Source organism: Gammaproteobacteria bacterium (assembly GCA_029862005.1).
GTDB lineage: Bacteria > Pseudomonadota > Gammaproteobacteria.
On sequence record JAOTYD010000001.1, the window covers coordinates 230,686 to 346,028 of the forward strand.

The window sequence follows — 115,343 nt, forward strand, 5'->3', positions numbered from 1 at the left end:
TTGCCAAGGCACTCGACCTGATCATGATCTTACATGCCGATCACGAGCAGAACGCGTCGACCTCGACGGTACGCCTGGCGGGTAGTTCAGATGCGAATCCATTTGCCGCGGTCGCATCCGGTATCGCCGCCCTTTGGGGCCCCGCGCACGGCGGCGCTAACGAGGCGGTGGTGCGCATGCTGATCGATATCAACGAGTCAGGCAAACCGCTGCAGGCATTCGTCGATCGCGCCAAGGACAAGAGTGATTCGTTCCGCCTGATGGGTTTCGGTCATCGTGTTTACAAGAACTACGATCCGCGCGCCAAGTTGATTCGTGAAATTTGCCACCAGTTGCTCAATGACATGGATGCCACGGGCGAGCAGCAGAAACTGCTTGATACCGCGATGGCACTGGAAAAGGTAGCACTCGAAGACGATTACTTTGTGCAACGTAATCTTTACCCGAACGTCGATTTTTACTCGGGCATAATTTTCCTTGCCATGGGCATCCCGATGAACATGTTCACCGTTATTTTTGCGATGGCGCGTACCATCGGCTGGATTTCTCAGTGGAACGAAATGATGTCGGATTCCGAAACCAAGATCGGTCGTCCACGCCAGCTTTATAACGGCGTGATCGATCTGGATTACGTGCCGATTGACAAACGCTGAAACGATGCCTTTTATTAGTATCTACTGACCTAAAGAGAATATCGAAATGCTACAGGCATACCGCGAGCACAGTGATGAACGCGCCAAAGAAGGCATTCCGCCGAAACCACTGGATGCGCAGCAAACCGCCGAGCTGGTGGAGCTGATCAAGAAGCCACCGGTTGGTGAAGAGAATTACCTGCTCGAATTACTGACCCAGCACGTGCCGGCTGGCGTTGATGAGGCGGCTTATATTAAGGCCGGATTCCTCGCCGCGATTACGCGTGGCGAGGCAGCGTCACCGTTAATCGATAAAGTCAAAGCGGTAGAAGTCCTCGGTACCATGCTGGGCGGCTATAACATTGAGCCGTTGATCCGCTGTCTCGAGGACGACGAGGCCGCACCCGCCGCGGTCAAGGCCCTGGCGCATACCTTGCTGGTGTTCGATGCATTTCATGATGTGGCCGAAAAAGCCGGGGCTGGAAATCAGCACGCCAGGCAGGTGCTCGAATCCTGGGCCAACGCGGAATGGTTTACGTCGAAACCCGAGCTCGCTGATAAGATTACCGTCTCGGTTTTCAAGGTTCCTGGTGAAACCAACACCGACGATCTGTCCCCGGCGCAGGATGCCTGGTCGCGTCCGGATATTCCGTTGCACGCCAACGCGATGTTGAAAAACCCGCGCGAAGGCCTGACCGACAATCCACTCGAAAAGATTACCGAGCTCAAGGCCCTGGATCATCCGATCGCCTATGTCGGGGATGTCGTGGGTACCGGCTCGTCGCGTAAATCGGCGACCAACTCGGTGCTCTGGCACATGGGCGATGATATCCCTTTCATCCCGAACAAGCGCAATGGCGGTTATTGCTTTGGCGGCAAAATCGCACCGATATTCTTTAACACCATGGAGGATGCCGGCGCATTACCGATCGAAATGGACGTCAGCAAAATGGAAATGGGCGACGTAATCGATATCTACCCCCATGCGGGCAAGGCCACACGCCACGACAGCGACGAAGTGGTTGCCACTTTTGAACTGAGTACCAATGTACTCAAGGATGAAGTGCAGGCCGGTGGCCGCATTCCGCTGATCATCGGGCGCGGTTTAACCGAGCGCGCGCGCAAGGCGCTGGGTCTGGGTGAAACCGATTTATTTGAAAAACCGAAGGTTCCAGTAGACAGTGGTAAAGGCTATACACTGGCGCAGAAAATGGTGGGCAAGGCCTGTGGCTTACCCGGGGTGCGCGCGGGCATGTATTGCGAACCGAAGATGACAACAGTCGGCTCGCAGGATACGACGGGTCCGATGACGCGTGACGAGTTGAAGGACCTGGCTTGCCTCGGATTCTCTGCCGACCTGGTGATGCAATCTTTTTGCCATACCGCGCCATACCCGAAACCGGTAGACGTAGTAACTCATCACACTCTGCCCGACTTCATGCAAAATCGCGGCGGCATTTCGTTACGCCCGGGCGATGGTGTCATCCATTCGTGGATGAACCGCATGCTGTTACCCGATACGGTTGGTACCGGTGGTGATTCGCATACCCGCTTCCCGATCGGCATTTCGTTTCCGGCCGGTTCCGGGCTGGTGGCCTTTGCGGCCGCGACCGGGGTGATGCCGCTCGACATGCCGGAATCGGTGCTGGTGCGCTTTAAGGGCGAGATGCAGCCAGGGATTACCTTGCGTGACCTCGTGAACGCGATTCCTTACGCTGCGATTCAGCGCGGCTTGTTGACAGTAGAGAAAAAAGGCAAGAAGAATGTATTCTCGGGCCGCGTGCTCGAGATCGAAGGCTTGCCGCAACTCAAGGTTGAGCAGGCATTTGAACTGTCTGACGCCTCCGCCGAACGCTCGGCCTCGGGCTGTACCGTCAAGCTCGACAAGGAACCCATCATCGAATACATCAATTCGAACATTACGATGTTCAAATGGATGGTCAACGAGGGTTACGGCGATGTGCGCACGATCAAGCGCCGCATCGACGAAATGGAGGCCTGGCTCGCCAGTCCCGAGTTGCTCGAAGCCGATGCCGACGCCGAGTACGCCGAGATTATCGAAATCGATCTCGTCGAAATTACCGAGCCGTTGCTGGCCTGCCCGAACGATCCGGACGACATCAAACAGTTGTCGGAGGTTGCCGGCGATAAAATCGATGAAGTATTTATCGGTTCCTGTATGACCAACATCGGCCACTTCCGCGCCGCCGGCAAATTGCTGGATAAACTCGAAGCGCCGGTGGTGACACGGTTGTGGATTGCGCCCCCAACCAAGATGGATGAGGCACAGCTGACCGCAGAAGGTTATTACGGTATTTTCGGTCGCTCCGGCGCGCGCACCGAGATGCCGGGTTGTTCGCTGTGTATGGGCAACCAGGCGCGCGTTGCGGAAAATTCGACCGTGGTTTCAACCTCGACGCGCAACTTCCCGAATCGACTCGGCAAGGATGCTAATGTTTACCTGGCTTCCGCCGAACTGGCCGCGGTTTCGTCGATCCTCGGCAAGATCCCGACCATGGACGAGTACCTGCAGTATGCCAACGACATCAACACCATGGCCGATGATGTCTACCGCTACCTCAACTTCAACGAGATGGAAAACTACACCGCTGCAGCCAACACCGCATTCCCGGTCAAGGTCGCCTGACCTATAAACTGTCATCCCGTGGCTTGACCACGGGATCCATTAGCAACATCACCCACATGAATTTCTGGGTTCCGCGGTCAAGCCGCGGGACGACAGGATTTACCAGGGCAGGGAAAAGGTCTTGACGTTGGTGTAGGATTTCATCGCTTCGATGACGCCTTCCTTGTAGCCGAGGCCAGAATCCTTGATGCCACCGAACGGTGACATCTCGATGCGGTAGCCGGGCACTTCCCAGATGTTGACGGTACCGGTCTCGAGCTCGTTGATAAAGCGCACGATGTCATCCATGCGGTTGGTACAGACACCTGACGATAATCCGAACGCGGTCGAATTGGCGACTTCGATGGCATGATCGATATCGCGCACGCGAATGATTGGAATCGGCGGACCAAAGGTTTCCTCGCGTACCAGCTCGCAGTCGTAAGGCACGTGATCGAGCACGGTCGGCGAGTAAACCGCACCCTGGCGGTCATTGCCGTAGAGTAGTGTGGCGCCTTTCTCGATCGCGTCGTTGACCCGGTTCTGGAACAGGATCGCGGCGTTCTCGTTGATCACGGTCCCGACATCGGTGTCCGCATCCATCGGATCGCCATATTTCAACTTTGCCGCTTTCTCCGCGGCCAGTGCTGCGAACTCGTCGGCGACCGAATCGATGCACAACACACGTTTGACCGCGGTGCAGCGCTGCCCGGAATTCTTGGTGCCACCGGCGACGGCAAGCTCCGCTGCCTTGTCGAGGTCGGCATCGTCCATGACAATCAATGGCGCATTGCCACCGAGTTCGAGTATCGTGCGCCGATAGCCGGCGGTCTCGGCGATATATTTGCCGACCGGCACGCTGCCGGTGAACGAGATCAGGTCGATATGCGGATTGGTCAGCATTTCATCGCCCATGTCTTCGGGCAGCCCGGTGACGATCGACAACATTTCGGGTGGCAGTCCGGCCTCGTAAATAATGTCCGCCAGGACCAGCGCGGTCAGCGGCGTCTGCTCGGTCGGTTTACCAACCATGCAGTTATTGGTCGCGATCGACGGCGCAATTTTGTGCGAAATCATGTTGAGCGGATGGTTGAACGGCGTGATCGCCGAAATTGCACCGAGCAGCGGGTCGCGCTGGGTGAAAATCTTGCGCTGCTTGCCATGTGGTGTCAGGTCGCAGGAAAAAACCTCGCTGTCATCGTTAATACAGAGCTGTCCCGCCAGGCTGTAGACGTCGAAGGCGCGACCGACCTCGTAGAGGCTGTCTTTCTTGCTGAGACCGCATTCGGCGGTGATCAAATCCGAAATTTCATCCTTGCGCTCAACAATGATCTCGGCAATACGCACCAGGATCTGCTGGCGCTCGTAGCGCGTCAGTTTGGGCCTGTAATTGGCGGCAATTTCGAATGCACCGGCAACCTGCTCGCGGCTCGCGCGCGGCACGGTACCGACCACTTCACCGTTATACGGATTGAGAACATCGATGTTTTTACCAGTGTCACCATCGACCAGTTGGCCGGCGATACGCATTTTTTCGTGTCTGATAGTCATTGTTTTTAACCCGTTAAGGCGCTCGATTTAATGGCGCGCGTAATTGAGAGCAACATCGAAAGCGTCGTAGTTATGTAGCTGGTGTCCGCGGTCAAGTCCGCTAACCGGCTGGCTGACGATGAGCGGTACAACCTGCTCGGTGAGGCCGCCATGCGAGCGTAGCGGCACTTCCAGGCCGGAAAGATCGTGGCGCGAAGCCGTGGTGCCGATGACCGTGTCCTGTTTCGAAACCAGGATCAGGTCGCCCATGCGATCCGGGGCAAGCTCGAAGCGCTCGCAACCCTCGCGGTTGTCGTAGACCAGGTCAATACCCGGGATTTCGTGCAACTGCGATTTCAAGCCCTCGATATCGGCGCTTTCCGGCAGGTACACCGTGGCGTAAGAGCCGAGTGCGCCGTGATGCACTACGTAGGGGTCGGTAATCGGCAGAATCACGCGTGCGTTGCCGGCACCGAGCAGGCGGTCGAACTCATCCTGCAGGTAAACGATGTTGGGTTCACCGGTGGCATCATCGTGCTTGGCGTTCATGCCGTGGTCGGCAGTCAGCGCCAGCACCGCGCCCAGTGCATCGAGTTCGGCCCAGTACTTGTCCATCATGGCGTAAAAGGAATTGGCGCCGTCACTGCCGGGAGCGAACTTGTGCTGGATGTAATCGGTGGTCGACAGGTACATCAGGTCTGGACGCACGGTTTCCATCAGCTTGACGCCGGCAGCGAAGATGAACTCCGACAGTTCTGCACTGTACACCGACGGCACTTCCATGCCCACCAGGTCGAGCACATTGTCGATACCGTTTTCGGCGAGGCTGACCTGGTCCGATTTTTCCGACGAAAAACAGATTGCACCGTCAACGCCGAATTCGAGTTCATTACCCAGCAGGCGGCGTAGTTTATCCTTGGCAGTCACGACCGCGATTTTGGCACCGGCATCCTGGAAGGCTTTGAAAATCGTCGGTGTACGCAACAGTTCCGGCTCATTCATCATGACTTCACGGTCGTTGGCCTTGTCGTAATAAAAGTTACCGCAGATGCCGTGCACCACCGGTGGCACACCGGTGACGATCGAAATATTGTTTGGATTGGTGAAACTCGGCACCACGCAATGTGCGCGCATATCCACGCCCTGTTCTTCGACGACCTTTTTCATCCACGGCATGACCCCGGCTGCAATCGCCTGTTCGATATAATCGGGTTCCGAGCCGTCGATACAGACGACGATGACCGGTTTGTTGGGCCAGCGGTAGTCGCGGCCGTTTACAGTGATAACGGACTTATCTGGGCTCATGTTCTTTCCTGTTGGCTTGGTTGGATGCACTATATGGCTATTCCAGTATCAGGTTAAATCGATATTACAAATGCTATCTATCGATTTGCCCTATAGTTACTGGTATGCCGTTAGCCGGCTTCTTTATGCCGTGCGTGCACCATTTCGAGAAAGGCGTCGGTAACCCGCAACAAACGCGTTTCGTTGAGACAGGCAACGAATTCCGAATACTCCAGGTCGGCGTCGCTGATCGCGAGCGCGCGCAATCTGGAGTCAGCAAGCAATTCGCTTTTAGCGACGATGCCGACGCCAAAGCCGGCCGCGACCGCTTCATTTACGCCTTCACGGCCACTGATTTCCATGACGTCGTTCAGTATGTGACCGGCTTTGCTCACCGCGTCCTCGAAGATCGAACGTGTGCGTGATCCTTTCTCGCGCAGGACGATACGCTGCGTGACCATTTCGTCGATCGTGACTGAACGGCGCGCGGCCCACTCGTGGTCCTGGCTGACGAACGCCACCAGTTGTCCTGGAGCCAGCGATATCGTGTAGAGGTGTGTGTCTTCCGGTGGAATGTTCGGCAGAAACGCGACATCACAGCGGCGTGACTGCAGCCACGACATCAACTGCTGCGAGTTGCCGTACTGGATCGAAATCCGGATGCCGGGGTACAGTCGCTGAAATTGCGCCAGCAGCGGCGTCGCGATATAGGGTGAATCGGCGCCCACGCGCAATTGGCCCGAGGTCAGCGCGCGCGCCGCTTGCAACAATTGCTCGACTTCTTCTTCATGGCGAAAAAGCTGGCGCGTGATGGCATAGGCTGATTTGCCGATATCGGTCAGCTCGATACGCCGGCCATGACGCAGGAACAACTTGGTACCATAGCGTTCCTCGAGTTCCTTAACCTGTCCGGACAGCGTCGGTTGGGTGATATTCAGCATCTCCGCGGCGCGCGTGAAGCTGCCGTGTGTGGCGACCGCGTGAAACGAGCGCAGGTGGGCGTGTGATATTGGCACAGTCTATTTGAAACATTTGTTATATCGATTTGCCGAATAGTATTGATCGGCGGTATAAATGGCAACCACGCAACCATTACCAGGGTAAATTTAATGACCGACGACACTACCAAACCGGCCGCCAGCACCGCGAGCGGCGATCCCTTCCTGCTGACCCCGGGTCCGCTGACGACATCGCTGACGGTCAAGCAGGCGATGTTGCACGATTACGGTTCGCGCGACGCGACTTTTATCGACCTGAACGCGCGCATCCTCGAACGCCTGGTGGACATCGTCCACGGGCAGGGCACCCATGTCAGCGTACCGTTACAGGGCAGTGGCACTTTTGTCGTCGAAGCGATGATCGGCAATTTCGTGCCCGCCGATGGCAAACTGCTGGTCTTGATCAACGGCGCCTATGGCAAACGCATTGCGAAGATCTGCGACTATTACAAGCGGGACTACGAGGTGCAGGAGTCGCCGGAGGATGTGCCGGTCGATACCGCCGAGCTCGATGCGACGCTCGACGCCAACCCGGACATCAGTCACGTGGTCGTGGTGCATTGCGAAACCACGTCGGGAATCCTGAATCCGATCAGGCAGGTTTCCGAGATCGTGGCACGGCATCAACGCAGCCTGTTGATCGATTCGATGAGCGCGTTCGGTGCATTGCCGCTCGATGCACGCGAAATCGAGTTCGATGCCGTGGTTGCGTCGAGCAACAAGTGCCTCGAGGGTGCGCCGGGGATGGGTTTCTGTGTCGCCCGCGAAAGCGCACTCGAAAAGACCGAGGGTAATTCACCATCGCTGGTGCTGGACCTGTACGATCAATGGCGCGCGATGCAGAAAAATCGCCAGTGGCGTTTCACGCCACCGACCCACGTATTGCTCGCCTTCGACCAGGCACTCAACGAGTACGAGGCCGAAGGTGGTGTGGCTGGCAGGGGTGGCCGCTACCGCGAGAATTGCGATCTGCTGGTCAGCAGCATGCGCGACATGGGCTTTAAAACCCTGCTACCCGATGAGCTGCAGGCACCGATCATCATCACCTTCCATATGCCGACGAATCCCGAGTTCGATTTCAATGCTTTTTATGATGGGCTCAAGGACCAGGGATATGTAATATACCCGGGAAAACTGACCGTGGCCGACAGCTTCCGTATGGGCTGCATCGGTCGCCTCGGTACCAAAGAGATTCGTGGCGCCCTGAAGGCAGTTGCCGGTATGCTGCAGCAGTTTGGTATCGAACGGATAAGCAACTCGACATAACCAGGAGAAGGCCTTCATGTCTACGCAAATTCCCGAACGTGCCAGTGCGGTCGTCATCGGCGGCGGCGTTATCGGTTCCAGCGTTACCTACCATCTAGCCAAGCTGGGCTGGACCGACGTGGTGCAGCTCGAGCGCAACCAGTTCAGCTGCGGCACGACCTGGCACGCGGCCGGCCTGGTCGGCACCATGCGTGCCAACGAATCGCAGGCGCGGCTGTGCGAATACTCGATGGCGGTACTGACCGAACTCGAGGCTGAAACCGGTCAGTCGACCGGGTTCAAGCAGGTTGGCTCATTGTCGATTGCACACAGCGAGGCGCGTTTCGAGGAATTGAAACGCGTTGCGGCGATGAACAATGCGTTTGGTGTAACCCGGGTCGATATCATCACCCCGGATGAAATAAAGGCGCTTTATCCCTACCTCGAGACCGGCGATTTGCTCGGCGGCAGCTGGGTTGCGCAGGATGGAACCGCGAGCCCGGTCGATGTGACCCAGGCCTTCGTCAAAGGCGCGCGTGGACGCGGTGCACTGTGTCTCGAGGGTGTGCGCGTGACCGGCATTAGCCAGGCCAACGGCCAAGTTACCGGCGTCGTCACCGACCAGGGTGAAATCAAGGCCGATTACGTGGTCAATTGTGCTGGTTTATGGGGGCGCGAAGTCGGTCGCATGGCCGGTGTCAACGTGCCACTGCATGCCTGCGAACATTATTACGCGCACACTGAAAAGCTCGACGACCTGCCATCCAATCTGCCGGTAATGCGCGATCACGATCGCTGCGCCTATTACCGCGAGGATGCCGGCAGCCTGCTGGTAGGCGCATTCGAACCGAACGCGGTTCCGTGGGGACAAAATGGTATTCCACTCGATTTCGCATTCGAAGAACTCGAGGGCCACATGGAAGAGCAATTCATGCCGGTGCTCGAACATGCGATGCACCGGGTACCGATGCTGGCCGACGTCGGTTGGCGCAGTTTTTTCTGTGGCCCGGAAAGCTTTACCCCGGACGACCAGTTCCACATGGGCGAAGCACCCGAGCTGAAGAATTTCTACGTGGCCTGCGGACTCAACTCGGTCGGTATCCAGACCTCCGGCGGCCTCGGCCGCGCGCTGGCCGACTGGATGCACCTAGGGCATGCGCCGATGGACCTGTGGGGTAACGATATCCGCCGCATGTTCCCGTTCCAGTCGTCCCAGCATTACATCGAGAATCGCGTTACCGAAACGCTCGGCCTGCTGTACGACCATCACTACCCCTACAAGCAGATGGAAACCGCGCGTAACCTGCGTCATTCGCCGCTGCACGAACGGCTGGTTGCGCACAATGCCTGCTTCGGTGAGGCCGCCGGCTGGGAGCGCCCCAACTGGTTTGCGCCCGACGGTGTCGAGCCCAAATACGAGTACAGTTTCGGCAAGCAGAACTGGTTCGAACACAGCGCCGCTGAACACAAAGCAGCGCGTGAAAAGGTCGTGCTGTTCGATCAAAGCTCTTTTTCCAAGTACCTGGTGCAGGGACGCGATGCGGTCAGGGTATTGCAGCGAATTTCGAGCGCCGATGTCGACGTGGCACCCGGGCGCATGGTTTACACGCACTGGCTGAACGAGCGCGGCGGAATCGAGGCTGACCTGACCGTAACCCGCATCGCCGAGGATCAGTTCTGGGTCATCAGCGGCGCGGCACAAACCATCAAGGACCTGCAGTGGCTGAAATCGCATATCCGCGAAGACGAATTCTGCTGCGTCAGCGATATCACCAATGCCTGGGCGATGCTCGGCGTAATGGGCCCGGATAGCCGAGCCCTGTTGAGCGAGACCCTGAACCACGATTTGAGCACCGAAAGTTTTCCGTTCGGCGATTTCCAGCCGGTCGAGCTCGGCATGTCACGCGCCTGGGCGGCTCGCGTCTCCTACGTCGGTGAACTGGGCTGGGAGCTTTATATCCCGGTCGACCAGGCCCGCCACGGTTTCGACTTCCTGTGGCAAAAGGGCGAGAGCCACGGCCTGAAACTCGCCGGTATGCACGCTCTGAATTCGTGCCGTATCGAAAAGAAATTCATCCACTATGGGCACGACGTCGCCGAGGTGGATACGCCACTCGAATGCGGCATGGGCTTTGTTTGCGCGTTCGACAAGGATATCCCGTTCATCGGTCGCGACGCGATCCTGAAGCAGCAAGAAACCAACGGCTTCATGTACAAGCGCCTGGTGCAATTCCTGCTGCAGGATCCCGAGGCAATGCTGTATCACCACGAACCGATTCTGCGCGACGGTGTCATCGTCGGGCACCTGACCTCGGGTGACTACGGGCACACGCTCGGCGCTGCGGTTGGCCTCGGTTACATCGAGGTCGAGGAAGAAATCACCAAGGATTACATCGATTCGGGACATTTTGAAATTGATGTCGGCGGTTATCACGTCACGGCCAAGGCTTCTCTAAGTGCGATGTATGATCCCAAAGCCGAACGCATGCGGGGTTGAGCCCAGCCGACGAAGTTTCGAATCGGGAGGGGTTGAACTGCGCTCCGAATATTTTTAGTTGCGCTACGGTATGCAAATCGAAACCGTTGTGGAGCGAATCAGGGTGACATAATCTGGAAAAGCGCCAGGCGCCTGCCATACACCAAAATCCGAGAACAAAAAATGTCCATAACCCATAAACAATCACCCGAACGCTCCGAAGGCGACGTCAACCTGTCGCCACGCCGATCGGCCTGGGCGGAGAACCATCTGGACGAAAACACCGAGGCAATGCTCGCCGAGGACGCCAAATATTTTCTGCACCAGTCGCTGTCGACGCCCTGTCTGAATGCAATCCGGGCAAGCCAGGGAATTTACCTCGAAGATGTCCAGGGCAGAAAAATCATGGACTTTCACGGTAACAGCGTACACCAGGTCGGCCATGGTCATCCGCGTGTGATAGCGGCGATCAAGGCACAGCTCGATACCCTGCCCTTTTGTCCGCGACGCTATACCAACCAGGTCGCTATCGACCTGGCACGACGCCTGGTCGAACTGGCGCCCGGGGAACTCAGCAAGGTGCTGTTTGCACCCGGCGGCACCTCGGCGATCGGCATGGCCCTGAAACTGGCACGTTACGCCACCGGGCGGCACAAGACCGTATCCATGTGGGACAGTTTTCACGGTGCATCGCTGGACGCAATTTCGATCGGTGGCGAGGCCCTGTTTCGAAAGGATGTCGGCCCGTTGTTGCCGGGTACCGAGCATATCCCGCCGCCGACCCGCGGTAAATGCCTGTTTAACTGTGAAGACGAACAGCACAGTGGTTGCCTCGAATACCTGGAATACCTGTTCGATATGCAGGGCGACGTCGCCGCGCTGATCGCCGAGCCGATGCGCTGGACCACGGTCGAACCACCACCACCCGGGTATTGGAAAAAAGTCCGTGAAATCTGCGATCGCCATGGCGTCTTGCTGATATTCGATGAAATTCCTTCGGCGCTGGGACGCACCGGGAAAATGTTCGTCTGTGAACACTTCGACGTCGTGCCCGACATGCTGGTAATCGGCAAGGGATTCGGCGGTGGCGTATTCCCGATGGCGGCCCTGATCACGACCGCGGCGCTCGACATAGTCGGTGACCGTGCACTCGGGCATTATACCCATGAAAAAAGTTCGGTCGGTTGCGCCGCTGCCCTTGCGACACTGGACTGCCTGCAGCAAGATGGCTTGATCGAAAATTCGATCGAACTGGGCAGGCATGCACTCGCAAGGCTGCAGACGATGCAAAATAAACTGCCGATTATTCACGAGGTGCGCGGCCTCGGGCTGCATCTTGGGATCGAGTTACGTCGCAATGGCGAAGCCGCCTGCGATGAGGCTGATACGGTGCTCTACCACTCGCTGTCGCAGGGTCTCAGTTACAAAGTTGGCGGCGGCTGCGTGTTGACGTTGTGCCCACCAATGACGATTACAAGGCAGGAACTGGACCAGGCGCTGGATATTGTCGAAGCTGGCATCAGATCACTTGATTGACAGGGGAATATCGACTCTCAGTAGAATTTGAATTATCAGCACCTGATCTTTTCCGAGCGCTGTAACGATAACTGAGCGTGCAATTATCACATTGAAAGCGAACCGGGTCGGCGACGAGCAGTTTTCAGATGGCGCTCGTAGGCCTGCACCTCGTTATCGATACGCGCTTCGGACCAGCCCAGATCGTGGGCAACAGCTTCGGCAACCGGGCGCGCCAGTGCCAGTCCCTGATCGCTGGACCAGCCGGCGCCGAGCCGGCGCATCAATAAATCGGCCAGGCTACCCGGCTGTTCTTCGCGCGCACAGCGCTTGACCGCTGCCGAACTTACGCTGAAAGCATCGCTCTCGATCCGGGGGGCATTTTTTTCATCTGTGGTAAAAGCCCAATGAAAATTTGGATCCTGCGATGAAGCCGACGGAGTAACACGATTCGAAACCGCGCGCAGCAATCGCTTTGCCACGCGCCGGTGGGTCATGATCGACCCAGCAGTCAGGGCCAGCATGTTGGGCAAACCGTCGGCGGCCAGGTCATGAATCTTGATTTCACGGCTCCCCAGAGGATCTTCGGTATCCCGGGTCAGCGGATTGACCCCGGCCCAGCTGAACAGGATATCGTCGCGTGTGATGGCCAGTTGCGGCAGGCAACGGTTGGTTTCAGTGATCATCCAGTCAATTTCCCGATCCGTGGCCGCCACCTCCGTGATATTCCGATACATCGGACCGCCGTCAACAGGTGAGCGCGTGAGACCAATATAATGCATGCCGTTCGATGGCAGACAGTAAAGCGGCTGGCCGATACTGTTATAAGCGAACACGCCCCAATCGGCGAATTCGTCCGGCAGGTGAACGGCAATGTGAATGCCCTTAATACTGGTGCATTTGGGCTCGACGTTATTCCCTGTCCTGCTGATAATATCGTCGACCCAGGCGCCGGCGAGATTAAGCACCAGGTCAGCCGTCACCTGCACATTTTCACCGATGACCGTTAGTCCTGATGGCTCACTGTGTGCCGTCGAAGACAGCGTCAATTGCCAACGGCTTTCCGGCTCAACTCGTTGCAGATGCTCGACTCGCGTGTAGTTATTAATCTGCGCCCCCATGCGGCGCGCGTCGAACAGCGCATCGAGCGCGATCCTTTCTGGCCAGTCGAACAGGTACTCGCGAAACACCGCGACGCTTTTAAGTCGGTCGGGATCGCGCAACCACGAAGCGATGGGAAACTGGTCCAGCTGTTTACGGTTATAACGCTGATAATCGAGCGGCACGCCGGCAGGGCTCATCATGCGCAAAACCGCAAATGCCACATCCAGTTGCCAGGGCGCATAAGCGTCGTCGGTATAAATCGGCAGGCAAAAATTAATCGGTTTTAGCCGGTCAGGAATAGTGCGAACGATATCGTCGCGGGCCAGCATATCGGCGCGGACCGTACCCATCGATCGGGCCAGGTGGCCTGGATGCAGTAATGTTTTCCAGAAATTCGAGCCGCTTGCCAGGTGGCGCAACCCGCAGTGCAGCAGACGGCTCGAGCGGCTAGTCGCGCCATCGGCGAAATCTCCCTGGTCGACGACCAGTACCCGGTAGCCGGCCGCGCTGAGGTGTTGCGCCGCGCTGGCGCCGTTGATACCCGCCCCGATAATCGCCACATCGAAATGCATTCCATCAAGTGTTTCGACGGAAGCTGTGTTCATGTTCCCTAGTTAATGCGCCAGGCCTGGGTTCGGCGCACCAGCTTGCGTGAGACGAACTGGTGAATCAGGCGCGCAGCGACATTGGTATAGAAGATCATCATGCCCATCGCCGCGGCGGGAGCAACATCACCGGCGTCATCCATGTTGAGTACCGCCACCGAGGCCAGCGTGGTGTCCGGCGAATACAGAAAAATAACAGCCGACACGGTCGTCATCGCGTTGACGAACAGGTAGATCGATATATCCAGGATCGACGGCAGGCACACCGGTACCGTCACTTTCGAAAGCAACTTGTGGAACGGCTGTTTCAGCGAAGCGGCGACCGACTCGAACTCCCGGTCCATTTGTTTCAACGCGGTGACTGCGGTCAGGTGCGATACCGTGTAAAAGTGGGTGACGGTGCAGATCACCATGATCGCAAGCGTTCCGTAAATCGCATTTAACGGGTTATCGGGATTGTTGAAGAAAAAGATATAGGCGAGGCCGAGCACCATGCCGGGGATCGCCATTGGCATCATCGCGAGGAACTGGAAGGCCGAGCGCGTGGTGAAAAACCCGTTGATCTTCTCGACCATGTAGGCGCCGACGAATACGATAACCGTTCCCGCCAGCGCGGTATAGAGTCCGAGCTGAATCGAGTTGGTATAGGAATTCCAGCCGCCGCCGTCCATGACTTCGAAATTATAGTTGCCCAGGCTCAGGCTCAGGTTGTAGGGCCAGAATTTTATCAATGCCGCGTACTGGCAAACCGCGATCAGACCGACGATAAAAATCGCGATCAGCGAGCAGTAGGCGAGGCAGATCCGGTCGAACTGCTTGTGCGGCTTGGGTGTGTATGGTACCGAGCGTGCCGATAACTGTGCCACCTGTTTCTTTTGCACGTAGCGGTCGATACTGAAAGCCAGCAAGGCCGGGATCAGTAGCACTACCGAAACCACCGCGCCCATCTCGAAGTTTTGCTGGCCGATGACCTGTTTGTAAATATCGACCGCGAGCATGTTGTATTGCCCACCGATAACCTTGGGCAGGCCGAAATCGGTAATCACCAGGTTGAACACGACGAACGCGGCCGAGATCAGTCCGTAACGCGCGCCCGGAATGGTCACGGTCCAGAAAGTTCTCCAACGGCTTGCGCGTAGCGCGGTCGCAGCCTCGTACAGGCGCCCGTCGGAAATTGCCAGCGCGGTGGTGATAATGATCAGCGCGTGCGGGAAGGTGAAAAACACCGACCCCAGGACAATACCGATGGGCCCGTAAATCGACTCGCCCAGCAGTAAACCCTTGATCATGCCCTGGTTACCGAACAGGTAAACCAGCCCGATCCCGGGCAGCAGTGACGGTACCAGGATCGGAATCATCGCGATCAGTCTGAACAGCCCCTTGAAACGCATCGTGCTGCGATTCAGCGCGTAAGCGAACCAGAATGCGAGGCTGACGGTAATGATGGTGCTCAGCACTGATATGAATATCGAGTTTTCGATCGAGCGAAACAGCGCAGGCGTTGAAAAGTAAGTGCGGAAGTTGTCGAGACCGATGTCGGCCGAGGCACGTATCACGATTCGCCTGAAATCGTTCGAGCTGTACTCGTGCCAGTCGGTGTCGTCGACGCGCTCGGTGCCGAACAGAAAAGAGGTATCACCCCTGACCTGCCTGAGCCTGTACATTGTCGGGCTGCGGAAACTGAAGTCGGGGAAGAACTCGGTCGGGGCGAGACGACCGTCGGAACTGGTGACCAGGTCCTCGGGCTCGAACTTCTGTATTTTGTCGTTCTGCGCTGCCGCGCTGAAGGGCTCGCCCCAACCATCACCGGTATTGACCTGAAACTCGAAGTTGGTGAGATCGAAAGCATAAGTCGAAAATGATTTCGACAGCATCGCGTAAAGCGGAAATGCGAGCGCAATCAACAGGTAAAGGCAGATGACCAGTATAAAGCCGACCATGATGCGGTCATCCTTGCTGGTTCTGGGCTTGATCAGCGGTGCGGCGCTAGACGCGATGGTTGCGGACTCCGTCATCTGGCTGGTTTAAGCGCTTCCCGCGGGCGGGAAAATCCAGAGTCTGTCCGCCGGTAGTTTCACGCGAATCGTCGAACCCGTATCGGCCTCAAGTCTGCGTGTCGCGTTGATCGACAGGTCCGCAATCAGGTTCGCACCCCCGAGCGCGCTGTTCTTCAATGAAACGCGCCAGAAGGAGCCGAGAAACTCCATATCCTCGATCTCCACTTCGAGGCTATTGTCCGCACTTTCATCACTGGAATAATCCCCGATTCCCTGTGGCACGATGTCCTCCGGGCGGATAGCCGCCACTACCGGGGCTTCGCGACTAAGCCCGTGACTGCGCGATTTGAAACTCAATTCACCGATGGAAACACTGTTATCGCCATTGACGCGTCCCTTGACCTGGTTCATCGCGCCGATGAAGTCGGCGACGAAAAGGGTGTCGGGTTCGCGGTAGATTTCAGTCGGTGTGCCGACCTGTTCGATGACACCCTGATTCATGACGACGATGCGATCCGCCATGGTCAGCGCCTCTTCCTGGTCGTGGGTTACCATAACCGTGGTGACGCCGAGGCGCCGCTGCAGGGTTTTCATCTCGTGGCGCAGGTGACCGCGTACCTTGGCGTCGAGTGCGGACAGCGGTTCGTCCAGCAATAACAGTCCCGGGGAGGTGGCCAGCGCGCGCGCCAGTGCAATGCGTTGTTGTTGCCCACCCGATAATTGCGCCGGATATTTGGGACCCTGATCGGGTAACCCTACGAGTTCCAGCAGTTCGGTGACGCGTTTCGCGATGGCCGATTTATCGAGCTTTTGATTCTCCAGTCCGAAAGCGATGTTGCGCTCGGCGGTCAGGTTCGGAAACAGTGCGTAGGACTGAAACACGATGCCGAAATCGCGTTCGAAGGGCGGTAGCGCCGAGATATCCACATCGCCCTGGCGTACCGTACCCGAAGTCTGGATATCGAGGCCCGCGATGGCACGCAGTAATGTGGTTTTGCCACAGCCAGAGGGCCCGAGAAAGCATATGAATTCGCCCTCGTAAACCTCGAGCGAGACACTGTCGAGTGCAACGAAATCGCCGAATTTCTTGGTAAGCCGGTCTATCTGGAGATAAACCCCTGGCTTAGCGTCAGCCCCGGTCTGTTCTGTCATGGTCAACCACCTGCTGAATAGGGATAAACCCCAGGAGGAATAACGGCGTAGTCAAAAACGGCCTGACCGGGGGATGGGTCAGGCCGTAATCCAACAATTGCCGTTATTTACTTGGCCTCGGATTTTGTATCGTAGCGTTCCAGCCACTTGGCCAGAATAGCCTTGCGATTGTTCGCGGCGAATTCAAAATCGTTGGGGATCATTTTTTCCAGTAGGTTGGTCGGAAAATGTTCAACAGGTTTGGCAACACCCGGCATGGCAACCACGGCGTAACCGGTGTTGTACATTTCATTAGCCTTGCGCGTGATTGACCAGTCGACCAGGGTCTTCGCAGCCTCGAGTTTATCGGTTCCAGCGATGATCGCGGTTGCTTCCATGTCCCAGCCTACGCCCTCGGCAGGTACGATGATTTCGATCGGTGCACCCTGGGCCTTGGACTTGGCACCGCGGAAAGCGAAGGAAATTCCGATTGGAATTTCGCCAGCGGCGGCTAGCTTGCAGGGCTTGGAGCCGGAATGGGTGTAGCGCGCGATATTCTTGTGTAAACGATCCATGTAATCCCAACCACCCTGTTCCTTGCCGAACATTTGCAGCCAGCTGGATACGTCGAGGAATCCGGTGCCCGAGGAGTTTGGGTTCGGCATGATCAGGTGCCCCTTGTACATCGGTTTGAGCAGGTCGGTCCAGGTTTTCGGCGGCTCCAGATTATGCTTGGCCGCCTCCACGGTGTTGTAACAAACCGCCGCCACCCAGGCGTCCATTCCGACCCACGATGGCACTGCTCCCTTGTCAACAAACTTTTTATCCAGCTTTTCAACACCCTTGGGTTTGTAAGGTTCGAGCATGCCTTCGCTCTTCAGTAGCAACAATGAGGTCGCAGCCAGGCCCCAGACCACATCGGCCTGTGGATTGTTTTTCTCCGCGAGCAACTTGGCGGTGACGATACCGGTCGAATCCCGAACCCATTTAATATTGATATCCGGGTGATCCTTATTAAAAGTCTCGGCATAGCGCGTCAGATCTTCTGCCTCGACTGCCGTGTAGACTGTCAGATCGACCGCGAGTACCGAGTGACTCATCGCCAGCAACGAAACACCCGCCACACAAGCAGCGAGTGAAGTTTTCTTGATCAATTTTTTTAGCATTTCATATCTCCTTCGATTGTTATTGTCGGAACCAAGGCGTCCCCGATTTGTTCTTTTAGATTGCAACTACTCCGGGGAGCCCGGATTTATACCCGGTTGCTCCAGCCGGAGACCTCAGGTGCATACTCTACCCTAATCCGCATATGTTAAAAACAGGTTAAATTTTGTAAGGAACATAGATTGTTTCGATATTTAGGCTTCGGGCAGGTTAATTGGTAATATATCGCCTACGGTAATCCCGGTTTCAAAGCCGACTCGCTTAACCAGCAGATTAACCAGACAACGTGTAAGGAGTTGCTTGCTCATGGCGATAACAACCACCTGTATCGGGGCCTATCCCAAGCCCGATTTTGTCAGGTTGCCGGACTGGTTTAATCACCCCGACGGGCCCGATACAGCTGACCCGACCGCGCTCTGGGAAAAAGCGATGCTTGATCTCGGACCGGATGCACCGGACATCATTGCGCGCGGCGTGGCGCAGGCGATCGATGATCAAGTCGAATGTGGCATCGACATCCCGACCGATGGTGAAATATCGCGTGAGAACTACATCCACTACCATTGTCGTCATCTGCTCGGGTTCGACTTCGTGCACCTGACGCGCAAGGAAGTGCGCGGCGGTACCTACGAAGCCGCTTTACCCACCATCAACGGCCCGGTCTCGATACGCGATCAATTCCTGGTAGCGGACTGGCAACGCGCGCAGGCCAACTGCAAGCGGCCGGTCAAGATCACGATGCCGGGTCCGATGACGATCTCCGATACCAATCATGATGATTATTACCACGATCCGAAAGCGCTAGGGCGCGATATAGCCGATGCCCTGAATGTCGAGGTACTTGCGCTGGCCGCTGCCGGTTGTATCCATATCCAGATCGACGAGCCGCTGTTTGCGCGCAAACCTGAGGCTGCGCTCGACTATGGTTTCGAAAACCTCGAGCGCGCGTTTCACGGTTGTCCGAAGAGTGTGCAGCGTACCGTGCACATGTGCTGTGGCTATCCGGACAAGCTCGACCGCGATGACTACCCCAAGGCCGATCCTGATTCGTATCTGCAAATCGCCGACGCGATCGAGTACTCGAGTATCGACGCGGTTTCGTTCGAAGACGCGCATCGGCATAATGATTTGTCGCTGCTCGAACACTTGCCGACGACCACAGTAATTTTCGGCGTGGTCGCGATTGCGAAAAGCCAGGTCGAAGACGTCGACGATATTCGCCAACGTCTGTCCCAGGCGCTGCATCATATCGATGCAGAGCGCCTGATTGCGGCTCCCGACTGTGGCCTCGGCCTGCTCGGCCGCGAACTCGCCATGGCCAAGCTCAAAAATATGTGCACCGCCGCTCACTCGCTCTAACCACCATTGTCATCCCGCGGCCTTAGCGGGCATCGCGCAGCCTTTATTGTCATCCCGCGGCTCCCGACTGTCATACCGCGGTCAAGCCGCGGTATGACAACTCTTTGCCGGGGTATGACGATTCACAGTGCAGTATGACGGGGTAAAGTCTGCCGGGTTGACGGGCCTTAGAGATACCATGGAACCCGGGTGTCTAACCTGTCACATATCCCTAAGTGTTTGATTGAATTCGGGCAAATCTAAACTAATCTTCAATATGACCGATAACTCTATATAGAGTTGTTACAGCTCGCAGTGGCGCCCGGGCCTAAACCAAAATCAATAGCCTGATCCTATTGATAAACAGAAATAATTTATGCAGATTAACCAACGTTTTGGTTTGACCATGATAATCGCGACCCTGTTGGTCATGGTTGCGACGGTATATCTTCTGTTCGATTATCAACGCAGTAACCGAGAAGATCTGGCACGCGCCCAGGGCCTCGAGCTGGTGCGATTGTTGAGCGGTATGTCGTGGAATGAGCTGGTACCAGAGGCAGGCAGGAAAGGCATACTGGCGGTGTTAAAGCAGGGGCAAAGCAATCCTGATTTTGCCTATGCTGCAGTGGTTGACACCGAGAGTAAAGTGGCGGTCGAAGTGACGCGCTCCGGTGTCATCCTTCCTGAAGGCAAAATTGTCAATGAGCCCACCAGCTGGCTGGGGCAGCGGGTTCTGACTATAGTCGGCGCCGGCAACCAGCGAGAATTCATCGAGTCGCATGCACCGGTGTTTGACGACGGTTTGCACATGGGATTCGTCAGACTCGGCTATCTCCGACCCGGATTGAAATTCAGCTACCACGAAATGCCGTTCCTGGCATCGGTGATGTTGCCGATATTCCTGCTGGTACCATTCTTTTACTTCATGCTGCGTCGCGAAATCAAACCGCTTAAAGAAATCAGTGAGCGCTTTGAAAGTTTAGCCGAGCAAGGGGGTTTAACCCAGATCGAAGTGCCACCCAGCGAGGCACTGAACGATTTTATGGAACAGGTCAGCAGCTATATCGATGCCACCCAAACCCGGATCGAAGTGTTAAGCCAGGAGCACGACGATTTGACAATGTCGAGCAAACTACTGACCTACAAGAATAATCGTGTCGACGCAATCTTGCAGAATTTTCCGGACGCCATCATGGTCATCGACGAAGCCGGCGAAGTCAGCTATGCCAATGGTAAAATTGAACGCTTGCTCGGTGTCGAGGCCGAAGCGATGCTCGGCAAGAAAATCCGCGATTGGTGCGACGATCCGCAAATCATCCCGTTGCTGACTTTTGGTGACGTCAAATCGAACCTCCAGGCTAACCAGGATACGGTTCGGGTCAGGCTGGATGGTAACAGTGAAAAATCACTGCAGTTCAGCGTCTACCCATTGTTCACGCCCAAAAATGAAAGCAAGATACTGGGTCGCCTGGTGGTTATCCGCGATGTATCCGAGAGCCACGAAATGCGTCAGCGCCAGACCGAATTTATTTCGCATATATCCCATGAATTAAAAACACCGCTCAACGTGCTGTCGATGTACAGCGAGTCGTTGTTGACCGAGGGCTCCGACAATGAAGAGTACCGCATCGAGGCGGTGAACGTGATTCATGACGAGGTCGAACGGTTGTCGACGTTGATCAACAACCTGCTCGCAATCAACCAGTACGAACTCGGTGGAGTCGTCGCGCAGCGTAATCACGTGCGCTTGCACGAGTTTCTCGAGGATGCGTTTAACAATATCGCCAAGGCCAGAGGTGTCAAAGATATTGAGTTCGACCTCGATATTCCACGTGAAATGGGCATGGTTTATATCGATAAGGACTTATTCCGAATCGCGGTCAATAACCTGCTGACCAATGCGATCAAGTACAGTAAACCCGGTGGTAAGGTCAGCCTGAGCGCCAGTGAAAATGAAGACAACATCGAAATCGTGGTCAGCGACGAGGGTTATGGTATTGCCGAGAGCGATGTAAAACAGATATTTAATAAATTTTTCCGTTCCACGGACGACAATATAAGGAAGCAGACCGGGCACGGCCTGGGTCTGTCGTTGGCGCGTCAGATCGTATTGATGCACCACGGTGATCTGACCTGTAGCAGCGAGCTCGGTAAGGGCAGTCGCTTTGTTATACAGCTGGAGAAGGTTTCGACACAGATTATGGATGCCGCCGCGTCATGAAGAAAATATTAATTGCAGACGATGAGCCGCATGTGCTGCGGGTGCTGAAACTCTCGCTCGAGAAAGAGGGCTACGCGGTGGAAACCTGTGCCAACGGCAAGGAAGCTCTGACCCGGCTCGAACAGGAACATCCCGATATCCTGATTACCGATATCCAGATGCCGCTGATGACCGGCGAGGAATTATGCCAACACATCGTGCAGGATATGCCTGAGCGCAATTTCCTGATTTTCGTGTTGACCTCGCGCACTGAAATCGAGCACCGCGAGTGGTCACGCAATATCCACAACTTATCGTTTCTCGAAAAACCGGTCAGCATTCGCAACCTGCTGGAAAAGATTGATGGCTACTTTAATTCGACGACCGATAGCTGGAGAGTGTCCTGATGCAGGCGGCGACCGGTAACAGCGTACATTTCGATAATTATCTCGCCTTGCTGAAGGGTTTTGATCCCGCAGTCGAGGGCATGATCGTATTTGATTATGAGGGTAGTTTCGTCTGGCAGGACAGTAGCAATACGCTCGACCTCGATGTGGTAGCACCACAATTGAAAATATTTCGCAACGGCGACAGTGATAATGCACTGACATCGCTAGAAGATGACTCCAACCTGGAGCTGGCGAACCTGCGAAATCAGCATGGCGAAGTAGCCCTGACTCTGTGCCTGTATCTCGGGGCTACCGATAAAACAGTACAAGCGGTAGCCGCTAACGAAAACATCGGCCTGCTGAATGATTTTTTACTCGCCGATTATGAACAGAGCATGGCACTGGCCAGCAAGGAAGACGAGCTCAACCATATGACCGACGAGCTCACCCGGCGTTACGAAGAACTCAATCTGATCTACAAGGCCGAGGACCAGGCGATCAATATATACCATGGACGGGAACTGTTGCGACAACTGGTGCTGAATACATCTCGCTTCCTCAATGTCGATATTATTTTCCTCTACATCGCAGGCAAGAATATCGCGATGCATAAATACAAGAACGATAATCCGTTGTTCGAGTCGGACAAACTGTTTGACTATCTGCGTGACTCGGTCTACCCGTTACTCGAATCGGGGCAGCAATCCCTCGTCATCAATCATGTCGATGATGCAATACAGTATAATTTCACACAGAATACGCCGTACAAGCACGTGGTTAGTCCGATCGTCAACGCTGAAAGCCAGGTTATAGGGCTACTTGCAATCGCAAGCCAGAATTTCAGTGTTGATTTCTCCAATAGCGATCGCAACCTGCTCGACGTGATGTCGAAAAAAGCCTCCAAGATCGCCCAGTCCCATTTCGATCCACTGACTGGACTCGAAAACAGCAACAGCTTTGAACTCATCATCAAGGATTTGTTGAAAGAATCCAAGGGTACCGATTTTAATCATGCCATTGCCAATGTAGATATTGATCGCATGGCGGTGGTAAACGATATCAGCGGACGTGATGTGGGTGATCTGCTGATCAAAAAGGTTGGACAGAAACTCGCCAGCATGGTGCGTTCGCGCGACGTGGTGGCGCGTATCGGTAGCGACAAGTTCGGCGTGTTGCTGGAAAACTGTGACCTGCCGACGGCACAAATAGTCATGAAAAAAATTTCGCACGCGGTTTCTGCCATTGATTTCGAATGGGAGGGCAAGTCACACGATATCAGCGTTAGTATCGGAATTGCCCCGATCACCCCCGAGGCGCAATCGGTGACCAGCCTCATGAACGCTGCCGAAACCGCACGTAACGTGAGCAAGGAACGCGGCCGAAACACCATTCATGTGCTCGATCTTGAAGACGGTGATTTGATGGAACGTAAGGAGCAAATCCGCTGGGTTGGACAAATTCAGTCAGCGTTACGTAATGACCACTTCATGCTGTATGCGCAATTAATCAAGCCTTTGGCGACTAAATCCGCTATACCGCATTACGAAATTCTACTGCGCATGCAGGATAGTGATGGCAGTGTGATTCCACCGGGAAAGTTTCTGCCCGCCGCGGAAAACTTTTATCTGATGTCGAGTATTGATTACTGGGTAATCGACAAGACCTTCAGTGAGCTAGCCGATCATATCCAGGAATCCGGACAGAGGTGCCAGGTCTCGATTAACCTGTCGGGACAGTCGCTGAACGACCCGGTCAGTTTCGCTGCTTTCATCGGCAATAAACTCGAGCAACATGAGCTGGACGCAAATGATATCTGCTTCGAAATTACCGAATCTGCCGCGATCGCCAATATCGACGATGCCCGCCTCTTTATCGACCAGGTAAGCACCTATGGCTGTCAATTTTCGCTCGATGATTTTGGTACCGGTCTGAGCTCTTTTGCCTACCTCAAAAACCTGAAGGTCAGTTACCTTAAAATCGACGGTGGCTTTGTCACCGACATCGTCACGGACCTGGTCAGCGAAAGCATGGTCGCGGCGATCAACCAGGTGGGGCATGCAATGCAGTTGCAAACCGTCGCCGAATTTGTTGAAAACGATGCGATCAGGCAAAAGCTTGTCGAAATCGGCGTCGATTATGGTCAGGGTTATGGTCTTGGCAAGCCCGCTCCGCTCGCCGAAATCTTGTCCAGTCTGCCAAGCACGAAATCGAAGTCGGCGTAGCTAATCGTGTCCGATGCGAATGTAGTCAGCATTGAAGACGGCTTAAGCCCGGGAACGGTCACTAAAAACCGCGTCGGGGCGATGACTCACCTGTTCCCGCGCGGAAATCTGACTGATCCCGAATTGCTCGACGCATTAAGTGCTGCGGTCGACGAAAGCATCGCCAGCCAGGAAGTGCAGTTGATCATCGACATGGTGAGCGTATCCCTGGTTAATAGCAAAGCCCTCGAAATCCTGTTTGACCTGCGCCAGGACCTGGTCAGGGCCGGTGGCTGGTTGAAAGTTACCAATGCCAAGCCGCTGATACGAGACATATTCCTGGTCACCGGTCTGGACCAGGTCATCGATATCGTCAACAGTTTCAATATCGATAAAACCGAGGTGGCCAGGCCTAAAACGACCAGCAGCGAGGGTGTACGCATCGGTGATCTGCTGGTTAACAAGGGACTGCTATCCAAGGAGAAAGTCGAAGAGGCGATCGTACTGCAGAAAAAAAGCGGCAAGCGCCTGGGCCAGATTATCGTCAGCAAAGGCTGGGTCAGCGAAGACGTTTTTCTGACCGCGCTCGGTGAACAGCTGGGAATTCCCCATATCGTGATGCGCCAGGGGCTGGTCGATCAGGACGTATTTAATCAGCTCGAACTCGAGGTATCGCAGAGGCTCAAGGTGGTGCCGATGTTCCTCGTGCACGGCGAGCTTACGTTGGCGACATCGGATCCACAGGCCATCGCCAGCTTCAGCGAAATCGAAGAGAAGTTGAACTGCAAGATCCGTCCGGTACTGGTGCGTAAAAGCGACATCATCAAGACCCTTAACGAAGCGGGATCCGATAATATCTACGGCGCCGAAATCATCGAGGATCTCGAAGACGATTTCGAGTTTATCGACAACGCGCCGCCGGATGATTATACCGGGATCGATGAGCTGGCGGCGGGCAGCCCGGTCATCAACATGGTGAACTCGATTATTCAGCGCGCGGTCCACGACAAGGTCAGCGATATCCACATCGAACCGTCGCAAAAAAAATGCCGCGTGCGCTTTCGCATCGATGGCCTGCTCTACGAAGTCATGACGCCGCGTATCGATTTGCACCCGGCGTTGGTATCGCGCCTCAAAGTCATGGCCAATCTCGATATCGCCGAACGTCGAATGCCACAGGACGGCCGCATCCAGGTGCATACCCAGGGTCGTTCGGTCGACCTGCGTTTCAGCTCGCTGCCCGGGCTGCACGGGGAAAAAGTGGTGTTGCGGGTACTGGACAAGAACCAGTCAATCCTCGACATTGAAAAACTCGGCATGCAAGAGCCCAATGTCGTCACCTACAAGCGCCTACTGGATCGCAGTTACGGCCTGATCCTCGTCACCGGGCCAACCGGTAGCGGTAAAACCACGAGCCTGTACTCGGCGATCAATTATCTCAACAGTCTCGAGAAAAATATCGTCACGATTGAGGACCCGGTCGAGTACCAGCTTGATATCGTTAATCAGAACCCGGTGCGCGAAAACATCGGCCTGAGCTTCGCCAAGATGCTCAAGCACGTGCTGCGCCAGGACCCCGACGTAGTCATGGTCGGTGAAATACGCGAACGTGAAACCGCGGAGATCGCGGTGCAGGCAGCGCTGACCGGGCACCTGGTGCTGTCCACGCTGCACACCAACGACAGTATCGGCGCGGTCACACGCATGATCGACATGGGGGTAGAACCCTACCTGCTGTCCTCGGCCCTGATCGGCGTAGTCGCGCAGCGCCTGGTGCGCTCGATCTGCCCCAATTGCAAGACCGAGTTTCTGGCGAGCCCCGAGATGATCGAGAAATACGGCTGGCAGGACCAGGGCAAGGTGCGCCTGTCCAAGGGCCGCGGCTGTGCCGAATGCTACGATGCCGGCTATCGAGGGCGCATGGGCATCCACGAAATTATCGAAACCAATCCCGAGCTGCAGCGCCTGATCATCGCCAATGCGTCGCGCGATGAACTCACTGATTATCTGAACCAGCACGAGATCAAGCTGCTATTCGACGATGGCATCGATCGCGTGCGCGAAGGCCAGACCACGATCGAAGAAATCTGGCGCGCGGTCAATAGTTAGGGACCCGGATGAAGCATGGCGATTAACACCAAACAGCACACGATCGTGGCGCAGGCATCGACACCGACACCCGCATCGGTGCCAAAATTTCAGCTCAGGCAGGCGGTCGGTGACAAGGAGCGTCGCTTCTTCACCGAGCAAATGTCGTTATTGCTGGAGACCGGCACTCCACTACAGGCGAGCCTGCAGGCCATGAAAAAGCAGGTTGACAACCCGGCGATGCTCGAACTACTCGATCAACTCATCGAAGATATCGGCCAGGGGATGCAGTTCTCAACTGCGCTGGCCAAACATCCCGCGGTCTTCTCGACCACCTATACCAACCTGGTGGCGGCGAGTGAGGAGGGCGGCTTCATGCACGAAGTGCTGCGACAGTTGCTGGCTCTGGATGAGAAACGCGAAGAGTTGCGCAAGACCATGGTTTCAGCGTTGTCATACCCGGTATTTCTGCTGGTATTTGCATTAGCCGTGGTCGTGTTCGTACTGGTGGTGGTGTTTCCAAAATTCGCCGACCTGTTTTCGCAAATCCAGGATCAATTACCGGTCACCACCAAATACCTGATGGCAACCAGCAACGTGTTGAAAGATCACTGGATCGAGTTGACGATCGGTCTGGTGGTGTCGATTAGTGGCTTCAAGTTCTGGTCCAAAACCGAAAATGGCATCCGCAAGCTCGACTGGGCCAAATTAAATTTCCCGCTGATACGGCACATATTCGTCCAGCTTTACCTGGTTAACACGATGCGGGTATTGAGCATGTCGCTCGGCAACGGCGTCGGCATGATGGATTCGCTGCATGCCTGCAAGTTTGTCGTCAAAAACAGCTTGTTCCAGGACTTTATCGGGCAGGTCGAAAACCAGGTCGAAACCGGCGCCGGCATCGCCGCGGGTTTTCAGAACATCAGCTTCATTCCGCCGATCGTGGAACAGATGATCAGTACCGGCGAAGAAACCGGAAATTTACCTAAAGTTATGGGCCGCCTGGCCGATTATTTTGAAGGCGAGCTAGCAAGCAAGCTGCAAACCCTGTCACGACTTGCTGAACCAGTGATGTTGCTGATCATGGGGGGTGTCGTGGGCTTGATTGTCAGTTCGCTGATTTTACCGATTTTCAAGCTGACGCGGGTCGTTGGCTGAGGAAAAGCGATAGTTAATGTTAATTGAATCACGGTTTTCTGCGATACAGGCAAATATTTAAAATATCGTGACTATACTCAAAAAAGTTAGATTTACGTGAATTATAAAGGGTGAGAGAAATGCAACCAATCCGCAACACAATTCAGAAGGGATTTACCCTCGTCGAACTGTTGATCGTGGTTATCATACTGGCGCTGCTGGCGGCAATCGTGGTGCCGCAATTCGCTTCATCAACCGATGATGCCAGATTGGCGTCGCTGGATACCACGTTGGGTAACGTGCGCTCGGCGATAGACCTGTATTTTCAACAACACGGAGAATATCCCGGCGAACTCACTGCGGTCGATGCGGCCTGTACGGGCACCGATGGTACTGGTACCGGTGGCGCAGGTGCGCAGGGAGCACAGGCTTTCCTTGATCAACTCAGCCTGTATACCGATGCTGAAGGTGGTGCCTGTAGTATCGCCGATGCCAATTTCCAATTTGGTCCGTACCTGAAGAAAAATACGCTGCCTGCAAATCCGATTACCGGCGTGGCCACGCTTGTAGTTGTTAACGATGGCGACCTGGTGATGCCCGGAGATGGTGCCAATGGCGGCTGGAAATACGATATCCTGGTCGGCAAGTTTATTGCCAACGATACCACCGACATCGATGGTGCAGGCCCAGGTACGGAAACTTACGATCAGCGCTAGGTTTCAACAGTGTGTACCGCGAGCAAAATCCTAAGATTAAACTGTATCAAAAGCAGGCTGGTTTCAGCCTGCTGGAAATTTCCATTGTAGTACTCGTTCTGGGAATCATGGCCATCGTCGTGATCCCCGATTCTTCTCCCACCAATCAGCAGAAACTCGATCTCGCCGCAGAACAGATTGCGCAGGCGTTGCGCTTTGCACACAGCGAAGCATTGCGCACTGGTGAACATCACGGCGTTACCATCAGCCAGGTCACGCAGACCATCACGGTAAAGAAATGGGACCTGACCACGGACCCGGTCAGCACCGAGCTGGTGCCGTACCATCCGGTCGACAAGCAAAGCTTCGTCTTCGATGCCGATACCATGAGCCTCGCCCCGGGCGTATCGATTATCAACAGCAGCGATATTTTCAATTACGTGACAATCGGCCGTCGACGCAGCCTGATTTTCGATCCTGAGGGCGTGCCGGTATGGGTGCTCGGTTCTGACGATAGCATCTACCGGTTACTCGACGGGATAGTCGAACTCAGTAATGGTCAGAATCAGCGCAATATTGCAGTCGCACCGCTAACCGGCCGGGTGACGGTGCAATGAAACATCGGCAAGCGGGTTTTTCCTACATGGAACTGCTGATCGCGACCCTGCTGATCGTGATTATGCTGGTGCCGGCGCTGGATGCGATGCAAAGCGGCATCCAGGGTAGTGGTATCCATACCCAACTCGCCCAGAACCAGTATCGAATGATCTCAAAGATGGAACAGACCCTGGCGTTGCCGTTTAGCGAACTGCTGACGCAGGCCGACCTGGTTGCCGACCCGACCGTACTGATACCCGCACCTTATTCCGATAGCGCGGGTACCGAGTCACGCCGCTTGGTATTTCTGGCACGCTACGATGGCGATAACGCCGATGCCGATGACGATCCGTTTACCGGCATCGATGCGGGACTTTTGTGGGTGCGGGTAACCATCGAAGATAGTCCACGCGCACTGGAGACCGTGATCGTTGAATAGCTTCCCACCAACCTGGTCGTCACCAGGGTTGCTCTCCAGCCGCGACGGTTTTACCTACGTCGAACTGATGATTGCGCTCGCGATCGCGTCGCTGATTATTCTCGGTCTCACTGGCGTGGTCAACCAGGCGCTGCAGTCGCAGGATGCCGTCTCGGAAACCAATCAGCTGACGCGCGATGCGCGCTTCGCGATGCAGCGCATGCTGCGCACGGTTGCCCATTCGCGTCGCTTGTTGCTCCCATTACGGGATAAACCGGCATCCAACTGGCCGGAAAATATCCGTGAGCAAACCGTGCCGCCGTCGCCACCGATCGGTGATAGCACGCTCGCGACCGCGGTGCTCGCGGTGACGCTGCCGGCTTATGTCGACCTGGACAATGACGGCTTCCCGGATGCCGACGACGATCGGGATGGGCAAATCGATGAGGACTTGCCTAACGACAATCAGCACGATTTCTTCCCCGGCATTATGCTGATCGACGACGATGGCGATGGTCAGGTCGATGAGAACCCCTCCTTCTGGTGGGATGATGACGAAACCAACGCGATTTACAACGAGGATCCGCTCAATGGTATCGATGACGAGGGTGATAATAACGTCGATGAAGATACAGCGAGCGACCAGAATGGTGATGGTTGTCCTGGAACATGCGGAGTCGATGACGATGGAGACGGGGCAATAGATGAAGGCAGCAACGATGACGATGATGAGGATGGAAATACTTTCGACGATCCCTATGACCCGGTCGTCTTTTACCTGAGCAGTGGGTCTCTGGTCGAACGCATGCCGGCACCCTGGGATACAGACGGTATCAGCGTGCCCGATGGCCCGGTCGATGGTCGTGATTTCATCGAATCGGTGATTGCCGAAAATGTGACCCGCTTTCGCGTCGAGCGCGTGGATAACAGTAGTGCGATCGAAATCATCGACCTCACGCTCGAACTCACCAGTCCGATCACCGGCGAAAGCGTGAGCCTGCAGAGCCAGGTACGGCTCGGGGGTGCGTTGTGATCCGATTGGCACATCAAGCCGGCTATATCCTGATGCCGGTGATCGTCGTGATCACGCTTGTGGCGGCGATCGCGCTGCTGATGAATACCGAGAGCGCGCTCGAAAGCAATACCGCCGGTAGCGAACTCGACGCGCAGCAGGCGCAATACGTCGCCCAGGCGGGGTTGAATAACGCCCTGTGGCTATCCCGGCAACAGGGTTGCAGCGCCTATACCGACCTTACTAACGTCAGTCTCGGCAATGATCAATACACTACTATCCTGACCACCGATCTCGGTACCACGACGAATTACTCGATCCCCGTGGATCAGGATGCGTGGATCCGTAGTAGCAATCCAAGCGCCAACAATGCGATTGATGACGGATTACATACCCGGTTCGAGGACGGAGACAGTGAACGATCGTTGTTACGCTATGACCTGTCGGCATTACCGGCAAATGCCTCGATATTGTCGGCGACAGCGTGGTTTTATGTCACCAATCCCCACCCCGAAGGGCCAATCGATATTCATGCATCAACCGCCGACTGGTTGGACACGGACGCTACCTGGAATTCGATGGGTGACAAGATGGATAAGGTGGTTTTAACCAGTATTCCCGCTCAGCCGACTACGAATGTCTGGGTATCCGCAAACCTGACTTCACAAGTACAAGCCTGGGTTAATGGACAACCCAATTACGGCATCACGCTGGATTCGAACAGCGAGGGCAGTTTTGGCGAATACAACAGTACTGAATCGGCAAATGCACCCTATCTCGAAGTGGTCGTCGGTACGTCACCCTCTTCACCGGCCACGTTGAAAGCCGTGGGGACGCTTGCCAATGGCGTAACCCGCTCAATTACCCGTGATGATGTTACCCTCTACCAACATCCCCCGACCATGCTTCATTTTCAGCCCGATGCCGTGGAAGGGGAAGACGCCGAAATCTGGGATCAGGCACCCAACAATAACTACGGCGCCGCGGCTGAAACCTGGGTTTCGTCCGCCAGCAACGATAAGACGCGTTCGCTGCTGCGCTTCAACCTGGACGCGATACCGGCCGGTGCCAGAATTCTGGGCGCCACGCTGTCGCTTTATCATCGTGACGGTAGCGATTCGAATGTACCGGTTAGTGCACACCGCATCACCAGTGACTGGATCGAAAGCGAAGTCACCTGGAACAATCGTGATAACACCAATACCTGGAACAATCCCGGCGGTGACTATGATCCCGATGCCGTTTCCACCACGCTGGTGGATTCTGGCGGAACGCCGGACCCGCAGCGATATGAGTGGGATATCAGCAGCCTGGTACTGGGTTGGATCAATGGCAGCTATCCAAATTTCGGCGTGGTACTGCTCGTCGAACAAGCCGGCTTTTCGGGCGAGCGCTTCGATACCAGCGATCACGCCGATCCGACCCATCATCCACGCCTGAACATCAGTTACACCTGCGCCTGCGGCGAAGCCTGCGTCCCGCCGCAGGGTTCGGGCAAGATCGCGATGATCGGGAATTATTTTTTCGGTAGCCCAGACCCCAGGGACAGTGAAAAAGAAGCCATAATCGAGTCCTGGGGTTACGAGGTTGATATTCTGGACGACGATACAATCGCCTCCATCGACTTCAGCAACTATGACCTGGTGTATATCTCCGAAACGGCTGCGAGCGCAACAGTGGGTACCCAACTGACCAGCCGATCGATCGGAATAGTCAACGAACAGGGTGATCTGAACGATGAACTCGAACTTGCCGATGCCAAGGCGACCAAGGTTGGTAGCACCATCGATATAGTTGATAACAGTCATTATATAACTGCTCCTTTTGCACCCGGAACCTTGCCGATTTACTCGGCCGAGATGGAACTTCTGACCGTATCCGGCACCGAAGCCCCGGGACTACAAACCCTGGCCGATGTGGATGCTGTGGGCAGCCTGGTGCTACTCGATCAGGGTGCAATAACTAGCGGTGGCGGTCCTGCAGCCGGACGTCGGGTCACGTTACCACTGGGCAGGGCTACAAATAGCAACTTCAACTGGGATCAATTGAATCATAATGGCCGCCTGATCGTGCAACGCGCACTCGCTTGGGGCATCGGCGTCGATATGGTAAGCAGTGGCAATCTGCTGCTGGTGGTGGTCAATCCTGGCAGCCTGAACACCCAGGAAAGCGCGAAAAAAGCGTTGATCGAATCCTGGGGTTATACCGTCAACCTGATCGACGAATCCGACAGCCAGGCCAATTTCGATGCGGCCGCCGCCGCTAATGACGTCGCCTATATCCCGCAGGACATCACCTCGTCGAACCTCGGCACCAAGCTGCGCGACGCCACCATCGGCGTGGTCAACGAGGAAGGTGAACAAGTTGACGAGCTGGGTATCTCCCAGGACAAGCTGTTCAAGAGCCGGCACGAGATAGACGTCATCGACAACACTCACTACATCACCCAGCCTTTTGCATCAGGTCTGCTAACCATTACATCGAGTGACCAGTCGGTGCACATGCTGGCCTCAAACCAGGCCCCCGGTCTCCTGACGCTGGGGCAGAGCTTCAATACAGGAGCTCTCTGGGAGCCCTCGCTGGCCGTTATAGAGACGGGCGACGATCTCTGGGGCGGTGGCACGGCCGCCGGACGCCGCGTCCAGTTGCCCTGGGGCGGTGGCACCTTTGATATAAATCAGCTCACCGACGATGGGCGCACGATCATGCAACGAGCGATCGAGTGGGCCGCTGGCGCCGGCTGCGCTAGCTCGCCGCCGCTGCTGTTGGTTGTCGGCGACGCGGCTACGCTTTCCAGCAAGGACGCTGGCATGAAGTCCCTGATGGAGTCCTGGTGTTATAGCGTTACCCTGATCGACGACAGCGACAGCCAGGCCAATTTCGATGCTGCGGCCGCGGCGGTTGACGTTGTCTACGTGTCGGGCACTACCTCGGGTCCTGCATTGCTTGATAAGCTGACTGGATCACCGACACCCATCGTTAACGAGATCAACGGCAAGCTGGATAACTTTGGCTTTTCCAGTTCGACCGCCTCCAGCGTGAGCGCAAGCACTTTTAGTGCCACCGATGCGTCGCACTATATTTCCGAACCCTTCGGAGGTAGTGCGGTTACCGTATTCTCAACCAGTCTAACGATGCCGATTCCTGGCGGCACGCTGGCGCCGGACCTGCAGATTGTCGGCGAAACCACCGGTGCGATGCCAGCGCTGGTAACCCTAGAGAACGGCGCGCAAAGATGGGACGGCAACCCGGCACCGGCGCGACGGGTACACCTGCCGTTCACCAATGCGGAACCGATCCAGCTGACCGCGGACGGGGAAACCCTGATGCAACGTGCGATCGAGTGGGCCGTCGGTGTGGGTATGCCACCACCGGGCTATCTCGACGAATTTAACAGCCTGACCTGCGATCCTGCATCGGATTACACCGGCAGTGACGGACTGCTCGACTGGAGCCCCTGGGCCTGGACCGAGATCAATGAATCCGACGGCCCCTGCGCGGGCCAGATACAAATAGCAACCGATCCCCTGATCGACGATCCCGGTAGTCATCGATTGCGCGTCGACGGCCAGAATGTGCGCATGTACCGGACGGTCGACCTGACGGTATTGACCAATCCGGAATTGAGCTTTGATTACCGGCTGGTGGACTATCCGCTGGACGATTTCATGCGCATTCGCGTCAGCACCAACGGTGGCATCGACTGGACCGAGCTCGACCGCTTCGAAGGTCCGTTTGACCATACCGAATACCAGTCGGCGAGCTACGATCTGTCACCTTTCGTCGCCGCCGATACCGTCGTCCAGTTCGAGTTCAACGGTGTCAGCGCGATTCGCCAATCGTACATCGATAACGTGCACATTCAGGAGTCTGTAGCCGGTCCGCCTGCCGGCCCCGGCTACACCGAAATGTACCAGCCGTGGAGTGCGACTAGCGCAGACACCTGGCAAACCGTCGATCTCGGCGCTTTCGGTGTGCCTGCCGACGCGGTGGTCGAGGTGGCGGTAACAAACATTGATACCGGCAGGGAGAATTTTGGCGGGGTGCGTGCGCTCGGTTCGAGCCTGGAGCGGCGTTTCGCGTTGCACGAGGCAGAGAGTGGCGGTGTCGATGCAGTGACCATGCACGTGCAAACTGATGCCAGTAGCCAGATTCAACATTACGCCGATCGGACCGACCGGATCAGTTTCATCCTGCTTGGTTACTGGACGGGAGCGAGCTATGTCGAGCGCTTCGACGCTTTCAAGGCGGGCGCGAATGCAAGCTGGCAGCCACATGACCTTGGGGCGTACGGGGTCGGCCCGAATCAGGTTGCCGAGATCGCGCTCTCGCAAACCAGCACCTCAATCGAATGGCTGGTCGGAGCGCGGCGGCCCGGTTCCGGCCTGACGCGGCTGCTCCCGCTCCACGAAGCGCAGGGCGGTGGCATAGACATGGTGACCCTGATGGCGGGGACCGACGCGTCGTCGATCGTCGAGGTATATGCCGAGGCGGACTCGGTCGTCGATTTCCACCTGCTCGGCTACTGGAGCACACCACCGGGCACTTACACCGAAACCGGGAACGTACATGGGCAGGCAACGTTGGCTGGAAGCTGGGAGACTACCGATTTATCGAGTTTCGGTGTGCCGGCGGATTCCATCGCACAGTTCGTAATATCGAACGAGAGAGACGCCAATGAAAACCAGATGGGCGTGCGCGCAACCGGATCGACGATACCTAACCGACGCCTCGACCTGCAGGAAGCGGAATCGGGCGGGGGCGATCTCGGCACCATGCACGTCCAGGTCGATGCCAGCGCGCAGATCCAGTGGGCCGCCGAGTACGGTGCTACCGAGGGTTTCTTTTACCCGGTCGGCTGGTGGGTGTTGTCGCCCTAAAAATCGATCGAATTGTCAATTAGGCAGATTGAACTATATAAATATCGGATTTGGTTAAAAATAAGATGAAAATAAATCTACCCAGACAATTACGTTCGGTGTGGTCGAGTACGCGCTATGATTCGCCCGAACTGACCCGCTTCGCGCGACGCAAAGCGGTTGAAGAGGCGCGCAAAGGGCTTGCCGCGATGAGTATCCTGACGATCGTGATTCTGCTAATCGAAGCCATGCTCTATGTCAGGATCGTGCTCGATCCGATGTACCTCTATACCTGCGCAATCCTGGTGTTGTTGTCGCTCAACATGGTATTCGCTGCGCGTGCGGTTAGTGATCCCCAGGCCCTGCATTTACTCGGTATCACGCTGCTGGTGATTTCCGGCAGCGCCTTCGTATTGCTGGCACACTACCAGCACGTATTTCACCCGATGCTGTTTGCCAGTGTCGCGATGCTGTTTATCGTTATACCGATGATGTCCTGGGGTCTCGGTGAGGCGCTCGCGGTTACGTTACTGATCTACACCATGTTCACCCTGTCGACGCTCGATGCCCAGTTTAATTTTGCCGATCAGAGCCTGTGGACCTTGCAGTTCATCATGCTGGGCGCGAGTGCGGTCAGCCTGTCGCTGGTGGTGCGCAACGTCAGGCTTCGCAAACATGACGTTGAGACCCAGTTCGACCTGGTGGTCGCGCACGCGCAAATCACGGATTTGTCAAATCGCGATCCATTAACCGGTGCCTGGAATCGACGCTATTTTGACCTTGAATTCGAGCAATACCTGAAGCAGTGTCGTGAGAATCAAAATCAAATTCATTTCATGCTGCTAGACGTCGACGATTTCAAGCTGATCAACGATGAATGCGGGCACGAAAGCGGCGACCGGGTCCTGCAGCATATTGGCCAGGCGTTCAATAGTGTGATTGATAGTAATGGCTCGCTGGTGCGTATGGGGGGTGACGAATTCGCGGTGATTTTCGCCGATCTCGATCCCAAAGTTATCGCGATACGGGGATTGAAAAATTTCTGCGCTTTAAACGCCGAGAGTAAATACGACCTGGTGGCACAGGCAAGCCTCAGTATCGGCGTCGCCAGTGTACCGCCCGATTTCGAAGTCAGCTACCGCCAGCTCTACAAACAGGCTGATCTCGCGCTGTACCGGGCGAAAAGTCTCAAGGAAGCCAGTCCGACCCCACCGAATATTGTGATTAGCGTGCTGCAAGATCCCAATGACGTTCTCAACAGTACCCAGAGTTTGTGGACACTCCCGGCAAGCGTTGACAAGGCAGCCAGCTAGCGGCTGTATTTAATGGTCTGATAATTAATGAAACGGCGCCCCGTGCCGATCTATTGATTAATTATCTTGAGCGGAGCGCCTTCACATGAGCGATCAATGGGACAAGGTCACCATCCAGGCCAACTTGATAACGTTGCCGGATATTTACTGGCGGCTCAAGGAAATCCTCGATAGCCACGACTACTCGATGCAGGACGTGGCCCAGTTAATCGTCTACGATCCTGGCCTGACGGCGCGTTTGCTGCGCATCGTCAATAGTGCATATTTCGGCTTTGCCGCAAAAATTGACACGGTAAACCACGCGGTCTCGATTCTCGGGGTACAGCAAATCCGCGATCTCGTGCTGGCAACCTCGATCGCCGATGCGCTCGGTGATTACGAATGCGAGCATCTCGACATCAGGCAATTCTGGATGCGCAGCGTTTACCGCGCAATTGCCGCGCGTAACCTGGCGGGGGTCTGCAGCTTGATGGACGGTGAACGCATGTTTGTCGCGGGCTTGCTGAGCGGCATCGGTCATCTGATCATCTACCAGTCGATACCCGTGCTTGCGCAGCAGGCACAGCGCGAGGCGAAAGAAAGTGGCAAAGCACTTTACCTGGTTGAACACGACGTGATTGGCTTTGATCACACCCGGGTGGCGAGTGTGCTGATGAAAAACTGGAATCTGCCCGACAGCCTGGTGACAGTCGTCGAAAACCACCTGGAACCTGATCCCGATGCCGAGTACCTGCTCGATACGGCGATCGTGCATGTCGCGGCAAAAATGGCTGATGCTTTTTCCGAGGATCGACCACTGGATGAAGCCCTGGTGGAGACGAATCGTCACGCCTGGGATGCCACCGGGCTCGATATCGCGGGCTGCGAAGCGGTCGGTGTCGAAGTGGCTAACCAGTTGATCAACGTCGTCAACATGTTATTTCCGAAACTACAGCGCGCGGTGGGTTAAGCCTCGAACTCGTAGGCTCAATCCGATTAACCTGGCCTTCGTGAAGTACTTTTCGCGCCGCCGCACCGGGCCAATCGAGTGCGATTATGTTTACATCGTCCCCCTTTGCATGGTGTGTTAGATAGCAATCACAAAAGGCGGAAATACCTGTCAATATAACTGGTTTTTAGCCGATAACGGACTATAAACGGTGTAATGTTCCGCATATAAGTCCATGACAATCCTAAATAAATTAAGGCGCAAGACCGAATCTCGGGCGAAGCCTGTCGGTCCCGGTATGATTGGGCTCGATATCGGCACCAATCAGATTCACATGTGTCAGATTCGTCCACTCCAACATGGATTATTTTCGATCGTTGCCAAGGCCTCAATTGACTACCCGGGTAGCCGACAGGCTCTGCTGGAACAACCCAGGAAACTCAAGGCGCTAATCGCCCCGGCATTGAAGCAAAAAAAATTCAAGGGTAAACGTGTCGCCGCGCTGATGCCCTGGGAAGAGGTCAAGATAATTCTGCTGACCTACAAGGCCAATGTTGCCGATGTTGATAGCGAAGTCGTAAAAATGTTAGCCAAACGTATCGATGGATCGATCGATGATTATGTTGTCGACTATGTGCCGGTGCGGTCCAACCCGTCTGACGAAGAACATATGGTTGTCGCCACGTTGGCAAAGCGCGAAGCCGTGGATCTGTTATTACAAACACTGATTAGTTGTGGACTGGAAGTAGATTCACTCGATATCGCACCGACTGCTTTGCGACGTATCGTCAGCGCATTATATACCGGGCACGCCGCTGACAACGTATTGATGATCAACACCTATCATGACGAGTCTTACCTGACCGTGATATCGGGGCGCAGGCTGTTGTTCAGCCAATCGGTACCGTTCGGAGAATCACTGTTACTCGATAGTATCGCCCGCGAACTTGATATATCGGCCGATTCGGCCCGGACATTGATTGCTGATCACGGCCTCGAAAAGCAGGCCCAGTCACGCGCGGTTGGCGCCGAAACAGAAACCGATGTATCGACCACGCTACTCGAAATCGTTAAACCCTGTTTTCTTGACTTAATCAATGAGATTAACCGGGTACTGGTATTTACCGCGTCGGAGACGCATGGCGTTCCGGTGAGCCGGATCTGCCTGCTCGGCAGCATCGCCCAGTGGCCGGGTGCACAACAGGTATTGCTATCGCTGCTCGATTTCGACGCTCCCGACGGTCAAACCGAGTTCACCCAGGTATTCCAGGATGAAAACGAAAACACGCGGGTGCCCTGGGAAGGTTTGTTCTCCGAAATTTCGATTGCAATGGGACTCGCGTTGCGGGGTCTGGTGGCGAATGAATGAAATAGATCTTTTCCCCGAAGACTTTCGCAAGCGCCTGGTATTTATTCGCTGGTTCAGGTTAACCGGGTACGCGATTGTCGTTTTGTCCGTCGTGTCTTTGGTTGCGTTCGTGCTGTTGCGCGAGGCCAATGCACATATTGACGAGCAGATAAGGCACTTTCAATCGCAGCGCGAAATCACCAACGCCAACCGTCGAGAACTGGAACTGCTGAATCAGCAAAAGAGCGATCTGAAGCAGCAGCTGGATTTATTGACCGGCCTGCGCAGTGGCGCTTCGGCCGAGCAAATGTTCCTGATGATCGATCGGTCGTTGCCCGGGCCCGAAGTGTGGCTGACCAACTGGAAGTTTCGTCGCGCCGGTACTCCGGTAGAAGATAGCCAGGAAGCGGTCAATACGGGTTACTTTATCGTGATTGCTGACGATAAAAAGGCCAAGCAAGAGGAAACCTGGAAGATCGAGACCAATATGTCGATACAGGGGCAGGCCCTGGATCACGTCGCCATGTCGAGATTCGTATTGAACCTGACCCAACAGCCCGAGATCGAGAACGTGCGCATTGTCAATTCGCGTCAGACCAAGGTCAACCAGGTCAAGCTGGTTGATTTCAGCCTCGATATTGTGGTCTCCGCAAGACAGGGAAGGAGCTGATGCAGGATTTTTTTGAAAACGCACAACCACGCGTCGTGGCGATGATGCTGATCGGCATCGTACTGCTGGTTGCACTGGTTGAGGTAACTTATTTGTTATGGCCACAGTTAAAGACTTACCGGGAACTGTCTTCGAGCCATCAGGTTCTGCAACAGGCGGTCAGTAACAATGAAAGTCTCAATAAACAGTTACAAAAAATCGATAGCGAGGTAAAGGATTTATCACATCAGTTGCACGGCGACATGGCGCAATTGCCGGTCAAGCAAATGGAATCCTTTGTTATCGGACGCCTGCAAAAGGTTTCGTGGGCTACCGACGTCGAACTGATGAGCGTACAACCGGGCCGCGGTAGACAGGTGCAGAATTTTCGGGAACGCCTGTTCGAGGTGAAACTGAACGCACGCTACCATGATTTCTTCGAATGGCTGCAAATTGTCAACCAGGAACTGGGCTACATCGTGGTCAAGAAGTTTGAAATCAATCCGGACGATCGGGATGCGATCAAGAATCCGAAACTGGAACTGTCGTTGACCCTGGTATCGTATCGCATGGAGCAAAACTATGACTCCTAGCCTGCGATTTTTGCTGCCAGCGCTATGCCTGGTTTGTTCTGTTCCCGCACTTAGCGCAGAACCGTCGCTAATGATCTTACGCAATAATCCGTTCAGTCGTCCCGAGATTGTCAATGCGCCCCCGCCTCAGGTTGAATCTGAAGTGGTATTGCCACCCGAAGAAGTGAAACTCCGCGTGACCGCAACCATGGTTTCTGAAACTGCGCCGATGGTGGTTGTCGACGGTGAGCTGCTGGCCATCGGTGAAAAAATAGAGGGTATGAAGTTGATTGCTGTCAGGGAAGGGGAAGCGATATTCACCCGCGCCGGCAAGAAGTTTTCTTTCACGATCGATGACAGGGAATCGAACTAGGTGTCTGGTAATAGCATGAAATTAGCGTCAGAAATCTTTGTATCATCAATCTGCAGTTTGCTAAGACTGGTTGGATTGCTGGCCTTGCTGATTTGTTCCCCGCCCCTGTTTGCAGGCAAGATTTCGCTCTCCATTCAGGAGCTCGATATCCGAGAAGTCATGCAGCTGCTGTCGCGCGAACAGCGCATGAATATCTTTGTCGCCGAAGGGGTTAGCGGCGATGTTTCGGTTGATCTCTACGACATGGATACCGCCGAGGCAGTAAAGTTGATCGCCGAATCCGCCGGTTTCGTGGTTGAGCAGCGCAACAACAGCTTTTTTGTTATCGAGCGTGAAGACGCCGGTAAGCTGCGACAGAGTGATCGCATGGAAGTGCGCGCCTTCAAGGTACAGTATGCCTCCGCGAGCGAAATCGAAACCATTTTGCAGGAATACATCTCCGAATATGGCAATATTAAGGCGCTAGCGGATAACGATATGATTGTCATTGAAGACTTGCCATCATTTCTCGACAGAATGGAAATGCTGCTCGGTGAAATCGATCGCGAGCCGAAACAGATCATGATCGAGGCCAAGATCCTCGAGATCACACTGACCGACAATCAGTCCTACGGGCTCGACTGGGCCAAGCTGTTCGACAGCTCTGATGGTACCGGCAGTCTCGGTACCCAGGGGCTAGCCAATCCGAATTCAGCCGGTCTGTTTGCACAATACACCAACAGCAACGTCGACCTGGTGCTGAATGCATTGAAAGAGCGCGGGCGTCTGCGCACGATTTCGACACCGAAGCTGCTGGCAATGGAAGGGCTCGAAGCGGAGACGGTGGTTGGAACAGAAATCGGTTACAGGGTCACGACTACGATCAACAATGTTACCACCGAGAGTATCGAGTTTCTCGAGTCGGGTGTCATATTGAAGGTGACGCCAACGGTCGATCGCAGCGGGCGCATCATGCTCGATATCTTCCCCGAGGTCAGTACCGGCGTTGTCTCTGATGACGGCATTCCTTCCAAGGCAACCACGCAGGTGTCGACGCGCATGTTGGTGCCTGACGGTAAAACCGTGTTTCTTGGTGGTCTGATCCAGAACCAGATCAACAATACCCGCGAAGGAATTCCCGGGCTGGGCGATGTGCCGATTATCGGCGGGTTGTTTTCGAATCGATCGAAGAGCGTCGTCAGTACCGAAATCGTGGTGTTGATTACACCGCGCATCGTCGATTACGCCAGCGACGATCCCAAAGTGCCGGCGATCGATCGCGTCGAACTCATTAACGGAATAATTGATGCGGAGCTGGAAAGCACCGAAAAGGACATGGCACAGACCTTCGATGGTAAAACCTCGCCAGACGCGACGGACGCCAGCGATCGCCGTAGGTAATCCACGTCTCCTCCGGAACAACACCGTCATCCCGATACTATTAAGATTCCCGCTTGCGCAGGAATGACTTAAAAAACTCCGTCATCCCCGCGCAAGCGGCCCCCCCGCGTACGCGGGGTTGGCGTCCCGGGATCTTGCAACGGTGGCGTGTTTTAGCTGCCCTGCTGCGGACGCATGTCGGCAGGATCGATACCAGCCACCGCAACCGGCGCCTTCATCGCATCCCGGCGGAAAGGTTCACCCAGTTCCTGGTTCAGCACCACTTCGATAAACGTCGTGACATTGTCTTCCATTTGCTCCTTGACCGCAGTCTTCAACGCCTCGGTCAGGCCTTCCATGGTTTTTGCCTTCACTCCCTTGAGCCCGCAGGCCTCGGCTACCCTGGCGTACTCGACGCCAACATTGAGCTCGGTGCCGACAAAATTATCGTCGTACCAGAGCGTGGTGTTACGCTTTTCCGCGCCCCACTGGTAATTGCGGAAGATGATCATCGTGATCGCCGGCCATTCGTTGCGACCGCAGGCGGTCATTTCGTTCATCGCGATACCGAATGCGCCATCGCCGGCGAAGCCGACCGCGGGGACATCGGGGCGGCCGATCTTGGCGCCGAGAATCGACGGCAGCCCGTAACCGCAGGGTCCAAACAGGCCCGGTGCCAGGTACTTGCGGCCTTCTTCGAAACTCGGGTAAGCGTTGCCAATGGCGCAGTTGTTGCCGATGTCGGACGACATCATCGCGTTTTCCGGCATCGCCTGCATGATCGCCTGCCAGGCCTGGCGCGGCGACATGCGTTCCGGATCGCGTTTACGAGCGCGCTCGTTCCAGGTGATACCCTCGTCGTTGTCTTCCTCGTAAATCATTTCCGCCAGTTCGCGCTTCCAGTTATCCTTGGTTTGTGCGATCAAGTCGCGGCGCGCGTCCCTGCCTGCGTCGCCGGCTTTGTTGCTTAAGCTCGCAAGGATCTGCTCTGCCACCTGCTTCGCATCGCCCTGGATCGCGACATCGACCTTCTTAGTGAGTCCGATTCGGCTTGCGTTGATATCGACCTGGATGATCTTCGCGTTCTTCGGCCAATAATCGATGCCATATCCCGGTAGTGTGGAGAAGGGATTCAGGCGGGTACCGAGCGCCAGCACGACATCGGCCCTGGCAATCAATTCCATCGCCGCCTTGGAGCCGTTGTAACCTAACGGACCGGCGGCAAGCGGGTGCGAGCCCGGGAACGCATCGTTATGCTGGTAGTTACAACACACGGGTGCGTCGAGGCGCTCGGCGAGGTGCTTCGATGCTTCGATCGCGCCGCCGAGGACAACTCCGGCGCCGTTCAGGATCACCGGGAACTCTGCTGTAGATAAGAGTTCGGCGGCACTGGCAATCGCCTCGGCACCACCCGGTGAGCGTTCGAGCCGGACCACCTGTGGCAGGTCGATATCGATGACCTGGGTCCAGTAATCGCGCGGGATGTTGATCTGCGCCGGCGCACTGCCGCGCCAGGCGTTTTCAATGACGCGGTTCAGCACCTCGGCAATGCGCGTCGGATCGCGCACTTCTTCCTGGTAGCAGACCATGTCTTCGAACAGCGCCAGCTGCTTGACTTCCTGAAAGCCGCCCTGGCCGATGGTCTTGTTCGCAGCCTGCGGGGTGACCAGCAGTAGCGGGGTGTGGTTCCAGAAGGCGGTGATGATCGGGGTAACGAAATTGGTAATGCCCGGGCCGTTCTGTGCGATCGCCATCGACATCTTGCCGCTTGCGCGGGTGTAGCCATCGGCGCTCATGCCGGCGTTACATTCGTGCGCGCAATCCCAGAACTTGATGCCCGCCGCGGGGAACAGGTCTGAAATCGGCATCATTGCCGAGCCTATAATGCCGAAAGCATGCTCGATACCATGCATCTGCAGAACCTTGATGAATGCCTCTTCAGTCGTCATTTTCATTGTGTTGTCCTCGGGACCGGGTCTAAATTTTTGTGGCCGGCTAAAATAAGCCAACTGCACTTCCGTGGTAGTACCAGTTAGGTGTTATTGTTGATACCAACCGGTGCATGAGTCAATATTTAGCACTATCTTTACGTCCGTCATCCCGCGGCTCGCCCGCGGGATCCAGTCTCAAGAGATATGCCAGTTATTACTGGATACCGCGGTCGAGCCGCGGGTTGACAAATTAACTGCAGAATGGCAAGGAATCGGATGACAGCGGGCTAAATCATCTCGTGGATCAGGGCGGCAAGCTTTTTGATGCCGGGTTCGATCCGTTTCGCTGCGATTGACGAATAGCCTAGACGGATAAAATTTTGCGGCGGCCTGTCCTGCATGAAATAGATGTCGCCCGATTCGATCAGGATGCCGGCCTCGCGTGCACGCTCCTTGAGCTTGCGCGTATCGAGCTTGGCGGGGCCTTCGACCCAGTATGAGGTGCCGCCGAACGAAGGGATGCGCGACGACTCCGGTAAATGTCGATTGAGTGCCTTGCCCATAACTTGCCAGCGTTCCTTGTAGGTTTGACTGAGGCGATGTATCAGCGAATCATGGTGACCCATCGACAGAAACAGTGCCACGATGCGTTGATTATTAGCGGGTGGATGTCGCACCATCAGCCGGCGCAGTGCCCGTGCCTCCTGTATCAACGGCTTGGGCGCAACCATGTAGCCAAGACGCAGACCCGGCGCGAGCGTTTTTGACAGGCTGCCAACATAGACGACGCGGTCGCTGCCGTCGAGGCTTTTTAATGCCGGTGTCGGCTCGCCGATAAAATTTATTTCACTCTCGTAGTCGTCCTCGATAATCAGGAAATCGCTCTGCTCGGCCTGCTTGAGCAAGTGCTCGCGGCGTTCCAGCGGCATCGTCACCGTGGTCGGAGACTGGTGGCTCGGCGTGACGTAGACAAATTCACAGGCATTCAGGTCGGCGCCCGGAATGATCCCGTTTTCATCGACCGCGAGTGGTACCACCGTCGGTGATTTGAGCTCGAAGATATTACGCGCGTCGGGATATCCCGGGTTTTCGATACCGACATGGGTCCCTTTCTGGATCAACAGGTCGGCGAGGATGTACAGCGCCTGTTGCGCACCCATCGTGATCAAAATCTCGTCACGCGCGGCCCAGACGCCACGACGTGGCAGAATACGCGCCTGGATCTGCTCGATGAGTAACGGATCGTCGATATCGATCGCGTCGGGAGTGACATCCTGAATGTCGCTGACGCTGAGTGCCTGGCGGCAGCACTCGCGCCAGTCAGCCACCGGGAACAAATCCGGATCGAGTTGTCCGAACAAAAACGGGTACGGATACTTTTTCCAGTCCATGGGTTTGACGATGTTGCGCTGTTGCGAGGGATGAAACTTGATGTGCTGCTGCCAGTCCGGTGGCTTGTGTTTACCTTCGAACTTGAGGGGTTCCACCCGGACTCGACCGTCGAGCATGGTTTTATCGATATAGTAGCCGCTGCGTTCGCGCGCCACCAGGTAACCCTCGTCGATCAGTTGCTGATAAGCGAGCACCACGGTGTTGCGTGCAATACCGAGGTGGCGGGCGAGTTCGCGTGACGAGGGCAGTGCGATTTCAAGCGGTAGCTTGTCATCCAGGATCGCGCTGACAATCATTTCGCGTAGCTGGCGCTGGTAACTGATTTTACGGTCCTTGCGGATGTGAAATAGCTGGTTCCACATCATGTGATCGGTTCGGCTCTGCATCAATTAATCAATTGGTCTATACAATAGGCATCATCTGGCTCTATTGTATATCGTTCGATTCAAATTAGCCTCTGTTTCCCTGAGCCAGTGCATGGTTATGCCGTTAAGCGGAGAGTCCGATGAAACCTGAAAACATAAATGAAATCGTAGGCAGCGACAGAAACCACCTGTGGCATCACCTGATACAGCACAAACCGTGGCAGACGACTGATCCGATGGTCATTGTCGAAGGCAAGGGCCTGCGCGTTAAAGATCACAACGGGCGTGAGTACCTGGATGCGGTTTCCGGTGGTGTGTGGACCGTAAATGTTGGCTATGGCCGCGAGGAAATAGCAGACGCGGTTCGCGACCAGATCGTGAAGATGTGCTACTTCGCCAATTCTGCGGGTAATATCCCCGGGGCGCTGTTTGCCGAGAAGCTGATCGACAAGATGCCCGGACTGAGTCGCGTTTACTACGCGAATTCGGGATCGGAAGCCAACGAGAAAGGATTCAAGCTGGTGCGCCAGCTCGCCGCGCTCAAGAACGACGGCAAAAAACACAAGATCATTTACCGTGATCGTGATTATCATGGCACCACCATTACGACTTTAAGCGCCGGTGGCCAGGCGCAGCGGAAAGACCAGTATGGTCCTTTCACCCCGGGTTTCGTCGAAATTCCGCACTGCCTGGCTTATCGCGATTCGCGCGGTGGCGATCCTGATTATGGCGTACAGGCAGCGAAAGACCTCGAGAAGGTTATCCTTGCCGAAGATCCCGATACCGTGGGTTCGGTTTGCCTCGAGCCCATAACTGCCGGTGGCGGTGTCATCGTGCCGCCCGAGGGTTACTGGGAAACGGTCCAGGAAATCTGCACCAAGTATGGTGTGCTGATCCACATCGACGAAGTTGTCTGCGGTATGGGCCGCACCGGCAAGTGGTTCGGTTACCAGCACTATGGCGTCAAGCCGGACATGGTCACCATGGCCAAGGGTGTTGCCAGCGGATACGCGGCAATCTCGGTGCTCGCGACCACGGAAGACCTGTTCAACGAGTTTCTCGCCGAGCCGAGCGACAAGCTGCATTATTTCCGTGACATCAGTACCTTTGGTGGTTGTGCCGGCGGCCCCGCCGCGGCGCTCGCCAACATGGAAATTATCGAACGCGAAAACCTGCTCGAAAACGTCAACCAGATGGGTGATTACCTGATGGAACGACTGAACGAGCTGATGGAAAAGCACGAAATGATCGGTGAGGTGCGTGGCAAGGGCCTGTTTGTCGGTGCGGAACTGGTCAAGGATCGCAATACGCGCGAGCCGGTTGATGAGTCAGTTGCTGCCGCGGTGGTCGGGGACTGTCTCAAGCAGGGTGTCATGATCGGGCGCACCAATCGTAGTCTGCCCCGGTACAACAACACGCTGTGCCTGAGCCCGGCGCTGATTTGTACTCGCGATGATATCGATGAAATCGTGACTGCAATTGACGTTGCGTTGGGTAATGTCGCGCAGTAACCCACGATATCGATATGTTTAAATCCTTCATCGTGAAGTTGACGAGCAACTTCACGATTGCGGTGTGCGCACTTTTTACGGCGTTGTCGGTTAACGCAGCCGGACCGAAGCCCACCGAGATCACGGTTGCCTACCTCGAGCGATGGCCCACCCCGAGCCAGTTCGCGCAGGCAAAAAAGATTTTTGATGGAGCGCTCGGGCTCAAGGTTAACTGGGTGCCCTTTGCCAACGGCAACGAGGTGAATGCGGCCATGGCCGCGGGCGAGGTGCAGATTGCATACTCGCAGGAGCATTTACCTTTCCTCGCCGGGATTACCGACGGACTCGATTTGAATATGATCGCTATCGCGGTCAGTTACCCGGAAAATGATAACTGTATCGTGCACAACGATGTCAGCATTACCCGGGCCAGTGCGGTGCTGCTCGAAGGCCGCAAGATAGCAGTCCGGACGGGTAGCGTTAGCCACTACCGAATGCTGAAAATGCTGAACCACCTGGGCGTCGACCCGGTGAATGTCGAGATCGTGCCGATGCCGGATGACACCGCGTCGGCTTACGCGCTGCAGAATGGTTATGTAGCGATGGCCTGTGGGTCCGGTAGCGCCTTGCACAGCATGCTCAATTCCGGCAGACCACTGATGACCGGTGCCGAACTGGAAGCCATAGGGCTCCGCTTATTTGACATTGTTGCGGTGCCAACCAGTTTTGCCAACGAGTACCCCGAGATCGTGCAGGCTTTTATCGACGTCACCGAGGCCTCCAACAAACAGTGGAAGAAAAATCCCGATGCCATGCAGGCGGCCATCGCGCACACCGCCGGATTGAACCTGCAGACAACAGAACGTGTCCTGCGAAAACTTGATTTTCCACCGGCCGAGGAACAGAAATCGCTTGCCTGGATGAACGGCCTGGTAGCGGCCTATACGCGGGATCTTGCCAATTTCTTCGTGCAACAGGGGCAACTCGACAAGTCGCTGGATAGTTATGATCGCTATATCACGACTCGTTTTTTGCGTTAATCGTCCGCGAAACAGCCGTCGTGTGATCCGGTGATCACAAACGAGATTCCCGAATTGCAAATCGCCGATGTCACTACCGGGCTCGGCGTCGATGACTTCCTGTTTATCGAATCCAAACGGGCAATCGGTTTACTGTCGTCGATCGCGGGAATCCCGATTGGCGATGACCAGGTATTTCTCGACAGCTGGGATCGGCTCGAGGAGGATCAGTACATGGCTGATGGCGGCAAGTATCGCAAACGGCGACACGCAACCTACGCCATCTTGAAGCCCGGTGATCGGGCCCAGCTGATGCCGTATCAGCCCCACTATCAAACCGTCGATTACAATCCCCTGAACGGCGGGGTGGCGCGTTACTTCGCGCCGATCCTGGATGATCTGCACCAGAGTCAAACCCTGTCAGCCCTGCTTGAATTCGGTAACCAGGTGTTTAGCCAGATTTCAGGCCTGCACCCGTGGCATATCGAGCTGCACCAGTTTCGTATCGAGGCGCGCGATGGGCGCCTGGGCAAACCGACGCCCGAGGGTGCGCACCGGGACGGGGTCGATTTCGCCATCGTCGTTATGATCAAGCGTGTGAATATCGACAGCGGTGGGACCACCATATTCAACCTCGACAATAACCTCGTCGGGGAGTTCATGTTGCGCGAACCTTTTGACATGGTGTTGGTAAACGATCGCCAGGTGTACCACGGGGTGACTCCGATTACCCAGATCGATCCCGCACAGGAAGCTTATCGCGATGTTCTCGTTATCACCTTCAAGATCCCGGATAAGTTGTGACGTTTTTCGCCCGGGATACTTTTACCAGTGCTCTCTTTTGCGTCCAACACGACTGTGATAAATTGACTGCTCAATCCCTGTCCCCGATCGTTTCTTGACTGAATATCTCACCACCAAAGAACTGGCCGAGCTCCTGCGCATCAAGGAACGCAAGGTTTACGACCTGGCCGCGTCCGGGGCCGTGCCGTGTACGCGTGCCACCGGCAAACTGTTATTTCCCCGCAGGGCAGTCGATGAATGGCTGGCGAGTAACGAATCCAGCCCCGCAACGACCCTGGCGCGGCCGTTGGTTATCGTCGGTAGTCATGACCCGTTGCTCGAGTGGGCGCTGCGCGAATCGCGCTGCGGACTGGCCAGCTATTTTGACAGCAGCGTGGACGGCCTGGAACGTTTCGCCAATGGCGAGGGTATTGCCACCGGTTTGCATATTTACGGTGCGGAAACCGGCAGCTGGAACAAGCTCGTCGAGTCGAGGTTCGCGCGTGCGCGCGTGGTCCTTGCAGAGTGGGCAAAACGTTCGCGCGGCATCATCGTAGCGCAGGATAAGGAGCGAGACTGCTCCGGGTTGGTCGATCTGGCCGGGAAAACTGTTGTCCCGCGCCAGCCCGAGGCCGGTAGCCAGGTCCTGCTCGAAGCGCTGCTGCAGCGCGAGCAGATAGACCTGGCCGACATAAACTGGACCTCGCCGGCACGTAGCGAGGTCGATGCGGTTGTCGAGGTCGTCGAGGGTCGCGCGGACGCGACTTTCGGTCTTGCCACGCTGGCGGTTCAGTATCGCCTCGGTTTCGTGCCACTCATCGACGAACGTTACGACATACTGGTCGAGAGAAGGGAATGGTTTTCAGCGACCTGGCAGTCCCTGTTAAAATTTTGCCAGACGTCAGCGTTTCATGATCACGCGCGGGAGCTCGCCGGATATGATATTGGCGGGCAGTTCCAGATTCATTTTAACGGCGCCGCGTAAGCTTTCTCCCGCGGCGCCTGCCTAGTTGGCGTTCGGGAAAAACAGCTGTTGCCCGTCAAGCTGGTAGGCGGCGATGGCTGACTGTCCTTTCTCTGATACCATCCAGTCGACAAATTTTTGTGCTGCCTCGCGCTTGACCTGACTGCACTTGGCCGGGTTGACCATGATGATGCCATACTGGTTGAACAGCTTATCGTCACCCTCGACCTGGATTTGGTAATCCTGCTTGTTGTTGAAACTGATCCAGGTGGCGCGATCGGTCATGGTATAGGCGCCGATACCCACAGCGGTGTTAAGCGTTGCGCCCATACCCGAGCCGGTTTCGAGGTACCAACCGCCACTCTGCTTTATTGGGCTCGTGCTGGTTTGCTGCCACAGGGTCATCTCTTTCTTGTGCGTGCCCGAATTATCGCCGCGCGATGCAAACTTCGACTTGCTGCTGGCAATGCGGGTCAGCGCGTCAATCGCGGCATTGCTGCCGGCGATAGAGGCCGAATCATCGGGCGGTCCGACGAATATGAAATCGTTGTACATGACATCATGACGTGAAACGCCGTAACCCTCGGCGACAAACTTTTCTTCATCGGATTTGGCGTGAACCAACAGCACATCACCATCACAATTCTTCGCGTTCTTGATCGCCTGTCCGGTACCGACTGCAACCACGTGTACCGTAATACCCGTGTCCTGCTTGAACATCGGCAGCAGGTGATCGTAGAGCCCCGAGTTTGCAGTTGATGTGGTCGACTGAACCACGATCGAGATGCCCGCGGCGAGGGCCGGCGCAGCGCTGCAGATTGCCAGAAAAGTGGCAAAAAGGACCTGTTCGAAATACTTCAGCATAAAATTTTTCCGTGGGAAACGATTCAGGTTGGCGGATTGTCAGATAACAATTTTTCCCCCGAGGTAGGCCTGTGCCTGGGCACTTGACGGGGACTCAAAAAACGCGCTGGCAGGCTGGTATTCGAGGATGCGGCCGTGGTGCATGAACACCACGTCGTCCGCCAGGCGCCGCGCCTGACCAACGTCATGGGTAACGAGAATAATTTTCAATCCGCGCTGGCGCGCCTGCTGCAACTGGTTTTCTATTTGCAAGGTGGTGGCCGGATCGATACTGGCACAGGGTTCGTCCAGCAGCAACACGTCGGGGTCCGTAGCCAGCGCACGCGCCAGGGCGAGGCGCTGCTGTTCGCCGCCGGAGAGCAGCCGCGCGGGTTGACTGCGCTGCCGGAATAATCCGGCCTGGTGCAGAACATGGTCGCGCTGCTGCCGGTATTGACCGCCACGCGGTTTCAATACGAAATCGATGTTCGCGGCGACCGAGCGGCGCATTAACACGGGCTTTTGAAAAACCAGCGCCTGGTGCTTACGTGTTGACGGATTGAGCAGTTTTCGGTGCCACAGAATCTGGCCCGAACTGGGTTCGAGCAGGCCGTGAATGAGGCGCAGGAAAAGGCTTTTGCCGGCACCGTTGGGCCCCATGATGACGGTTGCGCCCGCGCTTTCCACGGTGATGCTGATATTGTCGAGCAGCCTGTCCGGTCCCACCTGGTAACACAGTGAGTCAACTTCGAGCGGCAACAGTGATGCAGCAGTCATTGGCGCGGAAGCGTCAGGCATAGGCGAGGCGACTGGCGCTGCTGCGCAGGCCGTACACCGCGGCGTTTACCGATAACGCCAGGATTAAAAGTATAAAGCCAAGCGCCATCGCCATCGCGAGATTGCCTTTGGACGTTTCCAGCGCGATCGCGGTCGTCATGACACGAGTCAGGTGATCAATATTACCGCCGACGATAATCACCGCACCAACCTCGGCGATGGCACGACCAAAGCCCGCCAAAGTCACCGTCAGCAGGCTATAGCGGGAATCCCAGACCAGCGCCGTAATCACCCGGTGTTGTGGAATGCAAAGCGAGCGCAGCTGTTCGTCATACTCCTTGTGCATGTCTTCCACGACCTGCCGCGTCAGCGCAGCAATGATGGGGGTTACCAGGATTGCCTGCGCGATAATCATTGCCGCAGGTGTATAAAGCAGGTTCATCCAGCCCAGCGGTCCGGCGCGCGATATCGCCATGTAAACCAGCAGGCCGACCACCACCGGCGGCAGGCCCATCAACGCATTCAGCGTTACCGCGATCATCTGCCTGCCTGGAAACCGCGCCACCGCCGTTAGTGCACCGAGCGGAAATCCGATCAACATCGAGAGCAGCACCGCGCTGATGCTGACGCGCAGTGAAAGGCCGATGATTTCGATCAGGTTGGCGTCGGCGCTTGTTATCAGCGAAAGCGCAAGTCCGAAAGATGCGGCAAAATCCTGCATGTTTTAATATGTCTTTTATTGCATTATTTACATATATACTATTAATTATTGTAATTAATGCAATAAAAAACCCACTTGCGTCTGTCCTTTGGCCAGTGTTGAATCGTCGCTTCGGGCTGCTCAGAAGACGCTCTGCGACAACATATGCCAATGTCGTTTCTCAATAAGAACTGCGCAGAAGCCGGGTATATTGTGCGGGTCCGTATCTAGGCTAAAGCCGCCGCGTAACTTATAATTCGCCGGCCTTTCGAGACGAACCGGGGATAACCGTGGAAAGAGAAGCTATGAATTTTGACGTGGTCATCGTCGGTGCCGGGCCGTCGGGATTGACCATGGGTATTCGCCTCGCACAGCTGGCGCAGGAACAGGAGCGCGAACTGACGATCTGTATTCTCGAAAAAGGTGCCGAAGTCGGGGCGCATATTCTTTCCGGTGCGGTGGTCGAGACGCGCACGCTGACCGAGTTAATCCCCGACTGGAAGGAAAAAGGCGCGCCTTTAAACGTGCCGGTCAAGTCCGACCAGTTCAAGTACCTGACCGCTTCGGGTTCGATCCCGATGCCAACACCGCCACAGATGCATAACGAGGGTAACTATATTATCAGCCTCGGCAACCTGTGCCGCTGGCTCGCTGAGCAGGCCGAGGGACTGGGTGTCGAGATATTTCCAGGATTCGCCGCAGCCGAAGTGCTTTACGATGACAGCGGTGCGGTGCGGGGTGTCGCGACCGGTGATATGGGCATCGGCAAGAATGGTGAACCGACCGAAAACTATGAGCCCGGGGTCGAATTGATTGGTCGCCAGACTATTTTTGCCGAGGGTTGTCGGGGCTCGCTCACCGGCGAGCTGATGCAAAAGTACAACCTGCGGGACGGGGTTGAGCCGCAAACCTACGGTATCGGCATCAAGGAAATCTGGGAAGTCAGGCCCGAGGTGCATGACGAGGGCGCGACCCTGCATACCATCGGCTGGCCACTCAAGTCCGATACCTACGGCGGTTCATTTCTCTATCACAACGATAACAACCAGGTCGCCGTTGGCTTTGTTATCGGGCTCGATTATCGCAATCCGCATTTGAGCCCGTTCGATGAGTTCCAGCGCTTCAAGAACCATCCGGATATACGCCCGATCTTTGAAGGCGGAAATCGTGTCTCCTACGGCGCGCGCGCCATTTCCGAGGGTGGGTTGCAGTCGATCCCGAAACTGACTTTCCCGGGTGGGTTGCTGGTCGGCGATACCGCCGGCTTTCTCAATGTACCCAAAATCAAGGGTACCCATACCTCGATGAAATCGGCAATGCTTGCGGCCGAGGCCGTATTCGAACTGTTACCGGCTGAATACGATGAGGAGAACCCGGGCGCCGCACTCGAGGCAACCGCGTACCCGGAAAAATTAAAACAATCCTGGCTGTGGCAGGAATTGTACAAGGTGCGCAATATACGTCCCGCTTTCCAGAAAGGCCTGTGGTGGGGATTGTTCAATGCCGCGCTGGATACCTATATTTTTCGCGGCAAGGCGCCCTGGACCCTGGGTCATCATGCGGACCATGAGCAGATTGGCAATAAGAACGATTACCCGGGTATTGATTACCCCAAACCCGATGGAGTCGTCAGCTTCGATCGTTCGTCGTCGGTGTACCTGTCCGGTACCTATCACGAAGATAACCAGCCCGCGCACCTGCAATTGCGCGACGATAGCGTACCTATCAAGCTGAACCTGGAAAAATACGACGCACCGGAACAGCGTTACTGCCCGGCCGGAGTATATGAAATTGTCAAAGTTGACGGCGACCCGGCCCTGCAAATCAATGCCCAGAACTGCGTGCACTGCAAAACCTGCGATATCAAGGATCCCAGCCAGAACATACACTGGACCGTGCCGGAAGGTGGCGGTGGACCTGCTTATCCCAACATGTGACCTGGTCAGCCCAGCGTGTCCGGGATCTCGAAAAGGTCTGTCGCTGAACGGGCTTTGAGTCGGTACAAAAAAAGGGAACTGACCCCCATAAGGGGCCAGCTCCCAGTAGTATGTTCCCTTAGGAGAGAACAATGCCTCACTGTATTATAGATTACTCCTCGGAGGTTGCAGGCCAGATCGAAATCGATGCCCTGATCGATGCCGTCCACCAGGGCGCAATGGAGTCGGAACTGTTTGCTGAATACGACATAAAAACTCGCGCCCTCGGTTACCCGGACCATCGTACCGGGCAAACCCCTGATTCCTTCGTGCACGTGGCGCTGCACCTGCTGTCGGGGCGCAGCGATGCACAAAAAGCGATGCTCAGCGAATGCGTCCTCGGCCGAATCGAACCGCTATTACCCCGGGTTGCCAGCGTCAGTGTCGAAATTCTGGATATTCATCGCGACAGCTATCGCAAGCGCGTGCTGTAACTGTTGTCATTCCGGACGGCAGGCGGTCCGCATGGCTTCGAGCGCTTCGGCGTAGCTGATACGCTGCAAATTGTCGAGCAGGTTCCAGCTTTGCTGCTCGTCGATACTGAGGTACTCGTTGCCAGGTTCGAGCCGGCGCTGGTGGGCACAAATACAGACGCTCATGCAAAGGCGCATGCAGACCAGGTCGAACAGCAGGCTGATCTCGGTTTCTTCTAATGGCAGGGTCTGATGGTAACCCCGTACCAGTGCCTGCGCCGCGCGCATCGGATCAGCCTCATCAAGCATCGCGTAAGCGGCCGCGATTGCGGGTTCGACGACCAGCCAGATATTCAGCATATCGCCAAAGTCGATAATGCTGATCACACGCTCAGCCATGTCGTCGACAATAACATTTTGCCGGTTGGCGTCATTATGGATAATCGCACGTCTCAATCCGTCTTGCACCGGCAGCACGTGTTCCCGAAAACTGCTTTCGAAGTGCTCGACCAGTCCGCGTTCGGTCGCGTTTGCGAGTAGCGGTTTGTAGGCATCCAGCACTGGTAGTGCCGATTCCATGTTCCATAGCAGGGGCCGTTCGAGTCCGGGGTGCGAGAATCCTGCAAGCGCCTGGTCGAGCAACGCCAGTCGCTGGCCAATGTCAGCCAGCAATTCCGGTTTCGACCCGGCTACGTCTGCCCACAGACGCCCCTCGACAAACGGTAGAACACGACAGCAATGTTTATTGCCGTGCGCGTCGTACAGGGTTTCAATGTACTGTCCATTAACGGATACCAGCGCCGTCACTACACCGGGAAAAACCTGCGCATCAGCCAGCCGCTGAAACACCTGGTGTTGACATTCGAGGATCGCCGGTGATTCCTGCAGGTTGGCAATTTTGAAAACGAATTTTCCGCGCGCGTCATCGACCAGGAAATTCAGGTCGCGTTCGCCATGCAGTTGTTGCATCGGTCCCTCGAGCGCAAAAAGTCGCCGTGCATTATCGGTCACCGCGGCCGTATCAAATTCAGGCAATAGGCAACTATCGGACATGAGTAATGGATTGAGGATCGATCGTCATGGAATTGTGTGTCTTTAGAAAAACAGGATTCAATGCGATTTCAGAATGATTCGATAATTTTGAAATCGCTGGCACAGGGGCGCAGTTTACACCTGCGTAATAAAAGATACGACCGATATGGCAGGGCAGCAAGATGCCGACAGGTTAATCGTAAAAAATAAGACTATTCTTACAGAGATCTTGTCGCAAATGGTTAACTGGCGGTCGTAGACTGCTGGTTGCGGTAAATATATAGTCCGAAGAAATCAGCGGTAACAACAGGAGTTTTTTAATGTCGCTTCGTCTTGGGATCGACACCGGCGGTACCTATACCGACGCGGTGCTGGTCGATGACAACAAGCAAATCGTCAGTGCCGAGAAAAGCCTCACCACGCGTTTTGATTTAAGCCTGGGGATTGGTGATGTAATCGCTAAACTTCCGGCTGACGTGCTGGCCGATGTTTCCATGGTTTCGCTTTCCACGACGCTGACCACCAACTCGGTGGTAGAAGACCTGGGCGCACCCGTGTGCGTGCTGTTGCCGGGTTACACCGATGAACAGGTCAGGCAAAGCGGGTTGCTGGATATACTGCCGAAGCAGTTGGTAGTGACCCTCGAAGGCGGCTATGATGCTGTTGGCCGAGAGCACAAGCCACTGGATGAAGACCGGGCCCGGGAAGCGATTGAGAAGTTACAGGATCAGGTCTCGGCATTCGCAATATCAGGCATGTTTGGCACACGCAACTCGAGCCATGAAAACCGTCTCAAGCGACTCGTCACCGAGCTGACCGATATGCCGGTAATCTGTGGGCACGAGTTGGCTTCGAACCTGGGTGCGCCGCGCCGCGCGCTTACCGCGGCCCTGAATGCACGCATGGTGCCACCGATCAGGGAACTCATTACCTCGGTGCAGAAAATTCTCGCGCGTCACGACATCGACGCGCCGCTGATGCTGGTGAAAGGTGACGGCTCGCTCGCAAGCCTCGAAAACGCGATCGAGAAACCGATCGGAACCGTGCTCTCGGGTCCCGCGGCGAGCGTTATCGGTGCTTGCCGATTGTCGGGGCTCGACAACGCGATTGTTGCCGACATGGGCGGCACCACGACCGATATCGCGATCGTCAGTAACGGCCAGCCGCAGCTGTGCGAAGATGGGGCGAGGATTGGTGAGTGGCAGCCGATGGTCGAAGCGGTACGCGTTAATTCGATTGGCCTCGGCGGCGACAGTGAAATTCATTTCGGTGGCCACCGGGGACTGTCGCTCGGTCCGCGCCGGGTGGTACCGACCAGCCTGTTGGCGCATCTTTTTCCCGAGGTTATACCGAAGCTGGAAGCGCAGCTGGGGGGTATGGTCAGTGCCCGTAGTAATCGATTCGTCATGCGCCTGGAAAACAACCGGGCGCTGTTGCAGCAGCTTAACGCGGTTGAACTCGAGGCCTGGGAGTTGTTATCGGACAAGCCGATCGAACTCGACGCGATCGTAGAGCAGGATCGAACCTACGCGCGGGCACTCGCCAAGCTGAAACGGCTTGGACTCGCGATTTACAGCGGCTTTACACCCACCGATGCGATCCATGTGCTCGGCATCAATTCACACTGGGACGGCCATGCGGCAGAACTGTCGGCACGCATCTGGATGCGCCAGATGCGTTTTCTATACGGTTACGGCAAGTGGGACAGCGATGATGTCGAAACTGCCTGTAGCCAGGTTTATGATCTCGTCATCTCGACCATCCGGCGTCTGCTGGTCGAGGTGGGTTTGAACGAATTCGATCAGAGCGGCAAATCGGGCAAGACCAGCGGTATTGTCGACACCATTACACGCATGGTGATCGGCAGCCACCAATCGAAGGGACACAAGCCGTTATTCAAGCTTGATTTTGCCAGTGACTACCCGATCGTTGCGGTTGGTGCACCGGCCGCAAGTTATTATCGGGATGTCGCCGACAGCATGTTTATCGGCCTACACCTGCCCGAGTATGCCGATGTCGCTAATGCGTTTGGTGCCGTCATGGGTAGCGTCATTCAGCGTGCGCAGGTGACGGTGACACAACCCCAACACGGTACTTTTTGCCTGTTTCACCAGGATCAACCAAAACATTTCGACAACCTGGAAGATGCCAAGCGGGAGGCAGAACAGATCGTTTCGCTCGCGGCGCAACAAATGGCTCTGGAGGCCGGTGCCATCGATCCGACGGTGACGCTCGCATTCGACGATATCCACGTGCAGGACGACATCGATGGTGAGTTATTTCTCGAATCGACCGTGATTGCGACCGCGATCGGTCCGGCCTGCAACTGGCGTACGGAGACCAGTGCGTGAAGCTCGAAGAAATCCTGCAATCCTACGGGTTGTTCGTGCGCGGCATTACCGAGATCAACAAAGCCGAGATCGAAACCTATGGATTTCCCGCAGACAAGCCGGCGCTTGCCCTGGTTGGAAATATCGGCTCGAGTTACTGGCCGGTATTCAGCCGCTCGCCGGAATTTCTCGATGGTCAACCGCATCCGCTGGATCGCTGGAGCCGGCGCGTCGCCGAGGCGCTTGCCGCCGAGCTGCTGGTGCGGCCGGTCTATCCTTTCGAAGGACCTCCCTACTACCCGTTTCAGCAGTGGGCGCAGCGTGCCGAGGCGCTCCAGCAGTCGCCGATAGGCGTTATGATTCATCCCGAGTTCGGGCTTTGGCACTCGTATCGTTTCGCACTGCTCGGTGCACAGTTCGAGACGATACCGGCGTGCTCACCAGCGGATTCTCCCTGTCTCGGCTGTGAAACCAAACCCTGCCTGCATCGCTGCCCGGTCGACGCATTTGATACCAGCGGTTATGACGTCGAGCGCTGCCGGAAATACCTGCAGCAAACCCCGCAGGCCGGGTGCCATGCAACGGGCTGCCTCGCGCGCTATGCCTGCCCGATTGCACCTGGCCTGGCCTATACGGCAGACCAGGGGCAATTCCATTTAAAAGCCTTCCTGAACCTCGATAATTAATGCATTGCGTCATTTTGTAAGACCTTGATTTAAAAGGCTTGCAGCGGTGCGGGTACGACCAAAAAAAAGTAGTTTTTTGCCGCTTTTGTTTCTGGATTCTAATCTATACTTAGACTGTTGATTTAACGACGAATTTAGCGGAAAAGAGTGCGGACTGACGAGTCTGCGAGGTTTTACTGTTCCATATGGCAAAAATCGGAAACATTTTTTTCAACCGAACGCTCAACCATTTTCTCGAATGCGATGACCTCAAAAGCAAGAAAGCTTTGTCGTTGATGGAGAAAATTCGGGCGTCGGCAGGCGATAACCTGGAAAAGGTGTTGGAGACAATTACCCAGACCGAAGAGCCTCATCGGGAGGCGCTGAAGACTATCTGTCGCGAGTCGGTCGAGGGATTCTCGGAAGAATACTTCCTCGACGTGCTGGCGCATGATCAAACAGAGTTCCGTGCCGCCGCCAGCGACATCCTGTCGCATAATACTGCCATCGATGCGACTAAACTGTTCCAGCGACTGCACGACCCGAAGTCATCCCCGGTCGAGGTCATCGAAGTGCTCGAAGCGCAGAAACATCTGCTGAAGCCGGAAGATATCATCAACCACTCGCTAAAACTGGAATCGGACGATGCCATCCAGCTGCTAAAACTGGTCGAAGGCAGCCAGCAGCCGGTTGACTTATCGCGCCTGAGTTTTCAGCTCGACAAGATCAAGAGTCCGGTTTACAAGATTAACCTGCTGCATTATTTCGGTAGCGTTAACGAACCGAAGATTCCGCTAATCGTTGTCCGCTTCCTGGATGATTCCAACAAGGTCGTTGTACTCGAAGCGCTCAAAACCCTGGATCGAATGCAAATTAATTTCGATGCATCGGCGTTGCTGCCCTTTACCGAGTCGATGACGGGTGTTGAACTCGATCTTCTGCTCAAGATTATCGCCAAGCAGGCCGATGCCAGCCTGGTACCGCACCTGTCGGCCTACCTGACTTTGAAGTCGGACGAGCTCAATGAGTTCTTTGGGCGTATCGTCGTCGTTAACGCGGATAAAGAGAACTTTGAAAAATTTCTCAAGCGCCTGAGTATCGAGGACGACTGGACCCAGCAGCAGTCGGTTGCCTGCGTACAAAAGTATGCCGATGAGAATCTCTCTGAAGTGGCGCGCGAACTGACTGACCACGAACAGGAATTCGTGCGTAATACGGCACAAACGCTGGTGATGAAACTGATCGGCGACGAGGATCTCGGAAAAATCGAGGAATATGCGCTTAGCGAAAACTGGCAGGTGCGTGAACGCGCCATTCAGTCCCTGGCCAAGTCGTCGAATCGGGGCGCGATACCAATTCTCAAGAAATTGGTCGCGACCTATCCGGATGATTTTGTGCTGGCCCTGCGTGCAGTCAAAAAGCTGGGCATGGGCAAGGGTCTCGAAATTGCCTTCGAAGGACTGAAGAATTCCGAGCCCAACATACAGCGTGCGTCGCTAGAGACGATCGAGGCGATCACCACCGAGAAACACGCTACCGATGTGCGTGACAATATCCTGTGGAACCTCCCGGTACTGACCACCGAAATGCGGGAATTTGGCAAAATGCTGATGTCGCAGATCACCAAGGATTTCAACCTGCCCGATATTCAAATCGACGAAGAGTCGAATACCAGCACCGGCGTGGTTGATCTACCGTTGTTTGGTGGCGGAACCGGTACCGTCAGACCCGACGAAAGACTCTCACCTCTGGACCAGCTGAAGCCGGGCTCGGTGTGGATGGACCGCTACCATATCACCAAAGAGATCGGCCGCGGTGCAATGGGACGCGTGATGCTGGCCGAAGACGACATGGTTGACGAATCGCTGATACTGAAATTTATGCTGCCCGAGCTAACTGTCGACCAGAAGTCGACCGAACGCTTCAAGCGCGAAGTCAAATACGCACGTAAGGTGAGTCATCGTAACGTGATTCGCGTGCATGATATCTTGCAGAAAGACAGGGTCTGTGCGATCTCGATGGAGTATTTCAAGAGCCGCGGTCTCGAAGAAGTTCTCGATGAGGTGGTAGTATTCGAGACGCTTGACGGACTCAAGATCCTGCATCAGATTGCGAGCGGCATGGCGGCCGCGCACGAACAGGAAGTGATACACCGTGACCTGAAACCCAGTAACATCCTGATCGACGACAAGTGGCACGTGAAGATCGTGGATTTCGGTATCGCCTCGGCTGGCACGGCCTCGGAGGCCACGCTGACCCAGACCGGCTCGATTATCGGCAGCCCGGCCTACCTCGCACCCGAGCGTGCGGAAGGCGTCGATGCGGACGAGCGCAGCGATATCTACTCACTGGGTGTCATTGCCTATTACATGTTCAGCGGCCAGTTACCCTACAGCGGTAAGCCGATGGAAGTGCTGGCAAAGCATCGCGAGGGAAATGCGCTACCAATTATGAAGGTCTATGACGAAGCCGCGCCGGAAGTTTCAAAACTCATTGTTAAAATGATGGCGGTTGATCCGTCGGCCCGTCCGCAATCGATGGACGAAGTGCGCGACGAAGCCAAGGCTCTTGTCGATCAGTTCACCCTGCCCGAAGAAATCACGTAACATCCTCCGTCTCGAATAGTGTTATTCCCGACTTGCGTGCCCGCTTATCGGGAATCTTGAAATAGCGGCATCATTGCGAGTTCCCGATACGTCAACCCAGCGTGCGCTGGGGGGCCGCTTGCGCGGCGATGACGTCAGAATGAGTCACCCCCGTGACTGCACCGCGGTAAGCGCAATCAGGTAATAGACATCATCCGTATTACAACCACGCGAGAGATCATTGGCCGGGCGGCTTAACCCTTGCAGGATCGGGCCGATAGCAACTGCTCCGCCGAATCGCTGGGTCAATTTATAGCCAATGTTGCCGGCATTCAGGTCAGGAAAGATCAGCACGTTGGCGCGCCCGTCAATGCGGGATTTGGAAATCTTCTGTGACGCGATTGCGGGTATGATGGCCGCATCGAGCTGAACTTCGCCTTCGACCGCGACGCCGGGCATTTGCTTGCGCGCAAGTTCGGTAGCCTCGCGTACTTTCTCGACTAGCGGATGATTGGCACTGCCGTCGGTAGAAAACGACAGCATCGCAACGCGCGGCTCATCGCCGATCAACTGCCGTGCCGACTGCGCGGCCGCGACCGCGATCTCGGCCAGTTGTTCCGCGTCCGGGTCGACGATCAGGCCGCAATCGGCAAACACCATGGCTTGCCTGGGATTATGATGTTCGGCTTCGAACAGCATCAGCATGAAACTTGAAACCGAGTTGAATCCGGGCATCACACCCACGATCTGCAGCGCCGACCGAACGCGATCGCCGGTGGTATAAACCGCACCTGCGATTGAGCCATCGGCATCGTTGGCGCGCAGCATCAGGTCGGCGAAACACAGCGGATCCAGCGCCTGCTGCTGCGCCTGCTCGAGCGCCATACCCTTGTGCTTACGCAGGCGCCAAAGTTCCTTACTATATCTTTGGTGGTATTGTGAAGCGCTCGGATCTTCGATTCTAATACCGTTTAAATCAAAACCTGATGCATTGGCCTGTTCGTGGATTGCGGCCTCGTTGCCAACGAGTACGCAATTTGCGATCCCATTCTCGGTGGCGCGTTGTGCGGCCTCGATAATGCGCTTGTCCTCGCCTTCTGCGAGCACGATCGTTTGCCGATGGGTTTGAGCCTTGCGGATGATGGAATCTAGAAATTGCATGGTCTAAATTGAAATTTTCCATGGTCGGGGGCAAAGAAGTGCTGCAGAATAATGCACCTATAACGAAAGGGTGTCTACGAGAACCGTTCTACAGGACCTTGGTATACTATAAGCCAAGACTTTTTCTGAGCCCTGTCAGTAAGTTCTTGAACTCGCCATACAATAATTTTTAGCCAACCGGGGGCGACAAAAACATGAGGATCGCAATACCTGCAGAAATCCATCGCGGTGAAAAGCGTGTTGCCACCTCACCCGAGGTGGTTCGAAAGCTGATTGCGGCTGGATTCGAAGTCACGGTCGAAACAGGCGCGGGCGCGGGCGCAAATTTTAGCGACGACGTCTTTCTCGGAGTGGGTGCCGCAATTGCAGATGACGCCGAATCGGCCTGGGCTGCGGGTGACCTGGTCCTCAAGGTCCGACCGCCGGAATATAATGAGGCACTTGGCCGTCACGAAACTCAACTGATGTCCGAGGGCGCCTGCCTGATCAGTTTTATCTGGCCCGCACAAAACGAAGACCTGCTAAAGCATCTTACTGCCAAGAAGGCGACAGCGCTCGCGATGGACAGCATCCCGCGTATCTCGCGGGCACAAAAACTCGACGCGTTAAGTTCGATGGCGAATATTGCCGGTTACCGTGCCGTGATCGAGGCTTCGCATCATTTTGGCCGTTTTTTTGCCGGCCAGATTACCGCCGCCGGTAAAGTTGATCCTGCCAAAGTGCTCGTAATCGGGGCAGGCGTAGCAGGGCTTGCCGCGATCGGCACCGCCAAATCCCTGGGCGCGATCGTGCGCGCCTTCGATACCCGTCCCGAGGTCAAGGACCAGATCCAGAGCATGGATGCCGAGTTTCTCGAACTCGATTTTGAAGAGGATGGTTCGGGCACAGGTGGCTATGCCAAGGTTATGAGCAAGGAGTTCATCGAAGCCGAAATGGAGTTGTTTGCCGAGCAGGCGCGCGAGGTCGATATCATCATCACAACCGCGTTGATCCCGGGCAAACCGGCTCCCAAGCTGATCACCAATGCGATGGTGTTAAGCATGGCGGACGGAAGCGTTATTGTCGACCTCGCGGCCGAGCAAGGTGGCAACTGTGAGGAAACCGTGCCCGGCAAGGTAGTAACTCGATACGGAGTACATATCATCGGTTATACCGATCTGACCAGTCGACTGGCGACCCAGGCAAGTCAACTCTACGCGACCAATATCTATAACCTGATCATGGAGATGTGTCCGGAGAAGGACGGCAACATCGCCGTCGATATGGAAGACGATGTTATTCGCGGCGCTACCGTCGTCAACCAGGGCGAAATCACGTGGCCACCGCCGGCGATTGCGGTTAGTGCGGAACGCAAGCCAAGCTTTGGTGGCCAGGCGTTCAAACCCGAAGAACAGGCTGGCGGGGACAAGGCCCCGGAGGTCGCCATTAAAGCGCTGGAAATCTCCCGTTTCGTCCGCAGTGTCTGGTTCCCGATGATATTGGGTGGCCTGGCATTATTCGGCCTTGGCCAGGTGGCTCCGCCGTCTTTCATGGCGCATTTCACCGTGTTTGTATTGTCGTGTTTCATTGGTTACATGGTGATCTGGAACGTCAGCCCCAGTTTGCATACACCGCTGATGAGTGTCACCAACGCGATCAGCAGTATCATCATACTGGGTGCGTTGACGCAGATATCGAGCAACGACAGTCTGATTTATGTACTGGCCGGAATTGCGGTGTTTATTACCTGCATCAATATCGTGGGTGGATTTTCCGTAACGCAGCGCATGCTGCAGATGTTCCGGGGATAAGCGTTATGTCTCCCAGCCTGATTACGGTCTCCTATCTCGCCTCCGCGGTGCTGTTCATCCTGGCACTGGGAGGACTGAGTACCAACGATACCGCCCGCCGTGGCAACCTGTTCGGCATGATCGGCATGGCCATCGCGGTGCTGGTCACGGTTATCGCTTTCGTCAACCGAAACTTCGAAATACTGTTGGTGCTGATGGTGGCCGGTGGGGCAATCGGTTTCGTGCTGTCGCGCCGGGTTCAGATGACGCAAATGCCGGAACTGGTGGCCATATTGCACAGCCTGGTAGGCCTGGCCGCGGTTTTGATCGGCTTTGCCACCTTCCTGGATCCCGCGATCGAATACGTCGGGGTCGAGAAAACCATCCACGAAATTGAAATCTATATCGGGATCTGTATCGGTGCGCTGACCTTTACCGGTTCGGTCATCGCCTACGGCAAGCTTAGCGGCATGATCGGTGGTGCGCCGATGATGTTACCAGCCCGTCACTGGCTAAACCTGGCACTGTTCATCGCCGTGGTGGTGATAGCGGTGCGCTTCGTCGGTGAACCCGATCATAGCCAGGCCATGCTGTTACTGCTCGCGATGACCGTTATTGCGTTATTGTTTGGTGTTCACATGGTGGCGGCAATCGGGGGTGCCGATATGCCAGTTGTCATCTCGATGTTGAACAGCTATTCCGGTTGGGCTGCTGCCGCCACCGGTTTCATGCTGTCGAATGATTTGCTGATCGTGACCGGTGCCCTGGTGGGCAGCAGTGGCGCGATCTTGAGCTACATCATGTGCCGTGCGATGAATCGTCATTTCGTCAGCGTCATCGCCGGTGGTTTCGGTACCTCGGGGGGTTCATCTACTGGTCCCAGTTTCGAGGGCGAAGTGCAGACCATCGATATCCCGGCAATGGCAGAGCTTCTCAATGGTGCCAAACAGGTCATGGTCATTCCCGGTTACGGGATGGCCACGGCACAGGCGCAGCACGCGGTTGCCGACATCACCAGGACTCTAATCAACAAGGGGATCAAGGTTCGCTTTGGCATCCACCCGGTAGCAGGGCGCATGCCCGGTCACATGAACGTGCTGTTGGCCGAGGCGAAGGTGCCGTACGATATCGTGTTTGAAATGGACGAGATCAATGACGATTTTCCCGACATCGACGTCTCGATCGTGGTTGGTGCCAACGATACGGTTAATCCGCTGGCCCAGGAAGACGTCGACAGCCCGATCTCGGGTATGCCGGTGCTCGAGGTCTGGAAAGGTCACACTACCGTGGTGCTCAAGCGCGGCATGGCGGCCGGCTATGCCGGGGTCGATAATCCGCTGTTCGTCAAGGACAACACACGCATGCTGTTCGGCGATGCGCGCGCAAGTCTCGAGGCGCTCTCCCAGGCGCTCTAACTGGGCCCTCGAGCCGATGCGTCGGACCGTACAATCTTTGCGGACGACACCAGGGAAAGTAATACGAATAGCCCGGCGGATTTCCGTGAACCATCAAGTCGGGCACGATGGCTGCCTGCAGGAATTGTGAGCCAGTTCACAATACTCATGAAAACTTGTCTCTAACTCACTGAAATCTAGATGATTTACCCTGTTTGGGTGATTCGTTTATGCAACCAGGATCCTAGTATTTCAACAGGCACCGGTTTAATGCTTTTTTGCACTAGTAATGAAGTATTTGCTAACGCAATTGATTATCCAGTGCTGATACGGCTCCTGGTGCAGTTGTTCGGCTCAGCACTTCCAGGCTTTATCGGTAAGAGCTGAGATACCAGGATTCAGGCCGTCCGAGCCCGAAGATTAAGCAGCCCAAAGGGCTGCTTCTTTTTATGCCCCGGTCATTTTAATTCGAAAAGGTAATCCTGGTACGGGCTCGATGACGCCGGGAAAGGATGCCGATCAATCAACCGAAACGGTGCGCTCGCTCGCCCAATGGCGTAACGCGGCCAGTTTTTCCGCCATAACGACCGACAGTGGCCGGGTGCGTTCAATTTCTGCGACCAGGTTCGCGTTATCGAGCGTACCGCTGCCGGTGGCATAGACCGCGGACACTACCAGCTGCTCGATCTCGGCACCGGAAAAACCATCGGTGAGTTGTGCCAGTGCGTCGATATCCAGTTTCGATTTGTCCAGGTTGCGCTTGTCGAGATGTATCTTGAGAATTTCCCGGCGGATCTCGGGCGTGGGCAGGTCGACAAAAAATATTTCGTCAAGCCGGCCCTTGCGGATCAACTCGGGCGGTAACTGGTCGATATTGTTCGAGGTCGCAACGATAAAGACCGGGTGCGTATTCTCCGCCATCCAGGTCAACATTGTCCCCAGCAGGCGTTGCGAGGTACCGTCGTCGTTATCGTTGGTCGCGATGCCCTTTTCCAGTTCGTCGATCCACAGCACGCACGGGGCCATGACCTCCGCGGTTTGCAGGGCCTTGCGGATGTTACGCTCGGTCTCGCCATAGTACTTGTTATACAAACGACCGATATCGAGACGTAACAACGGTATATTCCAGACACCGGCGACTGCTTTCGCGGCGACACTTTTACCGCATCCCTGCACACCGAGCAGCAAGATTCCGCTGGGGCTGTCCATGCCGGGCATTTTTACCGACTGGTGGAAAAACTTTTCCCGCTGCATCAACCATTGCTTCAGTTTATTCATGCCGGCAAGTTCGGCGAAGCTGCTGGTTTCGGCTTCACAGGACAGTACTCCATCGAGATTGAGCAAGCGGTACTTGGAGCGCATCATCTCGGGGATATCGGTTTCCGTGATGGCGCCGTCGTCGGCGATCGCCGCGTGAATCAGGCGGCGTGCGTCGGCAAACGATAGTCCCTTGACGTTGCGCATCAGCAATTCAAGTGCCTTTTCGTTGAACTGAACCTGTTTCCCCTGGTTGCTGTTGGTGTAATTAATCGCTTCCTCGCGGATTATCTCCGTTAGTTCGGTCTCGTCCGGAGTGTCGAGTTCGAAGCCGATGGAAAGTTTTCTGAACTCGTCCGGTATTTCAATTTCATGGCTGACCAGCACAATCTTGCTGCGTCCCTTGTCGAACGACATCGCCAATTCCTTCAGCTGGCGCACATGCAGTGGATCCTTCAGGAAGGGGTGGAAGTCGAGCAGAATATAAATGCTGTCGAATCCGGTCGACTTCATATAGGCCAGCGCCTCGTCTGGCTTCTTGAGATCGCGCCCTGTTTCGAGATTGAAATCCATACGCTGCATGCCGCTCGCGACCGACCAGGTAGAGACCGGTATGCCCATCGATATCGCAATATTTTTAAGCAGGGTAATCGCGCGACGCTCCTCGTGGGTTTCGAGGATCAGCACCGGAGTACTTGACTGGAGCAAGCGCTCGATCCCGTTCTTATCCAAAACAGTTGTCATTTAAATTCCTCGTCATGTACCCATCTTAGTAGGAAATGTGGCATTGTCGATTGAATGTTAACCACGGAATGAGTAAATTTTTAGCTATGTTGAATATGCAATTTGAGCAAGCCGTCGTCGTCGATACCAACGAGATGGAATGGGAGTCTAGCCCGATGACCGGGGTGTGGCGCAAACCACTCGCGCGCGAGGCCGCGGAGCACGGACATACCACCAGTGTAGTGCGCTACGATGCCGGTTCCCGTTTTTCGGCGCACCCGCATCCGCTGGGCGAAGAAATCTTTGTGCTCGAAGGCGTATTTTCAGACGAGCACGGCGATTACCCGGCGGGCACTTATCTGCGTAATCCACCGGGTTCGAAACATTCGCCCCGCAGTGAGCCTGGCTGCGTGCTGCTGGTCAAGCTCGACCAGTTTGATCCTGCGGATGACACCACGCTGCGTATCGATACCAACAGCACCGCCTGGATGCCAGGTGAATCAAGGCTCGAGATCATGCCGCTACACGATTATGAACAGGAATCAGTGTTCCTGATCAAGTGGCCGGCCAGCACGCGCCTGCGTACCCACCGCCATTATGGCGGGGAAGAAGTCTTCGTACTCTCCGGGGCCGTGTTTGACGAGTATGGTCGCTATCCCGCTGGAACCTGGATACGCAACCCACACAATAGCGAGCATTGTCCCTACGTTGAGGAAGAGACGGTAATCTGGATCAAGACCGGTCATCTGCTTCCTTAATCACGGTCGAATCAGTTAAACTTTTCTCCCCCAAAGGGACTCTAAAGCGCGCATACTGCGCGGTGTTCAATAATTTTGCTAGTTGAGAGATCGAGACTTGTCACAGCAGGAAATTATCAATTTAAGGCAGGCCGTGAGCGCCAAGATCATTGGTCAGCGGGGGCTCATCGAACGCCTGCTGATCGCGATACTTGCCGATGGTCATTTACTGGTCGAAGGTGCGCCCGGACTGGCCAAGACTCGCGCGATCAAGGTTCTCGGCGACGGGATCGAAGGCGATTTTCACCGCGTCCAGTTCACGCCCGACCTGCTGCCGGCCGACCTGACCGGTACCGAGATCTACCGGCCGCAGGATGGCAGTTTCAATTTCCAGCGTGGCCCGTTGTTTCACAACCTGATTCTTGCCGATGAAATCAATCGTGCGCCCGCCAAGGTACAGTCGGCATTACTCGAAGCCATGGCCGAACGCCAGATTACCGTCGGCACCGAGACTTACCCGTTACCCCGGATCTTCCTGGTCATGGCCACGCAAAACCCACTCGAGCAGGAGGGTACTTACCCGTTGCCCGAGGCGCAGCTCGATCGTTTCCTGATGCACGTACGTGTCGGCTACCCTTCCGGGGAGGATGAAAAGGCGATCCTGGCCCTGACCCGCAGCGAGGCACGTTCGCAGGCGGCTAACGAACCGCCGCCGGGCGCGATGATCAGCCAGCAAAGTCTGCTCGAGGCGCGCGATGCCGTGCTCGACATACATCTCGACAGCAGCCTCGAGGATTACATTGTTGAAATTGTGCTGGCGACGCGCAGCGCCGAACGTTATGGCGATGAACTGGCCGGCTGGATTCAGCACGGTGCCAGCCCGCGCGCGACCATGGCGCTGGATCGCTGCGCGCGCGCATATGCCTGGCTTAACAACCGCGACTATGTTGTGCCCGAGGATATCCAGCTGATTGCGCCCGACGTGTTGCGTCACCGAATCATTTTGAGTTTTGAAGCCGAGGCCGAAGGCAAGACTGCCGATAGCTGCATCGATGCCGTGCTGGCCCGGGTTGCCGTGCCCTAGGTTAACCGTGGAAACAGGGGATGACATAGCCCGGGTTAAACTGTCGACGCTGATCGGTTTGAATCGTGATGCGCGCAGCCTGCCGTTGATTTCAAACTCGGTCAAAGCGCAGATGGTGGGTGGTCACCTGTCCGCGTTTCGCGGACGCGGCATGGAATACCATGAATCGCGCCCCTATCAACCCGGTGACGATATTCGCGCCATCGACTGGCGCGTCACGGCGCGCAGCGGTCGTACCCACACCAAGATTTATCGCGAAGAGCGCGAACGTCCCGTGCTGCTATGGCTCGACCTGTCGCGCTCGATGTTTTTCGGCACCCGCAACTGTTTTAAATCCGTGCTGGCATCAAAGCTCGCGGCGCTGTTGGCCTGGAGCAGTGTGCAACATGGCGACCGGCTCGGCTACCTGGTGTTTTCCGAACAGCAGCATATCGAGTTCCGTCCGACCCGGGGTAAACGCAGTGCGCTGCAGTTTATCCAGCAACTGGTCGCACACCGCGCCTGGGACATGGCCGATGACAGCGAGCAGGAGCACAAGGCCGGACTCAAGGCACTGACGCGTTTACGCCAGGTTACACGTCCGGGCAGTCTCGTTATCCTGTTCAGTGATTTCCGCTTCCTCGATGCCGATTGCCGTGGTCAGCTGGTCGAACTGTCGCGTCATAACGACGTGGTCATGATACACACCCATGATCCGTTCGAACGTGTACTGCCGCCGCCGGGTTACTACCGCGTCACCGATGGCAATAGCAGCATCGATATCAATACCGCGAGCAATGAAATCCGTGAGCGTTACCGCGAACGATACGACCAGCACCAGCAGTCGCTGGAAAGTATTTGCAACGAGCTGGATCTGTACCTGATCGATATTGCCACCGATGACGATATGCTGACCGAGTTGAAAACCGGCCTGGGGTTACAGGGGCGATGAACGAGCTGGAACTGAGAGACATTCACCTGCCAGATGCCAGTTTATGGTGGCCTCCCGCTCCGGGCTGGTGGGTCACACTGGCGCTGCTGGTGTTGCTGGCAGTGATGATACCCTGGCTGATCCGGCGACTTCGGCAAAAACCGGTTAACCGCCTGTGCCTGCAGGAACTGAAAACGATTCGACAGCGTTTTGCCGCGGGCCAGCGTAACAATGACGTGGTCAGGGATACCGCGGCGCTGCTGCGCCGGACATTGATCGCCTACCGCGGACGCGAGGGATTTGCGGCATCCACGGGCGACGCCTGGGTAAACCAGCTGCAGGCGCTGGCGGACGACGAGAGCTTCAGCCAGGCACAGCTGGAATTACTGGGCCATCGGCGTTATCAGCGTGATAGTGATAGCGACATCGACAACCTGTTACAGGCCTGCGAACGCTGGATTCGCGCACTGCCGCGGAGAGAGGCGTATGTTTCAGATTGAATTGCCGCTGGTGCTGATGCTAATACCTCTGCCGTTACTGGTTTACTTCCTGCTGCCGGCACGCAGCCTGCAACAGGAGGCAGCGTTGAGGGTGCCGATGATCGAGGATTTTCAGCTCGGTGGTGGGCAGGTGGAGGATGCCAATCCCCACCGCTGGCGCCAGTACTTAAGCCTGCTCGCATGGTTGCTGCTGGTGTTTGCGGCGTGTCGTCCGCAGTGGCTCGGTGAGTCGATCGCGATCCCGATTAGCGGGCGAGACCTGATGTTGGCGGTTGATCTATCTGACAGCATGCGCACTGCGGATTTCAAAATCGAGGGCAAGCAGGTAAATCGACTGCAGGCTACCAAGCGCGTTGCAAGCCAGTTCATCGAGCGTCGCCGCGGGGATCGCCTCGGCCTGATTCTGTTTGGTACCCAGGCTTACCTGCAGACCCCGCTGACCTTCGACAGCAAGACGGTCAATCGACTGCTGCAGGAGTCCGCAATTGGTCTCGCCGGTGAGCGTACCGCGATCGGTGACGCAATCGGGCTTGCGATCAAGCGCCTGGACCTCGAGTCGGAAAATTCGAGGGTCTTGATATTAATGACCGATGGTGCCAATACCGCGGGTGAGGTCACGCCGTTAAAGGCCGCGCAACTGGCCGCACGGCGCGGGCTCAGGATTTATACCATTGGCATCGGTGCCGATGAGCAAATCGAATCCACATGGTTTGGCTTGCGTCGCGTTAATCCATCGGCGCAACTCGATGAAAAGACGCTACGTGCCATCGCAGACTTAAGCGGTGGGCGTTACTTCCGTGCGCGCGATACCGACGAGCTCGCAAAGATCTATGACTTGCTCGACGAGCTCGAGCCTTTGCCAGGTGATACCCAGAGCCTGCGCCCGGTGAGGGCATTGTTTGTATGGCCACTTGCGCTGGCACTGATACTGACGGCGCTACTGGTGCTGCCGCGCCTGTGGAGGCGGTGGTGATCGAACAGTTTCACTTTTTGCGGCCGGCATGGTTGCTGCTGTTGGTTCCGCTGGCCATGGTGATGTGGTTGCTAGTGCTGCGTCGCTTTGAAAGTGGAAGCTGGCGCGGCGTGATCGATGAACGCCTGCTACCATTCCTGCTCAGTGCCGGTGGTCAGCAACGCCGCGAAGGGATGCGCTGGATTCCTGCCGCTGTCGCGTTGATGGCCATAATCGCGCTCGCCGGCCCGACCTGGGAGAAGCTTCCGCAGCCGGTATATTACAAGGAGACGGCGTTGGTGATCGCACTCGATATGTCGCGCTCGATGGATGCAACCGATATCAAGCCGAGTCGCCTGGCGCGTGCACGACACAAGATTGCTGATATTCTGAACTTGAGAAACGAAGGCCAGACCGCGCTTGTCGTCTATGCCGCAGATGCCTTTGCCGTTACGCCGTTGACCAGCGATGTGGATACGATCCTGGCAATTTTGCCGGATCTCGAAACCGGATTGATGCCGGCGCAGGGTACACGCGCTGATCGTGCGCTCGCGCTGGCCCTGGAGCTGTTCGAGAACAGCGGGATTGCACGCGGTGACGTACTGCTGGTCAGTGATGGGCTCAGCGACCTGGAACTGAGCCGGATCGAAGCCCTGCTGGACGGCAAACCGGGGCAGCGGGTTTCGGTACTCGTGATCGGTACCGAAGAGGGTGGGCCGATACCGTTAAAAAATGGTGGCTTTCTCAAAGATCGCGAGGGCGCGATCGTGATTTCGAGCCTGCAGGAGAATAACTTGCGTCGTGTTGCGCAAATTGGAGATGGTGTTTATGCGACGCTCAGCGCCGGTGATATCGATATCAACACGCTCGCCTACATGATGGAGACATCGATTGACGAGCGCGAGGCTCGTTTGAGCGATCGATCGACCGACCTGTGGCGCGAGCTGGGTCCGCTGCTGGTGCTGTTTACGCTACCGTTTGCCGCGCTCGTGTTTCGTCGCGGATTGATCTGGCTGTTTCCGCTGTGCATACTGGTCGGACCACCCGATGCGCAGGCACTCGACTGGCAGAACTGGTGGCAAAACGATGATCAACGTGCCAGCCGGTTGTTTACGCAGGGCGAACACGCGTCGGCAGCCGAGCTGTTTGATAACCCGGACTGGAAGGCCTCGTCAAACTATCGCGCAGGTGATTTCGCGTCGGCACTGGACGGCTGGGAGCAGATCGACGGCGAAGCCGCCGCTTACAATCGCGCCAACGCACTGGCGAAGCTGGGTCGATTCGACGACGCACTTGCCGCCTATGACGAGCTGCTGCAGCAAAATCCGGGGCATGAAGATGCGCGCTACAACAAGCAGGCAATCGAAGAGTGGCTGCAGCAGCAACAGCCTGAGCAACAACAGGGTGAGCAGCAGGGCAGCCAGCAGCAACAGCAACAGGGAGACCAGCAGCAATCGGACCAGGGTGAATCACAACCAGGCGAGACCGAGCAGTTGGCGCAAGCCGGCCAGGCGCCGTCGGAAAGCGGCGAGCAGGAAGAAAGCCGGCAGCAGGCGCAACAACAACCAGCACCGGATGAAGCGCAGCAGCAACAGTCAGAGGCACAGGAACAGGCGAGTGACCAGGACGCGCAAGCAGCCGAGAATGAAATGCTGGCCGATCTCGATCAACAAATGTCCGAGCAGGCAGCCGAGCAATGGCTGCGTAAAATTCCGGATGACCCGGGCGGTTTACTGCGGCGCAAATTCGTATACCAGTATCGCAAGCGTGGTGGTGTCGATGCGGAGGCACAATCCTGGTGACTGGATTCTTCGCAAAAATACTCGGGGTATCGGTGTTGCTGATGCTCGCGGGTGTGCAGCAGGTCATGGCCGAAGTCGAGGTCAACATCGATCGCAACCCGGTGCAGGTAAACGAATCGTTCCAGCTGGTGTTCTCTCTCGATCAAAGCCCCGATCGCGAACCTGACTTTTCCATCCTGCAGCAGCATTTCCTGATCCTGTCCAACAATCGCAGCAACAGCATCAGCATCATCAACGGCGAGTACCAGCGCAGCGTCAAGTGGACCCTGCAGCTGATGGCCAAGCAGATCGGTGAATACATGATCCCGGCGATTCGCTTTGACAAGGAGCGCAGCAAGCCATTCCAGATCAAGGTGCTACCGTCAAGCCTGGCCTCGGTACCGCAAGATCAGCTGGTGCTCGAGCTGCTGGTCGATAAACCGGAAGCTTACGTGCAAAGCCAGGTAATCGTGACGCTGCGATTGCTGAGCGCAACCAATGTCTCCGCCTACAATTTCGGGGATATTTCGACCGATAACCTGGATGTCGTCATCGAACCCCTTGGTGATGAACGTCAGTACCAGACGCGCATCGCCGACAAATCCTACCTCGTGCTCGAAAAACAGTTTGCGCTGTTTCCGCAACAAGCTGGCCGACTGGGCCTGGAGCCAGTGATGGCTGAGGTGCGTTTGTCGTCGAGCTCTGCCTTCGACCCGTTCCGGACAGGCGGTGAAATCAAACGCCTGCGCTCGCAGCCGGTGTTTATCGATGTCGAACCGATTCCGCCCGAATTTGCGGGTTCCTATTGGCTACCGGCGTCCGGGCTTGAGCTGCGTGAAGCGTGGCAGTCTGACCTGGACAATCTCGTCGCCGGCGAACCCATCACCCGCAGCCTGACGCTGGTTGCCGACGGTTTGACCGCGGCTCAACTTCCGGAGCTGGAGCTCGCGCGAATCGACGGTATCAAGCAGTACCCGGATCAACCGGTATTACTGAACAGACGCTCCAACCAGGGCATTTCGGGTAAACGCGAGCAAAAGGTAGCACTGATTCCGGGTGCCGGGGGTACTTACCGGGTACCTGAAATCAGCCTGTCCTGGTGGAATCTCGAGAGCGGAAAACCCGAAACGGCGACGATCCCCGCCCGTGAGATAAGCGTCAACGCTGCGGCCAGTGTTGCGGTTGCGCCTCCGGTCACGGGGCAATCGATACCGGAGGTGGCACCCCCGGTCGCGGCAAACAATAAATTCTGGCTCTGGTTGAGTCTGCTGCTCGCCTGTGGCTGGCTGTCGAGCGGGCTTTACTGGTGGTTTAAATCGCGCACATCCGGTAGCCCGGATTCGCGGGCAGTCGAGCAACCGGGCTTACGTGCAGCGCGTAAACAGCTGCGGCAGGCCTGCGAAGCCGATGACCCCACCCACGCCCGTCATGCGCTGCTCGATTGGGGGCGGGCTTTGCTGGACCCGCGCGAAGTGAACAACCTGCACCAGCTGGGACTTTTACTGGGTGATGATCTCGCGCGCCAGGTCGAATGGCTGAATCAAAGCCTCTATGCCGGGGAAAGCATCGGCTGGCAGGGGCGTGAACTCTGGCTGCTGTGCCAGCAGCTCGAGGAAACCGGGGCCCCGGGAGGTGATCGCGACATCGACGAACTGTTACCGCTTAATCCGACGCGCTCGCAGTAGCGCTGCTCTCTGCCAGAAGGGGTTCCAGCACCCCGCAACAATAATTAAGGACCTGGTTGATCGTGTAATCGGCAAAACTAAGGTCTCGCGACAGGAATCCATCTCGGTTAGACTGCGGTGATTTATGAATCCATGTAAATGCAATGGAAGCGATCGGAAACGCTGACTTAATCTGGACAATTGTCGGGCTTGCCGGCCTCGTGCTTGCCGGTCTGCTGTATGGTTTGCGCCAATACCACGTTGCCAACCGCGAGCTGAAGGCTCGCCTGGAAACAACCCTGCAAACCGAGTTCTCACAGCGCGAACAGCTGCATGTGGCCGACAAGAAGACGCAGGCCCTGCAACTCGAGCTGGAGAAAGAACGGGCGCTCGCTTCACAGAAAATCGAACAATTCGAACAGAACCGAAAACAATTGAAAATCGAGTTCGAGAATCTTGCGAACCGTGTTCTGGATGACAAGACCCGCGTTTTCGATAAGACCAGCCGCAACTCCCTCGAAGCATTACTGAAACCCTTTCGCGAACAGGTCGAGGGCTTCCAGAAACGCGTCAACGACGTGCATAGCGAATCCATCAAGGGTACTACCCGGCTTGAAAGCGAGATCAGGAAAGTTCTCGAAGTCGGCTTAAAAATGGGTAGCGATGCCAGGAACCTGACCGAGGCGCTCAAGGGCGACTCGCAGCGTCGTGGCAGCTGGGGTGAAACGCAGCTCGAAAAGACGCTGCAGCTAAGCGGCCTGATCGAGCATGATCACTACGAAAAGCAAACCTCGATGAAAGATGCGGAGGGCAAACGCAAGCAAACCGATTTTCTGATCAAGCTGCCGGATGACAAGCACATTATTATAGACAGCAAGGTTTCGTTAGCGGCCTACGATCGGTTAGTCGCGGCCGAGACCGACGACCAGCATCAGCAGGCACTCGCCGAGCACGTGAAAGCCGTAAAGAGCCATATTGACGATCTGCAGAGTAAGGACTACGCCAGTCTCACCGGGATTCGGAGCCCCAGTTTTGTGCTGATGTTCATGCCGATCGAACCGGCCTACATCGAGGCGCTCAAGTACGAGAAGGACCTGTTCGCCTATGGTTACGAGCGTGGAATCGTGCTGGTGTCACATACCACGCTGATCCCGATCCTGACCACGGTGGCCAATCTCTGGGCGATGGAGCGCAGCACGCGCGAGGCACGTGAACTCGGCGACAAGGCCGGTGATATTTACAATCAGGTGCGCAAGGTCACCGAACGCCTTGCGAAAATCGGCGGTAGCCTCGGTGCCGCGACCAATCACTTCAACGAGACAGTCATCGCGTTAACGGGTCGCCAGGGTTTGCGCGGCAAGGTGGAACGCTTTGCCGAAATATCGAGCAAGGTCACCAAGGCTATCCCCGAAATAGAACCCCTGCATAACGATTTGCAAAGCGAAAAACTGGAGTTGCTGGCCGAGCCACTGGTATCTGAAAAGGAACCGGAAAAGGAAAAGGACGAGGCCCCGACACCTTGAAAAACCTTACAATACTCCTATGTATTAAGGACTATAGCCGACTGTTGCCTCCGTGAAATACCAGGATTATTACCAGATTTTAGGCGTCCAGCGTGACGCCGATAAAAGCGATATCAAGAAAGCCTATCGCAAGCTTGCGCGCAGGTATCATCCTGACGTTAACAGCGAGGCGGACGCGGAAGAAAAATTCAAAGAGGTCAACGAGGCCTACGAAGTACTAAAGGATGCCGAAAAGCGGCAGGCTTATGACCGCTTCGGTGCCGACTGGAAACACGGCCAGCAATTCGATGGTGGTGGATTTGGTGGTTTTCAGGGCGGTTTTCAGGGCGGCTACAGTGGTGGCGGATTCAGCGGCGGTGACTTCAGCGATTTTTTCGAATCGATTTTCGGCGAAGGCTTCCATCAATCCCAGGGATCACCTTTTGGGCAAGGTCAGCGCCAGCCCCGCGGTGCCGATCTGCAGTTGAAACTCGATATCAGCCTTGAAGAGGCATTCAAAGGCGGCAGCAAGACAATCCAGTTTGCCAAAACGCCGGGCTCGAGCGAAATGAAAAAGCTCAAGATCACGATCCCTAAGGGCGTCAGCCCGGGTCAGAAGATCCGCCTTGCGAAGCAGGGGCAGGCATCACCCCACGGCGGTGAATCCGGGGACCTGTACCTCGAGATGAGTATCCTGCCGCATCGGCTGTTCAAGCTGGACGGTCGTGACGTGATCCTGCGCCTGCCATTAACGCCCTGGGAAGCGGCCGCAGGCACCAGTTTGAAAGTGCCGACGCTGTCCGGCCCGGTCGAACTCAAGATCAAGCCGGGCATGCAGTCCGGCCAGAAAATGCGGCTCAAGGGCAAGGGACTGGCGGGACCGCCGGCGGGCGATCAATTCGTCGAAATCATGATTCAAACGCCGCCCGCGGACGACAGCGCAGCAAAACAGTTTTACCAGGACATGAAGGCCCAGTTTGATTTCAATCCGCGTTCGTTCTAGACATCTCGCTTTTTTCCCAGCTGTTATTGCACTACTGCTATTTATGCTGAATGCGCCGCTGCAGGCTGCCCTGCCGGTCGCCGCAGACGGCCAGAAGTTGCCCAGTCTCGCGCCGATGCTGGAGCGCACCACCGCGGCGGTGGTCAACATCGCAACCCGCGGCAAGGCCCGTCGGCGCGTCGAGCTGCCGCTACCACGCGATCCGTTGTTCAGGCGTTTTTTCGAAGTGCCAAGCATTGAACGCGTGCAGGAAACCGCGAGCCTGGGATCGGGCGTTATCGTCGATGCCGAAAACGGCCTGATCCTGACCAATTACCACGTGATCAAGGATGCTTACGAAATCAACGTGACCCTGAACGACGGTCGTGAACTGCGCGCCGAAATAATCGGCCGCGACCCCGATACGGATGTAGCGGTCATCCAGGTTTCGGGCGAAAACCTGACCGATATACCAATGGCTGACTCGAGCGCACTACGCGTGGGCGATTTCGTAGTTGCGATCGGTAATCCGTTCGGGCTCGGACAGACCGTTACCTCGGGTATCGTGTCCGCACTCGGTCGCTCCGGTCTCGGGGTCGAATCGATCGAGGATTTCATTCAGACCGATGCATCGATCAACCTGGGTAACTCGGGTGGCGCACTGGTCAACCTGCGTGGCGAACTGGTCGGCATTAACACCGCGATTTACGGTGCGGGAAATACCGGCAACATCGGTATCGGATTTGCAATCCCGATCAACATGGCGCACGACATCATGCAGCAGCTGATCAGTTACGGTGAAGTCAAGCGCGGCCGGCTCGGCGCACAGGGCCAGGACCTAACGGCGCAACTGGCCCAGGCATTCGGCATTAACCGTAGCAACGGCTTCATCGTGACCCAGATCGAATCCGGCTCGCCGGCCGACAAGGCCGGGATCCGTGTCGGCGACGTGATCGTGTCGGCGAATGACAAGGCGATTCGTTCGGCGCGTGACATGCATAACCTCGTCGGCCTGCAACGCCTGGGGCAGACCATCGAACTGGTACTGTTTCGCAACGGCACTGAGGTCATGCTGCCCGTGCTGATTCAGCCGATCGAAATCAACAAACTCGGTGGCGGCGTTATTCACCCCAAGCTCGCCGGTGCAACCATCGGTGAAATCAGGGAACAGCACCTGCAGCGAGGGCGCGTCGATTATCTCGAAGTTCTGAAAGTTGACAGAGGCTCCAACGCAGATGCTGCCGGGTTCCTGACAGGTGACATCATTTACTCGATCAACAAGCAGCTGACGCGTACATTCGATGAAGTCTTTGCGCTGGTTGAAACCAACGGCAAGGCCATGGTGATGAATATCCAGCGCGGTAACCGGGAGCTTTATATCCTGTTAAAGTGATAGAATTCCGCACATGAGTAAATTAACTCATTTCAACCAGGCCGGCGAAGCGCACATGGTCGATATCGCCGACAAGCCGTCGAGTGCGAGGCGCGCGATCGCCCGTGGTCGTATTGTAATGCAGGCTGAAACCCTCGAACTGATCCAGCAGGGCGGGCACAAGAAGGGTGACGTGCTCGGCGTGGCGCGCGTCGCCGGCATCATGGCGACCAAGCGTACCGCGGACCTGGTACCGATGTGCCATCCGTTGGCGCTGACCCGCGTGGCGGTCGAGTTCAAAACCGATCTCGACGCTTGCGCGATCGACTGCACCGTCACGGCCGAGACCACCGGCCAGACCGGTGTCGAAATGGAAGCCCTGACCGGGGTGCAGGTCACCCTGCTGACGATTTACGACATGTGCAAGTCGGTCGATCGCGGTATGGTCATCAGCGACGTGCGCCTGCTCGAAAAATCCGGCGGCAAGTCCGGCCACTGGAAGCGCGACTAACCTGCCCGTCATTCCGGCTCTCGACTTCGAGCGTGGAGCCGACCGCGCGGGGTCTCAGATCTCGCTGATCGACTGGAGAAACGCATCGGTGTCGGCCTGGGTCGCACCGACGTCTAGAGTGATATTCGTGATTACGGTGCGCAGGTCGCCTTCGGGATTGGCCAGGTGTTCCTCACAGACCATCGCCCCGATCGGGCCGAAATGATGCACCGCGGCAGCTTTGATTGCCCGCTTCAAGCGCCCATCGATCTGACGCCGCTCAGACGCCGACCCCTCGCGCTCCAGGATGCCCACGTTGCTGATTTCCGTCGTGGTGGTATCGTCGATCGTATCTGTGGTCAGTTGCGACAATATCGCGCTGGTATCGAGTTTTTCCGTGACCGACTGCGAGATATCCAGCGCCAGGTGGTTGGTTATCTTGACGCGCTCGATCCGCATGATGAACGGCAACGCGTCAATGCCTTTTATGACGCGGTAGGTCAGCAGGACGATATCACCGTGATCGAAACCGATCTGGAACGAGTGCTGGCGATCGCAGAGGCCGGTGACCAGGCCGCTGTAGGCTTCACGATGGTGGCTTCTCACCAGGTCGACAAGTTGGTCGTATAAGATCCAGTTGCTCACGGTCGCGTCTGTTGTTCAAGCCTGCAGCTTCGATCCCGCTGCACCACTATGCGGCTTTCTTGGCCCGGGCGTAAATCCGCTTGAACGCAACCCGCAAGCTGACCTGCATGCGCTGAAAGGAATCCGCAAGCTGGCCGATCTCATCGTTCGATTCACTCACGATGTTCTGTTTCAGATCGCCGTGGCTGATCGTGTCGGCGTGTTTTGCCAGGCGGGTAATCGGGCCAACGATAACCTGGTTCATGACGATCGCCATGATCGCGACCAGCACGACGATCAGGATCAGTAGCGTGATAACGTTGGCGAGGGTGGCGGTGGCCAGTTGCCGCGCCAGCTGCCTCTTGGATACAAAAACCGCAATCTGGCCGATTGACTTGTTGCCGTTGTTGACGTCGTTTTGCGCCTTGATCAGGTCACCGGCAATGGCACCGTTTGATGGCACCGGCAGACCCGCGGAATTACGTTCACGCGCCGAGAATATCGACTTGCCGCCCTCATCCCAGACCACGATTGCGTGGATATTGTCTTCCAGCATTTCGGCCTCGAGGGTCGAGTCGACCAGGTCCCGGTCGAGGTCCCACATCGGCCCGATCAAGTGCTTGGACAGGCGTTGCGAGGTCACCTGGGCCAGTTTCTCCAGGTCGGCGGCCAGCTGTCTTTGATCGTTGAACGTGTTATATGCGCTCAGCCCCCCGAGTACCAGCGTACAGGAGATGACGATCACGACGACGAGCTTCATGCGAATCGTGCTGTACCAGCGAATGTCTTTAGTTGCCATTGTTGATTCCCAATTTCAGGATTACTTGCGTAACCGGTTGACGATGCGATCGAACTCGCCGTTCTGGCGTATCTTTGCCAGCCCGCGATTGAAGTCCGCGATCACTTTTTTGCCGTCGGCAATATTGCGCGATGCCATCAGATATAACCCGTGCGTTTCCAGCGGTGGCTCGACGAATTCGACGTCGCCGATGCAAAAGCCTTCTTTCCTCGCCTCGTAACGAAACAGGTCGAAGTTCATCACCGCCATGTCGATGCGTCCACGGAACAACTTGCGGATATTCAGGTTGGGGAAGCTCGCGACTTGCTTGTCGAGATAATTGGCCGCATCGAATTCCTCGCTGTTGGCAAAACCACGTGAAATGCCGATGCTGTAGGGCGCCAGTTCGCGCAGGGAGTCATAACGGGTAATCCCGAGCCCCGGGCGCGCGATCAGGCCGAGCTGCAGAAAATAAATCGGATCGCTGAAGATATACGTTTGTTCGCGTTCCTTGTTGTGGTACGCGCCCATGACGATATCGGCCTTGCCTTCCTCCACTTCCTTGAGCGCGCGGGTCCAGGGAATGAAATCGACCTCCGAAACGTGGCCACTGGCGCGGAACGCGGCCTTGACGATGGCCGTGGTCAAGCCCTCCTCGGGCAACTCGGAACCATAGTGTGGTGCCCATTCGACAGTCAGCATGGATATTTCGCGCGCCTGCACCGAAGGCACGAGCACAAAGGCCAGCAATATTGACAGCAAGGATTTTTTATTTAGCATATTGTCTACTCCCTAGTTTCATACAGCCACGGACACCATTGCGTAACGCTTGCGCTTAATACCGCAAGAAATAAATTTTAAATAGGATTTTTATTATTGGTAGCCTATTGGCTAATATAAAAATTTACTTCGATCGACAAATAAGCTCTAACAGGCATGATGACTGTCTGGATAAGTTAAGTATGGATGATTTTGAGGATTTTTTCATAAAATCATCGCTACGGCCGAGCCCCCCGGCGGTCCCGATTCTAGACCGGTATTTAGCTTGCGCTGTCGGGCCGCGCATCTTCTTGCCGCTCGATCCCTCGATTGCCGAATCGATCGAGTTATCTCGACGGCGGCGCATCCGGTCGATCGGGTGTGGCTGATCGCCTAATAACCTGAAATAAAATATCGACCTGCTTGGTTACCCGAGTTCCGAATTTACCTGGGGGCCAGCCCGTGAGCGAAGCGAACGCATTGGCTGCAGCGAAGCAATCCTGTGATGCCGCGCCATAAAGGTGAGATTACTTCGTCGGCGCGCTCCTCGCTCTTATTTCCTGAAAGTACGCGGTTGCATCACCAACCCATCCCGGGCACTCATGGACCATAATTAAGTCGAACTTGCGTTAATTTCGCAACCAGGTTTTTGCAACTTTCCCAATGTAGTGCACAAAATCATTGCCGGTTATATCCGGCGCTTCGTCTTGTTGTGGCTGCGGCCTCATCATTTCCGGGGAAATACCGGACCTCTTTTTATTGATTAATGCCCGCCTCGATGTGCTCATCATTTCCCAACGCCTGAGAAATTCTTCCTGTTTTTCCTGTTCCGGAATTTCTTTTGAAATCTCTATCGCTAAATTGTTTGCCGAAGCACTTTTAGTTTCATGCTCCTCCATTATGAGTGTCGCACTCGGTCCTACAATGTCGGTTAGCAGGGTCGTCATCGAATTCAGCTCGTCTTTATTGATTAACGTCCGCCTGGATACGCTCATCATTTCCCAGCGCTCGAGAAATTCCGCTCTCTTTTCCTGTTCCGGAATTTCTTTTGAAATCTCTATCGCTAAATTATTTGCCGATGTGCTCTTGGTTTCAAGCTCCCCCATAATGAGTGTCGCACTGGGTCCTACAATGTCGGTTAGCAGGGTCGTCATCGATTTCAGCTCGTCTTCGCTTGGCCCGATATCCGGTACCGATGCTCTTTTGATCGTGGCAACTTGACCTGAAGAGGTTGTCGCCTTCTGCTGGAGTCGGGGTAGTACCCGTTTTATTGCCTGCATGAATTCCAGCACAGTTTGATACCTTTCTTCTCGATCAACCTGTAATCCCCGGATCACGACGGGAATGAGTGCGGTCGGGTAGTTGGCCGAGTAATCGATCCGGTTTCCGGGAGGCATGTTGGCAATTTCCGGTAACCGGGATTGCTGGAATGGCGAGCTTTCCGGCACCATTTTGAGTAACTCCAGGAACAACCTTGCCGCCGAGAATACATCGGCCCGGCAATCGGCCTCCAATCCAAACCTCAGTTCCGGCGCCATGTATCTTGGCGTGCCCATGAAACTCCCGATCATCGTCAAGTCCGAATTCTCCATGAGCCTGGCCATGCCAAAATCGGTTAACTTGATACGACCACTCTTATTTAAGATCAGGACATTGGATGCCTTGATATCCCGATGAACAATATTTAATCGATGCGCAGTATGCAGCGCTCCGAGCAACTGCGATATGATCGAGAGGCCGCGTCTCAAACTGATGCCGCGCCCATGTTTAAGCCTGTGTTTAATGAGCCTGTGTACCGAAACCCCGTTGACGTATTCCATTATGATAAAAGGCTGGTTTTCGTGCTGGCCATACTCGAGGATAGTGACAACGTTGGGGTGAATACATCTTGCCGCCGAGATCGCCTCGCGTTTGAACCGCGCTAACAGTTCTTCACCCGCCTTGCCGCTAATCAGGTGTGGGTGCAGAACCTTTATCGCAACCCGACGTTGGATGTCAGGATCGTATCCCTCGTAAACGACCCCGATCCCACCTTCGCCGAGCAAAGATTTAACCTGGTATTTCCCGATCATTTGGGGATTCTCTTCCATAGCGCCTAGCTCGGGTCTTCTTCAATGGATTCGGGCACTGCGTTTTGCCCGATGAAAAAGTCCGACTGTGCAGTATGCTCATGAGTGTATACAAATTGCTTCATATACTCCCGTAAAACTTGTGAAGCCGGTATGTCGCGTGCTTTACAGGTATCAAGAAACCTTTTATGCAATCCAGGCTCGATTCGAATTCGTAGGGCTGATGTTTTTGCCATTGTGTTTCCATTGGATACACATTAATTGAAGCGAAAGTATAAGTGCTTAATATCCCCGGTTCAACCCGTTTCGGCGGGCTTAATTTTCAGGATTCTCGATGGTACCGGGTCCATTGAATACCGGATGGAGCTGGATGCAGGTCAGCCGGCCTTTCGAGAAACATTTTTTCGGAATGTTTGTATAAACAGGTCTTCCATCATCCGTCGTATGCAGAATGAATGTCATTGGTGCCTCGTAAGGTGGCCCTTCATACGGATGGGAGGCCGCGCTGAATGCTACAAACAGCCCGAGGAGTAAAATTATAATAATTAGCACGATGTGCCGTTTCATAAACATTCCTCCCAACAGATCGTCCCATAATCCTACTATCGGTATTTTTCTTTTGTGATATGGATCAATAATCTGCTCACCTCTCAACTTGTCTTTTAATACCGCCACCGGGTAAATAATACCAACGATATACGCAAGGCACCGGTATACATGTACTGGTTTTCCGCAGTATTGTTCGCCATCAAGCTGCGTTACTATGGCCGGGTTATGGATATCGGTTTTAATTTTATTCTCGGAGTACTGGCGATTGTTTATGGCCTATATTGCTTTATCCAGAGAAAAGTTGCACCTGAAAAAATCGAAAAACTGCAATTGTTGATCGAACGTAATGGTGAAAAAATGGGCCATTCCATACACATGTTCGGTTATACGATATTACCCATTATCGCAGGCTTATTGCTGCTGTTCGCTCATTTCCGGGTTTAAACCCACACAAAAGTAAAACGGGCGGGGGGATTAAAGTTTAATCCCCCCGTCCCCTTTTTTGGCGATCCAATAAAGTTATCTGCTGTTCAGACGAATTCATTTTTTCGATTGGTAGGGAATGTTCCAGGAGAATAAACTGACAGGCCGGATAATAAATCCATAAGGGGGAAACGATGTCTGTCATACGGAAAAAAAGTTTCTCGACCCCGGACGAGACCCGCACGCCGGATAAGACCAACGTGGCGGTCGTGGACCTGGGATCAGTCAAGGTAGCTCAACTTACAGTGCAGCCAGGATGGAGTTGGTCCAGCTGCGTCAAGCCGGTAGTTGGAGGCGAGAGTTGTCAGGTGCACCACGTCGGCACCTGTGTGTCAGGCCAGATGAAAGTGCGACATGACGATGGAACCGAGGTTGATATCAAAGCTGGCGATGCATACGTAATCGAACCCGGTCACGACGGCTGGGTCGTCGGGGACGAACCCGTTGTCATGTATGAATTTGACAGTTCGGCCGCAGAGACTTACGCCAAAAAATGAAGTGAGGTTGGGCTGCTGGTGCAAGGTAAGTGCGAGGCCGCCCTAACCTCTCCGGAAAAACGACACTCGGTTGTTAAGGCCCGCGTATTGGTGAAATTCGAGCTCCACCCACACCTTCAGGAGGAGAATCCCATGAATAGAATACGAAGCATACTAATAGGCGTATCCATTTTTGCGGCCGGTTTAGTTATTGGAAATCTCGACATGAGATCGCTTAGAGCGCAAGAATCATATCCAACAAAAAGTGAAGGACTCGACCTTACCAAACTGGGGGTTGTGTCGAAGGAGTCGATGTCCAGGCAGACTGGCCTGACAGGCTACGTTTTACAGCTAAGAATGGTAACAATGGAACCTGGCGGTCAGATCGCACGGCACAAGCATGATACCCGTCCCGGCCTGGTTTATACGCTTGAGGGGTCATGGACTGAAGGTCGGCCGGATGGCGAGCGTGACTATCCTGCCGGCGGAGATAAAGCCATCCTGGAGGACGCGGACACTGACCACTGGTTCTACAATCGAACCGACAAGCCGGTAAAGTTTATAATTTGCGATTTAGATAACCGTTAAATAATAAAATTGCGAACAGGTGGCGTTTCAGCATGCTGGTTTCGACCGCCCCTTCTTGATAGCAGAAGCTGATAAATCTCATACGGGCGGCTACCTGCGGCCAGAAGCGGACGCCTGGTTATCAGGTAGAACTTAATCTCCTCTGATCTATATCAAGATCACATAGTAATTACTCGGTAGCCTTGTCTATCAGTTAAATACAAATTGTTTTGGTAGATGCTGAATATTTTCACAACATGGAATCAGGAGGGATCATGACAATAGCATCGAAATTGGAAAATTATCTGCAACAGCGGGAGGTTAAGTACCAGGTGGTCACTCATCCGCACAGTGAATACAGCATGGAGACTGCAGAAAAGGCCCATGTTCCTGGTGATGCCCTGGCCAAGGGGGTGTTGGTAAAGGATTACGACGGCTACTTACTGGTGGTTTTGCCTGCTGACTATCACGTTGAGCTCGAATCCCTACACAAGCTGCTGCGTAAAGAAGTGTTGATGGCGGATGAAGCTGCCCTGGAGGAGCTCTTTAGTGACTGTGAACCGGGAGCGGTGCCGCCCATTGGTATGGCCTACGGGGTAAAGACAGTATGGGACCCGACATCCAGCCTTGGCAAACTGGATGAAGTCTTCTTCGAGGCGGGTGATCATCAGACTCTGGTGCGGATGAGTGGTGTGCAATTTCACGAGTTGATGGCGCCGGCCGAGCGCGGGGAATTCAGTCACCATATCTGACGGGTGCCTTTCTCCAAGGCTGCCGTTTAAATTTTAATCGGTCAGTAGCAACCTACGGTCAGGAACGGAGGTTAATTTGAATCGTATCGGCCAGGGTGGTCCCCCAGTTTGTGGTTTCGAACTAATGGATTCGTCATGGATGCAGGGAACCAGTCATCTGACGAAGTGACCGTGTTTACGTCGTTGCTTTTCCATTCTGGCGATTTCCTTGTCACCCTTGATGATCACATCCGGGTCTAGTCGAAAATCCAGCTTTCGACTACGGCCCCTGTAGGGAATCCTCGATAACAGCAGTTTCATGGTCTCGAGCCTTGCCTTGTGCTTGTCGTCGGCACGTATGACGAACCAGGGATTCTTGCTGGTATGGGTCTTTTGCAGCAGTCGATATTTCATTTCGGTGAACTCATCCCACAGTTCCTGGGCCTGGAGATCAACCTCGCTCAACTTCCATTGCCGCAGCGGATCATTGCGACGGCGTTCGAATCGCCGATACTGCTCTTTTTTTGAGACCGAAAAATACAATTTCAGCAAAGTGGTACTTCGATCGCTTATAAAACTTTCTTCGTAGTCGTTTACCTTACGCAGGAACGCCCGATACTGGCTGCGGGTACAAAAGCCCATGATCGGCTCCACCATAGCCCGGTTATACCAGCTGCGATCGAAGAATACGATTTCGCCCGCGTGAGGAAATTGCTCAATGTAACGCTTCATGTGCAGTTCAGTACGCTGATTCGGACTGGGCTTGCCCAACGCCACGGCCCGGTAATGCTTCTCATTCATGTAACGAGTCAAGCGCCGGATAGTTCCACCCTTGCCCGAAGCATCACGGCCATCAAAAAGGACGATGACCTTACGCTTGGTCGCTTCCAGATGCGCCTGCATTTTGATCAATTCCGCCTGATAGGGTTTCAGGGCCTCGGCATAAAAGTAACTTCTGAGTGCAGAATCGATGCTCCTGGCGCGATCTTTCTTTTGCAGGTTTTCGAGCAGATTATCAAGTCGCCTCTCGCAATAGGGAGCCCCTTTATCCGACACACGCTTGTCGGCAATTTTGTGAATTTTAGCTATACCGCGATTGACCTGTGGATTAGTTGATTCTGTTTTCATTGCAAATGACGCATAGTTCATCCAGTCGATACAATAACACAGCGCAACCTATGGATGTCGCTGGAGTCTGCTCTGGGTCGTTAGTCGCCCCTGAAAAATCGGGTCTCAGCGTGCGCCTTCTCCAAAGGAGATACTCAAAATCCAGGTGTGGGTGACAATCTTCGGCCAGGAACAGACGTTCGGCCGAGTCGATCAGTGCGGAATTGGGGTGAAAGTTCGCTTGTTGGGCTTTGTCGATAAAGTAAGTTTGCTATCGCTTTATTTGCCAGTTGTTTTCTAGGCAGGTTCTCTATCGATCTCCGCACTTTTCTCTTTCAAATCCCGGACTCGTTTGGTTAAAGCACGGGTTTTCAATTTTAAGTGCTGGTTTTCATACTCCAGCTTCTTTATGAGGTTTCGTTGTCTGGACGTAAGCGTGTCAAGACGCTCCACATGCTCATTCGTCACTAATTCCGGATCGCGCTTTAATTCCGAGAGCTTGAGTTGCAACGCCCTGACATGACTAATAGCATCGCGTAGTTTATTACGCGTATACGTAGCCTGGTTGCGATCATTCGCAAGGCGGTTAAGCTGTTTGATTATCTCGTCGCTTCTATGATTCATACCTCCCCCTGGAGAGATGAAACATGATTCGAGAAAACTCTGCATCACTCAAATTGGTTAAATTCGATCCGTCAGGCGGTAAATGTTAAATATTTACCTAATGTCGGCTGTTGGTCGATTTGGAGCCGGGGTGGGATCGAATTGAAGGTTAACCCTGTGCCAGCAGGCTGCGCAGATCGATGACCGCGGCATTCGCACGCGAAATATACGACGCCATGACCAGCGAGTGGTTGGCAAAAATACCGAATCCGCCACCGTTCAGGATGATAGGGCTCCAGATAGCGTCCTGGGTTGCCTCGAGTTCGCGAATGATCTGGCGCAGGCTGATCAACGCGTTTTTCTTTTGCAGTATCGGTTCGAAATCCAGTTCCACCGCCTTCAGAAACTGGACCAGCGCCCAGGAGGCGCCGCGGGCCTCGTAAAAGACATCATCGATTTCGTCCCAGGGGGTTTTAACCTCGACCTGGGAACTGGTTCGCGTCGATTGTACCGCCTCGGCATCGCCGGCGAGATCCGTGTTGAGTCGCACCTGGCCAACGCTTGCGCTCAGGCGCTGCGACAGGCTACCGAGCCGCTTTTCCACCTGCCCGAGCCATTCCTGCAGGTTGTCCGCGCGCGCATAAAACTGCGCGTCCGGATCGCCCGGATTCTGCAGTCGCTCGAGGTAACCGTAGAGCGCGGTAATACCTTCGCCGTAGACGTTTTCCGTGGCCGGTAAAAACCACGATTCGTTGTCGAAGTTGAACTTGGGCTCGGAAATGATCAAATCCTCGTCTTCGGCCGACTGCGATTGCGAGCGACTGAAATCGTTGCGCATCGAGCGCGCCAGGTCACGACACTGCACCAGTACGCCGAATTCCCAGTTGGGGATGTTATCGAGCCAGATCGATGGCGGCATGATGTCGTTGCTGAGATAACCGCCGCGCTTGTTCATGAGCGTCTCCATCACGGTAATCAACGTGCTCGTGGTGTAACTGCCGGTGGTGAGTCGCGATTCAGTCACCGGGGCATGCTCGACCGCGGCTTCCTCGATATCAAACGGATCTGGCTCGTCGCTCCAGTAAATACCCAGCAGCGCCAACAGGAGCAAAATTATCACGACCGGTATCGCGATACGCATGATTACGCCATCATCCCCGGAACCCGCAAAACGATATCCCGTTGCCCGGTCGGCCCAATCTCTCAGTTTATCTAACATGATCTTGTATCAAGTCCCGTTTCGTGCCACATTGCAGGGCATTATTTCAGATCAAAGCCAAGGTATAAAGCTACTAACCTGTTATGAAGAAAATCATTCGTTATCTCGTTATCGGCGTGGTCGCCGCAATTGTCTTCCTGGTTGCGATTGTGGTCATATTTGTGGCGGTATTCGACCCCAATGCCTACAAGGAGGATCTCACCGAGCTGGTGCGTGAACAGACCGGGCGCGAGCTGCAGTTCCACGGCGACGTGGACCTCACGGTGTTCCCGGCGCTCGGTATGAAACTCGGTGCGATGAGTTTTTCCAATGCCGAAGGTTTTGGTGCCCTGCCGATGGTCAAGGTCAGCGAAGCGAGCATCAGTGTCGACCTGGCTTCGCTGGTCGCCTTTGCCCCGGAAATCGACAAGCTGGTGTTGCGCGATCTCGAAATCAACCTGATTAAAAACAAGGCGGGTGTCACCAACTGGGACGATCTGGTTGCCGAACCCTCACAAGGTGCGGGAGCTGATGAAAGCTCGGCTGACACGGGCGAGTCCGACTTTGAAATCAAGGGCGCTTTCGGCGGTCTCGATCTCGAGAATATACAACTGCTGTGGCAGGACCAGCAGGCAGGTACCGAGTTCCGCATCGTCGACCTCGATATCGGCACCGGGCGTATCGTGCCGAATGAAGCCTTTCCGTTAACACTGCATCTCGATGCCAATGCCAGTGGCGATCTCGATATCGTCTTCGATCTCAAGACCAACGTGACCTACCTGATTGAACAGCAGAGTTTGACGCTCAGCGAGATGGCACTCCTGTTGAATGAATTCCAGATCGGGGGCAGTGTACAGGTTTCCAATTTTGCCAAACCTGTGGTGAAGTTTGATCTCGCCTCGGATAATCTCGATGTCGATGCGCTGCTCGGAACGCCGCCCGCCATGGAGCCGGCTGAAAGCGAAGCGACCAGTACTGCCAGCGAAGACGTGCAAATTGAATTGCCGATGCAAACCCTGCGTGATCTCGATATCGATGGCGCGCTCAAGATCGCGCAGATCAAGGCGCAGAACCTCAAAATGAGTAATCTCGACGTCAAGGTCAAGGCACAAAACGGCCTGGTTTCGCTGAAACCGGTCAGGTTTAATGCCTACGATGGTACGATCGAGACCGCTGTCGTGCTCGATGCCAAATCGGATACCCCGAAGTACGCGGTCACTAAATCGATCGCGGGAATACAGATTGGTGACCTGCTTATGGACTATACGGGCGAGGACGCGGTCATTGGCACCTTGAACGCCGAGGTCAACCTGACCACTCGTGGTGAATGGTTGAGCAAGCTCAAGCAGAACAGTAATGGAACGATGAATCTCACATTCCTCGATGGTGCAATCAACGGCTTCAATATCCGCCAGTCGATCGAGGCCGCCAAGGCCAAGTTTGGCGGTAAGGAGCCACCAGCGGAAGAAACGTTTAAAACCGATTTCTCGTCGCTGACAATCAGTGGCGTGATCAAGAATGGCGTGTTCTCAAGCGATGACCTCGACCTGCAGGCCCCGCTGTTACGGATCAGCGGTAAAGGCAGTGCCAATCTGAATACCGAGGAGATTGATTACCAGGTAAATGCCAAGCTGGTCGAATCCGTGGAGGGCCAGCAAGGTGGCTCTGCCGAGGAACTTGCCGGCCTCGAAATTCCGGTCGGTATCAAGGGGCCGTTTAATGCGCCCAAGATCGACGTACTGCTCGATGAAATGATGAAGGCGAAAGCGGACGCCGAGAAGGCCAAGCTCAAGGCTGAAATCGAAAAGCAAAAGGAAGAGCTCAAGCAGCAGCTCGAGGCGGAACAGAAGGCGCTCGCCGAGTCCAAGAAACGCGAGCTCGAAAAGAAAAAGGAAGTTGAAAAGACCAAGGCCAAGAAGAAGCTCGAGGACAAGCTTAAAAATTTACTCGAATAAATGGATGCCGACGCGTCCAGTTTTGCCAACACGGTACTGGACTGGTACCGGCGTTACGGGCGGCATGACCTGCCATGGCAGCAACAGGACGCCTACCGCGTCTGGCTCTCCGAAATCATGCTGCAGCAAACGCAGGTCAATACGGTCATCCCGTATTACCGGGATTTCATCAAGCGTTTTCCCAATATCCGACAGCTCGCCGACGCCAGCATCGACGAAGTGCTGCAGCACTGGCAGGGGCTTGGATACTATGCGCGCGCGCGTAACCTGCACAAGGCCGCCGGCGTCATCCGGGACCGGCACAATGGCCGCTTTCCGAGAACCATGGAAGCTGTCGAGGCATTGCCCGGAATAGGGCGCTCGACCGCGGGCGCAATCCTGAGTTTTGCCTTTCACCAGCACTGGCCGATTCTCGATGGCAACGTCAAGCGTGTGCTCGCGCGTTGCTTCCGGGTACCGGGTTGGTATGGACGCAGCGATACCATGAAACAGCTGTGGTACCTGTCGGAATCGGTAACCCCGGCGCAGAACACTTCCGATTTCAACCAGGCAATGATGGATATCGGTTCGATGATCTGTCTCAAATCGAATCCGAAGTGCGAGGCCTGTCCGCTGAAAAACCTGTGCTCGAGTTATCGTCACCACAGCCAGGCCGAGTACCCGCAGAAAAAACCGGCACGCGCCAAGCCGCACAAACACACCTTGATGCTATTGCATCGTTACGAAGACCAGGTATTGCTGTGGCGCCGGCCACCCAGCGGTATCTGGGGCGGACTCTGGTCGTTGCCCGAAGTCGACGGCGAAAAGGATGTTCAACTCTGGCAGCAAAGCTTCCTGTCGACGACCCAGGCGCCGCAGAAAATCCAGCAGGATGTCATTCGCCACCAGTTTACGCATTACAGTCTCGGTATTTCGCTCGCGATTATCGAGATGAAAACCCTGCCGGATCATGTCTCTGATGCGGATAATTACGACTGGGTGGAAATCGAAGATCTCGGCAGCCACGGTCTGCCGACCCCGGTGCGTAAGCTGCTGGGGTCGCTGCAGAACTAGATTGCTGGATTCCGGCTTTCGCCGGAATGACAAAAGAGAGCCGGAATGGCAAAAATTACCGGAATGACGACTTCGGGATTTATCTGGCGAGCAGGCCTGCCTCGCGTTCGAACTTCTTGACGAGAATACCTTCATCACCGCAGCAGGGTGCTGCACAGGTTTTAACTGCGTTCATCGCGTCGGCATCGAGTTCGAGCCAGGCCGAGATCGGTTGATTTTCAGTCGCGCAATCGCAGGAAATGTCGGTGTGCGCGTAAACATGCTGTAACCCGGCATCGCGACCGGCCACTGCCGCCTGCTCGATAATGGCGTTGTCGGTTGCCGGCAAATGCGAGAGCTTGTAGGCGGGGAAAAACTTCGTGACATGCCAGGGGCTTTCTGCACCGAGGTTGTCATGAATCCACGCGGCGATTCGCTTCAATTCATCGACATCATCATTTTTCGTTGGAATCACATTGGTGCGGGTTTCGACATGAATGCCCAGCTCGGCCGCTCTCTTGATCGATCCCAGCACCTGCTCGACCGTGCTCACCGGGCAGATGTCCCGGTAAAATTCGGCCGACAGGCTCTTGATGTCGGAACACAACACATCAATGTGTGGTGCCATCAGATCGAGCGCCTCGTCGGTGACGAAACTGTTGGACACGTAAAGCGTGAACAGCCCGGCGTCGTGGGCGAGCCTTGACACGTCGAGCACGTATTCAAGCCATACCGCGGGCTCGGAGTAGGTAAACGCGATGCCGTCGACCTCGTGCTTGAGCGCGGTTTCAACCATTTGCGCCGGGGACATAAAAGCATCGGTCGACTGTCCGCGCGCGAGCTTGTCGAGTGCTTCGACGCCCCAGGAAATCTCGAGGTTGTGGCAACCCTTGCAGCGGAAATTGCAACCGTAGCTGCCAATCGACATTACGCGACTGTCGGGGCGGTAGTGATAAACCGGTTTATTGCGGATCGATTCGACCTCGATCGCTGACACGATACCGTAGGAAAGGTTGTACAAGGTACCGTTACGGTTGACATGCGCCTGGCAGAAGCCGCGCTGGCCATGCCGCAGGCGACAGCGCCACAGGCACAGGTTGCAAATCACGTCGCCGCTATCAAGCGGTTGTTGTAACAGGGATTCTACAAGTTGGTAATTTTCGGGCATCGAGATCAGGGTCTGGCACGGCAAGGACGCCCAGTGTAGCCGCTTGAGGCTACAATTCAACCGCGCGCCTTGCCGACCACTTTGTCTTTTTTCAGGTACTGTTCCGCAAATTCTTCGGCCGGCAGCGGTAGGGACACGTAGTTACCCTGTATCGTGTTACAGCCCACTTCCTTGCACAAGGACTGGTGCCACTCGGTTTCGACGCCCTCGGCGACGACATCGAGGCCGAAGCCCTGGCCCGCGAGCGTGATCGCCTGCATGATGACCAGGTCATCCTTGCTGTTCGGGGCCTCGTGCACGAAACTCTCGTCGATCTTGATGCCCGACAGCGGCAGTTGCTTGAGCGAGTTCAGCGACGAATACCCGGTGCCGAAATCGTCGATCGAGATATGCACGCCGGCATTATGTAACACGCTCAACGCCTTGATCGCCTGGTCAGGCGATTCCAGCATGATGTTCTCGGCGATCTCGACGCCGATTTGACTGGCCTTCAGGTGATGGCGTTGCAGTATCTGCAAAAACTTGTAGAGCACACCGCGGTTGGCAAAATCCTTGCTCGAGAGGTTAATGTCGACGCGCACAGTGTCATAGCCCTGCTCGGTCCATTGCTGGATAACGCGGCAGGCTTCGTTCGCAACCCAGTTGCTGATATCGAGGATTTGCCCGGTACGCTCGGCAATTTTGATGAAGTCTCCCGGGTTGATGTTTTCCCCGTCCTCCTGCGGCCAGCGGATCAGCGCCTCGCAGGATTCGACGTCACCGGTTTCAAGGTTGATCTGGGGCTGAAAGTAAAGCGCCAGTCGATTTTCATCGAGCGCCTTGCGCAGGTTGGTTTCGACCCAGCGGGAATATTGCATCTCGAGGTTCATCTCGGAGCTGAAAAACTGGTAACAGTTGCGACCTTCGGCCTTGGCGCGATACATCGCGAGATCCGCATTCTTTAACAACTCGCTCGGATCATTACCATCTTCCGGATAAATACTGATACCGACGCTGGTGGTGATGTGCACCGTGGCACCAGGCAGCTCGAAGGCCGGTTCGAAACCCGTAATAATCTTTTCGACCACGTGGTTGACATCCAGCCGGTCGTCCAGGTTCGACATGATCATGACGAATTCGTCACCACCGAAACGGGCCAGCAGGTCATAGTTGCGGGTCACCTCGGACATGCGTCGTGCCACCTGTTCGAGTAACGCGTCCCCGGCTTCATGACCGTGCACATCGTTAACTTCCTTGAAATGATCGAGATCGAAAAATAGTGTCGCCAGCTTTTTACCATTACGCCCCGATTCTTCGAGCTTGCGCGAGAAATCAGCCTGCAGCAGGTAACGATTCGGCAGGTTCGTCAGTTGATCGTAAGCCGCGATCTGGTGCAGGCGTTCCTCGGCCGATTTGCGCTCGGCAATTTCGTAGACCAGGCTGTGTTCGCGCTCGCGGATACGCTCCATCAGGCGATTCGACGTGATCCAGGCGACCACCAGCACGAGGATGACGCCGATCAGCATGATCGCGAGATCGTTAACGATATCGTCGACGAGGCGCTGGTAGAAGATCGGGTTTGCGTAGATTTTTAGGATTGCGATCAGTTCGCCGCTGGTCTTTTTATAAATCGGATTTTCGGTGATGATGCAGTCTTTACAGTCCGTCGCACCGACGTTGAAATTCACCAGGTCGTAATCCGTCGGAAACGCGTCATAGTCGACCTCGAGGGTTACCCCGTAGTAAAGATTCTCACCGGTGCTCGGGTCGTTGATGAGCAGCATCTCGTTAATCGAGTTATGAATCACCGAAACGTCGGTCTTGCCAGTGACGTTCTGAAACTGCGATTCGATCGCGCGCGCATAGGATGACGCCAGCACGCGAGTGTTCGATTGCGCCTCGTTGACCAGCCGTGGCTTGACGTCATAGTGCCAGTTCCACAGGGTCATCGAGATGATGACCACGCCAATGCCAAGAAATAACAGCGAGGACTTGAGGTCCACCGAGTTAAGGAAGTTTCTAGAGAGGAATTGCTTACTCATGTTTCACCGCAATGCGCAAAAAGAACGCTTTCAATTGTATTTTTGATTGTTTCAGGGACGCCATGTTGACCAGCGGAAGCACCTTGTCCGTGACCTGGAAGCCGGCGGTAACGCCGAGTTCGACGTCGCCCTTGAAAGGAGAAAACAGGAGGATCCGCTGCCGTTGCGCGAGCTCGAGCAGCTCGTCAAGGCGTTGATCCAGGGGTTCGGTAATAAAAACGATACTCAGCGGTGCCGGCTCACCGGCCAGCAATGTATCGAGCGACAAGGTCCTGATCTTGAGCTTGCGCTTGCGAATTTCCCCGATCTGGCGCAGGCCCGGTTCGAGTTGCTGCGCGATCCGTCGATTTTCGCGATACACCAGGTAGATCGGCAGGTCATTGGTACCGTCGCTGGCCGCCAGGCTCTGGTTGGCGGCAATAACCGCGGGCAGCAGGTTGATGCCGATCTGCAGCCGTGGTGTCGCGTTCTCCTGCGCGAGTGACGGCAGCCCGACGAATGAGACCAGGCACAGCAGGGTGATGAGCCCGATTTTGCCGGGTAATCTCAACACGTTGATTGGCCTCGGAAAGTTGATCATGGCTCGTAGGTAAACTGTGCCCATAGCGTCGCACCGTCGCTGTAGGGGTAGTCGTCCGGGTAGCTGTCCAGGGGTGCCGGGTGTTTCAGCTCGTCGTCGAGCAGATTCACGATACCGGCGCGAAAATTCAATCCGTCGATGCCGCTAAAGTTCTGCATGCGCAGGCTGACATCGACCTGCGTGGTCTGTTCAAAATCACCGCGCGTATCGGTCTCTTCGCGATCACGGTTGCCGAGGCTGTTGACCTGCAGGTGCACACCGGTCAACGGCATGAGTGCATACTCGACGCCGAGCTTCAGCATCCACGGTGCGGCGCCGGGCAGTTTGTCATCGACGTAATCCTGCAACGACAGGCTGGCGTTGATATCCCAGTCGTTGCCAACCGATTTGTCGACTTCGAGTTCGTAGCCGCGCAGATCGAAGGAACCGCTGTTGAAGTAGCCGAACGGGGCGAAATCCTGGAACAGGATCAGGTTATCGAGCTTCGAGAAATAGATCGTGTTGCGCAACACCAGGTCGTTGTCGAGGAAGATATGCCCGAACTCGAGGGTGTCGTTGGTTTCGGAATCGATATCTGTCTCGATTGAACCGCCTTCCTCGATCAACGACGGTGGTTTGAAAGCACGTGCGAGCTGGGTTTTGAAGATGTGCTGGTCCGAGCGGCGCCACACCAGCGCGATGCGCGGGGAGAGGTTCGAGTCGATGTCTTCGTAGTTGTCGTAACGCAAACCGGCGGTCAGCGTAAGGCGGTCATCGATACGGTACTCGTCCTGCAGCACGACACTGATCGAACTGCGCTCTTCCGAGTCACCGACCGGGCTTGGAAACTCGTTTAGCATCGCTGTAGGCAACCGGGTAATCGGGTCAAGGGAAATGAACTGTTCGGATTCCTTGACCTCGAGGTCGGTCATTATCAGCGCCCCGAACAGCGTATGCGCCGAGACTTCCCAGTTCAGGTTGATCTCGGCTTCGAGGCGCCGTTCCTCGAGCAGCGAATCGGCGACGACATCGTCTTCGGTGCTGAATGCATCGAAGAATTGGGCCACACCGAAGAACAACGAGTTTTGCTCGGTCTCGGTGTTCAACAGGTTGAGCGACCATGCGCCGGAAAGCTGTTCATCGAGTTCGAAGGACTGGCGCACATCGGCCGATAACACCGATTCCGAAATCACCGTTTGGCGGTCATCCGGCGGCAACAGGTTATTGGTGCCGAAATGATCACCGCGATTTCCCTCCTGCAATTGCAGCAACGCGACCAGGTCGCCGGTCTCAAAGCTGAGGATGGCCGACACGAAATCGCGCTTGTTGTTGAGTGGTCCCGGGGCATAAGTTGGCGTTCCCGCCGGTGTGCGATCGAGACCGGAATCGATGTCGTCGCCATCGGCCTGGCTGGCCGCGATGTTGATGCTGGTCTTGAAGTCGCCACCGGGTTGTTCGTAACTGTAAAGTGCCGCGAAGTTCAGGCCGTTACCGGATTCGATTCCGGCAGAATACTGCTCACCCTGCTGACGGGTAATAACGTTGACCACGCCGGCATAGGCGAATTCACCGTAGATCGCTGAACCCGGGCCGCGGATGAACTCGACGCGTTCGATCTGCTCGACCGGGGTATCGTAGAGCGTGCCGGTGGTGGCACCCGCCGAAGAATTCAACGCCTTGCCGTTGAGTAGCAGTTTTACCTTGCTGGGCTCAAAGAGCTTGCCAATGCCGCGCACCGTGATGCTGCGCATGCCGGTCTCGTTCATCGTGGTTTGCACACCGGGGATCGATGCCAGTGCTTCCCACAGTGTGCGAAAGCCACGGCGCTGCATTTGCTCGGCGGTGAGCACGCTCAACATGCCGGGCACGAAATCGGCGTTAAGGCGGGTGTTGGTGGCAAGCGAGGTTTGCTGCTCGAGCAGGTTCATGAACTGGTTCAGCTCATCCGCTTCGGATGAATCCTGCGCCTGTACGCTGCCCGCAATGGCGAACGCCAACAGGGTAATAAAGGGGAGATAATTTTTTCTCAGGGTCACGCAGCCTTCCTAACAGATCGTGCTGTCTTATTTATAGCCCTGAATCGGGATCAGGGCTTGAGAAAAGTGGTATCGGTTACGAGGATAGTAACGTTCTGGACGCCGAAGAACTGGAGGGCGTCGTCATCGTTCGGGTCACCGTCATCGCCGTTGTCGTTTTCATCGATAACTTCGCGGTCGGCATTACAGGTGAGTGCAATAGTGTAATCACCCGCGGCCAGGAACGCGGCTTCGAAAATGTAGAGACCAGTCGTGTTGTCATACTGGATCATCGTGGTCGTTACCGGCTCATTATTTGACGGTGATGCTTCATCGATATCACCCGGCGCGACGTTGTGCCCGCTGTAGACGTAAGCCGCATTGTGGGTGTCAACATCGCCATCCGAGCAGCTCTTGGCCATCAACAACGATGGATGCACACTGCCGCGGATAAATCCGACATCGCTGTCGATCACCAGTTTCATCTTTGCCTTAAGCTTGTATTTACCGGATTTGCTTTTGTACTTGACCGACTTGCGCAGGTCGAAGTCGACCGTGAAATTGATCTGGCGGTCATCCGGGATAGTGAAATCCTGTTTGATTTTAAGGCCGGTAGTGGATGCGTTGGGCACTTCGAGGTCTTTCCACGCGCCACCTTTCACCTTAACGCGGTTCGCCATGGGTGAGTCATCGAGGATGAAACGAACCTGTTTGTAGTCGCCGGCTTCGATCGGCATGTTGACCAGCAGGTCGGCCGTGCTCAGCCCCTGAAGCGCGAGCAGGTCAATCGGTTGCGGAGACGGCAGCGTGTATTTGGTCCAGCCACCCGACTGGCGCTTCATCTCGACCGCGGTGAATTGCACCACGACGTTCTCGAGCCCATCGATGGGGGCATCGGTCACGCGCATCGAAAAGCTGGAACGGGCCGAGCCCGAACCGCCCGACGACGAAATGGTCACGCCTGGCGTGGATCCATCACCACCATCTGCCCGATCACCCGAACTGGTGTCGGTGCCGCAACCGAGCAGGTAAGTACACAGCGCGAGTGTCAGAAAAAGTTTGATCGTTCTCAACATAGTATCCGCATGGGTTCAAGCAACCCTTATTGGTTAATTCCCTGGAATATTGAAATGGCGAATATTCAACAGAATCAATAATATACGTGCGTTTGTGAAAAACGAGGGTGAACTGCGTCAAGAAAAAACCGTTTTTGGTCGTAAATGCTTCACTTTTGCCGACGAAAGGTAGCTGTAATGCGGGTTTAGCCGGCAAAATGCGGGATATATTTGAATCCCGGGCTCGATTTCGGCCAGTTACGAGACATTTTTTAGAGGAACAGCGTGTTGTTAACCACCACGGTAACGTTCTGAATATTGAAAAACTTCAGGTCGTCGTTGCCATCGTCGAGATTTTCGGCATCGGCGTTACAGGTCAGCGCAATGGTGTAATCACCCGCGGGCAGAAATGCGATTTCGTAGAGGAATCTCATGCTGGTATCGTCCCAGGCGATCGAGGTGGTCGCGAACGGCTCGACATTTTGATTTGAACCCAGATCGATATCGTCCGGGGTGACGTTGTGCCCGCTATAAGCATACACCGCGTTGTACGTCTTCGGGTCTGCATCCGAGCACGCGGGCATGTTGCTGAGTAACGCGGAATTGACAGTGCCGCGAATGGAACCGGCATCGGCATCGTTGATCAGCCTGATCACGGGTTTGAGAATGTAGTTACCCGAATTGCCGGCGAACGTGATCGAGCGGCGCAGGTCGAAATCCAGCACCAGCGAAGTAGGGCGTTTTTCCAGCACGGAAAAATCGCCCTTGATTTTAAGGCCGGACGAGCTGCCACTCGGGATCTTCAGCTCGACCCTGCCGGCCGTGCCCAGATCGATAAAGTTCATCATCGGCGTGCTATCCACCAGCAGGCGAATTTCGTCATAGTCACCGACGTCGGCCGGTTTATCGACCAGTAAATCGGCAGTATTGGTACCCTGGAGCTTCAGTAAATCGATCGACCGGGGTGGATTTACAGGATAAGACGTCCAGGCTCCATTGGTATTTCGGAGCCTGACTTCGATGAACTGCACCACCACGCTCACGGTGTCGTCAATCGGAGCATCGGTCACGCGCAGCGAAACGGTCGACGTGTCGTCGCCCGAATCGCCGCCGCATGCGGCAAGGCTGCCGCACAGCAGCAGCGCCATTATCAGTTTAGAGACAGGCTTCATATCAATCGTTAAACACCGCAAGTTACCGGTTTAAATTACTGTTACCTGAAAATTCCATGTGTCAAATTCTCAGGAAAATCAAAGATATAGAAAAACGGGTTAAATAATTGTGACCTGCGTCACCCAATGCCGGATTTTGAGGATGCGCCGAGGGGTGGGGAGGGGATTTTGAAGCCCCTAAGATGGGTCGGTCTCAAGCAGCTTCCAGTGGATGAAGGCTCGCGACGTGTAGCAGGCCCGCTTACCCGATCGGTTGAACAGCGAAGGGCCTGGCTTGCTGGAAGCGGCGCCAGTGTCGCTGTGTTTGCTTGACGCAGTCCTTGATCTGGGTGGCAGACCAGTCCTGCACCAGCCAGACGGTTTGCACATCCAGCAGGCCAGGACGAGTGAGGACTACCAGTTGTCGCGCCACAATCGCATCGTTAACGATGCCGAGAGAATCCTGGATGTATTCCATTTGACTGAGAAAGGGCCTGGTACTCGATTCGGGCCAGAGTCCCGAGAAAAACTCGCTGGCATAACGCGCTTTTTTACCGCGTTTGCGCAAGCTGTGCAGGTCCTCACCGATCATACGACTCAAAGGGCGGGTGTCGATGAGAAAGTCTCGGCGGGATTTCTCGAGCACCTCGACGGCGAAGTCTGCGACCGGCTGATCGATAGCGGATCGATCCAGAACCTCGGACGGCGTCGCCAGCCAACGCTCAAATTGCAGCATGAGCCGGGTGTAGCGCCTGGATTCGAAAATATCCATCACGTCTCGCGTTGCTCGCTGACGCTCGGCAAGGGCGATTTTTCGCAGTCGGGTAATGGCCTCGAGCCTGTCGGGATGCGCCGCCTTGATTGCGGGTAAGGTTTCGTCGATAAACACGTGCCAGTCACGAGCGTGTGCGAGGCGTCGCTGAAACCAGCGAAACTCGCCATTGAATGCCTTGCGTTTGTCATAAGGCAGAACGCTCTTGAAGGCGCGAAGCGCTGCGCGGATGCGACGAATGGCCACCCTCGCCTGGTGAATGGCCTCCGGTCTGCCCTCTGACACCGGCATCTCATTTACGTAGAGATGTTGGAGCGCACTGTCCTTGATCCGATAGAAGGCATCGCCCACGGTCATCTGCGGATCCAGGGTAATCTTTGATGATTTGCGTGCGCGTGGACGCAGGGCAGGACGGGCGAGCGCATAACCTCGTTCAGCCTTCGACCTGCGACCCAGTGTCAAGTCCAGCGATTCATTGAGTTTGAGCGCGAGATCCAATATTGCCGCTGCATCGCCATTGTGAAGTTCGAGTTCGACCCCGGCGATCGGCTCATGACAGGTACCGTCCTTTGCGGAAATCGTCCCGATATCCAGCGCGAGCTCATGATTGCTGCCGCCGACCTTGAGCGGCACGGTCCTACGTTCGACATTCGTCGTGAACATCGGTACCAGGCGCTTGTCACGTTTGCCTTGCTTCAGGATTGCCCGAAGTTCCCTGTCCTCTATGGCTTCCACGCACGGTTCATTGCGGGGTACTCGGCCTTTCCATTCTCTCGAGGTTTCGAGTCCGGTGGGTCCTGTCACAGGCGCCTTGATGGTTTGCTCATAGCCGTCGCCATCATGGTGTATGCAAAGCGTGATACCGGCACGACGCAGGGTGTGACGGGGCGTATCGAAGTAGGTACAAACCAGATTTTGGCTGACCGTCTTTCCAGCCTTGAGCTTCTTGACGTACCGGGAAGCCACGATTTTCTGCATTGTCGCCGGCGTCGACTGCAGCTTTAATTCTATCTCGTTTTGCATGTAAGAATGACGTTAACGGAAGTCCATTGTGACGATTTTTCCAGCAAATTTAAAGAGTTATATTTTTAAAGGGTTATATTGCCGGGTATTTTCCACTGGATCAGCCTAGGCAGTTTCACTACCGCTAAGGGATATTTCGAGGCAAAACACAAAAAGTCAGCAAACTTCCGGTTCAGGCTTGACTCAAGCCGTGCGCGACTATTTAATACGCGCTTCCGCCCCCTATGCCCAGGTAGCTCAGTCGGTAGAGCAGAGGACTGAAAATCCTCGTGTCGGTGGTTCGATTCCGCCCCTGGGCACCATCTTTCAATAATCCTGCCGATTGAATTGGTGGCTTGCACTTGTGATTTGCTAAGCCGAATTCAAATATTCGTAAGTCCGCTCCGGAGGGGCCAGATAGTCTGCGATCGATCGCAGATTCTTATCATTCGAAAGACGCGCGGATTCCTGAAAGTCGAGGATCATCTTGCCGGCGAGGGTTTGATTCCAGAACCATTCGTTCAGTTGATGAGACGCAGGATGGCCGCCGCTGGCTAATGCCGCTTCGAAATAAAACACCTTGATATCGTCAATGGCAAAACGCGCGCGTGAAACCGGCGCCATACCTTTAGGGTTCGGCATCGGATCGGGCGAAAGGTAACGGTCAATATATTCGACCGCTGCTTCGGGTGATAAACCGCTGATACCAACCGATGTTCTTCCAAGACGCGTTTGAGCCTTGTGCCAGATGGGCAGTATAGAGTGAGCTTCGGCGATGACGGATTTGGCATTGAGCTTGCTCGGAGGTACCCAGTTCAAATCGCCTTCAAGATGGCTGGTTTCTTCGGCATAGTCTTTCAGGATTGGTTCCGGGCCGGGCTCGTCCAGCAATGTCAACGCTGCTTTCAAAACCCGCCGTTGTTGTTCGATATCATTTGGTGTCGCAAACGGGCGGCCCATTTCAAACGGAACCCAAAGCGCACGCGGTGGTGACATCTTTACGACATGCTCACGCACCAGGGCGATGACGACGGTTGACAGACCTTCGTCTTCGAGAAAATGGGCCAGCCCGCTCACGGCGCGCGTGCAATTGGGTCACACCGGCGCCAGAACGACGGTATTTACCCCCAGCGCCAGCATCGATCTGCCGACTTCGCGGGCCTTGTCTTCGAGCTCATCAGGATGGGTTGCGCCCATAAAGGCATAATGCGTATCGGCTGCTTTACCGATGCTGCCTTCGGCTTCGAGATCGTTCAATCGATCGCGCGGTAACATCACATTGATATCCTGCTGGAAACCGCTGCGATCAAAATTAACGGAAACATGACTGCAAAGAATATCCTTGTCCGCTACATCGGCGCCAATAGACCGATATCCCGTATCATTTGCAAGCATCGGGCGTTGACCCCGAATAATCAGACCGGCAGATGAAACAATCGCAACGTGCCTCTGACCGGGAGCGACTGCCGGGGTAAAAGGATTGTGCTGGTAAGGAATACATTCCAGCTCGGCCATGTAGCTGCGGTCCGGTTCGGGGACGTCGGCAAGCCTTACCATTTCAGTAAATCTCGCATTTGCGGTATGGGCTAGCGGATTTTGTTGATGAGCACTGGATCGAATTCATAAAGCGATACTAGTCGATACAATTATCCTGGGCAAACTATTCAACCCCACCGGAGAAGTGGCGGAAGAGCGTGGGAGTCGAACCCACCAGGGACGTGGTACGCCCCTCACCGGATTTGAAGACCGGGCGCCCCACCGGGGTGCGATCCTCTTCCTCATCAACATTCATCATGTTCGGAAAAAACGGCTACTGCGGCGCGCTTGATGCGGCGGTTGTTACCCGTTCGTTCGGTAAAGCCCAGGCGATCGAAGTACTCGAGTAAAACAATGGCAAAGTTTCGCCCCGTCCCGGTGTGTTCACAATACTCGGCAACGGTGAAGCAACCCTCGGCAGTGCTGTTTGCCAGAGTTTCAGCGGCGCAACCGAGCCGGCTTAAATAGAATGTCGGAACGTAGCGGTTTTTGGCCACCAGTACCATCTCGCCGATTTTTACCGCGTGCTTTAACGAGGTCTCAAGTGTTTCTTTGTCGACTCCCATTGCACCCGCTGCCTGATTCAGGCTCAACGGGCTACCAGAATTCGGCGCAAGGCTGCCCCTGACGCGCGCCCAAAGTTGTCGATCGCGTTCGGAAACCTCGATCGTATGCGACGGCAAATGAAAACGTTTACCTCGGTCTCCCAGGCGTTTTTCATTGCTCAGATACGCGGTGGCTTCCTCCAGTACAGTGGTCTCGACGAAAGGCTTTAGTGCCAGCTGAATGTCTCTGAGACTGGCCCCGGAGCGTTCAGGTTTGTGCCGGTGGAAGTTTTCAACGGTCGCTTCGATGCGCTTGAGCAAGTTCTGCCATTGGGTTGCACTGAAGACCTGCTCCCGGGGATGATGTCCCACTCGTTTCAGGGCAAGCGATTCAATCATGGCATCGGTTTGAAGGGCGGTAAGATTGTGGGCGACGGAGAAGGCTGCCAGCGGCACCCCGGCTTCGCTGATCTTTGTTAGTGCAGCGAGCACGTCGACTGGATCTCGACGATTCATGGCTTGCAACGCTGCAATCCGGGTCGGTCGCGCGCGACCGCGCTTCGGCGAGAAGGGGTCTATGACCTGCCCGCCCGCAATCGTACGTTGGGCGGACTGGTCGCGCAACACGAATCGATCTCCGTGAACGACGAAGGCATCCTGCGCCAGCACCAATTGCACCAGGCCCCGGTCACCGGCGGCGATGGCACCGCCGGAAAGCACCGCCACGCGAGCGGCGAGGTGATCCGCACCAATATGTAAATGTGTCGGGGTCCAGTGTTTCAATGAGCTGGCTTCTGCGTCGAGCACTCGCAGGTCGACGTCGATTCTTCTGGTCGGTGCATACAAACTCGAATGCATCAACCAGTTCCCGCGATGCAAAGAGCTTTCACTGACGCCGCGTCCGACGATGTTGATTGCGCAACGCTCGCCTGTACTCGCAATGTCGCTCACTTCATTCTGTGCTCGAATCCCGCGTACCCGCACGGTTGATCCATCGGAAGACACGACCAGGTTGTCATCGATGCTCGCCACGCCGGCAAACACCATGCCGGTCACCACCAGGCCAACGCCTTTAAGCGTAAACACCCTGTCGATCGTCATGCGAAAATGGCCTTCGACCGGACGACTGCTCACAGCTTGCACCCGCTGAAAAAGCGCGTTTTTCAGCGCATCAACGCCTTCATTGTCCGGTGCACACAGAGGGTATACAGCAATTTCTTCGCGCCCGGCATTGCGGAGCAAGGTCTCCACCTGCTCCTGAACTTCCAGGATGCGGTCGTCATCCGCCCGATCGATCTTGGTAATCGCCGCGACACATTGATCGACCCCCAGCAGGTCGAGGATCGCCAAATGCTCGCGTGTCTGCGGCATGACGCCGTCATCAGCCGCGACTACCAGCAATCCCAGATCGATGCCACCGACACCGGCGAGCATATTGCGGATAAACTTTTCGTGCCCCGGCACATCCACGAACCCTAGGGTCGTGTTGTCATGGGATTGATAGGCAAATCCGAGATCAATCGACAGGCCACGAGCTTTCTCCTCGGGCAGTCGATCAGTATCGATGCCGGTCAATGCTTTGATAAGCTCGGTCTTGCCATGGTCCACGTGTCCTGCCGTTGCAATGATCATGAGATCGTTAGTTCTTGCAGGTTGTCGACAAACTCCGCTTCATCTTCAAGGCAACGCAGATCGAACCACAAGGCATCATCAGTGATGCGCCCGACAACCGGTATCGGTAGCTCACGGAACGCCCTGGCGAGCCTCTTTAGTGCTTTGCCGGGCCGACGTACCCCGGGCTGAGTGAATTTCAGTGCAGCGCTCTCCAATCGATCGACTGGCAGTGCGCCGCTTCCTACCTGGGCCTGGGTGCGGTCAACCGTGACCTGGAAATCATCACAGTAGCCTTGAACGATCGGAGATAAGTGAGTCGCGAACTGTTCGATCTCGGTCACGTCGCGAGTCAACCAGCGTAGGGTAGGCAGCTCTTCAGCCAGGCGCGCCGGATCGGTATACAACCGCAGCACGGCATGCAGTGCCGCCAACGTAATTTTGTCAGGTCGCATGGCGCGGGTCATAGGGTTGCGTTTAATTTTATCGATCAGGTCGCGGCGGCCGGCGATGATGCCGGCCTGGGGTCCCCCGAGCAGTTTGTCACCGCTAAAGGTCACCAGGTCGGCGCCCGCGGTTAAGGCTTCACTGACGGTGGGCTCATGCGGCAGACCATAGTCTTCCAGATCGATTAAGCTGCCACTGCCGAGATCAGTCACCAAAGGCACATCGTGCGACTGCGCAATGCCGGCGAGTTCTGCTTCGGTGACGTCGCTGGTGAATCCCTGAATTTCGTAGTTACTGGTATGGACCTTCATCAGCAGCGCGGTGCTGGAACTCATCGCTGCCTCGAAATCTTTCGCATAGGTGCGATTGGTCGTGCCCACTTCCACGAGCTTGCAACCCGCCCGTGCCATGATGTCGGGCATCCGGAATGCTCCGCCAATCTCGATCAGTTCACCCCGCGACACCGGGACTTGCCTGCGCAAGGCCAGGCTATTGAGCGTCAGCAATACGGCTGCCGCATTGTTGTTGACCACGAGTGCTCCCTCCGCCCCGGTCAATTGACATAACAATGCTTCAGGATGCTGATGACGATCACCGCGTTTACCCGCAATCACATCGAACTCGAGATTACTGGCACCCCGGCCGATTTCAACCATGGCATCGATCGCAGATGTGGGTAAAACGGCCCGTCCCAGGTTGGTGTGCAGTACTGTTCCTGTCAGATTGATGACCCTTCGCAACGACGGACGAACCGCCCTGGCGACGTCTTCACCAAGACTGTCGAAGAGATCGTCTGACTCCAACGACTTTCCCGCGAGAACTTGCTGGCGAGTTATTTCCAGTAGATTGCGAGCACAACGAGTGACAAGCGGCGCTCCATGGTCGTTGACTAACGATGCGATATTCGGGTCGTTTAAAAGACGATCGACCGACGGCAATTTGTTGGGGGTATCGATAATAGACATGTCGAATCTCACGGACCGAACCGGGTCAACAGTAATGGGTCAGCGCCTGTTTGACAAGCTGTCCAGCGAGGGTAGTGCGTCTGCCCTTAGGAAAATGGCGACACTAAATTGATGTGCCAAATTTGTGCCCTAATAACTGGCAGTAACTGGCATTTACTGGCACAAACGGAAATGGGAAGCGCGTAAGTAGCTGATTTTATTAAGTTGTAAAAATTGAATCCCGACTGAAAATCCTCGTGTCGGTGGTTCGATTCCGCCCCTGGGCACCATTCAATCCTTTTTTGAATCATTAGTTTACAATCAGTCTGAGTTTTTGGTCTCGTCGCTGATTCCTGCAGATTTATAAAATGTACTACATGAGGACAGATCACGCTCGCAGAGGGTATCCAGGTTTTGTTACCTTCTGTGGAACCGGTCATACATTGGACTCCTCGGCGGATTAGGGCACAGACCACTAATCCTGCGGCGCTGTCACCGCCTGCTTGCGCTTAATCATTAAGGAGCGCACCAGATCATCCCGCTCCATTTCGTCCATGGATTCTTCCATGCGCCGGATAGCGTCGGTGATCTCTGGCAACAGGATGTGATCCAAAGCGTTGACCCGGCGCTGCGTGCGACGAAACGCATCCGTCAATCGCAGCAGATTGTTTTCCGATTCGGCCAACTCGAGCAGCCTGATCAACAATTTCTGGAATGCGGACACCGTCAAGTCCAATTCCAGCGATACTTCGACACCATCTTCCAGTTCGCGCGGTGGCCGTGCGGGCACCGCTGCGGCGCCAACTAACCAATTGGTACCCATACGGTTTTCTATTTGCCATTGCGGCCGCGACAGGTTGGTCTCGGTGACCGCGAAGTGGCGCACACCGCTGAGGCCGTGGCGCATCGCGGCGTGGTGCAGAAGTTGGCGTGCCTCGTCTAACATGCGGTCGCGCTCTTTTGCCAGTTGCTCGGTATGCCGTATCTGATCGAGCATGAAATGCGCTAACAGATCGCGACGTTCCTCGAGCACCGCTTTGCCTTCACGCACGAGTTCACGCTCGGCACGCCGTTCGAGCAGTTCGGTCTTGGACGACGTTCCCTCAGACATCGCGACGAGGGGCGACATGTTCGCCGATCTGGAAATCCGACAACCTCACCAGGGTTTCATCGGGCAGGGATGACAACAAGCTCCATCCAATATCAAATGTCTCTTCCAGGGTTCGCCTTTCATTGCCCTGATGAATGAACTCGCGCTCCATGCGTTCGCCGAAACGCAACAAGCGACGGTCATTCGCAGTCAGGCCTTCTTCCCCGACCACGCTGGACATCAGCTGTAGCTGGTGAGCCTGGGCGTACGATGAATAGAGTTGTTGGGCGAATGCCGGGTGATCTGCATGCGTCATGTCTTTACCGATGCCTTCGTTCATCAGTCTCGACAGACAGGGCAGCAGCTCGATCGATGGAAACACACCGCGTCGCTCTAGATCGCGATCCAGAACAATTTGTCCCTCGGTGATATAACCCGACAGATCGGGTATGGGGTGTGTGATGTCGTCGTTAGGCATGCTCAAAATCGGCACCTGGGTAATCGAACCCTGGCGTCCCTTGATGCGCCCGGCTCGTTCGTAGATTGTCGCCAGGTCTGAGTACATGTAGCCGGGGTATCCCTTGCGGCTCGGTACTTCTCCGTGACTCGACGACACTTCGCGCAGGGCCTCGCAGTAATTGGTGACGTCAGTAAGGATTACCAGCACGTGGCGCCCTTCTTCGTATGCCAGATATTCAGCTGTGGTTAGCGCTACCCTTGGTGTCAACAGACGCTCGGCGCCGGCGTCGCTGGCGAGATTGAGGAACAGGGCGATGCGCTCCATCGCACCGTATTCGTCCATTTCACGGCGGAAGTGCTCGGCGGTTTCGAAAGTCACGCCTATGGCTGCGAAAACCACTGCAAATTCCTGCTCTTTCGTACCGCGCAGCCGCGCAAAGCGCGCGATATTGGATGCCAGTCGATCGTGACTTAGACCGCTGCCGGAGAAGATTGGCAACTTTTGGCCCCGGACCAGCGAATTCATTGCATCGATAGCGGAAATCCCCGTCTCGATGAACTCGCTGGGGACTTCGCGTCTAATCGGATTGATCGCTTCGCCGTCGATACGCAGACGCTCGTGTGCAGCTATTCGTGGTCCACCGTCAATGGGCCGGCCAATACCATCATATACACGGCCCAACATGCCGGGGCCTACGTCGAGCAGGATGGGTTCGGACAGCAAGCGCAACCGGCTTTCGCCCAGGGATAGCCCGTCGGTACCCTGGAATACCTCCACAACGATATGTTCACCAGTGATGGAAACGATGCGGCCGATGCGCGATTCGCCACCGTCTTTCACCAACACCTCGACGCGGTCATACAGGCCAACCCCCTCCACGTTGCGCACGAACACGAGAGGTCCCTGAATACTGGTAATGCCCCGGTGCAGGATATGTTGCTGCGGATTGATCATTCGCTTGCCGCCTGTGTGGCCGGCGCCAATGCCGCGAACGCGGTATCCAGGTCGTGGGCTAGTTCGTCGAAGAGTTCGAGTTTTTCGTTGGGGATGTCTTCCCCCATGCGTCGAATCCGTCGAGTGACGGGCAGTGCCAACAGGGTATCCGGGTCGATGCCGTCTTTTACCGCCTGTTCGGCGCGTGCAATAAAATCGTCAACCGTTGTGAGCATGGCGATTTGCTTGTCTGGTGAACAGTATCGATCGGTCTCGGAAAATGCAGACTGACGCAGGAGGGCTTCCACCATGACTTCGGCGTTCACCAAAATCAGCCGTTGGCCCGCGGGTAATGCATCACGCCCGACAATCTTGACCATCTTTTCCAGTCGCGCCTGCTCCTGGATCAGTTCGAGCATTTGCGCACGCTGCTCCGCCCACCGCACGCCGCCGCCCCGCTGTTGCCACCAACGCGCCGAATTTTCCACATACTCGGAGTAGCTCAACAACGGGTGGATCGCTGGATAGAAGCGAGCCTGCGCGCGGGTTCGATCGAGCGCCATAAAGCTTTTGACATAACGCCGCGAATGGGCCGTCACCGGTTCCGAGAAATCGCCGCCCGGCGGCGATACCGTACCCATGACCGTTAAAGAGGATTCCTTGCCCGCCAGTGTCGTGACACGACCGGCGCGTTCAAAGAATTCAGCCAGCCGGCTGGGGAGATAGGCGGGATAACCCTCTTCGGCGGGCAGCTCCTCCAGCCGCCCCGAGATCTCGCGTAGCGCCTCGGCCCAGCGTGAAATCGAATCGGCGAACAGCGCCACATCGTAGCCCTGATCGCGATAGTATTCGCCAATGGTGATACCGGTGTAAATCGAAGCTTCCCGTGCCGCCACCGGCATATTCGATGTATTGGCGATCAGCACTGTGCGCTCCATCAATCGCCGGCCCGTGCGCGGATCCTCCAGTTGTGGAAACTCCTCCAGCACGCTGGCCATTTCGTTGCCGCGCTCGCCGCAGCCAATGTAGATAATGATGTCGGCGTCGCACCACTTGGCCAGCGTCTGCTGCAGTACGGTCTTGCCGGTGCCGAACCCGCCGGGCATCGCACCCGCACCACCCTTGCTGATTGTGTAAAGGGTGTCGATCACTCGCTGGCCGGTCAATAGCGGCTGTTCCGGCGTCAACCGCTGCTTGACCGGCCGCGGTATCCGGATCGGCCATCGCCTGAGCATCGCCACTTCGCGTTCCCCCTGTTCGGAGAGAATACGGGCGATTGGCTGCTCGAGACGGTACTCTCCTGCGGGCGCAATCCAGGTTACGCGACCGCCGGCCACGTCTCTCGGCGCGAGGATGCGGTTAGCCAGGCTCGGTGTTTCCTGCACTACGCCCAGCTGCTGTCCGCTGCAAACTTCATCACCCTCCGCAACTTCCGGTTGGAACGGCCACGCCTGTTCCCGATCCAGATTGGGAATGTCGACACCCGCGTGGACAAAGTCGCCCTGTCTGCTGGCGATCGTTTCCAGCGGTCGCTGAATCCCGTCGAACATGCGTCCGACCATGCCGGGGCCCAGATCTACTGCCAGCGGCAACCCACTCCCTTCGATCAAGACTCCCGGTTTCAAGCTCGTCGTATCCTCGAACACCTGAACGGTGATGGAATCGGCATCGAGTCGGATCACCTCCGCCGTGAGCCGATCTTCCCCCACGAGCACCGCTTCTTTCATTTGAAAATGGCCCTCGGGGCGCGCCTTCAGCACCGCGCCGTTGATCCAGAATACTTCGGCCCGAGCCGTCATTGCGAAATCCCCTCATTCTGCTCGAGCAGCAAGTCGGACAATCGGCTCAACACCGCATCGGTGATTGCCGTGTTTTGAGAAGCCAGGCGGCCGTCCATCACGTAGTCACTCCACTCAATACAGATACCGGGATCAGCGTGTGTATCAATAATCACCGTCGCACCGGCAGCATGATCCCTGATTTTTTTTTCGATGCTTGCGCGTACGTTTTCCAACGCACCATTACCCAGGATGACACGGATTGCGTTATCGCCAGCCCGCTCCAGGGCTAACGCCAACCAATAACGACACCATTGCCATTGTCCCCCCGGATCTTCCCAGGCCTTGCGGAAGCGATCCGAAACAGCCTCGAGCACGCGTTGTTGAGACTCGGTCAAAATTTCCCACTGTTGCCGACGCAGATCGGAACGTACCCGCGCGAGGTAGCGGCTCTGTTCCAGCACAAGCCGGTTACGCAACTGCTCGACGCTATGTCGAAACAGGCGGCGTGATTCGACATGGGCATCCCCACGGATGCGCGCGATCTCGGCATCTCGATTTGCCGCGATTTCACGTAACTCGGTATCGCAATCCTCGGCAACTTTGTCGAGAAAGAGCGAGACCTGCTGCGGGTCGAAATCGGCCGGTAAGCGTGAATCCATCTCGATCAGCTCAATCCCAACACGCGTCGCGCCGGAGCAACCACACGATCCAAAGCGAGTTCATTGCTGGCCATGGTCGGTACGACTATGACCGGAGGTGTTGGCTCGGTAGAAATCAATTCTTGCAAACGCGTCTGAATCACATCGGCATGCGCTTGATTAAGAATGACCAGGTTCGAATTCCGCCGCGCCTCACGCAATGCCTGCCATACGGCATCCGCTTCCGCCGGCGTGACCCGTGGCTGCACACCGACCAGCGCGAAACCGTCGGCGGTGATCGCTTCTCCGATATAAGTGACGCGTAGCGCGTCCTTCATCCTAATCGATTAAGGATCATGATGGAGATGATCAGGCCATAAATCGCGATCCCTTCGGCGAGGCCGACAAATACCAGGGTCCGTCCAAACAAGTCCGGTTTTTCCGCGATGGCGCCGATCGCGGCGGCACCCACGCCGCCGACCGCGATGCCGGCGGCCAGGGCGGAAAGACCCGTGGCCAGGGCGGCCGCCATATACCCCCAACGTAAAACGCCGGGATCCACCACAGTTTCGGCGTCGGCAGCCAGGGCGACTGGTGGGAACAACAACAGCGACAGATACGCGACTGTGGCGATCAACGCCATGATCGCGGTCGCGCTCAATAAGAATCTTATTTTATTTTGTAGCATCGATTCACTTCCTCTTTAGGCAAACCGGGTATCGTTCGGTAATGTTAAGGGACGGAACGGCCGACCTTCCCCAACCAGGAAACGTCGGAAGAATTCGAACATTACTAGACGCGTGGTCTGAATGGAAACCACCAGCCCTTCCAGGGCAATGACGATTGCGTTGCCGATAATGAAAACGACAATCTTACCCAGTATACTCCCGGGCATTTCGGCAAGTGCTATTACAGCCACGCTTAAACCAGCGTGGGCCAGGGCGAACGCCCCCAGACGCGCGAAGGAAAGTGTGTTGATGAGGAGCTGGAACACGATCTCCAGCAGCTCGGCGAGTTCCTTGAAGACCGCTGGCAGCACCCCGGCAAAACCCTGCTTATGGTAACCACGCATGCCGACGGCGGTGAACAACCATACCAGTGACGCGAAGACCACCAGCAATGCAGCGGTTATGGAAAACCAACCCAATGGCAGCGCGAGATACATGATCACGATCGGCGCTTCCACAGCCCACCAACGACGAAGCCGGCCACGCCACAGCGCCTGCAGCGCGAAGAGCAGCATGCTGGCAAAAATAGCGATGAACCCGAACACGATGGGGATGCCGAGCACCCACAAAGGCTCCTCGATGGGCCTGAGCCACAACGCGGGTAGAATATGCTCATTGGCAAACAATGATCCATAGAGAAATCCAAACGCCACTGAACTGATTCCGCCGGCAATCAGCAACTCCAGCACCGGAACCCACCGGCGAGCGAAGTAACCGATGACAATCAAAACCGCACCTTGTCCTACGTCGCCGAACATATAACCGAACATCAATGGCGTCATTATAGCGAGCAATGGACTCGGATCTACCTCGTCGGCGGCGGGCACACCAAAACCACGCACGAAGGTTTCAAACCGTTGGATCCACCGCGGATTATCGAGCTGCACTGGCGGTAGCCCGTGTTGTTGCGCCGATTCCCGGTTGATCAGGAATGGCACATTGTCGGATTGCAGGCTTGTCACCAGCTCGTCGTAACGGGTCTCCGGAACCCATCCGCCAAGCCAGACGAAACGTTTTCCGGTGAGCGAGTCCGCCAGCGTTTCGTTTACCCAGCGATGGCGATTGAGCAACCACAGGTCGCCGGCCATACCGGTGCGCTGATTGAGTTCTTCGAGCTCAGCGACAAGTTTTTCATGGATAGACGCTTGTTCGGTCAGCAAGCCGCGCGCCTGTTCAAGGGCTTCGGTGCTGGATGCCTTCAGCCCCGCTGGAACACTGACAAACCGCATACCGCGGCTATGGAAGCGTCGCTCCAGTTCGCCAAGCGCATCGGCATCGGTAACACCTACCACCAAAACGCGCTCTTTGCCGGGCTCCTCGTCATCCCCGTGCTTTACTGGATAGGCGCGCCCGATGATTTGCCCATGGCGCGCGTCCAGGACATCGACGTCATCCGCCGTTCCCAGGGCGACGAAAGGGGGGAACGCGCGAGATGGATCATGCGCCAACAGCGCAATATCGAACTCTTGCGGGGGTAACGACTCCAGGCAAACTACCAGCACCTCGAGCTCTTCGAGCCGAGTACTGGCTTTGCGTAACTGGTTTATGATGGGTTTGGCCTGTTGCAACCAGTCGTGGCAACGTCGTTCCAGCTCTGGCAACACGAGCTCGGTAGACTGATTGCGCCGCTCCATATCGATCAGCGTCATATCCGGTTTCGGCAGCCATTGTGCGATGCTCTCCAGATTTTGTCCCACGGTAACCAGTCGTTCCAACAAGCCGGACTCTGATGCCACTTCAAATGGAGTTTGTGGCCGATCATACTGGCATAATTCAATAACCTTTAAACGACCGAGAATATCCAGGGCAGCAGTGACCGAACTGCGATCAACCAACAAATCGACCCAGATCATTTCCACTGGCCTGAACATTATGCCGTACTCCCCAATATTTCCGGTCGCTCCCATCCGCACGAGCGCGCCACCAGAAACGCCCGACAACGTTCGTACTGCAACAGTTCGAGCAAGCAGTAGATCAGGACCAGACCAACATGGAACGGATCACCGCCAATCAGTCCCCGCAATTCGCGCGTAAGCTCGTCACGTAGTCGCCATTGAGCAGTCAGATCCGCGGTGTTATTGGTGTTCGCCTGTTTACGTAAATCGAGTATTCGCGTTCTGTGCCGAAGAATGCTTTTGGCGAGCCTTCTGAGCACGTAAGCTTCCCGTCCTGATACGGAAGGACAGGAGGCGGTAAAGTCCGACAACCAGCGATCGAATGGTGACGATGTCGACAGGTATTGATGGTAGGGCGTTTGCTCCAATCGTTTGCTTCGTTCATCTATGTGTAACGAGAAGATCGGTTTTAGCATCGCATCGATCTGCTCTGGAGGCTCGATATCGGCTTCTGTGAGTAATCGTTGCACCCACACGAGATTACTCGCCAGATATAGCCAACGTTTGACACCGATCCAGCGGTTTGGCAACAGGCGGCCAACATTGTCGAGCAGGTTCAGCAAATGTTGCCGCAGGCTACCTTCAATCGTGTTAGTGTCCGGAGAGCGCGGCAAATCTGCGACCCAATGGGACAGACCATTGCTTCGCATCCGCTCAATCAGGTTGTCGAGATCGCTGGCATCGGCGACATAGTGCCAGCGGGCTTCATCGGGCATGGCGCCGATGCGCGCCCTA

93 protein-coding genes and 2 tRNA genes (2 of these 95 only partly in view) are annotated in these 115,343 nt (G+C 55.6%); 52 read left to right on the forward strand and 43 right to left on the reverse strand.

The window, feature by feature from the left end; translation table 11 throughout:
• Window positions 1–653, forward strand: partial view of a citrate synthase gene (locus OES20_01125; protein MDH3633282.1) — the 3' portion only. It extends 652 nt beyond the left edge of the window; the window shows 653 of its 1,305 coding nt (coding positions 653–1,305); its start codon lies beyond the left edge, outside the window; its stop codon occupies window positions 651–653.
• 46 nt (window positions 654–699) lie between these two features.
• Entirely contained in the window at window positions 700–3,279 is a 2,580-nt protein-coding gene (acnB, locus tag OES20_01130; protein MDH3633283.1) for a bifunctional aconitate hydratase 2/2-methylisocitrate dehydratase, read from the forward strand.
• 99 nt (window positions 3,280–3,378) lie between these two features.
• Here the strand turns inward: acnB and phnY are convergent, their stop codons facing one another.
• The 3 genes from phnY to OES20_01145 all read right to left on the reverse strand — a co-directional run bounded on the left by phnY (window position 3,379) and on the right by OES20_01145 (window position 7,088).
• On the reverse strand, window positions 3,379–4,809 hold the full coding sequence (phnY, locus tag OES20_01135; protein ID MDH3633284.1) for a phosphonoacetaldehyde dehydrogenase: 1,431 nt from the start codon (window positions 4,807–4,809) through the stop codon (window positions 3,379–3,381).
• A gap of 27 nt (window positions 4,810–4,836) precedes the next feature.
• On the reverse strand, window positions 4,837–6,093 hold the full coding sequence (phnA, locus tag OES20_01140; GenBank protein ID MDH3633285.1) for a phosphonoacetate hydrolase: 1,257 nt from the start codon (window positions 6,091–6,093) through the stop codon (window positions 4,837–4,839).
• Between the two features lie 110 nt (window positions 6,094–6,203).
• Window positions 6,204–7,088, reverse strand: coding sequence for a LysR substrate-binding domain-containing protein (locus OES20_01145; GenBank protein ID MDH3633286.1), 885 nt, complete (start codon window positions 7,086–7,088; stop codon window positions 6,204–6,206).
• A gap of 93 nt (window positions 7,089–7,181) precedes the next feature.
• Here OES20_01145 and OES20_01150 point away from each other — a divergent pair, with 93 nt between their 5' ends.
• From OES20_01150 to OES20_01160, 3 genes are all read left to right on the forward strand, one after another.
• Window positions 7,182–8,336 carry a 2-aminoethylphosphonate--pyruvate transaminase gene (locus tag OES20_01150; protein ID MDH3633287.1) on the forward strand — a complete coding sequence of 385 codons (1,155 nt, stop codon included), beginning with the start codon at window positions 7,182–7,184 and terminating at the stop codon, window positions 8,334–8,336.
• Between the two features lie 16 nt (window positions 8,337–8,352).
• Window positions 8,353–10,812: an FAD-dependent oxidoreductase gene (locus OES20_01155; GenBank protein MDH3633288.1), complete on the forward strand. Its 2,460-nt coding sequence runs from the start codon at window positions 8,353–8,355 to the stop codon at window positions 10,810–10,812.
• A 162-nt stretch (window positions 10,813–10,974) separates the two neighbouring features.
• The gene (locus tag OES20_01160) at window positions 10,975–12,327 is read left to right on the forward strand and encodes an aspartate aminotransferase family protein (GenBank protein ID MDH3633289.1); all 1,353 of its coding nucleotides are present in this window, start codon (window positions 10,975–10,977) and stop codon (window positions 12,325–12,327) included.
• 86 nt (window positions 12,328–12,413) lie between these two features.
• On the opposite strand, the gene OES20_01165 is transcribed toward OES20_01160, so the two are convergent.
• The 4 genes from OES20_01165 to OES20_01180 all read right to left on the reverse strand — a co-directional run bounded on the left by OES20_01165 (window position 12,414) and on the right by OES20_01180 (window position 18,309).
• Complete coding sequence (locus OES20_01165; GenBank protein MDH3633290.1) at window positions 12,414–14,015, reverse strand: FAD-dependent oxidoreductase; 1,602 nt, start codon at window positions 14,013–14,015, stop codon at window positions 12,414–12,416.
• A 5-nt stretch (window positions 14,016–14,020) separates the two neighbouring features.
• Window positions 14,021–16,030 (reverse strand): putative 2-aminoethylphosphonate ABC transporter permease subunit, encoded by a 2,010-nt coding sequence (locus tag OES20_01170; protein ID MDH3633291.1) that lies wholly within the window; start codon window positions 16,028–16,030, stop codon window positions 14,021–14,023.
• A gap of 9 nt (window positions 16,031–16,039) precedes the next feature.
• Complete coding sequence (locus OES20_01175) at window positions 16,040–17,164, reverse strand: putative 2-aminoethylphosphonate ABC transporter ATP-binding protein (GenBank protein MDH3633292.1); 1,125 nt, start codon at window positions 17,162–17,164, stop codon at window positions 16,040–16,042.
• Window positions 17,165–17,271: 107 nt separating this feature from the next.
• Window positions 17,272–18,309 (reverse strand): putative 2-aminoethylphosphonate ABC transporter substrate-binding protein, encoded by a 1,038-nt coding sequence (locus OES20_01180; protein ID MDH3633293.1) that lies wholly within the window; start codon window positions 18,307–18,309, stop codon window positions 17,272–17,274.
• Between the two features lie 304 nt (window positions 18,310–18,613).
• On the opposite strand from OES20_01180, the gene OES20_01185 reads away from it, so the two are divergent.
• From OES20_01185 to OES20_01270, 18 genes are all read left to right on the forward strand, one after another.
• Window positions 18,614–19,666: a cobalamin-independent methionine synthase II family protein gene (locus tag OES20_01185; GenBank protein ID MDH3633294.1), complete on the forward strand. Its 1,053-nt coding sequence runs from the start codon at window positions 18,614–18,616 to the stop codon at window positions 19,664–19,666.
• A 355-nt stretch (window positions 19,667–20,021) separates the two neighbouring features.
• Window positions 20,022–21,866, forward strand: a complete 1,845-nt coding sequence (locus OES20_01190; GenBank protein MDH3633295.1) for a PAS domain-containing sensor histidine kinase — start codon at window positions 20,022–20,024, stop codon at window positions 21,864–21,866.
• Window positions 21,863–22,252 (forward strand): response regulator, encoded by a 390-nt coding sequence (locus tag OES20_01195; GenBank protein ID MDH3633296.1) that lies wholly within the window; start codon window positions 21,863–21,865, stop codon window positions 22,250–22,252. The genes OES20_01190 and OES20_01195 overlap by 4 nt, the downstream gene beginning before the upstream one ends.
• Window positions 22,252–24,456 (forward strand): EAL domain-containing protein, encoded by a 2,205-nt coding sequence (locus OES20_01200; protein MDH3633297.1) that lies wholly within the window; start codon window positions 22,252–22,254, stop codon window positions 24,454–24,456. Before OES20_01195 ends, OES20_01200 begins: the two co-directional genes overlap by 1 nt.
• Before the next feature lie 6 nt (window positions 24,457–24,462).
• Window positions 24,463–26,544: an ATPase, T2SS/T4P/T4SS family gene (locus tag OES20_01205; protein MDH3633298.1), complete on the forward strand. Its 2,082-nt coding sequence runs from the start codon at window positions 24,463–24,465 to the stop codon at window positions 26,542–26,544.
• A gap of 15 nt (window positions 26,545–26,559) precedes the next feature.
• Entirely contained in the window at window positions 26,560–27,681 is a 1,122-nt protein-coding gene (locus OES20_01210) for a type II secretion system F family protein (GenBank protein MDH3633299.1), read from the forward strand.
• A 119-nt stretch (window positions 27,682–27,800) separates the two neighbouring features.
• Window positions 27,801–28,376 (forward strand): type II secretion system GspH family protein, encoded by a 576-nt coding sequence (locus OES20_01215; protein ID MDH3633300.1) that lies wholly within the window; start codon window positions 27,801–27,803, stop codon window positions 28,374–28,376.
• Window positions 28,377–28,387: 11 nt separating this feature from the next.
• Window positions 28,388–28,972 (forward strand): prepilin-type N-terminal cleavage/methylation domain-containing protein, encoded by a 585-nt coding sequence (locus tag OES20_01220; GenBank protein MDH3633301.1) that lies wholly within the window; start codon window positions 28,388–28,390, stop codon window positions 28,970–28,972.
• Window positions 28,969–29,391: a hypothetical protein gene (locus OES20_01225; protein ID MDH3633302.1), complete on the forward strand. Its 423-nt coding sequence runs from the start codon at window positions 28,969–28,971 to the stop codon at window positions 29,389–29,391. Before OES20_01220 ends, OES20_01225 begins: the two co-directional genes overlap by 4 nt.
• Window positions 29,384–30,403, forward strand: coding sequence for a prepilin-type N-terminal cleavage/methylation domain-containing protein (locus OES20_01230; GenBank protein ID MDH3633303.1), 1,020 nt, complete (start codon window positions 29,384–29,386; stop codon window positions 30,401–30,403). Before OES20_01225 ends, OES20_01230 begins: the two co-directional genes overlap by 8 nt.
• Before the next feature lie 5 nt (window positions 30,404–30,408).
• Window positions 30,409–35,262 carry a DNRLRE domain-containing protein gene (locus OES20_01235; protein ID MDH3633304.1) on the forward strand — a complete coding sequence of 1,618 codons (4,854 nt, stop codon included), beginning with the start codon at window positions 30,409–30,411 and terminating at the stop codon, window positions 35,260–35,262.
• A 65-nt stretch (window positions 35,263–35,327) separates the two neighbouring features.
• A complete protein-coding gene (locus OES20_01240; GenBank protein MDH3633305.1) occupies window positions 35,328–36,554 on the forward strand; it encodes a GGDEF domain-containing protein in 1,227 nt (408 codons plus the stop codon).
• A gap of 85 nt (window positions 36,555–36,639) precedes the next feature.
• Entirely contained in the window at window positions 36,640–37,503 is an 864-nt protein-coding gene (locus OES20_01245; protein MDH3633306.1) for an HDOD domain-containing protein, read from the forward strand.
• A gap of 214 nt (window positions 37,504–37,717) precedes the next feature.
• Complete coding sequence (pilM, locus tag OES20_01250) at window positions 37,718–38,851, forward strand: pilus assembly protein PilM (protein ID MDH3633307.1); 1,134 nt, start codon at window positions 37,718–37,720, stop codon at window positions 38,849–38,851.
• Complete coding sequence (locus tag OES20_01255; protein ID MDH3633308.1) at window positions 38,844–39,500, forward strand: PilN domain-containing protein; 657 nt, start codon at window positions 38,844–38,846, stop codon at window positions 39,498–39,500. Before pilM ends, OES20_01255 begins: the two co-directional genes overlap by 8 nt.
• Complete coding sequence (gene pilO, locus OES20_01260; GenBank protein ID MDH3633309.1) at window positions 39,500–40,072, forward strand: type 4a pilus biogenesis protein PilO; 573 nt, start codon at window positions 39,500–39,502, stop codon at window positions 40,070–40,072. The genes OES20_01255 and pilO overlap by 1 nt, the downstream gene beginning before the upstream one ends.
• The gene (locus OES20_01265; protein MDH3633310.1) at window positions 40,062–40,424 is read left to right on the forward strand and encodes a hypothetical protein; all 363 of its coding nucleotides are present in this window, start codon (window positions 40,062–40,064) and stop codon (window positions 40,422–40,424) included. The genes pilO and OES20_01265 overlap by 11 nt, the downstream gene beginning before the upstream one ends.
• Window positions 40,425–40,439: 15 nt before the next feature.
• Window positions 40,440–41,804 carry a hypothetical protein gene (locus OES20_01270; protein ID MDH3633311.1) on the forward strand — a complete coding sequence of 455 codons (1,365 nt, stop codon included), beginning with the start codon at window positions 40,440–40,442 and terminating at the stop codon, window positions 41,802–41,804.
• 152 nt (window positions 41,805–41,956) lie between these two features.
• On the opposite strand, the gene xsc is transcribed toward OES20_01270, so the two are convergent.
• Together xsc and OES20_01280 are read right to left on the reverse strand one after the other, a co-directional pair.
• Window positions 41,957–43,738, reverse strand: a complete 1,782-nt coding sequence (gene xsc, locus OES20_01275; protein MDH3633312.1) for a sulfoacetaldehyde acetyltransferase — start codon at window positions 43,736–43,738, stop codon at window positions 41,957–41,959.
• A gap of 263 nt (window positions 43,739–44,001) precedes the next feature.
• On the reverse strand, window positions 44,002–45,492 hold the full coding sequence (locus OES20_01280; protein ID MDH3633313.1) for a PLP-dependent aminotransferase family protein: 1,491 nt from the start codon (window positions 45,490–45,492) through the stop codon (window positions 44,002–44,004).
• A 119-nt stretch (window positions 45,493–45,611) separates the two neighbouring features.
• Here OES20_01280 and OES20_01285 point away from each other — a divergent pair, with 119 nt between their 5' ends.
• From OES20_01285 to OES20_01300, 4 genes are all read left to right on the forward strand, one after another.
• On the forward strand, window positions 45,612–46,982 hold the full coding sequence (locus OES20_01285; GenBank protein ID MDH3633314.1) for an aminotransferase class III-fold pyridoxal phosphate-dependent enzyme: 1,371 nt from the start codon (window positions 45,612–45,614) through the stop codon (window positions 46,980–46,982).
• Between the two features lie 14 nt (window positions 46,983–46,996).
• On the forward strand, window positions 46,997–48,001 hold the full coding sequence (locus OES20_01290; GenBank protein MDH3633315.1) for a MetQ/NlpA family ABC transporter substrate-binding protein: 1,005 nt from the start codon (window positions 46,997–46,999) through the stop codon (window positions 47,999–48,001).
• Between the two features lie 30 nt (window positions 48,002–48,031).
• Window positions 48,032–48,784 (forward strand): 2OG-Fe dioxygenase family protein, encoded by a 753-nt coding sequence (locus tag OES20_01295; protein ID MDH3633316.1) that lies wholly within the window; start codon window positions 48,032–48,034, stop codon window positions 48,782–48,784.
• A 94-nt stretch (window positions 48,785–48,878) separates the two neighbouring features.
• Window positions 48,879–49,748 (forward strand): helix-turn-helix transcriptional regulator, encoded by an 870-nt coding sequence (locus OES20_01300; GenBank protein MDH3633317.1) that lies wholly within the window; start codon window positions 48,879–48,881, stop codon window positions 49,746–49,748.
• 21 nt (window positions 49,749–49,769) lie between these two features.
• Here OES20_01300 and OES20_01305 read toward each other — a convergent pair whose 3' ends face one another.
• Genes OES20_01305 through OES20_01315 form a run of 3 tightly spaced genes read right to left on the reverse strand, consistent with a single transcriptional unit; the run spans window position 49,770 to window position 52,068 of the window.
• Window positions 49,770–50,591, reverse strand: a complete 822-nt coding sequence (locus OES20_01305; protein MDH3633318.1) for a substrate-binding domain-containing protein — start codon at window positions 50,589–50,591, stop codon at window positions 49,770–49,772.
• A gap of 39 nt (window positions 50,592–50,630) precedes the next feature.
• Complete coding sequence (locus tag OES20_01310) at window positions 50,631–51,368, reverse strand: ATP-binding cassette domain-containing protein (GenBank protein MDH3633319.1); 738 nt, start codon at window positions 51,366–51,368, stop codon at window positions 50,631–50,633.
• Window positions 51,361–52,068 (reverse strand): ABC transporter permease, encoded by a 708-nt coding sequence (locus OES20_01315; protein ID MDH3633320.1) that lies wholly within the window; start codon window positions 52,066–52,068, stop codon window positions 51,361–51,363. Before OES20_01315 ends, OES20_01310 begins: the two co-directional genes overlap by 8 nt.
• A 269-nt stretch (window positions 52,069–52,337) precedes the next feature.
• Here OES20_01315 and OES20_01320 point away from each other — a divergent pair, with 269 nt between their 5' ends.
• Window positions 52,338–53,984: an electron transfer flavoprotein-ubiquinone oxidoreductase gene (locus OES20_01320; GenBank protein ID MDH3633321.1), complete on the forward strand. Its 1,647-nt coding sequence runs from the start codon at window positions 52,338–52,340 to the stop codon at window positions 53,982–53,984.
• A 131-nt stretch (window positions 53,985–54,115) separates the two neighbouring features.
• Window positions 54,116–54,457 (forward strand): 5-carboxymethyl-2-hydroxymuconate Delta-isomerase, encoded by a 342-nt coding sequence (locus tag OES20_01325; protein MDH3633322.1) that lies wholly within the window; start codon window positions 54,116–54,118, stop codon window positions 54,455–54,457.
• 6 nt (window positions 54,458–54,463) lie between these two features.
• On the opposite strand, the gene OES20_01330 is transcribed toward OES20_01325, so the two are convergent.
• Window positions 54,464–55,471 (reverse strand): phosphotransferase, encoded by a 1,008-nt coding sequence (locus OES20_01330; protein ID MDH3633323.1) that lies wholly within the window; start codon window positions 55,469–55,471, stop codon window positions 54,464–54,466.
• Window positions 55,472–55,788: 317 nt separating this feature from the next.
• Between OES20_01330 and OES20_01335 the strand changes: the two genes are divergently transcribed.
• The 3 genes from OES20_01335 (at window position 55,789) to OES20_01345 (ending at window position 61,069) form a co-directional block, all read left to right on the forward strand.
• Window positions 55,789–57,819 (forward strand): hydantoinase/oxoprolinase family protein, encoded by a 2,031-nt coding sequence (locus OES20_01335; GenBank protein ID MDH3633324.1) that lies wholly within the window; start codon window positions 55,789–55,791, stop codon window positions 57,817–57,819.
• Entirely contained in the window at window positions 57,816–58,484 is a 669-nt protein-coding gene (locus OES20_01340; protein MDH3633325.1) for a hypothetical protein, read from the forward strand. The genes OES20_01335 and OES20_01340 overlap by 4 nt, the downstream gene beginning before the upstream one ends.
• A gap of 185 nt (window positions 58,485–58,669) precedes the next feature.
• Complete coding sequence (locus OES20_01345) at window positions 58,670–61,069, forward strand: protein kinase (protein ID MDH3633326.1); 2,400 nt, start codon at window positions 58,670–58,672, stop codon at window positions 61,067–61,069.
• Window positions 61,070–61,213: 144 nt separating this feature from the next.
• On the opposite strand, the gene pta is transcribed toward OES20_01345, so the two are convergent.
• Window positions 61,214–62,209, reverse strand: a complete 996-nt coding sequence (pta, locus tag OES20_01350; protein MDH3633327.1) for a phosphate acetyltransferase — start codon at window positions 62,207–62,209, stop codon at window positions 61,214–61,216.
• A 194-nt stretch (window positions 62,210–62,403) separates the two neighbouring features.
• On the opposite strand from pta, the gene OES20_01355 reads away from it, so the two are divergent.
• Both OES20_01355 and OES20_01360 read left to right on the forward strand, forming a co-directional pair.
• The gene (locus OES20_01355; GenBank protein MDH3633328.1) at window positions 62,404–63,999 is read left to right on the forward strand and encodes a Re/Si-specific NAD(P)(+) transhydrogenase subunit alpha; all 1,596 of its coding nucleotides are present in this window, start codon (window positions 62,404–62,406) and stop codon (window positions 63,997–63,999) included.
• Window positions 64,000–64,004: 5 nt separating this feature from the next.
• Complete coding sequence (locus tag OES20_01360; GenBank protein MDH3633329.1) at window positions 64,005–65,393, forward strand: NAD(P)(+) transhydrogenase (Re/Si-specific) subunit beta; 1,389 nt, start codon at window positions 64,005–64,007, stop codon at window positions 65,391–65,393.
• Between the two features lie 498 nt (window positions 65,394–65,891).
• Here the strand turns inward: OES20_01360 and OES20_01365 are convergent, their stop codons facing one another.
• Window positions 65,892–67,373, reverse strand: a complete 1,482-nt coding sequence (locus OES20_01365; GenBank protein MDH3633330.1) for an AAA family ATPase — start codon at window positions 67,371–67,373, stop codon at window positions 65,892–65,894.
• Between the two features lie 86 nt (window positions 67,374–67,459).
• Here OES20_01365 and OES20_01370 point away from each other — a divergent pair, with 86 nt between their 5' ends.
• The 11 genes from OES20_01370 (at window position 67,460) to moaC (ending at window position 79,347) form a co-directional block, all read left to right on the forward strand.
• Window positions 67,460–68,110 carry a cupin domain-containing protein gene (locus OES20_01370; protein MDH3633331.1) on the forward strand — a complete coding sequence of 217 codons (651 nt, stop codon included), beginning with the start codon at window positions 67,460–67,462 and terminating at the stop codon, window positions 68,108–68,110.
• Between the two features lie 97 nt (window positions 68,111–68,207).
• Complete coding sequence (locus OES20_01375) at window positions 68,208–69,173, forward strand: MoxR family ATPase (protein ID MDH3633332.1); 966 nt, start codon at window positions 68,208–68,210, stop codon at window positions 69,171–69,173.
• 7 nt (window positions 69,174–69,180) lie between these two features.
• Entirely contained in the window at window positions 69,181–70,104 is a 924-nt protein-coding gene (locus OES20_01380; protein ID MDH3633333.1) for a DUF58 domain-containing protein, read from the forward strand.
• Window positions 70,101–70,583 carry a DUF4381 domain-containing protein gene (locus OES20_01385; GenBank protein ID MDH3633334.1) on the forward strand — a complete coding sequence of 161 codons (483 nt, stop codon included), beginning with the start codon at window positions 70,101–70,103 and terminating at the stop codon, window positions 70,581–70,583. Before OES20_01380 ends, OES20_01385 begins: the two co-directional genes overlap by 4 nt.
• A complete protein-coding gene (locus OES20_01390) occupies window positions 70,570–71,556 on the forward strand; it encodes a VWA domain-containing protein (GenBank protein ID MDH3633335.1) in 987 nt (328 codons plus the stop codon). Before OES20_01385 ends, OES20_01390 begins: the two co-directional genes overlap by 14 nt.
• A complete protein-coding gene (locus tag OES20_01395; GenBank protein MDH3633336.1) occupies window positions 71,553–73,337 on the forward strand; it encodes a VWA domain-containing protein in 1,785 nt (594 codons plus the stop codon). Before OES20_01390 ends, OES20_01395 begins: the two co-directional genes overlap by 4 nt.
• Window positions 73,334–75,001 (forward strand): BatD family protein, encoded by a 1,668-nt coding sequence (locus tag OES20_01400; GenBank protein ID MDH3633337.1) that lies wholly within the window; start codon window positions 73,334–73,336, stop codon window positions 74,999–75,001. The genes OES20_01395 and OES20_01400 overlap by 4 nt, the downstream gene beginning before the upstream one ends.
• Window positions 75,002–75,144: 143 nt before the next feature.
• Entirely contained in the window at window positions 75,145–76,503 is a 1,359-nt protein-coding gene (locus OES20_01405; GenBank protein MDH3633338.1) for a DNA recombination protein RmuC, read from the forward strand.
• Window positions 76,504–76,555: 52 nt separating this feature from the next.
• The gene (locus tag OES20_01410; GenBank protein ID MDH3633339.1) at window positions 76,556–77,485 is read left to right on the forward strand and encodes a DnaJ domain-containing protein; all 930 of its coding nucleotides are present in this window, start codon (window positions 76,556–76,558) and stop codon (window positions 77,483–77,485) included.
• Window positions 77,486–77,528: 43 nt separating this feature from the next.
• Window positions 77,529–78,857, forward strand: coding sequence for a Do family serine endopeptidase (locus OES20_01415; GenBank protein ID MDH3633340.1), 1,329 nt, complete (start codon window positions 77,529–77,531; stop codon window positions 78,855–78,857).
• A 13-nt stretch (window positions 78,858–78,870) separates the two neighbouring features.
• The gene (moaC, locus tag OES20_01420; protein MDH3633341.1) at window positions 78,871–79,347 is read left to right on the forward strand and encodes a cyclic pyranopterin monophosphate synthase MoaC; all 477 of its coding nucleotides are present in this window, start codon (window positions 78,871–78,873) and stop codon (window positions 79,345–79,347) included.
• A gap of 54 nt (window positions 79,348–79,401) precedes the next feature.
• Here the strand turns inward: moaC and OES20_01425 are convergent, their stop codons facing one another.
• The 5 genes from OES20_01425 to OES20_01445 form a co-directional block, all read right to left on the reverse strand.
• Window positions 79,402–79,971, reverse strand: a complete 570-nt coding sequence (locus OES20_01425) for a hypothetical protein (protein ID MDH3633342.1) — start codon at window positions 79,969–79,971, stop codon at window positions 79,402–79,404.
• A 46-nt stretch (window positions 79,972–80,017) separates the two neighbouring features.
• A complete protein-coding gene (locus OES20_01430) occupies window positions 80,018–80,749 on the reverse strand; it encodes a HAMP domain-containing protein (protein MDH3633343.1) in 732 nt (243 codons plus the stop codon).
• Window positions 80,750–80,770: 21 nt separating this feature from the next.
• Window positions 80,771–81,508 (reverse strand): transporter substrate-binding domain-containing protein, encoded by a 738-nt coding sequence (locus tag OES20_01435; protein ID MDH3633344.1) that lies wholly within the window; start codon window positions 81,506–81,508, stop codon window positions 80,771–80,773.
• 608 nt (window positions 81,509–82,116) lie between these two features.
• Complete coding sequence (locus tag OES20_01440; GenBank protein MDH3633345.1) at window positions 82,117–83,577, reverse strand: serine/threonine protein kinase; 1,461 nt, start codon at window positions 83,575–83,577, stop codon at window positions 82,117–82,119.
• Window positions 83,578–83,871: 294 nt separating this feature from the next.
• Window positions 83,872–84,231 carry a hypothetical protein gene (locus OES20_01445; GenBank protein MDH3633346.1) on the reverse strand — a complete coding sequence of 120 codons (360 nt, stop codon included), beginning with the start codon at window positions 84,229–84,231 and terminating at the stop codon, window positions 83,872–83,874.
• A gap of 42 nt (window positions 84,232–84,273) precedes the next feature.
• Here OES20_01445 and OES20_01450 point away from each other — a divergent pair, with 42 nt between their 5' ends.
• From OES20_01450 to OES20_01465, 4 genes are all read left to right on the forward strand, one after another.
• Window positions 84,274–84,549, forward strand: a complete 276-nt coding sequence (locus OES20_01450) for a hypothetical protein (GenBank protein MDH3633347.1) — start codon at window positions 84,274–84,276, stop codon at window positions 84,547–84,549.
• Window positions 84,550–84,722: 173 nt separating this feature from the next.
• Window positions 84,723–85,085 (forward strand): cupin domain-containing protein, encoded by a 363-nt coding sequence (locus OES20_01455; protein MDH3633348.1) that lies wholly within the window; start codon window positions 84,723–84,725, stop codon window positions 85,083–85,085.
• 291 nt (window positions 85,086–85,376) lie between these two features.
• Complete coding sequence (locus OES20_01460; protein MDH3633349.1) at window positions 85,377–85,652, forward strand: cupin domain-containing protein; 276 nt, start codon at window positions 85,377–85,379, stop codon at window positions 85,650–85,652.
• Between the two features lie 254 nt (window positions 85,653–85,906).
• Window positions 85,907–86,383: a YbaK/EbsC family protein gene (locus OES20_01465; protein MDH3633350.1), complete on the forward strand. Its 477-nt coding sequence runs from the start codon at window positions 85,907–85,909 to the stop codon at window positions 86,381–86,383.
• A gap of 153 nt (window positions 86,384–86,536) precedes the next feature.
• Here the strand turns inward: OES20_01465 and OES20_01470 are convergent, their stop codons facing one another.
• The 3 genes from OES20_01470 to OES20_01480 all read right to left on the reverse strand — a co-directional run bounded on the left by OES20_01470 (window position 86,537) and on the right by OES20_01480 (window position 89,291).
• Entirely contained in the window at window positions 86,537–87,490 is a 954-nt protein-coding gene (locus OES20_01470) for a polyphosphate kinase 2 (GenBank protein ID MDH3633351.1), read from the reverse strand.
• Window positions 87,491–87,766: 276 nt separating this feature from the next.
• On the reverse strand, window positions 87,767–88,093 hold the full coding sequence (locus OES20_01475) for a hypothetical protein (protein ID MDH3633352.1): 327 nt from the start codon (window positions 88,091–88,093) through the stop codon (window positions 87,767–87,769).
• Window positions 88,094–88,241: 148 nt separating this feature from the next.
• The gene (locus OES20_01480; GenBank protein MDH3633353.1) at window positions 88,242–89,291 is read right to left on the reverse strand and encodes a DUF2333 family protein; all 1,050 of its coding nucleotides are present in this window, start codon (window positions 89,289–89,291) and stop codon (window positions 88,242–88,244) included.
• Window positions 89,292–89,374: 83 nt separating this feature from the next.
• Here OES20_01480 and OES20_01485 point away from each other — a divergent pair, with 83 nt between their 5' ends.
• Complete coding sequence (locus OES20_01485; GenBank protein MDH3633354.1) at window positions 89,375–91,225, forward strand: AsmA family protein; 1,851 nt, start codon at window positions 89,375–89,377, stop codon at window positions 91,223–91,225.
• Window positions 91,226–92,278: an A/G-specific adenine glycosylase gene (gene mutY, locus OES20_01490; protein MDH3633355.1), complete on the forward strand. Its 1,053-nt coding sequence runs from the start codon at window positions 91,226–91,228 to the stop codon at window positions 92,276–92,278.
• Between the two features lie 79 nt (window positions 92,279–92,357).
• Here mutY and OES20_01495 read toward each other — a convergent pair whose 3' ends face one another.
• The 7 genes from OES20_01495 to OES20_01525 all read right to left on the reverse strand — a co-directional run bounded on the left by OES20_01495 (window position 92,358) and on the right by OES20_01525 (window position 102,021).
• Entirely contained in the window at window positions 92,358–93,425 is a 1,068-nt protein-coding gene (locus OES20_01495) for a radical SAM protein (protein ID MDH3633356.1), read from the reverse strand.
• 56 nt (window positions 93,426–93,481) lie between these two features.
• The gene (locus tag OES20_01500; GenBank protein ID MDH3633357.1) at window positions 93,482–95,446 is read right to left on the reverse strand and encodes an EAL domain-containing protein; all 1,965 of its coding nucleotides are present in this window, start codon (window positions 95,444–95,446) and stop codon (window positions 93,482–93,484) included.
• On the reverse strand, window positions 95,439–96,050 hold the full coding sequence (locus OES20_01505) for a YfiR/HmsC family protein (GenBank protein MDH3633358.1): 612 nt from the start codon (window positions 96,048–96,050) through the stop codon (window positions 95,439–95,441). Before OES20_01505 ends, OES20_01500 begins: the two co-directional genes overlap by 8 nt.
• The gene (locus OES20_01510) at window positions 96,023–98,041 is read right to left on the reverse strand and encodes a TonB-dependent receptor (protein MDH3633359.1); all 2,019 of its coding nucleotides are present in this window, start codon (window positions 98,039–98,041) and stop codon (window positions 96,023–96,025) included. The genes OES20_01505 and OES20_01510 overlap by 28 nt, the downstream gene beginning before the upstream one ends.
• Window positions 98,042–98,091: 50 nt before the next feature.
• Window positions 98,092–99,093 (reverse strand): DUF4382 domain-containing protein, encoded by a 1,002-nt coding sequence (locus tag OES20_01515; GenBank protein ID MDH3633360.1) that lies wholly within the window; start codon window positions 99,091–99,093, stop codon window positions 98,092–98,094.
• Window positions 99,094–99,347: 254 nt separating this feature from the next.
• Window positions 99,348–100,247 (reverse strand): DUF4382 domain-containing protein, encoded by a 900-nt coding sequence (locus OES20_01520; GenBank protein MDH3633361.1) that lies wholly within the window; start codon window positions 100,245–100,247, stop codon window positions 99,348–99,350.
• Window positions 100,248–100,488: 241 nt separating this feature from the next.
• Window positions 100,489–102,021 carry a CHAD domain-containing protein gene (locus OES20_01525; protein ID MDH3633362.1) on the reverse strand — a complete coding sequence of 511 codons (1,533 nt, stop codon included), beginning with the start codon at window positions 102,019–102,021 and terminating at the stop codon, window positions 100,489–100,491.
• A 226-nt stretch (window positions 102,022–102,247) separates the two neighbouring features.
• Between OES20_01525 and OES20_01530 the strand changes: the two genes are divergently transcribed.
• Window positions 102,248–102,323 (forward strand) — tRNA-Phe (locus OES20_01530).
• Window positions 102,324–102,372: 49 nt separating this feature from the next.
• On the opposite strand, the gene OES20_01535 is transcribed toward OES20_01530, so the two are convergent.
• The 13 genes from OES20_01535 to OES20_01595 form a co-directional block, all read right to left on the reverse strand.
• Window positions 102,373–103,077 carry a hypothetical protein gene (locus OES20_01535; protein ID MDH3633363.1) on the reverse strand — a complete coding sequence of 235 codons (705 nt, stop codon included), beginning with the start codon at window positions 103,075–103,077 and terminating at the stop codon, window positions 102,373–102,375.
• Window positions 103,078–103,095: 18 nt separating this feature from the next.
• Complete coding sequence (locus OES20_01540) at window positions 103,096–103,557, reverse strand: glycine/betaine/sarcosine/D-proline family reductase selenoprotein B (protein ID MDH3633364.1); 462 nt, start codon at window positions 103,555–103,557, stop codon at window positions 103,096–103,098.
• A gap of 125 nt (window positions 103,558–103,682) precedes the next feature.
• Window positions 103,683–103,778 (reverse strand) — tRNA-Sec (locus tag OES20_01545).
• Between the two features lie 3 nt (window positions 103,779–103,781).
• Entirely contained in the window at window positions 103,782–105,713 is a 1,932-nt protein-coding gene (selB, locus tag OES20_01550) for a selenocysteine-specific translation elongation factor (protein MDH3633365.1), read from the reverse strand.
• On the reverse strand, window positions 105,710–107,104 hold the full coding sequence (selA, locus tag OES20_01555; GenBank protein MDH3633366.1) for an L-seryl-tRNA(Sec) selenium transferase: 1,395 nt from the start codon (window positions 107,102–107,104) through the stop codon (window positions 105,710–105,712). The genes selB and selA overlap by 4 nt, the downstream gene beginning before the upstream one ends.
• Before the next feature lie 454 nt (window positions 107,105–107,558).
• Window positions 107,559–108,212: a V-type ATP synthase subunit D gene (locus OES20_01560; protein MDH3633367.1), complete on the reverse strand. Its 654-nt coding sequence runs from the start codon at window positions 108,210–108,212 to the stop codon at window positions 107,559–107,561.
• A complete protein-coding gene (locus OES20_01565; protein ID MDH3633368.1) occupies window positions 108,187–109,587 on the reverse strand; it encodes a V-type ATP synthase subunit B in 1,401 nt (466 codons plus the stop codon). The genes OES20_01560 and OES20_01565 overlap by 26 nt, the downstream gene beginning before the upstream one ends.
• Window positions 109,584–111,365 (reverse strand): V-type ATP synthase subunit A, encoded by a 1,782-nt coding sequence (locus tag OES20_01570; protein ID MDH3633369.1) that lies wholly within the window; start codon window positions 111,363–111,365, stop codon window positions 109,584–109,586. The genes OES20_01565 and OES20_01570 overlap by 4 nt, the downstream gene beginning before the upstream one ends.
• The gene (locus tag OES20_01575) at window positions 111,362–112,006 is read right to left on the reverse strand and encodes a hypothetical protein (GenBank protein ID MDH3633370.1); all 645 of its coding nucleotides are present in this window, start codon (window positions 112,004–112,006) and stop codon (window positions 111,362–111,364) included. Before OES20_01575 ends, OES20_01570 begins: the two co-directional genes overlap by 4 nt.
• 5 nt (window positions 112,007–112,011) lie before the next feature.
• Entirely contained in the window at window positions 112,012–112,323 is a 312-nt protein-coding gene (locus tag OES20_01580; protein MDH3633371.1) for a hypothetical protein, read from the reverse strand.
• Window positions 112,320–112,673: an ATP synthase subunit C gene (locus OES20_01585; GenBank protein MDH3633372.1), complete on the reverse strand. Its 354-nt coding sequence runs from the start codon at window positions 112,671–112,673 to the stop codon at window positions 112,320–112,322. Before OES20_01585 ends, OES20_01580 begins: the two co-directional genes overlap by 4 nt.
• A 15-nt stretch (window positions 112,674–112,688) precedes the next feature.
• On the reverse strand, window positions 112,689–114,584 hold the full coding sequence (locus OES20_01590; GenBank protein MDH3633373.1) for a hypothetical protein: 1,896 nt from the start codon (window positions 114,582–114,584) through the stop codon (window positions 112,689–112,691).
• A protein-coding gene (locus OES20_01595; GenBank protein ID MDH3633374.1) for a V-type ATPase subunit crosses the window boundary here: on the reverse strand, window positions 114,584–115,343 show its 3' portion. It continues 47 nt past the right edge of the window; only the last 760 of its 807 coding nucleotides appear in the window; its start codon lies off the right edge, out of view; it ends in the stop codon at window positions 114,584–114,586. The genes OES20_01590 and OES20_01595 overlap by 1 nt, the downstream gene beginning before the upstream one ends.

Excerpts from the sequence above, each read along its gene's own strand:
- acnB (MDH3633283.1), top strand. The coding sequence starts at position 700 with ATGCTACAGGCATACCGCGAGCACAGTGATGAACGCGCCAAAGAAGGC.
- phnY (MDH3633284.1), bottom strand. The coding sequence starts at position 4,809 with ATGACTATCAGACACGAAAAAATGCGTATCGCCGGCCAACTGGTCGAT.
- phnA (MDH3633285.1), bottom strand. The coding sequence starts at position 6,093 with ATGAGCCCAGATAAGTCCGTTATCACTGTAAACGGCCGCGACTACCGC.
- OES20_01150 (MDH3633287.1), top strand. The coding sequence starts at position 7,182 with ATGACCGACGACACTACCAAACCGGCCGCCAGCACCGCGAGCGGCGAT.
- OES20_01155 (MDH3633288.1), top strand. The coding sequence starts at position 8,353 with ATGTCTACGCAAATTCCCGAACGTGCCAGTGCGGTCGTCATCGGCGGC.
- OES20_01160 (MDH3633289.1), top strand. The coding sequence starts at position 10,975 with ATGTCCATAACCCATAAACAATCACCCGAACGCTCCGAAGGCGACGTC.
- OES20_01165 (MDH3633290.1), bottom strand. The coding sequence starts at position 14,015 with ATGAACACAGCTTCCGTCGAAACACTTGATGGAATGCATTTCGATGTG.
- OES20_01170 (MDH3633291.1), bottom strand. The coding sequence starts at position 16,030 with ATGACGGAGTCCGCAACCATCGCGTCTAGCGCCGCACCGCTGATCAAG.
- OES20_01175 (MDH3633292.1), bottom strand. The coding sequence starts at position 17,164 with ATGACAGAACAGACCGGGGCTGACGCTAAGCCAGGGGTTTATCTCCAG.
- OES20_01180 (MDH3633293.1), bottom strand. The coding sequence starts at position 18,309 with ATGCTAAAAAAATTGATCAAGAAAACTTCACTCGCTGCTTGTGTGGCG.
- OES20_01185 (MDH3633294.1), top strand. The coding sequence starts at position 18,614 with ATGGCGATAACAACCACCTGTATCGGGGCCTATCCCAAGCCCGATTTT.
- OES20_01190 (MDH3633295.1), top strand. The coding sequence starts at position 20,022 with ATGCAGATTAACCAACGTTTTGGTTTGACCATGATAATCGCGACCCTG.
- OES20_01195 (MDH3633296.1), top strand. The coding sequence starts at position 21,863 with ATGAAGAAAATATTAATTGCAGACGATGAGCCGCATGTGCTGCGGGTG.
- OES20_01200 (MDH3633297.1), top strand. The coding sequence starts at position 22,252 with ATGCAGGCGGCGACCGGTAACAGCGTACATTTCGATAATTATCTCGCC.
- OES20_01210 (MDH3633299.1), top strand. The coding sequence starts at position 26,560 with ATGGCGATTAACACCAAACAGCACACGATCGTGGCGCAGGCATCGACA.
- OES20_01215 (MDH3633300.1), top strand. The coding sequence starts at position 27,801 with ATGCAACCAATCCGCAACACAATTCAGAAGGGATTTACCCTCGTCGAA.
- OES20_01225 (MDH3633302.1), top strand. The coding sequence starts at position 28,969 with ATGAAACATCGGCAAGCGGGTTTTTCCTACATGGAACTGCTGATCGCG.
- OES20_01240 (MDH3633305.1), top strand. The coding sequence starts at position 35,328 with ATGAAAATAAATCTACCCAGACAATTACGTTCGGTGTGGTCGAGTACG.
- OES20_01245 (MDH3633306.1), top strand. The coding sequence starts at position 36,640 with ATGAGCGATCAATGGGACAAGGTCACCATCCAGGCCAACTTGATAACG.
- pilM (MDH3633307.1), top strand. The coding sequence starts at position 37,718 with ATGACAATCCTAAATAAATTAAGGCGCAAGACCGAATCTCGGGCGAAG.
- OES20_01255 (MDH3633308.1), top strand. The coding sequence starts at position 38,844 with ATGAATGAAATAGATCTTTTCCCCGAAGACTTTCGCAAGCGCCTGGTA.
- pilO (MDH3633309.1), top strand. The coding sequence starts at position 39,500 with ATGCAGGATTTTTTTGAAAACGCACAACCACGCGTCGTGGCGATGATG.
- OES20_01265 (MDH3633310.1), top strand. The coding sequence starts at position 40,062 with ATGACTCCTAGCCTGCGATTTTTGCTGCCAGCGCTATGCCTGGTTTGT.
- OES20_01270 (MDH3633311.1), top strand. The coding sequence starts at position 40,440 with ATGAAATTAGCGTCAGAAATCTTTGTATCATCAATCTGCAGTTTGCTA.
- xsc (MDH3633312.1), bottom strand. The coding sequence starts at position 43,738 with ATGAAAATGACGACTGAAGAGGCATTCATCAAGGTTCTGCAGATGCAT.
- OES20_01280 (MDH3633313.1), bottom strand. The coding sequence starts at position 45,492 with ATGCAGAGCCGAACCGATCACATGATGTGGAACCAGCTATTTCACATC.
- OES20_01285 (MDH3633314.1), top strand. The coding sequence starts at position 45,612 with ATGAAACCTGAAAACATAAATGAAATCGTAGGCAGCGACAGAAACCAC.
- OES20_01290 (MDH3633315.1), top strand. The coding sequence starts at position 46,997 with ATGTTTAAATCCTTCATCGTGAAGTTGACGAGCAACTTCACGATTGCG.
- OES20_01305 (MDH3633318.1), bottom strand. The coding sequence starts at position 50,591 with ATGCTGAAGTATTTCGAACAGGTCCTTTTTGCCACTTTTCTGGCAATC.
- OES20_01310 (MDH3633319.1), bottom strand. The coding sequence starts at position 51,368 with ATGCCTGACGCTTCCGCGCCAATGACTGCTGCATCACTGTTGCCGCTC.
- OES20_01315 (MDH3633320.1), bottom strand. The coding sequence starts at position 52,068 with ATGCAGGATTTTGCCGCATCTTTCGGACTTGCGCTTTCGCTGATAACA.
- OES20_01325 (MDH3633322.1), top strand. The coding sequence starts at position 54,116 with ATGCCTCACTGTATTATAGATTACTCCTCGGAGGTTGCAGGCCAGATC.
- OES20_01335 (MDH3633324.1), top strand. The coding sequence starts at position 55,789 with ATGTCGCTTCGTCTTGGGATCGACACCGGCGGTACCTATACCGACGCG.
- OES20_01345 (MDH3633326.1), top strand. The coding sequence starts at position 58,670 with ATGGCAAAAATCGGAAACATTTTTTTCAACCGAACGCTCAACCATTTT.
- pta (MDH3633327.1), bottom strand. The coding sequence starts at position 62,209 with ATGCAATTTCTAGATTCCATCATCCGCAAGGCTCAAACCCATCGGCAA.
- OES20_01355 (MDH3633328.1), top strand. The coding sequence starts at position 62,404 with ATGAGGATCGCAATACCTGCAGAAATCCATCGCGGTGAAAAGCGTGTT.
- OES20_01360 (MDH3633329.1), top strand. The coding sequence starts at position 64,005 with ATGTCTCCCAGCCTGATTACGGTCTCCTATCTCGCCTCCGCGGTGCTG.
- OES20_01365 (MDH3633330.1), bottom strand. The coding sequence starts at position 67,373 with ATGACAACTGTTTTGGATAAGAACGGGATCGAGCGCTTGCTCCAGTCA.
- OES20_01370 (MDH3633331.1), top strand. The coding sequence starts at position 67,460 with ATGTTGAATATGCAATTTGAGCAAGCCGTCGTCGTCGATACCAACGAG.
- OES20_01385 (MDH3633334.1), top strand. The coding sequence starts at position 70,101 with ATGAACGAGCTGGAACTGAGAGACATTCACCTGCCAGATGCCAGTTTA.
- OES20_01390 (MDH3633335.1), top strand. The coding sequence starts at position 70,570 with ATGTTTCAGATTGAATTGCCGCTGGTGCTGATGCTAATACCTCTGCCG.
- OES20_01405 (MDH3633338.1), top strand. The coding sequence starts at position 75,145 with ATGGAAGCGATCGGAAACGCTGACTTAATCTGGACAATTGTCGGGCTT.
- OES20_01415 (MDH3633340.1), top strand. The coding sequence starts at position 77,529 with ATGCTGAATGCGCCGCTGCAGGCTGCCCTGCCGGTCGCCGCAGACGGC.
- moaC (MDH3633341.1), top strand. The coding sequence starts at position 78,871 with ATGAGTAAATTAACTCATTTCAACCAGGCCGGCGAAGCGCACATGGTC.
- OES20_01430 (MDH3633343.1), bottom strand. The coding sequence starts at position 80,749 with ATGGCAACTAAAGACATTCGCTGGTACAGCACGATTCGCATGAAGCTC.
- OES20_01435 (MDH3633344.1), bottom strand. The coding sequence starts at position 81,508 with ATGCTAAATAAAAAATCCTTGCTGTCAATATTGCTGGCCTTTGTGCTC.
- OES20_01440 (MDH3633345.1), bottom strand. The coding sequence starts at position 83,577 with ATGGAAGAGAATCCCCAAATGATCGGGAAATACCAGGTTAAATCTTTG.
- OES20_01450 (MDH3633347.1), top strand. The coding sequence starts at position 84,274 with ATGTACTGGTTTTCCGCAGTATTGTTCGCCATCAAGCTGCGTTACTAT.
- OES20_01455 (MDH3633348.1), top strand. The coding sequence starts at position 84,723 with ATGTCTGTCATACGGAAAAAAAGTTTCTCGACCCCGGACGAGACCCGC.
- OES20_01460 (MDH3633349.1), top strand. The coding sequence starts at position 85,377 with ATGTCCAGGCAGACTGGCCTGACAGGCTACGTTTTACAGCTAAGAATG.
- OES20_01465 (MDH3633350.1), top strand. The coding sequence starts at position 85,907 with ATGACAATAGCATCGAAATTGGAAAATTATCTGCAACAGCGGGAGGTT.
- OES20_01470 (MDH3633351.1), bottom strand. The coding sequence starts at position 87,490 with ATGAAAACAGAATCAACTAATCCACAGGTCAATCGCGGTATAGCTAAA.
- OES20_01475 (MDH3633352.1), bottom strand. The coding sequence starts at position 88,093 with ATGAATCATAGAAGCGACGAGATAATCAAACAGCTTAACCGCCTTGCG.
- OES20_01480 (MDH3633353.1), bottom strand. The coding sequence starts at position 89,291 with ATGTTAGATAAACTGAGAGATTGGGCCGACCGGGCAACGGGATATCGT.
- OES20_01485 (MDH3633354.1), top strand. The coding sequence starts at position 89,375 with ATGAAGAAAATCATTCGTTATCTCGTTATCGGCGTGGTCGCCGCAATT.
- mutY (MDH3633355.1), top strand. The coding sequence starts at position 91,226 with ATGGATGCCGACGCGTCCAGTTTTGCCAACACGGTACTGGACTGGTAC.
- OES20_01495 (MDH3633356.1), bottom strand. The coding sequence starts at position 93,425 with ATGCCCGAAAATTACCAACTTGTAGAATCCCTGTTACAACAACCGCTT.
- OES20_01500 (MDH3633357.1), bottom strand. The coding sequence starts at position 95,446 with ATGAGTAAGCAATTCCTCTCTAGAAACTTCCTTAACTCGGTGGACCTC.
- OES20_01505 (MDH3633358.1), bottom strand. The coding sequence starts at position 96,050 with ATGGGCACAGTTTACCTACGAGCCATGATCAACTTTCCGAGGCCAATC.
- OES20_01520 (MDH3633361.1), bottom strand. The coding sequence starts at position 100,247 with ATGAAGCCTGTCTCTAAACTGATAATGGCGCTGCTGCTGTGCGGCAGC.
- OES20_01525 (MDH3633362.1), bottom strand. The coding sequence starts at position 102,021 with ATGCAAAACGAGATAGAATTAAAGCTGCAGTCGACGCCGGCGACAATG.
- OES20_01540 (MDH3633364.1), bottom strand. The coding sequence starts at position 103,557 with ATGGTAAGGCTTGCCGACGTCCCCGAACCGGACCGCAGCTACATGGCC.
- selB (MDH3633365.1), bottom strand. The coding sequence starts at position 105,713 with ATGATCATTGCAACGGCAGGACACGTGGACCATGGCAAGACCGAGCTT.
- selA (MDH3633366.1), bottom strand. The coding sequence starts at position 107,104 with ATGTCTATTATCGATACCCCCAACAAATTGCCGTCGGTCGATCGTCTT.
- OES20_01560 (MDH3633367.1), bottom strand. The coding sequence starts at position 108,212 with ATGTCGCCCCTCGTCGCGATGTCTGAGGGAACGTCGTCCAAGACCGAA.
- OES20_01565 (MDH3633368.1), bottom strand. The coding sequence starts at position 109,587 with ATGATCAATCCGCAGCAACATATCCTGCACCGGGGCATTACCAGTATT.
- OES20_01570 (MDH3633369.1), bottom strand. The coding sequence starts at position 111,365 with ATGACGGCTCGGGCCGAAGTATTCTGGATCAACGGCGCGGTGCTGAAG.
- OES20_01575 (MDH3633370.1), bottom strand. The coding sequence starts at position 112,006 with ATGGATTCACGCTTACCGGCCGATTTCGACCCGCAGCAGGTCTCGCTC.
- OES20_01580 (MDH3633371.1), bottom strand. The coding sequence starts at position 112,323 with ATGAAGGACGCGCTACGCGTCACTTATATCGGAGAAGCGATCACCGCC.
- OES20_01585 (MDH3633372.1), bottom strand. The coding sequence starts at position 112,673 with ATGCTACAAAATAAAATAAGATTCTTATTGAGCGCGACCGCGATCATG.
- OES20_01590 (MDH3633373.1), bottom strand. The coding sequence starts at position 114,584 with ATGTTCAGGCCAGTGGAAATGATCTGGGTCGATTTGTTGGTTGATCGC.